This window comes from Kribbella sp. WER1, assembly GCF_054189145.1.
Window position 1 is genome coordinate 6228489 of the sequence record NZ_CM135186.1, and the last position, 109799, is coordinate 6338287.

At 69.6% G+C, this 109799-nt stretch carries 118 protein-coding genes and 1 tRNA gene (1 of these 119 only partly in view); 66 read left to right on the plus strand and 53 right to left on the minus strand.

Going from position 1 to position 109799, the window contains the following annotated elements; genetic code table 11:
• Positions 1–420 carry the 5' portion of a hypothetical protein gene (locus ACXJJ3_RS30370; RefSeq protein WP_458165267.1) on the minus strand. It extends 42 nt beyond the left edge of the window, so the window shows 420 of its 462 coding nt (coding positions 1–420); its start codon is at positions 418–420; its stop codon lies beyond the left edge, outside the window.
• 73 nt (positions 421–493) lie between these two features.
• Between ACXJJ3_RS30370 and ACXJJ3_RS30375 the strand changes: the two genes are divergently transcribed.
• The 8 genes from ACXJJ3_RS30375 to ACXJJ3_RS30410 all read left to right on the plus strand — a co-directional run bounded on the left by ACXJJ3_RS30375 (position 494) and on the right by ACXJJ3_RS30410 (position 6404).
• On the plus strand, positions 494–1327 hold the full coding sequence (locus ACXJJ3_RS30375) for a phosphotransferase enzyme family protein (protein WP_458165268.1): 834 nt from the start codon (positions 494–496) through the stop codon (positions 1325–1327).
• 111 nt (positions 1328–1438) lie between these two features.
• Positions 1439–2281, plus strand: coding sequence for a LysR family transcriptional regulator (locus tag ACXJJ3_RS30380; RefSeq protein WP_458165269.1), 843 nt, complete (start codon positions 1439–1441; stop codon positions 2279–2281).
• Positions 2282–2635: 354 nt separating this feature from the next.
• Entirely contained in the window at positions 2636–3916 is a 1281-nt protein-coding gene (gene eno, locus ACXJJ3_RS30385) for a phosphopyruvate hydratase (RefSeq protein WP_458165270.1), read from the plus strand.
• 18 nt (positions 3917–3934) lie between these two features.
• Positions 3935–4501 (plus strand): FtsB family cell division protein, encoded by a 567-nt coding sequence (locus ACXJJ3_RS30390; protein ID WP_458165271.1) that lies wholly within the window; start codon positions 3935–3937, stop codon positions 4499–4501.
• Positions 4498–4980: a DUF501 domain-containing protein gene (locus ACXJJ3_RS30395; protein ID WP_458165272.1), complete on the plus strand. Its 483-nt coding sequence runs from the start codon at positions 4498–4500 to the stop codon at positions 4978–4980. Before ACXJJ3_RS30390 ends, ACXJJ3_RS30395 begins: the two co-directional genes overlap by 4 nt.
• The gene (locus ACXJJ3_RS30400; RefSeq protein WP_458165273.1) at positions 4973–5881 is read left to right on the plus strand and encodes a Ppx/GppA phosphatase family protein; all 909 of its coding nucleotides are present in this window, start codon (positions 4973–4975) and stop codon (positions 5879–5881) included. Before ACXJJ3_RS30395 ends, ACXJJ3_RS30400 begins: the two co-directional genes overlap by 8 nt.
• Before the next feature lie 44 nt (positions 5882–5925).
• Positions 5926–6156 carry a hypothetical protein gene (locus ACXJJ3_RS30405; protein ID WP_458165274.1) on the plus strand — a complete coding sequence of 77 codons (231 nt, stop codon included), beginning with the start codon at positions 5926–5928 and terminating at the stop codon, positions 6154–6156.
• Positions 6120–6404 carry a hypothetical protein gene (locus ACXJJ3_RS30410; RefSeq protein WP_458165275.1) on the plus strand — a complete coding sequence of 95 codons (285 nt, stop codon included), beginning with the start codon at positions 6120–6122 and terminating at the stop codon, positions 6402–6404. Before ACXJJ3_RS30405 ends, ACXJJ3_RS30410 begins: the two co-directional genes overlap by 37 nt.
• 4 nt (positions 6405–6408) lie before the next feature.
• Here the strand turns inward: ACXJJ3_RS30410 and ACXJJ3_RS30415 are convergent, their stop codons facing one another.
• On the minus strand, positions 6409–6981 hold the full coding sequence (locus ACXJJ3_RS30415) for a TetR/AcrR family transcriptional regulator (RefSeq protein WP_458165276.1): 573 nt from the start codon (positions 6979–6981) through the stop codon (positions 6409–6411).
• Positions 6982–7113: 132 nt separating this feature from the next.
• Between ACXJJ3_RS30415 and ACXJJ3_RS30420 the strand changes: the two genes are divergently transcribed.
• The 4 genes from ACXJJ3_RS30420 to ACXJJ3_RS30435 all read left to right on the plus strand — a co-directional run bounded on the left by ACXJJ3_RS30420 (position 7114) and on the right by ACXJJ3_RS30435 (position 10947).
• Positions 7114–8544, plus strand: coding sequence for an MFS transporter (locus ACXJJ3_RS30420; protein WP_458165277.1), 1431 nt, complete (start codon positions 7114–7116; stop codon positions 8542–8544).
• Positions 8545–8622: 78 nt separating this feature from the next.
• The gene (locus ACXJJ3_RS30425; RefSeq protein ID WP_458165279.1) at positions 8623–9468 is read left to right on the plus strand and encodes a uracil-DNA glycosylase; all 846 of its coding nucleotides are present in this window, start codon (positions 8623–8625) and stop codon (positions 9466–9468) included.
• Between the two features lie 49 nt (positions 9469–9517).
• On the plus strand, positions 9518–10267 hold the full coding sequence (locus tag ACXJJ3_RS30430; RefSeq protein WP_458165280.1) for a hypothetical protein: 750 nt from the start codon (positions 9518–9520) through the stop codon (positions 10265–10267).
• The gene (locus ACXJJ3_RS30435) at positions 10264–10947 is read left to right on the plus strand and encodes a DnaJ domain-containing protein (protein WP_458165281.1); all 684 of its coding nucleotides are present in this window, start codon (positions 10264–10266) and stop codon (positions 10945–10947) included. Before ACXJJ3_RS30430 ends, ACXJJ3_RS30435 begins: the two co-directional genes overlap by 4 nt.
• A 4-nt stretch (positions 10948–10951) precedes the next feature.
• Here ACXJJ3_RS30435 and ACXJJ3_RS30440 read toward each other — a convergent pair.
• From ACXJJ3_RS30440 to ACXJJ3_RS30450, 3 genes are all read right to left on the minus strand, one after another.
• A tRNA-Leu gene (locus ACXJJ3_RS30440) sits at positions 10952–11034 on the minus strand.
• Positions 11035–11054: 20 nt separating this feature from the next.
• Positions 11055–11597 carry a peptide deformylase gene (gene def, locus ACXJJ3_RS30445; protein WP_458165282.1) on the minus strand — a complete coding sequence of 181 codons (543 nt, stop codon included), beginning with the start codon at positions 11595–11597 and terminating at the stop codon, positions 11055–11057.
• A complete protein-coding gene (locus ACXJJ3_RS30450; RefSeq protein WP_458165283.1) occupies positions 11594–12100 on the minus strand; it encodes a glycine cleavage system protein R in 507 nt (168 codons plus the stop codon). The genes def and ACXJJ3_RS30450 overlap by 4 nt, the downstream gene beginning before the upstream one ends.
• Positions 12101–12188: 88 nt before the next feature.
• On the opposite strand from ACXJJ3_RS30450, the gene ACXJJ3_RS30455 reads away from it, so the two are divergent.
• Together ACXJJ3_RS30455 and ACXJJ3_RS30460 are read left to right on the plus strand one after the other, a co-directional pair.
• On the plus strand, positions 12189–13298 hold the full coding sequence (locus ACXJJ3_RS30455) for a sensor histidine kinase (protein ID WP_458165284.1): 1110 nt from the start codon (positions 12189–12191) through the stop codon (positions 13296–13298).
• Positions 13295–13954: a response regulator gene (locus tag ACXJJ3_RS30460; RefSeq protein ID WP_458165285.1), complete on the plus strand. Its 660-nt coding sequence runs from the start codon at positions 13295–13297 to the stop codon at positions 13952–13954. Before ACXJJ3_RS30455 ends, ACXJJ3_RS30460 begins: the two co-directional genes overlap by 4 nt.
• A 49-nt stretch (positions 13955–14003) precedes the next feature.
• Here ACXJJ3_RS30460 and ACXJJ3_RS30465 read toward each other — a convergent pair whose 3' ends face one another.
• The 3 genes from ACXJJ3_RS30465 to ACXJJ3_RS30475 all read right to left on the minus strand — a co-directional run bounded on the left by ACXJJ3_RS30465 (position 14004) and on the right by ACXJJ3_RS30475 (position 17209).
• Complete coding sequence (locus ACXJJ3_RS30465; RefSeq protein ID WP_458165286.1) at positions 14004–15311, minus strand: NAD(P)/FAD-dependent oxidoreductase; 1308 nt, start codon at positions 15309–15311, stop codon at positions 14004–14006.
• Positions 15312–15501: 190 nt separating this feature from the next.
• Positions 15502–16683, minus strand: a complete 1182-nt coding sequence (locus ACXJJ3_RS30470) for a GNAT family N-acetyltransferase (RefSeq protein ID WP_458165287.1) — start codon at positions 16681–16683, stop codon at positions 15502–15504.
• A gap of 118 nt (positions 16684–16801) precedes the next feature.
• Positions 16802–17209 carry a DinB family protein gene (locus ACXJJ3_RS30475; protein WP_458171966.1) on the minus strand — a complete coding sequence of 136 codons (408 nt, stop codon included), beginning with the start codon at positions 17207–17209 and terminating at the stop codon, positions 16802–16804.
• Here ACXJJ3_RS30475 and ACXJJ3_RS30480 point away from each other — a divergent pair.
• The 3 genes from ACXJJ3_RS30480 (at position 17123) to ACXJJ3_RS30490 (ending at position 19094) form a co-directional block, all read left to right on the plus strand.
• Positions 17123–17314: a hypothetical protein gene (locus tag ACXJJ3_RS30480; RefSeq protein WP_458165288.1), complete on the plus strand. Its 192-nt coding sequence runs from the start codon at positions 17123–17125 to the stop codon at positions 17312–17314. The two genes, ACXJJ3_RS30475 and ACXJJ3_RS30480, sit on opposite strands and share 87 nt — an antisense overlap.
• A gap of 60 nt (positions 17315–17374) precedes the next feature.
• Positions 17375–18124, plus strand: coding sequence for a DUF4118 domain-containing protein (locus ACXJJ3_RS30485; RefSeq protein WP_458165289.1), 750 nt, complete (start codon positions 17375–17377; stop codon positions 18122–18124).
• A gap of 139 nt (positions 18125–18263) precedes the next feature.
• A complete protein-coding gene (locus ACXJJ3_RS30490) occupies positions 18264–19094 on the plus strand; it encodes a Bax inhibitor-1/YccA family protein (RefSeq protein WP_458165290.1) in 831 nt (276 codons plus the stop codon).
• A gap of 68 nt (positions 19095–19162) precedes the next feature.
• On the opposite strand, the gene ACXJJ3_RS30495 is transcribed toward ACXJJ3_RS30490, so the two are convergent.
• Positions 19163–20185: a DUF2252 family protein gene (locus ACXJJ3_RS30495; RefSeq protein WP_458165291.1), complete on the minus strand. Its 1023-nt coding sequence runs from the start codon at positions 20183–20185 to the stop codon at positions 19163–19165.
• Positions 20182–21321, minus strand: a complete 1140-nt coding sequence (locus ACXJJ3_RS30500) for a cation:proton antiporter (RefSeq protein ID WP_458165292.1) — start codon at positions 21319–21321, stop codon at positions 20182–20184. The genes ACXJJ3_RS30495 and ACXJJ3_RS30500 overlap by 4 nt, the downstream gene beginning before the upstream one ends.
• Before the next feature lie 118 nt (positions 21322–21439).
• On the opposite strand from ACXJJ3_RS30500, the gene ACXJJ3_RS30505 reads away from it, so the two are divergent.
• Positions 21440–22381 (plus strand): VOC family protein, encoded by a 942-nt coding sequence (locus ACXJJ3_RS30505; RefSeq protein ID WP_458165293.1) that lies wholly within the window; start codon positions 21440–21442, stop codon positions 22379–22381.
• 55 nt (positions 22382–22436) lie between these two features.
• Here ACXJJ3_RS30505 and ACXJJ3_RS30510 read toward each other — a convergent pair whose 3' ends face one another.
• Positions 22437–22667: a DUF4287 domain-containing protein gene (locus ACXJJ3_RS30510; RefSeq protein ID WP_380193634.1), complete on the minus strand. Its 231-nt coding sequence runs from the start codon at positions 22665–22667 to the stop codon at positions 22437–22439.
• A gap of 115 nt (positions 22668–22782) precedes the next feature.
• A complete protein-coding gene (locus ACXJJ3_RS30515) occupies positions 22783–23811 on the minus strand; it encodes an SGNH/GDSL hydrolase family protein (RefSeq protein WP_458165294.1) in 1029 nt (342 codons plus the stop codon).
• Between the two features lie 77 nt (positions 23812–23888).
• Between ACXJJ3_RS30515 and ACXJJ3_RS30520 the strand changes: the two genes are divergently transcribed.
• Positions 23889–25262, plus strand: coding sequence for a cystathionine beta-synthase (locus ACXJJ3_RS30520; protein ID WP_458165295.1), 1374 nt, complete (start codon positions 23889–23891; stop codon positions 25260–25262).
• 225 nt (positions 25263–25487) lie between these two features.
• Here the strand turns inward: ACXJJ3_RS30520 and ACXJJ3_RS30525 are convergent, their stop codons facing one another.
• From ACXJJ3_RS30525 to ACXJJ3_RS30535, 3 genes are read right to left on the minus strand one after another with little or no spacing between them, the layout of a single operon-like run.
• Positions 25488–26939 (minus strand): flavin-containing monooxygenase, encoded by a 1452-nt coding sequence (locus ACXJJ3_RS30525; RefSeq protein WP_458165296.1) that lies wholly within the window; start codon positions 26937–26939, stop codon positions 25488–25490.
• Between the two features lie 35 nt (positions 26940–26974).
• Positions 26975–28201, minus strand: a complete 1227-nt coding sequence (locus tag ACXJJ3_RS30530) for a lactate racemase domain-containing protein (RefSeq protein ID WP_458165297.1) — start codon at positions 28199–28201, stop codon at positions 26975–26977.
• Positions 28198–28932 (minus strand): hypothetical protein, encoded by a 735-nt coding sequence (locus tag ACXJJ3_RS30535; RefSeq protein WP_458165298.1) that lies wholly within the window; start codon positions 28930–28932, stop codon positions 28198–28200. Before ACXJJ3_RS30535 ends, ACXJJ3_RS30530 begins: the two co-directional genes overlap by 4 nt.
• Before the next feature lie 18 nt (positions 28933–28950).
• Here ACXJJ3_RS30535 and ACXJJ3_RS30540 point away from each other — a divergent pair, with 18 nt between their 5' ends.
• Positions 28951–29430, plus strand: a complete 480-nt coding sequence (locus tag ACXJJ3_RS30540) for an NUDIX domain-containing protein (RefSeq protein ID WP_458165299.1) — start codon at positions 28951–28953, stop codon at positions 29428–29430.
• 51 nt (positions 29431–29481) lie between these two features.
• Positions 29482–30297 carry an AAC(3) family N-acetyltransferase gene (locus ACXJJ3_RS30545; RefSeq protein ID WP_458165300.1) on the plus strand — a complete coding sequence of 272 codons (816 nt, stop codon included), beginning with the start codon at positions 29482–29484 and terminating at the stop codon, positions 30295–30297.
• Here the strand turns inward: ACXJJ3_RS30545 and ACXJJ3_RS30550 are convergent.
• Positions 30290–31312: an NADPH:quinone reductase gene (locus ACXJJ3_RS30550; RefSeq protein WP_458165301.1), complete on the minus strand. Its 1023-nt coding sequence runs from the start codon at positions 31310–31312 to the stop codon at positions 30290–30292. The two genes, ACXJJ3_RS30545 and ACXJJ3_RS30550, sit on opposite strands and share 8 nt — an antisense overlap.
• 66 nt (positions 31313–31378) lie before the next feature.
• Between ACXJJ3_RS30550 and ACXJJ3_RS30555 the strand changes: the two genes are divergently transcribed.
• Together ACXJJ3_RS30555 and ACXJJ3_RS30560 are read left to right on the plus strand one after the other, a co-directional pair.
• Positions 31379–31900 (plus strand): DinB family protein, encoded by a 522-nt coding sequence (locus ACXJJ3_RS30555; protein WP_458165302.1) that lies wholly within the window; start codon positions 31379–31381, stop codon positions 31898–31900.
• Positions 31901–31976: 76 nt separating this feature from the next.
• The gene (locus tag ACXJJ3_RS30560; RefSeq protein ID WP_458165303.1) at positions 31977–32945 is read left to right on the plus strand and encodes a hypothetical protein; all 969 of its coding nucleotides are present in this window, start codon (positions 31977–31979) and stop codon (positions 32943–32945) included.
• On the opposite strand, the gene ACXJJ3_RS30565 is transcribed toward ACXJJ3_RS30560, so the two are convergent.
• Both ACXJJ3_RS30565 and ACXJJ3_RS30570 read right to left on the minus strand, forming a co-directional pair.
• Positions 32938–33543, minus strand: coding sequence for a chloramphenicol phosphotransferase CPT family protein (locus ACXJJ3_RS30565; protein WP_458165304.1), 606 nt, complete (start codon positions 33541–33543; stop codon positions 32938–32940). The two genes, ACXJJ3_RS30560 and ACXJJ3_RS30565, sit on opposite strands and share 8 nt — an antisense overlap.
• Before the next feature lie 26 nt (positions 33544–33569).
• Positions 33570–33929: a YciI family protein gene (locus ACXJJ3_RS30570; protein ID WP_458165305.1), complete on the minus strand. Its 360-nt coding sequence runs from the start codon at positions 33927–33929 to the stop codon at positions 33570–33572.
• A 154-nt stretch (positions 33930–34083) separates the two neighbouring features.
• Here ACXJJ3_RS30570 and ACXJJ3_RS30575 point away from each other — a divergent pair, with 154 nt between their 5' ends.
• From ACXJJ3_RS30575 to ACXJJ3_RS30590, 4 genes are all read left to right on the plus strand, one after another.
• Positions 34084–34683, plus strand: a complete 600-nt coding sequence (locus ACXJJ3_RS30575) for a histidine phosphatase family protein (RefSeq protein WP_458165306.1) — start codon at positions 34084–34086, stop codon at positions 34681–34683.
• A gap of 114 nt (positions 34684–34797) precedes the next feature.
• Positions 34798–35124: a hypothetical protein gene (locus tag ACXJJ3_RS30580; RefSeq protein ID WP_458165307.1), complete on the plus strand. Its 327-nt coding sequence runs from the start codon at positions 34798–34800 to the stop codon at positions 35122–35124.
• A 403-nt stretch (positions 35125–35527) separates the two neighbouring features.
• A complete protein-coding gene (locus ACXJJ3_RS30585; protein WP_458165308.1) occupies positions 35528–36343 on the plus strand; it encodes a hypothetical protein in 816 nt (271 codons plus the stop codon).
• A 48-nt stretch (positions 36344–36391) separates the two neighbouring features.
• Positions 36392–36676: a hypothetical protein gene (locus ACXJJ3_RS30590; RefSeq protein ID WP_458165309.1), complete on the plus strand. Its 285-nt coding sequence runs from the start codon at positions 36392–36394 to the stop codon at positions 36674–36676.
• Positions 36677–36963: 287 nt separating this feature from the next.
• On the opposite strand, the gene msrA is transcribed toward ACXJJ3_RS30590, so the two are convergent.
• Together msrA and yczR are read right to left on the minus strand one after the other, a co-directional pair.
• On the minus strand, positions 36964–37608 hold the full coding sequence (gene msrA / locus ACXJJ3_RS30595; protein WP_458165310.1) for a peptide-methionine (S)-S-oxide reductase MsrA: 645 nt from the start codon (positions 37606–37608) through the stop codon (positions 36964–36966).
• Positions 37609–37827: 219 nt separating this feature from the next.
• Positions 37828–39267 carry a MocR-like transcription factor YczR gene (gene yczR, locus ACXJJ3_RS30600; RefSeq protein ID WP_458165311.1) on the minus strand — a complete coding sequence of 480 codons (1440 nt, stop codon included), beginning with the start codon at positions 39265–39267 and terminating at the stop codon, positions 37828–37830.
• A gap of 63 nt (positions 39268–39330) precedes the next feature.
• Between yczR and yczE the strand changes: the two genes are divergently transcribed.
• On the plus strand, positions 39331–39993 hold the full coding sequence (yczE, locus tag ACXJJ3_RS30605) for a membrane protein YczE (RefSeq protein ID WP_458165312.1): 663 nt from the start codon (positions 39331–39333) through the stop codon (positions 39991–39993).
• Here yczE and ACXJJ3_RS30610 read toward each other — a convergent pair.
• Positions 39990–42146 (minus strand): MMPL family transporter, encoded by a 2157-nt coding sequence (locus tag ACXJJ3_RS30610; RefSeq protein WP_458165313.1) that lies wholly within the window; start codon positions 42144–42146, stop codon positions 39990–39992. The genes yczE and ACXJJ3_RS30610 overlap by 4 nt on opposite strands.
• 93 nt (positions 42147–42239) lie before the next feature.
• On the opposite strand from ACXJJ3_RS30610, the gene ACXJJ3_RS30615 reads away from it, so the two are divergent.
• Together ACXJJ3_RS30615 and ACXJJ3_RS30620 are read left to right on the plus strand one after the other, a co-directional pair.
• Positions 42240–42821 (plus strand): TetR family transcriptional regulator, encoded by a 582-nt coding sequence (locus ACXJJ3_RS30615; RefSeq protein WP_458165314.1) that lies wholly within the window; start codon positions 42240–42242, stop codon positions 42819–42821.
• The gene (locus ACXJJ3_RS30620; protein ID WP_458165315.1) at positions 42818–43114 is read left to right on the plus strand and encodes a DUF1905 domain-containing protein; all 297 of its coding nucleotides are present in this window, start codon (positions 42818–42820) and stop codon (positions 43112–43114) included. The genes ACXJJ3_RS30615 and ACXJJ3_RS30620 overlap by 4 nt, the downstream gene beginning before the upstream one ends.
• 366 nt (positions 43115–43480) lie before the next feature.
• Here ACXJJ3_RS30620 and ACXJJ3_RS30625 read toward each other — a convergent pair whose 3' ends face one another.
• A complete protein-coding gene (locus ACXJJ3_RS30625; protein WP_458165316.1) occupies positions 43481–45256 on the minus strand; it encodes a hypothetical protein in 1776 nt (591 codons plus the stop codon).
• Positions 45257–45264: 8 nt separating this feature from the next.
• Positions 45265–45846: a hypothetical protein gene (locus tag ACXJJ3_RS30630; RefSeq protein WP_458165317.1), complete on the minus strand. Its 582-nt coding sequence runs from the start codon at positions 45844–45846 to the stop codon at positions 45265–45267.
• A 178-nt stretch (positions 45847–46024) separates the two neighbouring features.
• Between ACXJJ3_RS30630 and ACXJJ3_RS30635 the strand changes: the two genes are divergently transcribed.
• The 3 genes from ACXJJ3_RS30635 (at position 46025) to ACXJJ3_RS30645 (ending at position 50107) form a co-directional block, all read left to right on the plus strand.
• Positions 46025–47179: a cystathionine gamma-synthase gene (locus ACXJJ3_RS30635; protein WP_458165318.1), complete on the plus strand. Its 1155-nt coding sequence runs from the start codon at positions 46025–46027 to the stop codon at positions 47177–47179.
• 327 nt (positions 47180–47506) lie between these two features.
• Positions 47507–48877: a glutamate mutase L gene (locus ACXJJ3_RS30640; RefSeq protein WP_458165319.1), complete on the plus strand. Its 1371-nt coding sequence runs from the start codon at positions 47507–47509 to the stop codon at positions 48875–48877.
• 21 nt (positions 48878–48898) lie between these two features.
• Positions 48899–50107 (plus strand): AI-2E family transporter, encoded by a 1209-nt coding sequence (locus ACXJJ3_RS30645; RefSeq protein WP_458165320.1) that lies wholly within the window; start codon positions 48899–48901, stop codon positions 50105–50107.
• Positions 50108–50244: 137 nt separating this feature from the next.
• Here the strand turns inward: ACXJJ3_RS30645 and ACXJJ3_RS30650 are convergent, their stop codons facing one another.
• The 6 genes from ACXJJ3_RS30650 to ACXJJ3_RS30675 form a co-directional block, all read right to left on the minus strand.
• The gene (locus ACXJJ3_RS30650) at positions 50245–51120 is read right to left on the minus strand and encodes a hypothetical protein (RefSeq protein ID WP_458165321.1); all 876 of its coding nucleotides are present in this window, start codon (positions 51118–51120) and stop codon (positions 50245–50247) included.
• Positions 51121–51131: 11 nt separating this feature from the next.
• The gene (locus tag ACXJJ3_RS30655; protein WP_458165322.1) at positions 51132–51713 is read right to left on the minus strand and encodes a hypothetical protein; all 582 of its coding nucleotides are present in this window, start codon (positions 51711–51713) and stop codon (positions 51132–51134) included.
• A 172-nt stretch (positions 51714–51885) separates the two neighbouring features.
• Complete coding sequence (locus tag ACXJJ3_RS30660; RefSeq protein ID WP_458165323.1) at positions 51886–52209, minus strand: hypothetical protein; 324 nt, start codon at positions 52207–52209, stop codon at positions 51886–51888.
• Positions 52206–52799 (minus strand): hypothetical protein, encoded by a 594-nt coding sequence (locus ACXJJ3_RS30665; RefSeq protein WP_458165324.1) that lies wholly within the window; start codon positions 52797–52799, stop codon positions 52206–52208. Before ACXJJ3_RS30665 ends, ACXJJ3_RS30660 begins: the two co-directional genes overlap by 4 nt.
• Before the next feature lie 155 nt (positions 52800–52954).
• Positions 52955–54565 carry an MDR family MFS transporter gene (locus ACXJJ3_RS30670; protein WP_458165325.1) on the minus strand — a complete coding sequence of 537 codons (1611 nt, stop codon included), beginning with the start codon at positions 54563–54565 and terminating at the stop codon, positions 52955–52957.
• On the minus strand, positions 54562–55164 hold the full coding sequence (locus ACXJJ3_RS30675; protein ID WP_458165326.1) for a MarR family winged helix-turn-helix transcriptional regulator: 603 nt from the start codon (positions 55162–55164) through the stop codon (positions 54562–54564). Before ACXJJ3_RS30675 ends, ACXJJ3_RS30670 begins: the two co-directional genes overlap by 4 nt.
• Positions 55165–55562: 398 nt before the next feature.
• Between ACXJJ3_RS30675 and ACXJJ3_RS30680 the strand changes: the two genes are divergently transcribed.
• A complete protein-coding gene (locus ACXJJ3_RS30680) occupies positions 55563–56291 on the plus strand; it encodes an SDR family oxidoreductase (protein ID WP_458165327.1) in 729 nt (242 codons plus the stop codon).
• On the opposite strand, the gene ACXJJ3_RS30685 is transcribed toward ACXJJ3_RS30680, so the two are convergent.
• Positions 56273–57103 (minus strand): carbon-nitrogen hydrolase family protein, encoded by an 831-nt coding sequence (locus ACXJJ3_RS30685; RefSeq protein WP_458165328.1) that lies wholly within the window; start codon positions 57101–57103, stop codon positions 56273–56275. The genes ACXJJ3_RS30680 and ACXJJ3_RS30685 overlap by 19 nt on opposite strands.
• Positions 57104–57156: 53 nt before the next feature.
• Positions 57157–58728: an amidohydrolase family protein gene (locus ACXJJ3_RS30690; protein ID WP_458165329.1), complete on the minus strand. Its 1572-nt coding sequence runs from the start codon at positions 58726–58728 to the stop codon at positions 57157–57159.
• A gap of 59 nt (positions 58729–58787) precedes the next feature.
• Between ACXJJ3_RS30690 and ACXJJ3_RS30695 the strand changes: the two genes are divergently transcribed.
• From ACXJJ3_RS30695 to ACXJJ3_RS30735, 9 genes are all read left to right on the plus strand, one after another.
• Positions 58788–59585, plus strand: coding sequence for a MerR family transcriptional regulator (locus tag ACXJJ3_RS30695; protein ID WP_458165330.1), 798 nt, complete (start codon positions 58788–58790; stop codon positions 59583–59585).
• A 10-nt stretch (positions 59586–59595) separates the two neighbouring features.
• Positions 59596–60534 carry an ABC transporter ATP-binding protein gene (locus ACXJJ3_RS30700; RefSeq protein ID WP_427889371.1) on the plus strand — a complete coding sequence of 313 codons (939 nt, stop codon included), beginning with the start codon at positions 59596–59598 and terminating at the stop codon, positions 60532–60534.
• A gap of 1 nt (position 60535) precedes the next feature.
• A complete protein-coding gene (locus ACXJJ3_RS30705; protein ID WP_458165331.1) occupies positions 60536–61318 on the plus strand; it encodes an ABC transporter permease in 783 nt (260 codons plus the stop codon).
• The gene (locus ACXJJ3_RS30710) at positions 61318–62121 is read left to right on the plus strand and encodes an ABC transporter permease (RefSeq protein WP_458165332.1); all 804 of its coding nucleotides are present in this window, start codon (positions 61318–61320) and stop codon (positions 62119–62121) included. The genes ACXJJ3_RS30705 and ACXJJ3_RS30710 overlap by 1 nt, the downstream gene beginning before the upstream one ends.
• A gap of 38 nt (positions 62122–62159) precedes the next feature.
• Positions 62160–63218, plus strand: coding sequence for a hypothetical protein (locus ACXJJ3_RS30715; protein ID WP_458165333.1), 1059 nt, complete (start codon positions 62160–62162; stop codon positions 63216–63218).
• 56 nt (positions 63219–63274) lie between these two features.
• A complete protein-coding gene (locus tag ACXJJ3_RS30720) occupies positions 63275–64303 on the plus strand; it encodes a hypothetical protein (protein WP_458165334.1) in 1029 nt (342 codons plus the stop codon).
• Positions 64304–64356: 53 nt separating this feature from the next.
• Entirely contained in the window at positions 64357–65103 is a 747-nt protein-coding gene (locus ACXJJ3_RS30725) for a hypothetical protein (protein ID WP_458165335.1), read from the plus strand.
• 332 nt (positions 65104–65435) lie between these two features.
• Positions 65436–66746 carry a DUF222 domain-containing protein gene (locus ACXJJ3_RS30730; protein WP_458165336.1) on the plus strand — a complete coding sequence of 437 codons (1311 nt, stop codon included), beginning with the start codon at positions 65436–65438 and terminating at the stop codon, positions 66744–66746.
• Positions 66743–67729 (plus strand): DUF222 domain-containing protein, encoded by a 987-nt coding sequence (locus tag ACXJJ3_RS30735; RefSeq protein WP_458165337.1) that lies wholly within the window; start codon positions 66743–66745, stop codon positions 67727–67729. The genes ACXJJ3_RS30730 and ACXJJ3_RS30735 overlap by 4 nt, the downstream gene beginning before the upstream one ends.
• 262 nt (positions 67730–67991) lie before the next feature.
• Here ACXJJ3_RS30735 and ACXJJ3_RS30740 read toward each other — a convergent pair whose 3' ends face one another.
• Complete coding sequence (locus tag ACXJJ3_RS30740) at positions 67992–68147, minus strand: hypothetical protein (RefSeq protein ID WP_458165338.1); 156 nt, start codon at positions 68145–68147, stop codon at positions 67992–67994.
• 459 nt (positions 68148–68606) lie between these two features.
• Positions 68607–69710, minus strand: a complete 1104-nt coding sequence (locus ACXJJ3_RS30745; protein WP_458165339.1) for an aminoglycoside phosphotransferase family protein — start codon at positions 69708–69710, stop codon at positions 68607–68609.
• A 54-nt stretch (positions 69711–69764) separates the two neighbouring features.
• On the opposite strand from ACXJJ3_RS30745, the gene ilvA reads away from it, so the two are divergent.
• Entirely contained in the window at positions 69765–70967 is a 1203-nt protein-coding gene (ilvA, locus tag ACXJJ3_RS30750; RefSeq protein ID WP_458165340.1) for a threonine ammonia-lyase, read from the plus strand.
• On the opposite strand, the gene ACXJJ3_RS30755 is transcribed toward ilvA, so the two are convergent.
• Together ACXJJ3_RS30755 and ACXJJ3_RS30760 are read right to left on the minus strand one after the other, a co-directional pair.
• Positions 70952–71971, minus strand: coding sequence for an alpha/beta fold hydrolase (locus ACXJJ3_RS30755; RefSeq protein ID WP_458165341.1), 1020 nt, complete (start codon positions 71969–71971; stop codon positions 70952–70954). The genes ilvA and ACXJJ3_RS30755 overlap by 16 nt on opposite strands.
• Positions 71964–72407, minus strand: a complete 444-nt coding sequence (locus ACXJJ3_RS30760) for a MarR family winged helix-turn-helix transcriptional regulator (protein ID WP_458165342.1) — start codon at positions 72405–72407, stop codon at positions 71964–71966. Before ACXJJ3_RS30760 ends, ACXJJ3_RS30755 begins: the two co-directional genes overlap by 8 nt.
• A 118-nt stretch (positions 72408–72525) precedes the next feature.
• Between ACXJJ3_RS30760 and ACXJJ3_RS30765 the strand changes: the two genes are divergently transcribed.
• Together ACXJJ3_RS30765 and ACXJJ3_RS30770 are read left to right on the plus strand one after the other, a co-directional pair.
• A complete protein-coding gene (locus tag ACXJJ3_RS30765; RefSeq protein ID WP_458165343.1) occupies positions 72526–73989 on the plus strand; it encodes an MFS transporter in 1464 nt (487 codons plus the stop codon).
• A 127-nt stretch (positions 73990–74116) separates the two neighbouring features.
• Complete coding sequence (locus tag ACXJJ3_RS30770) at positions 74117–75115, plus strand: hypothetical protein (RefSeq protein ID WP_458165344.1); 999 nt, start codon at positions 74117–74119, stop codon at positions 75113–75115.
• Between the two features lie 16 nt (positions 75116–75131).
• Here ACXJJ3_RS30770 and ACXJJ3_RS30775 read toward each other — a convergent pair whose 3' ends face one another.
• Positions 75132–76364 carry an MFS transporter gene (locus ACXJJ3_RS30775; RefSeq protein ID WP_458165345.1) on the minus strand — a complete coding sequence of 411 codons (1233 nt, stop codon included), beginning with the start codon at positions 76362–76364 and terminating at the stop codon, positions 75132–75134.
• Between the two features lie 92 nt (positions 76365–76456).
• On the minus strand, positions 76457–76780 hold the full coding sequence (locus ACXJJ3_RS30780; RefSeq protein ID WP_458165346.1) for a hypothetical protein: 324 nt from the start codon (positions 76778–76780) through the stop codon (positions 76457–76459).
• A 232-nt stretch (positions 76781–77012) separates the two neighbouring features.
• Here ACXJJ3_RS30780 and ACXJJ3_RS30785 point away from each other — a divergent pair, with 232 nt between their 5' ends.
• Positions 77013–77411 carry a hypothetical protein gene (locus ACXJJ3_RS30785; RefSeq protein ID WP_458165348.1) on the plus strand — a complete coding sequence of 133 codons (399 nt, stop codon included), beginning with the start codon at positions 77013–77015 and terminating at the stop codon, positions 77409–77411.
• Positions 77412–77521: 110 nt separating this feature from the next.
• Here ACXJJ3_RS30785 and greA read toward each other — a convergent pair whose 3' ends face one another.
• Both greA and ACXJJ3_RS30795 read right to left on the minus strand, forming a co-directional pair.
• Positions 77522–78034: a transcription elongation factor GreA gene (gene greA / locus ACXJJ3_RS30790; protein WP_344192782.1), complete on the minus strand. Its 513-nt coding sequence runs from the start codon at positions 78032–78034 to the stop codon at positions 77522–77524.
• A 209-nt stretch (positions 78035–78243) separates the two neighbouring features.
• Positions 78244–78672, minus strand: coding sequence for a DUF4307 domain-containing protein (locus ACXJJ3_RS30795; protein WP_458165349.1), 429 nt, complete (start codon positions 78670–78672; stop codon positions 78244–78246).
• Between the two features lie 58 nt (positions 78673–78730).
• On the opposite strand from ACXJJ3_RS30795, the gene mca reads away from it, so the two are divergent.
• From mca to ACXJJ3_RS30810, 3 genes are all read left to right on the plus strand, one after another.
• A complete protein-coding gene (mca, locus tag ACXJJ3_RS30800) occupies positions 78731–79594 on the plus strand; it encodes a mycothiol conjugate amidase Mca (protein WP_458165350.1) in 864 nt (287 codons plus the stop codon).
• A 31-nt stretch (positions 79595–79625) separates the two neighbouring features.
• Complete coding sequence (locus tag ACXJJ3_RS30805; RefSeq protein ID WP_458165351.1) at positions 79626–79919, plus strand: hypothetical protein; 294 nt, start codon at positions 79626–79628, stop codon at positions 79917–79919.
• A 184-nt stretch (positions 79920–80103) separates the two neighbouring features.
• Complete coding sequence (locus ACXJJ3_RS30810; RefSeq protein ID WP_458165352.1) at positions 80104–81072, plus strand: CopD family protein; 969 nt, start codon at positions 80104–80106, stop codon at positions 81070–81072.
• A gap of 85 nt (positions 81073–81157) precedes the next feature.
• Here ACXJJ3_RS30810 and ACXJJ3_RS30815 read toward each other — a convergent pair whose 3' ends face one another.
• Positions 81158–81685 (minus strand): nitroreductase family protein, encoded by a 528-nt coding sequence (locus ACXJJ3_RS30815; RefSeq protein ID WP_458165353.1) that lies wholly within the window; start codon positions 81683–81685, stop codon positions 81158–81160.
• Between the two features lie 18 nt (positions 81686–81703).
• Between ACXJJ3_RS30815 and ACXJJ3_RS30820 the strand changes: the two genes are divergently transcribed.
• The 3 genes from ACXJJ3_RS30820 to ACXJJ3_RS30830 all read left to right on the plus strand — a co-directional run bounded on the left by ACXJJ3_RS30820 (position 81704) and on the right by ACXJJ3_RS30830 (position 87089).
• The gene (locus ACXJJ3_RS30820) at positions 81704–82786 is read left to right on the plus strand and encodes a winged helix DNA-binding domain-containing protein (protein ID WP_458165354.1); all 1083 of its coding nucleotides are present in this window, start codon (positions 81704–81706) and stop codon (positions 82784–82786) included.
• Between the two features lie 9 nt (positions 82787–82795).
• Positions 82796–84772, plus strand: coding sequence for a thioredoxin domain-containing protein (locus tag ACXJJ3_RS30825; protein ID WP_458165355.1), 1977 nt, complete (start codon positions 82796–82798; stop codon positions 84770–84772).
• Positions 84773–84998: 226 nt separating this feature from the next.
• Positions 84999–87089: a M4 family metallopeptidase gene (locus tag ACXJJ3_RS30830; RefSeq protein WP_458165356.1), complete on the plus strand. Its 2091-nt coding sequence runs from the start codon at positions 84999–85001 to the stop codon at positions 87087–87089.
• Positions 87090–87194: 105 nt separating this feature from the next.
• Here the strand turns inward: ACXJJ3_RS30830 and ACXJJ3_RS30835 are convergent, their stop codons facing one another.
• Both ACXJJ3_RS30835 and trhA read right to left on the minus strand, forming a co-directional pair.
• Positions 87195–87584: a hypothetical protein gene (locus ACXJJ3_RS30835; RefSeq protein WP_458165357.1), complete on the minus strand. Its 390-nt coding sequence runs from the start codon at positions 87582–87584 to the stop codon at positions 87195–87197.
• Positions 87585–87784: 200 nt separating this feature from the next.
• Positions 87785–88480 carry a PAQR family membrane homeostasis protein TrhA gene (trhA, locus tag ACXJJ3_RS30840; protein ID WP_458165358.1) on the minus strand — a complete coding sequence of 232 codons (696 nt, stop codon included), beginning with the start codon at positions 88478–88480 and terminating at the stop codon, positions 87785–87787.
• 258 nt (positions 88481–88738) lie between these two features.
• Here trhA and ACXJJ3_RS30845 point away from each other — a divergent pair, with 258 nt between their 5' ends.
• On the plus strand, positions 88739–89518 hold the full coding sequence (locus ACXJJ3_RS30845; RefSeq protein ID WP_458165359.1) for an isoprenyl transferase: 780 nt from the start codon (positions 88739–88741) through the stop codon (positions 89516–89518).
• Here the strand turns inward: ACXJJ3_RS30845 and ACXJJ3_RS30850 are convergent.
• Complete coding sequence (locus ACXJJ3_RS30850) at positions 89515–89742, minus strand: hypothetical protein (RefSeq protein WP_458165360.1); 228 nt, start codon at positions 89740–89742, stop codon at positions 89515–89517. The genes ACXJJ3_RS30845 and ACXJJ3_RS30850 overlap by 4 nt on opposite strands.
• Before the next feature lie 64 nt (positions 89743–89806).
• Between ACXJJ3_RS30850 and ACXJJ3_RS30855 the strand changes: the two genes are divergently transcribed.
• The 3 genes from ACXJJ3_RS30855 to ACXJJ3_RS30865 all read left to right on the plus strand — a co-directional run bounded on the left by ACXJJ3_RS30855 (position 89807) and on the right by ACXJJ3_RS30865 (position 93106).
• Positions 89807–90463: a hypothetical protein gene (locus ACXJJ3_RS30855; RefSeq protein WP_458165361.1), complete on the plus strand. Its 657-nt coding sequence runs from the start codon at positions 89807–89809 to the stop codon at positions 90461–90463.
• A 403-nt stretch (positions 90464–90866) separates the two neighbouring features.
• A complete protein-coding gene (locus ACXJJ3_RS30860; protein WP_458165362.1) occupies positions 90867–92198 on the plus strand; it encodes a PhoH family protein in 1332 nt (443 codons plus the stop codon).
• Positions 92199–92401: 203 nt separating this feature from the next.
• A complete protein-coding gene (locus tag ACXJJ3_RS30865; protein ID WP_458165363.1) occupies positions 92402–93106 on the plus strand; it encodes an aggregation-promoting factor C-terminal-like domain-containing protein in 705 nt (234 codons plus the stop codon).
• On the opposite strand, the gene ACXJJ3_RS30870 is transcribed toward ACXJJ3_RS30865, so the two are convergent.
• On the minus strand, positions 93107–94660 hold the full coding sequence (locus ACXJJ3_RS30870) for an alpha-L-fucosidase (RefSeq protein WP_458165364.1): 1554 nt from the start codon (positions 94658–94660) through the stop codon (positions 93107–93109). It lies immediately after the preceding gene.
• A gap of 110 nt (positions 94661–94770) precedes the next feature.
• Here ACXJJ3_RS30870 and ACXJJ3_RS30875 point away from each other — a divergent pair, with 110 nt between their 5' ends.
• The 6 genes from ACXJJ3_RS30875 to ACXJJ3_RS30900 all read left to right on the plus strand — a co-directional run bounded on the left by ACXJJ3_RS30875 (position 94771) and on the right by ACXJJ3_RS30900 (position 99656).
• Positions 94771–95967, plus strand: a complete 1197-nt coding sequence (locus ACXJJ3_RS30875) for a sensor histidine kinase (RefSeq protein ID WP_458165365.1) — start codon at positions 94771–94773, stop codon at positions 95965–95967.
• The gene (locus tag ACXJJ3_RS30880; RefSeq protein ID WP_458165366.1) at positions 95960–96610 is read left to right on the plus strand and encodes a response regulator; all 651 of its coding nucleotides are present in this window, start codon (positions 95960–95962) and stop codon (positions 96608–96610) included. The genes ACXJJ3_RS30875 and ACXJJ3_RS30880 overlap by 8 nt, the downstream gene beginning before the upstream one ends.
• Positions 96610–97251 (plus strand): spermine/spermidine synthase domain-containing protein, encoded by a 642-nt coding sequence (locus ACXJJ3_RS30885; RefSeq protein WP_458165367.1) that lies wholly within the window; start codon positions 96610–96612, stop codon positions 97249–97251. The genes ACXJJ3_RS30880 and ACXJJ3_RS30885 overlap by 1 nt, the downstream gene beginning before the upstream one ends.
• A gap of 125 nt (positions 97252–97376) precedes the next feature.
• Positions 97377–98780, plus strand: a complete 1404-nt coding sequence (locus ACXJJ3_RS30890; protein WP_458165368.1) for a class II fumarate hydratase — start codon at positions 97377–97379, stop codon at positions 98778–98780.
• Positions 98777–99442 (plus strand): DUF402 domain-containing protein, encoded by a 666-nt coding sequence (locus tag ACXJJ3_RS30895; RefSeq protein ID WP_458165369.1) that lies wholly within the window; start codon positions 98777–98779, stop codon positions 99440–99442. The genes ACXJJ3_RS30890 and ACXJJ3_RS30895 overlap by 4 nt, the downstream gene beginning before the upstream one ends.
• A gap of 55 nt (positions 99443–99497) precedes the next feature.
• Complete coding sequence (locus tag ACXJJ3_RS30900; RefSeq protein ID WP_458165370.1) at positions 99498–99656, plus strand: hypothetical protein; 159 nt, start codon at positions 99498–99500, stop codon at positions 99654–99656.
• Between the two features lie 57 nt (positions 99657–99713).
• Here ACXJJ3_RS30900 and ACXJJ3_RS30905 read toward each other — a convergent pair whose 3' ends face one another.
• Both ACXJJ3_RS30905 and ACXJJ3_RS30910 read right to left on the minus strand, forming a co-directional pair.
• Positions 99714–101378: a fumarate hydratase gene (locus ACXJJ3_RS30905; protein ID WP_458165371.1), complete on the minus strand. Its 1665-nt coding sequence runs from the start codon at positions 101376–101378 to the stop codon at positions 99714–99716.
• Positions 101379–101456: 78 nt separating this feature from the next.
• Complete coding sequence (locus tag ACXJJ3_RS30910) at positions 101457–101759, minus strand: hypothetical protein (RefSeq protein ID WP_458165372.1); 303 nt, start codon at positions 101757–101759, stop codon at positions 101457–101459.
• Positions 101760–101852: 93 nt separating this feature from the next.
• On the opposite strand from ACXJJ3_RS30910, the gene ACXJJ3_RS30915 reads away from it, so the two are divergent.
• Positions 101853–102554 (plus strand): DUF1707 SHOCT-like domain-containing protein, encoded by a 702-nt coding sequence (locus tag ACXJJ3_RS30915; RefSeq protein ID WP_458165373.1) that lies wholly within the window; start codon positions 101853–101855, stop codon positions 102552–102554.
• 36 nt (positions 102555–102590) lie between these two features.
• On the opposite strand, the gene ACXJJ3_RS30920 is transcribed toward ACXJJ3_RS30915, so the two are convergent.
• Both ACXJJ3_RS30920 and ACXJJ3_RS30925 read right to left on the minus strand, forming a co-directional pair.
• Positions 102591–103106: a hypothetical protein gene (locus tag ACXJJ3_RS30920; protein WP_458165374.1), complete on the minus strand. Its 516-nt coding sequence runs from the start codon at positions 103104–103106 to the stop codon at positions 102591–102593.
• Positions 103106–103585: a hypothetical protein gene (locus ACXJJ3_RS30925; protein WP_458165375.1), complete on the minus strand. Its 480-nt coding sequence runs from the start codon at positions 103583–103585 to the stop codon at positions 103106–103108. Before ACXJJ3_RS30925 ends, ACXJJ3_RS30920 begins: the two co-directional genes overlap by 1 nt.
• A 122-nt stretch (positions 103586–103707) precedes the next feature.
• On the opposite strand from ACXJJ3_RS30925, the gene ACXJJ3_RS30930 reads away from it, so the two are divergent.
• Positions 103708–104454 carry a hypothetical protein gene (locus ACXJJ3_RS30930; protein ID WP_458165376.1) on the plus strand — a complete coding sequence of 249 codons (747 nt, stop codon included), beginning with the start codon at positions 103708–103710 and terminating at the stop codon, positions 104452–104454.
• Here ACXJJ3_RS30930 and ACXJJ3_RS30935 read toward each other — a convergent pair.
• A complete protein-coding gene (locus tag ACXJJ3_RS30935; protein ID WP_458165377.1) occupies positions 104396–105184 on the minus strand; it encodes an ABC transporter ATP-binding protein in 789 nt (262 codons plus the stop codon). The genes ACXJJ3_RS30930 and ACXJJ3_RS30935 overlap by 59 nt on opposite strands.
• Positions 105172–106500, minus strand: a complete 1329-nt coding sequence (locus ACXJJ3_RS30940) for a 2-isopropylmalate synthase (protein WP_458165378.1) — start codon at positions 106498–106500, stop codon at positions 105172–105174. Before ACXJJ3_RS30940 ends, ACXJJ3_RS30935 begins: the two co-directional genes overlap by 13 nt.
• Positions 106501–106683: 183 nt before the next feature.
• Here ACXJJ3_RS30940 and ACXJJ3_RS30945 point away from each other — a divergent pair, with 183 nt between their 5' ends.
• Positions 106684–107352 (plus strand): FadR/GntR family transcriptional regulator, encoded by a 669-nt coding sequence (locus tag ACXJJ3_RS30945; RefSeq protein ID WP_458165379.1) that lies wholly within the window; start codon positions 106684–106686, stop codon positions 107350–107352.
• Here ACXJJ3_RS30945 and ACXJJ3_RS30950 read toward each other — a convergent pair.
• The 3 genes from ACXJJ3_RS30950 to glpX are packed head-to-tail and all read right to left on the minus strand — an operon-like array spanning position 107341 to position 109795.
• Complete coding sequence (locus ACXJJ3_RS30950; protein ID WP_458165380.1) at positions 107341–107814, minus strand: hypothetical protein; 474 nt, start codon at positions 107812–107814, stop codon at positions 107341–107343. The genes ACXJJ3_RS30945 and ACXJJ3_RS30950 overlap by 12 nt on opposite strands.
• Positions 107815–107816: 2 nt before the next feature.
• Positions 107817–108764: a carbohydrate kinase family protein gene (locus ACXJJ3_RS30955; protein ID WP_458165381.1), complete on the minus strand. Its 948-nt coding sequence runs from the start codon at positions 108762–108764 to the stop codon at positions 107817–107819.
• On the minus strand, positions 108761–109795 hold the full coding sequence (glpX, locus tag ACXJJ3_RS30960; RefSeq protein WP_458165383.1) for a class II fructose-bisphosphatase: 1035 nt from the start codon (positions 109793–109795) through the stop codon (positions 108761–108763). The genes ACXJJ3_RS30955 and glpX overlap by 4 nt, the downstream gene beginning before the upstream one ends.
• Between the last annotated feature and the right edge of the window lie 4 nt (positions 109796–109799).

Genomic DNA, 109799 nt, shown 5'->3' on the forward strand with positions numbered 1-109799 from the left:
CTGCCGTTCGTAGTACCAGAGGCCGGCGGTGACCAGGACGAACGCGGTCGGGGCGGCGGCCGGTACGCCGAGCAGCGCCCAGACGGCGGCGACGACCACCACGACCACCGCGACGCCGGCGAAGTACTGCTTCCAGATCCGCCCGATCTCGCGCGGCGGCCGGCCGCGTCCGGGGAACGGCATCGCGCCGTGCCGGCGCTGCATCCAGAGCAGGAACGCGAGCTCCAGCCCGATCAGCACCGCCAGCGCCGGGAAGAACAGCGCGGCGCTGTCCCGCCACCAGCTGAACACGCCGATCAGCGCGGCGACCCAGAGGCCGATGACCGGCGGGTACCACCACGGGGTCTTCGGGTAGCTCACGTACGGCGCCGCCTCGGCGCGCTCGATGATCCGCAGCTGCTCGTCCGCATCACTTTCCATGATGGAAACCTACCCGATAACTTTCCACTTTAACAAGTAGAAAGTTATCGAGGCGTTCTGTCAGGCTGCTCGGATGGACGTCGCCGAGGTACTCCGTGAGCAGTGGGACCTGAAGCCGACGGCGCTGGAGGTGCTGACCGGCGGAATGAATTCGGCCACCTGGCTGGCGTACTGCGGCGCGGAACGCGTTGTGCTGAAGGCGGTCGGGCTCGACGACGACGCGTTCGGGCCCGGGCTGGAGTTGGCGGTCCGGCTGGATGATGCGGGCGTGCTGACCGGTCGGCCGCGGGCGAGCAAGCACGGGCACCTGGTGGAGCGGGTGGACGGGCGGCAGGTCGCCGTACTGGATTATGTCGGCGGGGACGAGCTGGTGCCGTCGGATCAGCTCGAGATCGGGGATGTGCTGGGGCGGGTGCACTCGGCGGCGCCGCTCGAGTCCGGTGAGACGGCCGACTGGTTGCGCTTCCTGCTGCCGTTCGAGGACTCGCTGGACCTCGAGCCGTGGATCCGCCCGGCCGTCGAGGGCGCGATCGCGGATGCCGTCGCACTGGGCCCGGTGTCGTGGGCCTGGCTGCACGGAGACCCCGCCGCCGAAGCGTTCCGCCGACAGCCGGACGGCCAGGTCGGCCTCATCGACTGGGGTAGCGCGATGCGGGGCCCGATCCTGTACGACGTGGCGTCGGCGGCGATGTACGTCGGCCGCGGCGTCGTCCCGGCGTACCTCACCCGCCGCCCCGACCTGACCACCGAGATCCACCACGGCCTCGACACCTACCTCAACATCCGCTACGCCGTCCAAGCCGGCTACTTCGCCTGGCGAATCACCACCAACCTCCTCACCGGCATCACCGGCCCGGAAGACAACCAGAAGGGCCTAGCCGACGCCCGCCGCTCGTTCGGCCTGTAGATCCCGCAGTACCGCGGCCTCGGTCGCCGGCCAGGTCTTGAACAGGTAGGCGTGGACAAACCTGTTATCCAGCAGAACTAGTTCTTATCGACATAGCTATAGTTTCTGGTGATGGAACTTGTGGCCGAGGATCTGCAGGCGTTTGCGGTGTTCGCGCGGCATCGGAACTTCACGCGTGCCGCGGAGGAGCTGCATGTCAGCCAGCCCGCGCTGCACACCCGCATCCGCAAGCTCGAAGCCCGGCTCGGTATGCAGCTCTACGAGAAGCACGGGCGGCAGCTGTTGCTGACCGGTGCGGGGGAGCGGCTGGCGGCGTTCGCGAACGACACCCGCGACCGTGCGGCCGACTTCCTCCGGACGATCGACGCCGCGCCGCCGCGGCCGCTCGTGCTGATCGCCGGGGCCGGCGCCTACCTGTATCTGCTCGGCGACTCGCTCAAACGCGTCCTCGGCCGGGGGATCGAGCTCCGCCTCCGCACCGCCGACGCCGCGGGCACCTTGGCTGCGGTCCGGGGCGGCGAGGCGGACGTCGGTGTCACCGCGCTCGGCGTACCACCGGACGACCTCGACTGCGAACTCCTCGCGCAGGTCCCGCAGACGCTGATCGTCCGCAACACCCACCGCCTCGCGTCCCGGCGTACCGTCCGCTTGAAGGACCTCCAGGACGAAGCACTCGTCGTACCGCCGAAGGACCGGCCGCACCGCCGGCAGTTGGAGCGCAGCATGCTCGATCAAGGCATCCGGTGGTCCGTCGCCGTGGAGGCGGAGGGATGGGAACTGCTGGTCCACTTCGTGCGTCTCGGTATCGGACCCGCCGTCGTCAACGGCTCGGTCCGCACAACGACCGCGGTCCGCAAGATCCCCGTACGCGACCTCCCACCGGTGAGGTACTACGTGATCACGCGCCCCGCACGAGACGACCGGGTGGACGAGCTGAGAAGAGCGCTGACATGACCCGCGACACCAGAGCCCTCTCCAAACTCCTCCGCCACACAGCCGGTGAACACCACCTCACGATGAGTAGGTCGGCTGAGCAATGCCGTCGCAAGTGAAGGGATGGAGAACAGCTGGGAACGGCTCGCCCTGACGGCCTGCTCTGGCATGGCACGAACCATGCGGCGTAGCACCGTAGAAGTCTTGCTGGGTGTGGATTCGGGGAATCTTGAGGTCTATCGGGCGCCCCACGGAGTGTTACTGACGCGGGAGGTACCTCCGGATGCGATTGTTAGGTGTGACGCGGTCCACTGAGCCCGGTGGTCTGGGGACTAGGCTCAGGAGCGATTCGTCATCGAGAACTTGGGAGTCAATGTGGCCACCATCGAGGCCGTCGGCGCGCGCGAGATCCTCGACTCGCGCGGCAACCCCACTGTCGAGGTCGAGGTTCTGCTCGACGACGACACCATTGCCCGCGCGGCCGTCCCGTCGGGCGCGTCCACCGGCCAGTTCGAGGCCGTGGAGCTGCGCGACGGCGACAAGGACCGGTACGGCGGCAAGGGCGTGCAGAAGGCCGTCACCGCGATCCTCGAGGACATCGACAAGGAGATCGTCGGGTACGACGTCCACGAGCAGCGCCTGATCGACCAGGCCCTCCTCGACCTGGACGGCACCCCGAACAAGGCCAAGCTCGGCGCGAACGCGATCCTCGGCGTCAGCCTCGCGGTCGCGAAGGCCGCCGCGGACAGCTCCGGCCTGCCGCTGTTCCGCTACGTCGGCGGCCCGAACGCGCACGTCCTGCCGGTGCCGATGATGAACATCCTGAACGGCGGCGCGCACGCGGACAGCAACGTCGACGTGCAGGAGTTCATGATCGCCCCGATCGGCGCCGCGACGTACGGCGAGGCGCTGATGCAGGGCGCGACCGTCTACCACGCGCTGAAGGCGGTGCTCAAGGAGCGCGGCCTGTCCACGGGCCTCGGCGACGAGGGCGGTTTCGCGCCGAACCTGGACAGCAACCGGGCCGCCCTGGACCTGATCGCGGTCGCGGTCGAGAAGGCCGGCCTGCAGCTCGGCAAGGACATCGCGCTGGCGATGGACGTCGCCGCGAGCGAGTTCTTCACCGAGGGCGTGTATGCGTTCGAGGGCGGCAAGAAGTCCGCGGACGAGATGATCGCGTACTACGCCGACCTGGTTTCGTCGTACCCGATCGTCTCGATCGAGGACCCGCTGAACGAGGAGGACTGGGACGGCTGGAAGGCCATCACCGGTGAACTCGGCGACAAGATCCAGATCGTCGGCGACGACCTGTTCGTCACCAACGTCGAGCGGCTGCAGCGCGGCATCACCGAGAAGTCCGCGAACAGCCTGCTGGTCAAGGTGAACCAGATCGGCTCGCTGACCGAGACCCTGGACGCCGTCGACCTCGCGCACCGCAACGGGTTCACCTGCATGATGAGCCACCGCTCGGGCGAGACCGAGGACACCACGATCGCCGACCTCGCGGTGGCGACCAACTGCGGCCAGATCAAGTCCGGCGCCCCGGCCCGGTCCGACCGCACCGCGAAGTACAACCAGCTGCTCCGGATCGAGGAGGAGCTCGACGACGCGGCGACGTACGCCGGTCGCTCGGCCTTCCCGCGGTACCAGGGCTGATCTTCGGAGGTAACACGTATGCCGTCCCGTCGGGATTCCGGTGCACGACCCGGCTCGCGTCCGTCGAGCCGGACCCAGTCGCGTCCACCGGCCCGGCGGGGCGACCAGCCGAAACGCCGGACGGCCGGTGCCGCCGCCGAGCCGGCGCGGACCCGCGGGTCCCGCAACCTGACCGGCCGGGCGGCCGTCGTGCTGCTGGTGCTGGGCGCGCTGATCGTGTCGTACGCGCAGAGCCTGCGGGTGTGGTTCGACCAGCACCAGCAGATCAGCGCGCTGAACCAGGAGATCCGGGACCGGGAGAAGCGCGTCGGCGAGCTGAACGACGAGATCGCCCGCTGGAAGGACGACGCGTACGTGAAGGCGCAGGCCCGGCAGCGGCTCGGCTGGGTGATGCCGGGCGAGGTCGGGTACCGCGTGATCGGCGCGGACGGGAAGCCGGTCGGCGCGCCGCCGGACCCGACGACGCCCACGGACGCGGCCGACGCGCAGAAGCCGACCTGGTACACGAAGCTCTGGGGGAGTGTGGAGGGCGCCGGCAACCCACCGGCTCCGGCGGCGACGCCGTCACCTAAGGTGACCAGGTGAGCGTCAGCCCTACCGACCAGGAAGCAGTCAGCAAGCAACTCGGCCGGACCGCCCGCGGCATCCGCTCGATCGCACACCGCTGCAGCTGCGGTCTCCCCGACGTGGTCGAGACCGAGCCGCGACTGCCGGACGGTACGCCGTTCCCGACGACGTACTACGTGACCTGCCCGCGGCTGGCGTCCGCGATCGGGACGCTCGAGTCGTCCGGCCTGATGAAGGACATGACCGACCGGCTCGGTGCCGACGAGGACCTGGCGGCCCGGTACCGCGCCGCGCACGAGTCGTACCTGGCGCACCGCGAGTCGATCGAGCACGTCGAGGAGATCGCGGGGATCACCGCCGGCGGGATGCCGACCCGGGTCAAGTGCCTGCACGTCCTCGTCGGTCATTCGCTGGCGGCCGGGCGCGGCGTCAACCCGCTGGGCGACGAAGCCCTCGACGCGCTCGAGGACTGGGGCCGCCGGGGCCCGTGTGTCTGACCGGGTCGCCGCGATCGACTGCGGCACCAACTCGATCCGCCTGCTGATCGCGGATCTTGTCGGCGGTCGGCTGGTAGAGGTCGACCGCCGGATGACGATTGTCCGCCTCGGGCAAGGCGTGGACGCCACCGGAGCCTTCGCACCGGAAGCGCTGGAGCGGGTGTTCGCGGCGACCGAAGACTTCGCTGCTGTCATCCGGTCCGACGCCGTCGCCCGGGTCCGGTTCGTCGCCACCTCGGCGGCGCGCGACGTCAGCAACCGCGACGAGTTCTTCGCGGGCATCGAGCAACGCCTCGGCGTCTCACCGGAGATCATCTCCGGTGACGAAGAGGCCGCGTTGAGCTTCCGCGGCGCCACCAGCGGCATCGACCTCCCCGAGCCGTACCTCGTGACCGACATCGGCGGCGGATCGACCGAGCTGGTGCTCGGCGACAGGACCGGCGTACGCGCGGCGCAGTCCCTCGACATCGGATCGGTCCGGCTGACCGAGCGGCATGTCACCAGCGACCCGACCGCGTCCGCCGAGCTCGCGGCGATCACGCGCGACATCGATGCGCTGCTCGACGCGACGACGGTCCCGCTGCAGGAGGCTCGCGCTCTGATCGCCGTCGCCGGTACGGCCACCACTGTCGCCGCGGTCGCGCTGAACCTTCCGGAGTACGACCGGACCGCGGTCCACCACGCTCGCCTGACCAAGGATCAGCTCCGCGAGACGACCACCTGGCTGACCACGTCCACGCACGCCGAACGGGCCGCCGTACCGTCGATCCACCCCGGCCGTGTGGACGTGATCGGCGCCGGCGCCCTCATCCTCCAGCGCCTCGTCGACCGCCTCCCGATCGACGCCCTCGTCGTCTCCGAACACGACATCCTCGACGGAGTCGCGCTGTCACTCGAGTGACCCTGGAATGTGTGTACAAAATTGTGCCACCTTTTTGTATGGCGATGGTGAACGAGCATGAGCATTCCGTGGGTCTGCGCGAGTTGCGTCACCGGACGAGCGAGGTGCTGGATCGGCTCGCCGCGGAGGGCCGGGTCCGGCCTGCCGTGCGGCCCGGCTTTCGGCCGCGGATGCGCGCGGGCGACGGCACCGACCGGTTGGGCGACTCCCTCGCCGCGCTGCGCGACGAGGAGCGTTGGTGCCGCTCTATTACGTCGACACCTCTGCCGCTCTGAAGTTGCTGGTCGAGGCGACGCATTCCAGGGCGTTTGCGGCGTTCTACGACGAGGCTGAGGGCGCGGCCTGGGTCAGCTCGGCACTGCTGCGGATCGAGGTGATGCGGGCGGTCACGCGGGTCTTCCCCGCCTTGCTGCCAGATGCCCGCGACCTGCCTGGGTACGGACCTGACGGCGTCACGTATGACGATCGGCTCGCGGAGGCGGCGAACGACGCCGGGTTCGACGTCGTCAGCCCGCGCAGCTGAGCCCCTACCTGGCGCGGACGCCGTCCAGGGCGATGTTGAGGACGCGGTCGCGTTGTGACTGGTCGACGAAGCCGGCGGCGGTGAGGCCGCTGACCATGCGGAGCAGGTCGTCGAAGGAGACGTCGGTCCGTGCTTCGCCGGACTGCTGGGCGCGTTCGAACAGCGGGGTCCCGGCGGCGTACATCGCGGCGCGGGCGGTCTTGAAGCTGTCGGACTCGCGGTTCAGCGACTCCCAGATCGCACGCTTGGTGGCGGCGTACTCGACGAAGCGGTGCAGCCAGGTGGTGAGTGCGTCCCACGGCGGCAGGCCGGCCGCGTCCTCGGCGGCGATGCACAGTTCCTCGATCTCGCCGAAGTAGACCGCGTTCAGCAGGTCCTGGCGGGTCGGGAAGTTCCGGTAGAGGGTGCCGATGCCGACGCCGGCCTGCCGGGCGATGTCCTCCAGGGACGCTCCGACGCCTTTGCTCGCGAACGCGTCCCGGGCAGCGGTGAGCAGCGCGTCGAAGTTCCGCCGCGCGTCCGCACGTTGCGGGCGCCGTACGTCGACCTGTAGCGCAGGCCGGATCTGCTCGCTCATCCGCTCACCTTAACCAGACTGGTACCGGAGGCACCCCTCCGCTATAGTGGAGGCATACCTCGACTTTATCAGGCCGAGGAACTCCGCGCCGGGTCTCGGCGCGAGCACACCCCTGTCCCGAAGGACTTCCGCATGCCTGTCATCAGGTCTGGCAATCCCCGGCTGACCCTGGCGGTCCTCGCTACCGTGGTCGCCTCGTTCTCCATGCTGCAGTCGCTGGTCAGCCCGGCGCTGCCCGTCATCCAGCACGACCTGCACACCACCTCGGGCACGGTCACCTGGGTCTTCGCCGCCCTCCTGCTCTCGGTCTCCGTGGCGACCCCGCTGCTCGGCCGGATCGGCGACCTGGCCGGCAAGGAGCGCACGATGGTCATCGCGCTGGCCGCGCTCGCGGTCGGCTGCCTGGTCGCGGCGCTCGCGCCGAACATCGGCGTACTGATCGCCGCCCGGATCTTCCAGGGCGTCGGCGGGGCCGTGTTCCCGTTGGCGTTCGGGATCATCCGCGACGAGTTCCCGGCCGAGCGGGTGCCGTCCGTGGTCGGCGTCGTGTCGGCCGTGATCGCCGCCGGTGGCGGGCTCGGCATCGTACTGGCCGGCCCGATCGTCGAGTGGCTCGGCTGGCGCTGGCTGTTCTGGATCCCGATGGCGGTCGTCACCGTCGCCACCGCGTTAGTACGCCGGTACGTCCCGGAGTCGCCGAGCCGGGTCGCCGGACGGATCGACTGGATCGCTGCAGCGTTCCTGTCCGGGTGGTTGATCGCCCTGCTGCTGCCGTTGAGCACCGGCCGTACGTGGGGCTGGGGCTCGGTGCGGACCGTCGGGCTCTTCGCGCTGGCCGTCGTACTGTTCGCGGGCTGGATCGCGGTCGAACTGCGCTCGCGGAACCCGTTGATCGACATGCGGATGATGCGCCGTCCGGCGGTATGGACGACGAACTTCGTGGCGCTGCTGTTCGGGGCGGCGATGTTCGCGGTGTACGCGTTCGTGCCGCAGTTCCTGCAGATCCCGAAGACGGCCGGGTTCGGGTTCGGGGCGAGTGTCACGCAGGCCGGGTTGCTGATGTTGCCGATGCTGGTGACGATGGCGCTCGCCGGGACGTTCAGCGGTCCGCTCGCGGCCCGGTTCAGCGCGAAGGCGCAGGTGGTGTCCGGGTCGTCGGTGATCCTGGTCGGGGCGTTGATGTTCGCCGGGTTCCACGACGCGCGTTGGCAGATCGCGTTGTCGACGGCGCTGTTCGGCCTCGGGCTCGGGTTGGCGTACGCCGCGATGACCAGCCTGATCGTGCAGAACGTGCCGCGCGAACAGACCGGCGTGGCGACCGGGATGAACACGAACATCCGGACCATCGGCGGCTCGATCGGCACCGCGCTCGCGAGCACGATCATCACCGGTCACCTCCAGCCGTCCGGCCTCCCGTCCGAGTCCGGCTTCACCGACACCTTCGTCCTGCTCTCCGCCTTCGCCGCCGCAGCCGTCGTACTGGCCCTCGCCATCCCCACCCGCCAGGTCACCCCGCCACCGCTGCCAGAATCCGCCCCCACGGCAGTCCCCGCCCGTCGCTAGCCCGCGACTCCGGCAACTCGACCCCGCCGGCGGCGGAGGCGACGACTCCTGCGGTGGTCATGTCTCTAGTCTGGGGGGATGAAGCTGCGGCATCCGTTGACGGGCGAGTTGTTCGAGAGTCCGGTGCCGGCGGGGACGGGATGGCCGGAGGATCCGGCGGAGGTCGGTACGCCGGTGGCGGGTGATGCCGGGGCGGTGGTGGAGCTGGCGGCGACGGACGACCTGCGGGAGCTGGAGGCCCGGGTGTCGGTCTGCGCGGCCTGTCCGCGGCTGGTCGACTGGCGGGAGGAAGTTGCCGTCAGCAAGCGAAAGTCGTTCGCGGAGCAGCCGTACTGGGGCCGCCCGATCCCCGGCTGGGGCGTGCCGGACCCGAAGATCCTGATCGTCGGCCTGGCCCCGGCCGCGAACGGCGGGAACCGGACCGGGCGGGTCTTCACCGGCGACCGCTCCGGCGACTGGCTGTTCGCGAGCCTGCACCGCGTCGGCCTCGCGAACCGGCCGACCAGCGAGCACGCCGGCGACGGCCTGCACCTGATCGACACCCGGATGATCGCCGCCGTCCGCTGCGCCCCGCCCGCGAACAAGCCCACCCCGGCGGAACGCGACACCTGCGCCCCCTGGTACCGCCGCGAACTCGAACTCGTCCTCCCCACCACCAGCGCGATCGTCTGCCTCGGCAAGTTCGCGTACGACGCCCTGCTCGTCGCGCTGGTCGCGCTCGGCGCCGACGTACCGCGGCCGCGCCCGAAGTTCGGGCACGCGGTCGAGTACCGGATCCGCACGCCGTACGGCGAGGTCGCTGTGCTCGGCTGCTTCCACCCGAGCCAGCAGAACACGTTCACCGGCAAGCTCACCGAGGAGATGCTGGACGCGGTCCTGACCCGCGCCAAGGAGTTGTCCACAGGCGGGCCGAAGGGGAGTTGACCGTGCCCCCTGCCGTGTTGGAGGCTCTTCACCATGCATGCGGGCGCCCATGAGTCGTGACAACCTGCCCGAGCAGTCTCGGGGCTTTCCGGCGGCGCAACGACCCGCGGGCGGCGGCGTCGAGCGCTCGCAGGGCGGCGGGCCGACCATGCCCGCGTCGCACCAGGCCGCGCCGCTCGGGTTCGTGCCGAGCCCGGACCGGTTCCACTGGTGGGCGGAGCTGTCCAACGGTGTGAAGGCGCACGTCGAGCGCGAGGTCGGGCCGGCCGTCGAGTGGTGGGCAGACCTGCACGAGCGCGAGCGCGACCGGCCGTACGCCGTCGTCCTCGGGCCGAAGGGGCTGGCGGTCACGACGCCGAAGGTCAACCAGCACGGGCAGCGGACGCAGAGCGTGCACGTCGACGCGTTCGTGCCGTCCAGCCTGAAGCACGCCGTCGTGCAGCAGCAGCCGACCCGGCCGCGGTCCGGCCTGCGGTCGCTGATCTCGCCGCGCGGCGGCGACCAGCAGCCGGCAGCAGTCGCGCCGCAGCTCGCGATCACGGCGCACATGCGCGGCGTCCTCGGCAACCTGCCGCTGGAGGCCCAGCAGCGCCTGCAGACGCCGTTCCTGGGGTCGCAGCCGATCAAGCACTACAAGTCGTACTACTACGGCAACGACGAGGACCTCGACATGTGGCTGTTCCTGGCCGGCGACCGGACGGTCACGTTCGCCAGCGGGCACCGGACTTTGCCGGCCGGCCTCGACCCGCAGCACGCGTCCTGGCGGCTGGTCTGTTACCAGGCGGACGTCCGGCCATGAGCGCGGTCCGGGATTTCCGGGACCTCGGCGGGGCCGACCCCTGGAACCTGCTCGGCGTACGCCGGGACGCGGACGCCGACGAGATCCGCCGCAGCTACCGCAAGCTGTCCCGCAGCCACCACACCGACGTCGGCGGCGACGCCACCGAGCAGGCGAAGCTGAACCGCGCCTACGAGGTACTCCGCGATCCGACCCGGCGCGCCGAATACCTCGAGCTGCTGAACGGCCCGCCCAAACCGCCGGAGCAGCCCGAGCCGGACCCCGAGGAGCCGGCCGAGGACCCGTTCGAGTGGTCGTCCGGCCCGTACACGCAGCACGCGCAGACACCCCCGCGCCAGCCGGGCCCGCAGTACCAGGACCCGTACACGGCACGGACCTACCGGGACCCCTACGCGACCCAGCCGCATGTCGACGCGGAGATCCCGGATCCGTTCACGGCGCCGCCGTACCGTGGTCCCTACTCGGAGCCGTTCCGGAGCGGCCAGAAGCCCGGCGTGAACCGGTTCGCGATCGCCGCGCTGCCCACCGTGCTGGTGTGCATGCCGATCTCGATCGCCCTCGCCATCCGAGCGCTGCGCACCATCCGCCGAACCGGCGAACGCGGCAAGATCCTCGCCTGGCTCGCCCTGCTCCTCGACGCGCTCGTCATGGCGTACTTCCTCGGCTTCTTCCGGAAGTAGACGGTGCCCGGGACGGGATTCGAACCCGTACGCCTGTGAGGGCCAGGAGGTTTAAGCTCCCTGCGTCTGCCGTTCCGCCACCCGGGCTCCGGGGATGAGAGTACTCGCTACTGATACGTCTTCCGCGGGTACACGGCGTGGGCCCCGGCGACGCGGTCGAGGAACAGCTTGCCGTTGCAGTGGTCGATCTCGTGCTGCAGCGCCCGCGCCTCGAACGCGTCGGTGGTGATCGTGACCTGGTCCGTCGTACCGGGAAGGACTCCGGCGACGGTGAGCCGGGTGGCGCGCTTCACGTCGCCGGTGAAGTCCGGGACCGACATGCAGCCCTCGCGGGCCTTCTCGTTGCGGGAGGCCTCGACGACGACCGCGTTGCAGAGCACGAAGACGCCGTGGCAGGTCCGGGTCTTCGGGTGGCCGGTGACGTCCAGCGAGAACATCTGCGCCGCGACGCCGACCTGCGGCGCGGCGAGACCGACACAGCCGGGGGAGACCCGCATCGTCGCGACCAGGTCGGCGGCGAGCTGGATCATCTCCGGGTCGAGCGGGTCCACCGGCGCGCTCTCGGTCGCCAGCACCGGATGCGGCGCGCGGACCACCTCGAGGATCGCGCCCTCGACGTCCAGCCGGGCGGGGGACCAGTCGGTGATCACAGGTCGTCGCTCTCGGCCGGCCGGAGCGTGACACCGACCCCGAGCTCCTCGGCGGTGATCTCGAGCGCCCGGTTCAGCGTCGCCAGGTCGGCCGCCGGCGGCAGCTCGACCTCGGCGGTCAGCACGTACAGCCCGCCGCTCAGCCGGGTCGACATGTCCGTCACGGTGCCGCCCGCGGAGGCGATCATCCGGGTCACCGCGGCGACGATCCCCGGCCGGTCCGCGCCGTGCACGCTGAGCATGTACGGCGCCCCGAGCGGCGCGTGCCGGTGCTCCGGGCCCATCGTCCGGACCGTGATGACCAGCTCGCCGCGCAGCGGCTCGAGCGCGGACTTCACCTCGTCGAACGGGCCGGCGCAGACGATCATCATCGCGAAGTGGCCGCGCAGCAGCGTCATGGTCGAGTCCTCGAGGTTGACCCCGGTCCCGACCAGCGCCTCGGTGACGTCCGCGATGATGCCCGGCCGGTCCGGGCCGATGACGGTGACAGCGAGCTGACTCATGCCCGGAAACCTACCGGGCGACCTAAGTACCGCACGAAGCGACTTCGGTATCCGGACATCAGCGGTCACCCACCGCTACATTCGACCCATGGGCCAGAAACGCAGCACCCGCGACTGGATCGTGGACAGCGTTGCGTTCGTGCTCGCGATCCTGATCGCGCTGTTCACCTACAGCGACGGCGAGTCCGACCCGGTGCCGCGGATGCTGCTCGTGGCCGATCTCTGGACCGGGTTGGCGCTGTGCCTGACGCTGTGGTTCCGCCGCCGCTGGCCGGTGCAGCTGGCGCTGCTCGCCTGCCTGTTGTCGACGTACTCCGACTCGGCTGCCGGTCCGACGCTGGTGCTGATCATGACCGTCGCCGTCCACAAGCCGTGGCGTACGTCGGTGTGGGTCTTCGCGGCGAACTTCCTCGCCACCGTCGTCTACATCAACGTCCGGCACGTCCAGGACTGGACGACGCTGCTCGTCATCGCCGCCATCCTGTACGTCGCCGTCGCGGGCTGGGGGCAGTACATCCGCTCCCGCCGGCAGCTTCTGCAGACGCTGCGGGACCGCGCCGACCGGGCCGAGACGGTGGCGAAGCTGCAGGCCGAGCAGGCGCAGCTCCGGGCGCGGGAGGAGATCGCCCGGGAGATGCACGACGTACTCGGGCACCGGCTGTCGCTGCTGAGCGTGCACGCCGGCGCGCTGGCGTACCGGCCGGACGCGTCCACTCAGGAGGTGGCCGGCGCCGCGGAGATCATCCGCGCGAGCGCCCACCAGGCGTTGCAGGACCTCCGCGAGGTGATCGGCGTACTGCGGGCACCTGTCGGCGAGCTGCCGCAGCCGGCGTTCGCGGACCTGCCCGGGCTGGTCGAAGGGTCGCGCGCGGCCGGGATCCCGGTCGAGCTGACGCTGGACGCGGACGGCCCGATGCCCGAGCACGTCGGACGGACGGCGTACCGGATCGTCCAGGAAGGACTGACGAACGCGGTGAAACACGCACCTGGCGAACCGGTGACGATCAGCGTGGTCGGTGCCCCCGGCAACGGCTTGTCGGTCGAGCTGCGCAATCCCGCCCCGCACCGCCGGCGCGGCGACGGCTCCGGCCTCAAAGGCCTCACCGAACGCGCCGCGCTGGTCGACGGCCGCCTCGAACACGGCCGCACCCCCGACGGCGACTTCCGCCTCTACGCCTGGCTACCGTGGCCCGCATGACAATTCGGGTACTCATCGTGGACGATGATCCGCTGCTGCGGGCCGGGCTGAAGTTGATGCTCGGTGGGGCCGAGGAGATCCGGGTGGTGGGGGAGGCCGGGGACGGGTCCGGGGTGCAGGGGCTGATCGACCGGCTGGCGCCGGACGTGATCCTGATGGACATCCGGATGCCCGGCACCGACGGCCTGACCGCGACCGAGGCCGTACGCCGTCGTCCCGGCGCGCCCGAGGTCGTCATCCTGACCACGTTCGACGCCGACGAGCACGTACTCCGGGCGCTCCGCGCCGGCGCGGCCGGGTTCATCCTGAAGGACACCCCGCCCGCCGAGATCGTCGAGTCCGTACGCCGGATCGCGGCCGGCCAGCCCGTCCTCTCACCGGCCGTCACGAAACGGCTGATCACCCGCGTCGCCGACACCGGCCAGGACAGCCGCAAGACCAAGGCCGCCGGCCGCCTCGCGCAGCTGAACGACCGCGAACGCGAGATCGCCGTCGCGGTCGGTGAAGGCAAGTCGAACGCCGAGATCAGCGCGACGCTCTACCTCAGCGTCCCGACCGTGAAGACGCACGTGTCCCGCATCCTCACCAAGCTCGACCTGAACAACCGCGTCCAGATCGCCCTGCTGGTCCACGACGCCGACCTGCTGAACGAATGAGAAGGCCGGGCCCCCGGCGAGTTGGAGGCCCGGCCGATCGAGGTGTGCGTTACGACTGGATGGCGCGGCGGAACTCGTCGTTCGGCGTCTGCAGGCTGCCGAGGCTCGTCACCTCGCGCCGGAAGAACAGCGCCAGCGTCCAGTCCAGGATCACCCGGGCCTTCCGGTTCAGGGTAGGCACCCGGGACACGTGGTACGTCCGGTGCAGGAACCAGGCGAGCCAGCCCTTCACCTTCACGCCGTACAGCTGGGCGACGCCCTTGTGCAGGCCGAGGCTCGCGACCGAGCCGACGTACTTGTGCTTGTAGTCCTGCGGCGGCTGCCCGTCGACGACCCGCAGGATGTTCGCGGCCAGCTGGTGCGCCTGCCGGACGGCGTGCTGCGCGTTCGGGGCGCAGAACGCACCCGTCTCGCTGGTCAGGTCCGGTACGGCGGCGTTGTCGCCCGCGGTCCAGGCGTCGTCGACGCCCTCGATCCGCAGGTTCGCCAGCGTCTTGATCCGGCCCCTCTCGTCCAGCGGGAAGTCCGTCGCGGCGAGCGCCGGGTTGGCCTTCACGCCGGCCGTCCAGACGATCGTGTCGGCGTCGAACTCGTCGCCGTCGCTGAGGACCACGCGGCCCTTCTCGCAGGACTCCAGCCGGGTCTCCAGCCGGATGTCCATGTTCCGCTTGCGGAGCTGGTCCACGGTGTACTTGCCGAGGTCCTCGCCGACCTCCGGCAGGATCCGCCCGGTGGCCTCGACCAGCACCCAGTGCATGTCCTCGGGCTTGATGTTGTCGTAGTACCGGGTGGCGTAGCGGGCCATGTCCTCGAGCTCGGCGAACGCCTCGACACCGGCGTACCCGCCGCCGACGAAGACGAACGTGAGCGCGGACTTGCGCAGCGCCGGGTCGGGCTGGCTGGAGGCTACGTCGAGCCGGTCCAGGACCTTGTTCCGCAGCGCGATGGCTTCTTCGACGTTCTTGAACCCGGTGGCCTCCTCGGCCAGCCCCGGGATCGGCAGGGTACGGGCGATCGAGCCGAGCGCGACCACGACCTGGTCGTAGGCGAGCTCGTACTCCGGGCCCTCCTCGGGCAGCACGTGGGCGACCTTGTGCGCGTGGTCGATGCCGGTCACCCGCCCGGTCACCACCCGGCAGCCCTTGAGGGTCTTGCGCAGCGGCACCACGACGTGCCGCGGCTCCACCGATCCGGCCGCGGCCTCGGGCAGGAACGGCTGGTAGGTCATCACCGACCGCGGATCGACCACCGTCACACGGATCCGCCCCTGCCGGGCGGCGCGACGCAGGCCGTACGCGGTGTACATCCCGACGTAACCGCCTCCGACTACGAGGATGTGCGGCACCTGGGCTGTCATCCGGTTCACTCTCCCTGAGTGGATCTCCGACTTCATGTTCACTTCAACGCTAAATGCTCGTGAAAGATTTCACAAACCCTCCCGCGAGTGATCTCACCCACCGAACATCCCCCACCCGAGGGACCTCTCATCCCCTCATGGTGGGTCCCGTGTCCCGTGCCCACCAGGCCTGACACGAAACCGCAAACTGCTAGCCCAGGCGGTACACCGAGACGTGTGAAGGGGAGTCCGCGGTGAAGGGAGCGCCGGACCAGTCGGCGTGGCGGGAGGCGAGGGTGAAGCCGGCCAGTTGGGCCATCAGGTCCAGTTCGGCGGGCCAGATGTAGCGGTGGGGGGAGCGGAAGAGCCGGGCGTCGGTGCCTTCGGCGAAGTGGAAGTGGTGGGAGACGACGTGCTGCTTCAGTACGTCGTACGTGTCCAGCAGGATGTAGCCGGGGTCCGCGATGCCGACCGTGGCGGGGATGCCGGGTGGGAGGCGGCGCAGTTCGGGGACCCAGAGTTCGATCACGAAGTGGCCGCCGGGGGACAGGTGCCTTGCGGCGTTCCAGAAGCAGGCGACCTGCTCCTCCTGGGTGAGGAGGTTCGAGATCGTGTTGTACACGAGGTAGACGAGGGTGAACTCGCCCGGCGCCCGCGTCGTCGCCATGTCGCCGACGACGACCGGGATGGTGTCGTTCTTCGTCCGCAGCTGATCCAGCATCGCCGTCGACAGCTCGATCCCACTCACCGGGACGCCGTTCTCGGCCAGCGGTACGGCGACCCGCCCGGTGCCGATCGCGAACTCCAGCGCCCGGCCGCCCGCGGCCAGCTCCGTCAGCCGGTCCACCGTCGGGCCGATCACGTCCGCCGCGAACATCCCGGTGTCCGGCGTGTCGTACCCGCCCGCGACGTCCTTGTTCCACAGCCGGTTCTGCTCGACGCCCTTGGTCCAGCGCAGTACGTCCTCGGCCCCGTCGGCGCGGACCTTGACGAAGCCGAGCCGGTCGTACAGCCGGCGCGCGTCCGGGTTGTCGCGCTCGACGGTGAGCTGCAGCGGTACGCCGCGACGTACGGCGTCCTCCTGCAGCGTGGCGATGATCGCCGTACCGATGCCGCGGTTCTGCACGTCCGGGTGCAGCTGGATCCCGTTCAGCTCCACGGCTTCCGGCGTACGACTCACCCGCAGCCGTCCCGCGGGGCGATCGTCCACCTCAACGACGTACAGGTCCGTCCCCGGGTCCTCGATCGACTCCAGGGTCCACTCGGCGAACCCCCTCCGCCACTCCACCTCGTCGAACCCGTCGCCCAGCCGCCCCTGGGCCCGCGTGGCGCTCAGCACCACCTCAGCCAGGAACCCCGCATCGGACGCCACCGCAGCACGAAGTCGGTACATGACCCGAACCTACGCAGGCGCCCACCGAACAGCTACCGGTTATCCGCCGCCCTCACCCCAGCCGACCGGCTTGGGGCGGATTTCTTGCCGATCCGGGAAGAAATCCTCCCCAGGCTCGTCATTCGCCGACGAGACCGTCCGTCGACTCGCGGAGCAGGTCGAGCTGGCCGAGATGGCGGGCCGTCTCCTCGATCAGGTGTGCGACGGCGTACCGCAAGGTGAACTCCATCCCCTCGGAGCGCGCCCGCTCGTCGAACGACGCGCCCGCGACGATCTCGCGAGAGCGCGCGCATTCGGTCCGGTACGCCGCCAGTAGTCCGGCGACCGTGTCGCCCGGTTCGATCGGGAACCAGCCGTGCGGGTCGTCCTCGCTCCACGGCCATTCGACGTCCAGCCCGGCGAAGTCGATCGCGAACCAGAACCGCTCCACGCCGGTCAAATGCTTGACAATCCCACCCGGCGTGAGCGCCGACGGGTGGACGGGGCGGGCGAACGCCTGCTCCTCGGTGAGGCCGGCGACGTTCAGTTCGACGGTGGCGCGGAGGAAGTCGGGGAGGCCGGTCGTCGTGCCGCGTTCGTCGGTGTCCTCGGCAGGCGGGTGCGGGCGATCTCTGGCATGGAATCACCGTAGGCGTGACAGACACCCGTGAGAACTGTTGATCCGGGCTGGGATGTGCGCATCAATAGGGGTGTGGAGAACTACCGCGCCCCGGTCCTGACCGCTTCGCTGCTGGCGCCGCCGGCGGTTTGTGCGTTGCTGACGCCGTTCCGGGAACATTTCGACAACGCGAACGCCGCGCTCGTGCTGGTGGTCGTGATCGTCGCGGTCGCGGTCTTCGGTATCCGGCTGGCCGGGGTGCTGGCCGCGGTGTCGAGTGCGCTGTGGTTCGACTTCTTCCTGACCGTGCCGTACGACAGCTTCTCGATCGACAACAGCAACGACGTCGAGCAGGCCGTGCTGCTGCTGTTGATCGGGATCGCCGTCACCCAGATCGCCATCTGGGGCCGTCGGCAACAAGCCAAGGCGTCCCGGCGGCGCGGGTACCTGGACGGCGTGATCACCACCTCCCAGGCGGTTGCGACCGGCGCGTCGGCGGACGACCTGATCGAGCAGGTGCGCGCCGAACTGACCGCCGTACTGGGGATCGACGGCGTCAAGTTCGTTGCCGGAAGCAAAGAGACCACGGCGCCCCGGCTGAACCCGGACGGCTCGGTCACCCGCGGCTCCCACGTCCTCAAGGTCGAACGCGACGGCCTCCCCACCAACGCCGAGATCGAACTCCCCGTCCAGCACGCCGGCGTCCCCCGCGGCCGCTTCCTGCTCACCGCCGCCTCCCGCATCGCCCGCCCCGACCTCGAACAACGCCTGGTAGCCGTAGCCCTCGCCGACCAGGTAGGCGCCGCCCTCACCACCCAGGAACCGGCCCGCCCGCACCTGTGATTTCCATCAGCACCTGATGCAAACCCCTGGATTTACTAGGGTTTCGGTTGGGAAACATCAGGGCTGATTCTCAGATTGTGTTCAGGATGGGGTCGTAGGATCTTGATACGGCCCCGGATGTGGGTCATCAGGAGGAAACATGCAGAGCAGTAACCCGGTGCTGAACCGGTCGAGTGCGTTTGCGCCTGGCCACGGGCAGGCCTATCCGGGGGCCGCTCCGTACGGTCAGCAGGCCGGCTACGGGTACGGCGGGTCGGGGATGCCCCCGCAGCAGTACCAAGGGGCTCCGGCCGCGAGCCGGCCGATGACGCTGGACGACGTGATCGTGAAGACGGCGATCACCCTGGGCGTGGTCGTGGCGGCTGCCGCGGCGGCGTGGTGGATGGTTCCGGCGACGCTGGTCACGCCGGCGTTCCTGGCCGGGATGCTGGTCGCGTTCGCGATCGCGATGGTGCTGTCGTTCTCCCGCAAGGTGAACCCGGCGCTCGTGATCCTGTACGCCGCGGCCGAGGGCGTGTTCCTCGGGATCGGCAGCAAGTTCATCGCCAGCTGGACCGGCGCGGGCACCGGGATCGTGACGCAGGCGGTGCTGGCCACCATGGTGACGGCCGCCCTGACGCTGGCGACCTACAAGTACTTCGCGATCAAGGTCACGCCGAAGTTCACCAAGATGGTCGTCATCGGCACGATGGGCTTCGTCGGCGTGCTGCTGGTCAACCTGCTGCTCAGCCTGTTCGGGATCAGCACCGGCATCAACGGCTTCGGCCCGATGGGGCTGCTGTTCGCGGCGATCGGCGCGGGCCTCGCGGTGTTCAACCTGATCCTCGACTTCGACCTGGTCGAGCAGGGCGTCCGTCAGGGCGCCCCGCAGAACGAGGCCTGGCGGGCAGCGTTCGGCCTGACGGTCACGCTGGTCTGGCTGTACTGGAACATCCTGCGCATCCTCGCCATCCTCCGCGGCGGCGACTGATCCAGCAGAGCTACGGAAGGGCCGGTCCAGGTGGGCCGGCCCTTCCGGCATTTCAGGGCTGCGGCGTTTCAGCCGGCGTACTGCTTGTACTGCGCGGTCGTGTCCGCCGCGAGCCGCCGTGTCGCCGTGAGCAGCCAGTCGTCAGCCAGCGTCCCGACGTACCGCCGCGCGTCCCGCAGGTGGTGTGGAACGGCGCCGTGGACGTCGAGGGCCGCGCGCGCCATCGACGTCAGGACCAGCTCGACGGACCGGGGCCGCAGCGACTCGATGGTGATCCGCACGACGTCGGGGGACAGCGCCCGGAGCTGCCAGCCGGCGATCCGGCGCATCGGATCCGGCCCGCGCAGCGTACTCAGGATCCGCCCGTACAGCAGGTCGTCCGGCTGCAGTCCGACGTCCACGTAGTCGGCGGTGGCCGGCCCGACCAGCTTCACCTCGCGGGCGAGGCCGGCGCCGACGGCGACCATCCGCGGATGCCCGAGCGACCCGGTCCCGGCCTGCCGCCGATGCCACGTCGCATCCGGCACCGACGCGGCCTTCCGCACGACGGCCGGCAGGCTCGACGGATCCGCAGCGGCCCCGTCGCGAAGCTTCCCGTAGTACTTCCCGGCGCTCGACGGCTTCGGCACCAACGCCCGCAGATGCTTCGCGCCGGAGTCGGCCAGGTCTTCGGCCCGCCCCGGTTTCGCGGTCGTCCACGCGTCCAGCAGCACCCGGCAGATCCGCTTCGGGCTGATCGTGACTTCCGGGGTCAGTACGGCGGACACCGCGAGCCGGAGCAGGTCGAGCGTCGGCGGCCCCCAGGCGAGCTCGTCGAAGTCGTTCACGCCCCACCGCCGTACCCCGCGGTGATCCCGCCAGGTCCCGAAGTTCTCCACATGCAGGTCCCCGACGATCGGTACCTGCGGCCCGTCCAGCAACGCAGGCGTCAGTACGGCGACCCGCTTCAGCCACAGGTAGTACGTCCCGCGCAGGAACCGCAGCGGATCGCCCGCCAGTTCGCGATGCTTGAGCTCCAGATCCTCCGGTACGACGGGGATCCTGTCCGCCAGCCATTTCTCGTACGCGGCCGTCTCGGCCTGCACCGTCATTTCGTCGCCACCAATCCTCGCCGTACGGCGATCCCGCCCGCGACCGCGCTGACCGCGATCGTGATCAGGGCGCCGAGGATCAACGCGGCCGGTTCACCCGGCTGCAGTACGTGCAACGCCGTACCGACCGTGGCCGCCGCGACCGGTACGCCGAGCTGGGCGGACGCGAGTGCTCCGACGCTGAGCGGCTGCCGGGTCAGCTTCCCCGAGAGGTGACTGACCACCGCGCCGACGCCGAGCAGTACGCCGAGACCGATGAACGCCGGCTTGGTGCCGAGTTCGCGCAGGTTCAGCGACGCGCCGAGCCAGACGAAGAACACCGGGCCGAGGAACCCTTCGGTCAGCGCGAACAGCTGCCGGGCCAGCCGCCGTGGTTCGCCGACCGCGGCCACCGCGAGCCCGAGCACGAACCCGGCGAGCATGATCGACACGTGCGTCACGGTCGCCAGCGCCGCGAGCGCGAACAGCACCATCAGGCTGACCCGCAGCTCGACCGCGAACCGCCGCTCCTCGGACACGTTGTGCACCCGGTGCCGGAGGCCGGACTTCTCCACGTGGTTCAGCCCGAAGAACACCACCACACCCGCGACGATCACCGCGAGCGCGCCGAGCGCGGCCCGGCCGGCGTGCGGCGGGTCGATCGCGAGCGGCAGCGCCACGATGCAGGCGGCGTCCGCGACCGCGACCTGGGGGAGCAGCTCGACGATCGGCCGGCCGCCGAGCCCGACCGAGTCGATGATCGGCAGCACGAGCGCGGCCGACGAGGACGACATCAGCACCGCGTACAGCGGCACGTGGCCGGTGTGGAAGAGCGCGTTTAGCACGAACGCGAGCGCGGTCGCGACGATCCCGGTGCCGACCGCGCGCAGCAGGCCCGGCCGGATCGCCCGCCGCAGGCTCTCGTCCCGGACCGGAACGTGGGTGCCGGCCACGAACATCACCAGCCCGAACCCGATGTCGGCGAGGAACGTGAAGCTCGGATCAGAGGCCTTCAGGTACCCGATCCCGGTCTTGCCGAGGATCACGCCGGCGACCAGCTCGCCGAGCACGATCGGGATGTGCCAGCCGCGCCGGAGCGCGAGCAGCGGACCGGCCAGCCCGACCGCGATGACCACCGCCAGCATCGTGAAGCTCACCCGAACCGCTCCTTTCCCCAGATCGCCATTGTGCATCCGGGACGCTGAGGAACGGCGGCGGCGCGGCGCCGCGACATTCCGGACGCAGGTCGTCCGGTTCCGGTTCTACCGTGGTCGTATGCAGACTGTCTGGTACGACGCTCCCTCGCACACCGCGGGGGCCGCGCTCGCCGCCGCGGTCGGTGGAACGGCCGACGTCCGGGCGACCGGCGTACTGGTCCGGGCCGACGACCTGACCCCGGTCGCCGCCGCGGCCCGGAAGCTCGGCCTGACCGAGGGCGCGGCCCGGACGCTGTCGATCCTGATCGAGGCCGCGAACCCGCCCGCGATCCAGGCGTTCTGGGACACGATGATCGGCGCCCCGCTGGTCCCGGTACGCCGTCTGGACGACCCGCGGCCGCTCCGGAACCGGATCCACGTCGACGTCGTCCGCCCGTACGGCGAAGCGCTGCGGGCCCGGGGCGATCGCGAGCCGTCCGGGCCGTTCGGGGTGATGCTGGCCGACGCCGAGGGGAACGAGGTCGACCTGGTGCCGGGCGATCCGCTGCCCGGGACGACCGACTGGTACGCGTTGTTCAGCGCGATGGTGCACTACCCGAAGGCGCCGCCGCGTTTCGTGACGGCGGTCGCGGAGCTGGCCGACGCGGCGGGCGTTCCGCTGCGGCTCGACGTACGGCCCGAAGGTCTCACGATCGCGGGCCGGAAGGACGCGTGGGAGACCGATCCGGAGTTCGTCGTACTCGCCCGGCAGATCGAGGGTGCGGCCAAGGATCTCGGGCTGCGGGCGGATTCGGCGCCGTTGCGGTTTGTGCAGTTCGGTATCGACGCGCTCGACGTACCGGGGCTCCGGACGTTCTGGGCCGAGCTGCTCGGCTACGAGTTCGACGGCCGGCCGGACGTCACCGACATCCACGATCCGCGCGACCTGAACCCGGTGCTGATCTTCCAGCAACTGCAGGAACCGCGGCCGCAGCGGAACCGGATCCGGTTCGAGCTCAGCGGCCGGAACCCCCAGCTGGTAACGGATCCCGAGGGCAACGAAGTGCTCGCCGGAACGTGAAAGACCTGCCCCTCCACCTGAAAGGGCAGGTCTTCGAGAGTTTCTCCTTTGCGGCTCAGCCCATTCGCCGGTGCGCCTTGACCAGGTCGAACTCGTGGACGATGGCGGTCGCGTGCCCATGCGCGAGCGCGTACTCGCTGGAGAGCCATCGAACTCTGTCGTCGAAGCGCAGGAACGACGGTCCGTCGTTCATCAGCTGGAACCACTCGGTCATAGCGCGTCCGGTGCATCTGGGCACGGCCTCCACCAAACGCTGATGCGTCTCCTCGGAGTGGTTCAAGCCCATCTTCGCCTCCCGTCATCGGGGTACCGCGTAGTTATCGACTGTGCACCACCTGGCCGCCCGGAGGCAAGGCTCCCGACATGAAAGTCGCCGCTCAGCGGACGCACAACCTCAACAACTACTGGCCGACAGGCACGCTTTCCGGATTTTCCGCGGCGGTTTCCTCGACCCGCTCGACGTCGGCCTTGGGGTGCCGGCGGCGATGCCGCAGTGCGGCCCAGCGGCCTCGCGGCCCACGCTCGCGGCCGGCCACCTCGGTGGCCGCGACCTCGGTACCGGCCCGGCGGGCGGCCTGGACGGCGGCCTGCGCGATCGGCAGGATCGCCTCGCCGCGGAACGGCTCCGGATGCACGAACGACTCCGGCCCGACGCCCATCGCTGCCGCCACCGACGGCAGCAGTGCGGCGGACGCGGCGGCGTACCCGGTGGCGGACGGGTGGAAGTTGTCCCGGCCCCACATCGACGGATCGGTCCGGAACACCTCGCCGAGCAGCGAGCCCAGCGACACCGACCGGCCGCCCGCCTCGACGACCGCGATCGTCTGCGCGGCCGCCAGCCGGTGGCTCCAGGACCGGGCCACCCAGCGCAGCGGCGGCACGATCGGCGGCACCACGCCGAGATCCGGGCAGGTACCCACGACGACCTCGCAGTTCGCGGCGCGCAACCGTCGGACTGCGGCCGACAGCAGCCGGACGGACGTCGACGGCGGCATCTTGGCCTTCACGTCGTTCGCCCCGATCAGGATCACCGCGACGTGCGGGCCGGTCTGCAGCGCGGTGTCCACCTGCGCCGCCAGGTCGGTCGACTTCGCCCCGGTCTTCGACACGTCGACCAGCCGCACCGGCCGCTCGGCCAGGTCGGCCAGCCCGGAGGCGATCAGCACCCCGGGAGTCTCGTTCGGCGAGTCGGTGCCGTACCCCGCGGCACTCGAGTCGCCGAGCATGGCGAAGGTGATCGGATGTCCTGGATACCGGCCGTACAGACCGTCGCCCGGAGTCGGGTAGTAGCGCATCGGTCCGATCACGCGCTTCGCGTACTCGGCCTCAGCGGTGAGTACGCCGTACAGCGTGGCACCGATGAGTCCGAGACCCCCACCCCCGAAGGCTGCGGCCTGGGCCAGCTTCTTGGCTGCCCCAGCTTTACTCATGTAACAAGGATTACACGCTGTTATCGCGACGCAAGTGAAAATAGGGCAAAGCGTCCTGTATCACTACAGTAAAGATCGTGCGCTACGCAGAATCTCTCCTGGACCTGGTCGGCAACACCCCGTTGGTGCGGCTGACGAAGACGACCGACGGGGCCCGGCCGCTCGTCCTGGCCAAGGTTGAGTACTTCAACCCCGGCGGCTCGGTGAAGGACCGGATCGCGGTCCGGATGATCGAGGCCGCGGAAGCCTCCGGCGAGCTCAAGCCCGGCGGCACGATCGTCGAGCCGACCTCCGGCAACACCGGCGTCGGGCTCGCGATGGTCGCCCAGCAGAAGGGCTACAAGTGCGTCTTCGTCTGCCCCGACAAGGTCAGCGAGGACAAGCGCAACGTGCTCAAGGCGTACGGCGCCGAGGTTGTCGTGTGCCCGACCGCGGTCGCGCCCGAGCACCCGGACTCGTACTACAACGTGTCCGACCGGCTCGTCCGCGAGATCGAGGGCGCCTGGAAGCCGAACCAGTACGCGAACCCGAACAACCCGCGCTCGCACTACGAGACCACCGGTCCCGAGCTCTGGGAGCAGACCGAGGGCAAGATCACGCACTTCGTCGCGGGCGTCGGCACCGGCGGCACGATCAGCGGCACCGGGAAGTACCTGAAGGAGGTCTCCGGCGGTCGCGTGCAGATCATCGGCGCGGACCCCGAGGGCTCGGTGTACTCCGGCGGTACCGGCCGGCCGTACCTGGTCGAGGGCGTCGGCGAGGACTTCTGGCCGGAGACGTACGACCGGGAGATCTGCGACCGGGTGATCGAGGTGTCGGACGCGGACTCGTTCGCGCTCACCCGGCGGCTGGCGCGTGAGGAGGCGATGCTGGTCGGCGGATCCGCCGGGATGGCGGCCGCGGCGGCGATCCGGCTCGCGCACGAGTTGGACGACCCGGACGCGGTGATCGTCGTACTGCTGCCGGACGGCGGACGCGGTTACCTGACGAAGGTGTTCAACGACGACTGGTTGGCGCAGTACGGGTTCCTCGCGCACGCCAAGCAGGGGACCACGCTCGGTGACGTGCTGGCCGGCAAGGACGGGAGCCTGCCGCCGCTCGTGCACACCCATCCGCACGAGACGATCGCCGAGGCCGTCGCGATCCTCCGCGAGTACGGCGTCTCGCAGATGCCGGTGGTCCGGGCCGAGCCGCCGGTGATGGCGGCCGAGGTGGCCGGCGCGGTGTCGGAACGGACGCTGATGGACGCCCTGTACTCCGGCAAGGCGCGGCTCGCCGATATCGTCGAGCAGCACATGGACCCGGCCCTACCGTCCCTGGGCGCCGGCGAACCGGTCACCAAGGCGGTCGAACTGCTCGAGGGTCGTGACGCCCTGATGGTCCTGGACGACGGCAAGCCGGTGGGCGTACTGACCCGGCAGGACCTGCTGGTCCATCTGTCCGCCGATTGAGGTTGGGTGTACTAGCGGTCGACGACTGACGGGATGATGGCGATCAGCGCGGTGATCACGATGCCGATCACGACGACTGCCGCTCCTGCGATCTGAAGAATGTCCATGTCTCAAGAGTCCTTCAACAGACCTTCTGAGACATCGGCCTCCGGATCGGTCTTCCCCTCATCCCAAGGTCGTACGCCACCGCACCCGGCCTCCTACTAGAGGAGTCCGGGTAATCACCTAGTGGACGACCGCGAAGTCGGACGGGTTGAGTTTTCGGGTGCGGTGCCAGTAGGTGAAGGTCCATTCGGGCCAGATGGTGGAGTTGCGGCCGGCGGCGTCCAGGTACCAGCTGGTGCAGCCGGAGTGCCAGACCGTGGTGTCGAGGTCGCGTTGGACGTCGGTGACGAAGTGTTCCTGGACCTCTTCGCGGACCTCGACGTACGTCGCGTTGCGGCGGCGGAGGAGGTGCAGGGCCTGCATGACGTAGCGGACCTGGGACTCGATCATGAAGACCATCGAGGAGTGGCCGAGCAGCGTGTTCGGGCCGACCAGGAGGAACAGGTTCGGGTAGCCGGCGACCGTGATGCCCAGGTGGGCGCCGACACCGTGCTGTTTCCAGTGGTCGGCGAGGTCGATGCCGTCCTTGCCCAGGATCGGCATCCGGGTGAGGTTCGCGGAGACGTCGAAGCCGGTGCCGAGGACGATCGTGTCGCAGGAGCGCTCGGTGCCGTCGGCGGTCACGACGCCGGTGGCAGTGATCCGCGCGATCGGCGTACTGACCACACTGACATTGGGTCGCTGCAAAGCCGGGTAGTAGTCGTTCGAGATCAGGATCCGCTTGCAGCCGATCTGGTAGTCCGGGGTCAGCTGCGCGCGGAGCTCCGGATCGGAGACCTGCTTGTGCAGGTGCCGTTTCGCCTGCAGCTCGAGGCCTTTCATCAGCTTCGGGTTCCCGGCGAAGCCGGCGCCGCGGCCTTCGAGGCCCCAGTAGATCGCGTTCCGGATCGTCCGCTGCGCGGCGGGGAAGCGGGAGTGCAGCGTACGTTCCCACCCACCGATCGCGCGGTCCGGCTTCGGTGTCACCCACGGCGCGGTGCGCTGGTACACGTCCAGCTGCGCCACCTCCGGCGCGATCTGCGGCACGAACTGGATCGCCGACGCCCCGGTCCCGATCACCGCGACGTTCCGCCCGCGGAGGTCCCGGTCGTGGTCCCACTGCGCCGAGTGGAACGTCGTACCGCCGAACGAGTCGAGCCCCGGGATGTCCGGGCGCTTCGGGAGGTGCAGGCTGCCGACGCCGGTGACGAGCGCCTGGGTCTCGATCGTCTCGTCGTCGTTGACCGTGACCGTCCAGTGCCCGGTCGCCTCGTCGAACTCGGCCCGGGTGACCTCGGCTCCGTACCGGATCTTGTCCGCGATGCCGTACTTCTCGGCGCAGTGCCGCAGGTACGCGAGGATCTCGCTCCACGGCGCGAACATCCGCGTCCAGCGCGGGTTCTGCTCGAACGAGAACGAGTAGAGGTACGACGGGATGTCGCAGGCGCAGCCGGGATACGTGTTGTCCCGCCACGTCCCGCCGAGGTCGTCGGCCTGCTCGAGGATCACGAAGTCCTCGCAGCCGGCCTGCCTGAGCTTGATCCCCATGCACAGCCCGGCGAACCCGGAGCCGATGATGACGACGTCTGTCATAGCGGCCCAGGTTACCGGCGGGTCACCCGCAGCGGCTAGGCCTTGAGCCGGTACAGGGTCTCGCCGGCGTTCGGTACGACGAACGTGTCCGGGTCGGCTTCCCACGCGGCCAGGTCGACGGTCGCGGGGTCGACGTACCCGAGGTTCGCGCCGCGGACGACGTCCTCCGGGATGCCGGTGGCGAGCGTGACCTGGACGCGGAGGTGCTCGCCGTTCACCGGGTCCCAGGTGCCGGCGCCGCGCAGGTGCGTGGAGTGCGCGAGGACGCCCCAGTGCAGGTCGCGGAACTTCTCCCACTGGCCGAGGAAGTAGTCGCGGCAGTGGTACCCGATCTCCGCGATCTCCGGGTGCATCGCGGCGAGTTCGGTGACGTGCGGTGCGTACAGGATCACCTCGCCGCCGTCGGCGACCACCGGCTCGAGCTTGTAGAACCCCTTCGCCGCGGTCCAGATGTCGGCGTACTTCGGCGGCATCACCGACACCACCCGCCGGACCGGGCGGTCCAGGTACCGGACGTGGGTCTGCGCGGAGATCTCGGCGGCGGCGCGCCACGACTCGACGGTGTCGCCGAACGCGATCGCGTGCAGCGCGTCGGTCCCGGACTGCGCGACGACGGACAGCGCGAGCTTCTCGGCCGGGATCAGGGCGGCGGCCTCGTCGATCAGCGCCCGGACCGGCGTGATGCCCGGCGTACCGATGATGTTCGAGCTGGTGATCAGGGCGCCGAGCCAGTGCGAGAAGTCGATCACCTCCTGGCCGGCGACGCCCGGGAAGAAGTACTTGTTGCCGCCGGAGAACCCGACCACCTCGTGCGGGAACACCGGCCCGACGACGAGCGCCACGTCGTGCTCGACGACGGCCCGGTTCAGCCGCACCGGGACCTCGTCGCGGAGCATCTCGCCGGAGATCTCGCCGACCCGGTCCGGGCTGATCGTGCCGAGGTCGGCGAACGTGTCCGGCTTCCACCACTCGTGGTTGATCACGTTCGGGTAGTCGTCGCCGAGGTGTTTGCGGAGCTGCTCGGGCGTCATCTCCGCATGGGTGCCGAGGGCAACCAAGATCGTGACCTGGCTGCCCTTCAGGGCCTGCGTGACCGCCTTCAGCAGCAGCGGCAGCGGGCAGCTGCGGGTCGCGTCCGGCACGATCACGCAGACGCTGCGCCCCTCCAGTCCCGCCCCGGCCAGGGCGTCACCGATGAACGCCGTCACCTCGTCCTCGGACAGGACCTGTCCCGCACCACCGATCACCGCTGCACTGGTCACACCTCGACCTTACCTACCGCGCGAGACCATTGGATCGCCACGATCACGGCGTACGCGACGCCGCCGGCCGGGACCGCCCAGAACCGGAAGAACGGCAGCTGCCCCGAGAACGCCGTCGCCGCGAACACCACGCCGTACGTCGCGACGCCCGCGACCGTCCCGCGCCGCCGGGACTCCAGCGCGGTGCTCGGCAACGGACCCATGTGCCGGTCGAGCATCGCGCCGAACGCGCTCAGGCCGACCAGCGACGCGGCGATGATCAGGACGCCGCCGGGCAGCCCGCCGAACACGATCGCGGCCGCGTTCAGGAACGTGATCGGCGCGAACGCGACCGCCATGTCCAGCGCGCCGAACCCCAGGTGGGTCCGGCGCCGGCGGCGGAGGTCGACGTCGTCGGCGGTACGGACCGGCCCTGGGGCGCCGCCGAGCCGCTGGAGGGTCAGGATCAGGCCGGTCACCAGCGCGATCAGCAGCAGCACGCCGAGGATCGACAGCACCACCGAGCGGGTCGTCGACATGTACTGGTGGACGACGCCGTCCGACACGCAGCTCGCCGACGGCGGGAACCAGCTGGTCCGCGGTTCGGCGTTCACCGCGCCGAGCTTGCGCGCGCAGTCCTCGCCCGGGTCGTACCAGTTCGGCTGCGACAACGTGACCGCCGTCGCCCACACCAGTCCGCCGATCAGCCCCAGCCCCAGCAGAGATCCCGCCCGCCGCCTCACCAGTTCCACGGCTCTACCCTCTCATCCGTGGATCCTTACCTTGCCCAGCTCCGGCGCGACGTGGGCTCCCGGCTGCTGTTGCTGCCCGGCGCGCAGGTACTCGCGATCGACGCCGACGACCGCATCCTCTTCCAGCGCAGCCGCGACACCGGCCGCTGGGAACTCCCGGCCGGCGGCGCCGAGCCGGGCGACAGCTTCCGCGGTACGGCGGCCCGCGAGTTCGCCGAGGAGACCGGGCTGGTGGTCGCCGAGGAGGACCTGGTGCCGTTCGCGTCGGTGTCGCGCGCCGACGTCCACACGCTGACGTATCCGAACGGCGACGTGGTGCAGTGCTTCGCGCTCTGCTTCGAAACCCGGAGGTGGACGGGCACGCTGCGCCCGGCCGCGGACGAAGTACTCGAGGCGGGCTTCTTCGCAACCCCGCCCGGACCGCTGCATCCACCGACCGAACTGGTCCTGCGCCTCCACGCCGGCTACCGGGAAACCGGTCTGTTCGAGGCGCAGTAGTCAGCCGGTTATTTGCTGTTGGCAACTAGGGATGTATGAGATATTGCTCGGATGGACGTGACCGTGGCGGACCTGTCCGACGGGCTTCGGCAGCTTGGGCTGGGCACGACGTCCGAGGTGATCGTGCACTCCTCGCTGAGCTCCTTCGGGTACGTCGACGGCGGCGCGGAGGCGGTGTGTACGGCGCTGACCGAGGTGTGCGGGACCGTACTGATGCCGGCCGGGACCTGGGACCTGACCGGGTTGCCGGCGCCGCCGGGGATGGTGCGGCCGCGGAACGCCTTCTGGAACGCGGAGAGCTGGCCGGACTTCGACGAGAAGTTGTCGCAGGCAAGCAGTTTCCGGGCTGATCTGCCGGTCGACCGGTGGCTGGGGCGGATCCCGGAGATCTTCCGGCAGACCCGCGAGCCGTTGCGGAGCGAGCATCCGCTGTTCTCCTACCAGGCCGCCGGTCCCGCAGCGGATCGGATCATCGCGGCGCAGCGGCCCGACTGGCCGCTCGGTCCGATCGAGGCGCTCGACGGGGACGTGCTGCTGCTCGGGGTGACGCACACGTCGAACACCACGATCCACCTCGCGGAGCAGCAGCTCGGACGCTCGCGGTTCTACCGGTACGCGAAGTCCGCGGACGGGCTGTGGGTCGAGTACCCGAACATCCCCGGCGCCAGCCACATGTTCGACGCGATCGAGCCGGTACTGCGGCCCGCGACCCGGGAGGTGCGGATCGGCCAGGCCCGCGTCCGCCGGATCCCGAAGGAGGCGGTCCTGTCCGCGACCCGCGACCTGATCGAGACCGACCCGACCGCACTGCTCTGCACCGACGACCCGACCTGCCGCTGCGCCGCCGCCCTCCAGCAGATCAGCTGACGTCGATCAGGACCTTGCCGACGACGCTGTCCTCGACCGCCGCATGGGCCTCGGCGGCCTGCGCGAGAGCGTAGTGGTGCAAGGGGATCCCGGCCTCCGGCCCGATCCGGATCGCCCCGGCCTCGACCGCCGCCGCGACGTCGCCGAGCCCGCGCGGGCGCCACGACTCCGGTGCCGTGTACAGCAGGACGAACTGCCAACGAGCATTCGGCACCATCGACGCCCGCACCGGGAGCTCCATCGTCGCGCCGCCGTCGGTCGCATACACGGCCACCGACCCGTGCGTCGCGATCACCTGGGCGTCGATCGCCGCGTTCGCCGCCGGTGACACCTCGACGATCGTGTCGACCCCGCCCGGCGCAATCGCCCGTACCTCGGCCACCACGTCCTGCCGCTTGTAGTCGATGACATGATCCGCCCCGGCGAGCGCCGCGAGGTTGCCCTTCTCCGGGCTGCTCACCGTCGTGATCACCGTCGCGTCCGACCACCGCGCGAGCTGGATCGCCGCGTTGCCGACCGCTCCCGCGCCGCCGGCGACCAGTACGGTCCGCCCGGCCAGCTTGCCCGGCCCGAGGTGAACCGGCCCGTCCTCGGTCACGGTCAGACACCGATGCGCGGTCAGGAACGGTACGCCGAGCCCGGCGCCCAGGTCGTACGACGCCGTGTCCGGCAGCGGCACCACATGCCGCACCGGCACCACGGCGTACTCCTGCGCCGTCCCACCCGCCGGCCGCTGGTACGCCGCCTCCCACAGCCACACGCGCTGCCCGCGGAGGCCCGCGTCGACGCCCTGCCCGACCGCGTCGACGTCGCCGGAGCCGTCCTGGTTCGGCACCTGCGCGGGCCGCACCGGCGTACCGGACTCGCTGCCGCGGCGCGTCTTCCAGTCGGTCGGGTTCACCCCCGACCGGTGGATCCGCACCCGCACCTCCCCAGGCCCCGGATCGGGCATCGGCCTGTCCACGAGGGTCAGGACATCGGGCTCACCGGTCACGGAGTACTCGACAGCTCGCACGCTTCCGACGTTACTCTCTTTGGTAGAGGTCAGAAACTGACCGCTATACCGTTTTAAGATCGTCCCATGACGACAAACGAGCAGACCCTGGCCCCGGAGCGCGCCGACATCCTGGACCTTCTCGCGACCCGCCGGAACTTCCTGCGGCACACGGCGCAGGGGCTGACCGACGAGCAGGCGAGCACCCGCAGTACGAAGAGCGAACTGACGGTCGGCGGGCTGATCAAGCACGTGATGACCGTCGAGCAGCACTGGGGCGAGTTCGCCCAGGGCAAGGGACAGACCGCTCCGGTCGAGTTCTCGCCCGAGGTGATCGCGGAGTGGCAGAAGCAGTTCCACTTCGTCGAGGGGGAGACGCTGGCCGACGTTCTCGCGGCGTACGAGAAGGTCGCCGCGGCCACCGAGGAGCTGGTCCGCACGCTCGACCTCGACGCGAAGTACGAGCTGCAGGAGGCGCCGTGGCAGCCGCCGGGCGTGTTCTGGTCGGTGCGGATGGCGTTCCTGCACATCGCCTCGGAGACCGCGCAGCACGCCGGTCACGCGGACATCATCCGGGAGACGATCGACGGCCAGAAGACGATGGGCTGACCCTTACGTTTTGTGATACGAGCGTGTTAATGTCCGAGTTGTCTTGACACGCTCGTGTGACAAAAGCGGAGTTGCCGTGATCGTGCTGCTGGCCGCCCTGGGGTGGGTGTTGTGCAACGTCGTGGTGCTCGTGGTCGCGCACGGGACGCTGCCGTTCGACTGGCCGGCCGCCGCATCGGACAGCCCGATCGGTCAACTGGTGAAGGCGGATCTCGGCCTCGTCGAGGTGTTCCTGCTCGGCACGCTGGTGTTCTGGATGACCCGCAAACGCCGGACGCTGAACCTCGCCGCGCGGGCACCCGAACGCTCGCTCGCCGCCCGCGAGACGACGCTGCTCCTGCTGTACGGCGCGGGCGGTCTGGTCTTCGGGTTCATTCTGGCGCGGCTGCTCGGCTGGCACCCGTTCGCGCTGCATCTGGCCGGCTCGCTGTACGGGACGCACGCGCACGTCGCCCCGGCCGAGGCGATCGTGTGGGCCGTCTACAACCTCGTCGTGTACGCCGTGATCCCGCTGCTGTACTTCCGGCGGCGGTACTCCTCGGAGGCGCTCAACCTCCGGTCCGCGAACCGGCGGGCGGACGTCGTACTGATCCTCGTGGTGCTGGCGATCGAGTCGGTCGTGCAGATCGCGGCGCTCGACCCCGGCATCTTCGAGCTCACCGGGCGGCAGTTCGCGATCGGCGTACCGCTGACGTTCGTGCTGTACCTGGCCGGCGCCGTACTGCCCGCGATGGTCTTCATCTACGCGATCCTGGTGCCGCGGTTCCTCCGGCTCACCGGTTCGGTCGCGGCGACGGTGGTGCTCGGCGGGCTGACGTACACCGCGTTGCACATCTGGGACGCGTGGACGCTCTTCAACTCACCCGGCAACGCCGTACTGTCCGTGGCGTTCCTGGTGCTGACGTACTTCGCGCCGGGCATGTTCAAGACCGTCCTCACGGTCCGCACCGGCAACGCGTGGGTCCACGTCTGGGCGTACCACGCGTTCGTCCCGCACACGCTCGTCGATACACCGAACATCGTGCACATCTTCCGCATCACCTGACCGCGCGGAGCTTGTCGAACGCCGTCGGCGGCCCGTCGTCCAGGCGCTCGCGGACGGCCGCCGCGCACTCCGCGGGGGAGAGGTGCTCCGAGTCGACCTCCACGTCGTACACGCCGTGCTCGTGGACGATCGGGAACTGTACGGCGGCCCGGCCGATCGTGCGGTTGCCGCGATCGCGTTCCCGGCGCTCCAGCTCGGGGAGCGAGCAGCGGATGCCGACGAACAGGACGGGCAGGCCTTCGAACACCGACAGGCAGTCGTCCAGCCGCCACCGCTCGCCGAGGATGTGGTCGACGACCACGTCGTTCCCGGCCGCCGCCATGCCCGCGACCGCGCGGTGGAAGCCGAGCACGGTGCGCTGGAAGATCGGCAGGAACTCGTCTTCCGTCCACTCCTGGCGGGAGCGGATGTGGTGGAAGTGGTCGATCTTCAGCAGGTACCAGGCGCCGTCCAGCGTGTCCATCAGCTGGTCGGCGATCGTGGACTTGCCGGAGCTCGACGTCCCGTTGAGCAGGATCACCCGGCCGGGTGCGGCGGGCGTGGCGTCGGTCAGTTCATGGGTCGCGGCGATCGGCACCACCCCATCATCGCCGACCATCCCGCCCACCGGCCTCCGGGTTTCCGTCAGCTGCGCTGATTGCGTGGCACCTGGAAGCGGCTCACCTGCTGCGGCCATCCGCACGCCTCCGCGATCTTCCCCGCCCAGTGCCGCGCCGCCTCCTCGTCGGCCACATCCAGTACGGCGAACCCGCCCAGGTGCTCCTTCGACTCGACGTACGGCCCGTCCGTGAACATCGGCGTACCGCCGGCCGCATCCACACTGAACACCGGCGCCTCCGGGTCCAGCCCCCCGGTGAAGATCAACACCCCCGCCTCCCGCATCTCCGCCAGCAACGGCCTCAACGCCCGCGACTTCGCCATCAACTCGTCGTCCGTATGCTCCGGAACCCACTCGTCGTTGAAGGCAACGAGGTACTCAGCCATAACGTCCTCCTCCACAGGCAGCCCAACGCCACCCTCTACCCACACCACGAACGGACCGACCCCGATCCGACACCCCTGCCGGAAACGGTACTGCCGACACCCGCCAACAAAGCCCAGCACCGCCGCGTCCACCCAAGGACGAACGGAGCGACAAGTGACCGACCAGGCAACCCGCTACCTCTACCTGACCCGCCACGCCGAGGCCCAACCCGACGAAACCGCCCTAACAGCCTCCGGCCGCCACCAGGCCGTCCTCCTCGGCCAGCGCCTACGAGACGTCCCCTTCGCCGCCATCCACCACGGACCACTCCCACGAGCAGCCCAAACAGCCCGCCTGATCACCCAACAGCTGACAACGTCCGCCCCACTCCACGAGTCAGAGCCAGCCGGCGACTACGTCCCCCACATCCCCAAGGCCGACGACCTACCACCCGGCGCAGCCGACTACCTACACCAATCCACAGCCAGGGCTGACCTGGCCAACTCGGCCCTGGAACTCTTCACAGAACCCGCAGCCGGCTCCACCGAACGACACGAACTGCTCGTAACCCACAACTTCCTGATCGGGTGGCTCGTCGGGCGCGCCATGAGCGCGCCCGACTGGCGCTGGCTCAGCCTGTCCCATTGCAACGCCGCACTGACCGTGATCCGCTACACACCAGGCCGCCTGTCATCCGTCCTCATGTACAACGACATGAGCCACCTCCCGTCCGAGCTCCGCTGGACCGGCTTCCCCGACATGCCGCTCAGCTAGCCGTCAGCCGGGAACTTGACACCCGTGTTGCTGTGGCAGCGGTAGCCGTTGGGGTTTTTTGTGGAGGTACTGCGGGTGGTAGCGATGTCGCCACGGCGATAGAAGGCGACACCGGTGCTCGCTGTGGCGGATGATTACCACGTGCGTGGTGAGCGAGCCGAGGTCCCTGGGTGGATTCCAGGTGTGCTGGGCGGCGTCCTGTTCGGGGTGGCGATGGGTGTATTCACCAAGCACGACGGGTCGAGTTGGACCGCGGCCGGCGGCGGGGCGATTGTCACGGGCTTCCCCTTCGGATTGGTGATGGGCTGGTGGAGCGCCAGGTGGCAACGGGGGATGAAGGACGCTGAAGGCGGCATACCGGATGAGAAGGCTCGCCTGGCCCATCGCGCTCGGCGACGTGTCGCGTTGCTCGGCGATGCCCGCCCTGAGGCACTGCAGTAGGGGGGAGCAGCATCAACCAGGCTATGGGACAGGAGCTCTTGGTCCGGCTGACAAGCCGCTCAACAGCGTCCCCTTGACGGTCATACCGCCCGGGCTCCATGAGCCGCACACCGCAGACGGCGACTCCTGGATCCGAGCGGGTTCCGGGTCCTTCGCGAGCCGCTTCCGTATCGGGTGATGCCGTGAGCCCGGCCTTCGGTCGACAGCCCCTTGCCAGGCGCCGCTGCTTGCCGCACGCGTCGCAGGAAGACCTGCCGCGGAGACCGTTGATCTCGTTTCGTGACGGGGTTTGCAGGTTCCTGCAGATCTCTCCGCAGCAACTTGCCCTGCGCCATTACGGCAGCTCAGATAGTCATCGGTATCACCGTTCGACCAACTTCTGTCAGCAAGGAGCGCCGCCCCAATGCTCACTCACAAACGATTAATACGCATCGCGGTTGTCGCTTCGGTTGCGTGTCTCGGTCTCACGCCGCCCGCCAATGCAGCACCGCAGACCCAAACTCCGCATGATCAGACCTGCTCAGACGTGGCCGTCGGTACCGGAGCGTGCCTGACCTCGATCGTCATCGGCGACATCGATCCGACCGTGGCGGCCGTCTCACAAGCACTCCTGCGCGGAGAGACCGCAAAGGCCCACTACTTCGTCGCGCAGCGCGGCCGCACCCGGGCCGACGCATTGCAGACAACACTGGAGAAGCTGCTGAGAACACCGCCCGAACGCCTGCCCGTCGTCAGCGTGCCGCCGCCGGCACCGCGCGCGGTGACCTCGCTGTCCAACACCACCAAGGGATATCCCACGTACTTGTGGTGCGGATCGTCAGGCTGTTCCGAGATCGGCAAGTCGTTGCTGGAGATTCGCACCTATCTGGACGAGTATCCGACCGTCTCCATGTCAGGCGACTTCGAGGTGGTCAGAGGCCCGCGCGTCGACATCACGAAGCTGGAATGCCTGGCACGGTACGATCGAAACAACTTGCCTGATAGCACGGTGCACACCTGGCAGAACTGCAACAACGCGGCCGTCGGTGGATTCACGTGGCGAGTCCCGATCGACACCGAGAGGTGGCACCAAGGCGGGACGAACGGCGCGAAGTACTACAACGAAGCACGCATCACGTTGAAGATCGAGACCCGCGGCTACCCCACCGCCGGCCCCATGAACATGCAAACGCCGCGTTGGACCATCCCGGCGCACGGAGGACAGCCGACCTTCCCCTAAAGTCGGATGCCAATCACAGTTCAGCCGGACCTTGGCGGAGGCGATCCAGTGGATGCGGAACAGCGAGCAGCGGCGCAAGCTCAACTGAACGTCTACAGCGTGCTCGAGCAGGTCCCAGAACGGCTTCCGGAGCTGCTCGCTCTTATCCGGGCCGACCGCAGCGAGGGCAGCGATCTCAGCGAGATCAAGGCCGAGGTCGCCACCCTCTTCGGCTGCGATCTCGACGCCGCCGACGCTGTCCTCGGCATCCAGCTCCTCCGCTTCCGCCCCAGCGCGCAGAAGGCTATAACCGAGCGGGCAGCAGAACTTCGTACCTATCTCGCTGCAGACTGAAACCACCGGACGCGCATCGGGAAGCGCAATCTCGCCCCGTCTGCAGCAGATGCAATTCCCCGGGGTCCCATGCGGGGTCCAGCGACGGTCTGCCCAGTAGTGCGTGCCGGCGCGAGGAGTTGGCCGGCGACGAACCCGGTCGGGGGACGGCCAGCAAAACCGCAGGTCACGGGCTTGCGGCACTGCCGCTGCCTGAGGAGCTGATCGAGAGCGATACGGCCTGAAGCAGGTGCGGCCCTGCGCGTGCGTACCACGGACGGGTCTCGCTGGTACGCACGCGCGATGTACTAGTCGTCGGCGGGGAACGGTACGCCCGTGTTGCTGTGGCAGCGGTAGCCGTTGGGGTTTTTGTGGAGGTACTGCTGGTGGTAGTCCTCCGCGTAGTAGAACGTGGTGGCGGGGGCGATCTCGGTGGTGATGTCGTCGTAGCCGAGGGGCTTGATGACGGGGGCGTAGAGGTCGCGGGTGCGTTCGGCTTCGGCGCGTTGGGCGTCGGTGGTGTAGTAGACGGCCGAGCGGTACTGGGAGCCGAGGTCGTTGCCCTGGCGCATGCCCTGGGTCGGGTCGTGGGTTTCCCAGAAGACCTTCAGCAGGTCGGTGAAGGTGGTCTTGGTGGGGTCGTAGACGACCCGGACCGCCTCCGCGTGGCCGGTGCGGCCGGTGCAGACCTCTTCGTACGTCGGGTTCGGGGTGTAGCCGCCCGCGTACCCGACGGCGGTGGTGTAGACGCCGGGCTGCTGCCAGAAGATCTCCTCGGTACCCCAGAAGCAGCCCGTGCCGAACCAGACCTCCTCGAAGCCCTCGGGGGCGGCGGCGGTCTGCGGCGTGTGCAGGACGATGTTCTCGTCGGGTACGGCGAAGCCGGGGGCCGGCCGGCCGGGCAGCGCGGCCTGCGGCTCGACCATGGCGGTGTTGCGGGTGAAGAACGACATTCTCACGCCTCTCGCAGTCTGACTCTGATAGTCTCCCAACGCTCCCGGTAAGCCCAACCTTCCCTGCACCCCTTACGGCACGATGACGTGCGGACCTGTCGGCGCGGCGGGCTCGGCGAGTGGTGGCGGATGCCCAGGCCATCACAATCTCGCGATTCGCCGAGTCTCCCGCGTGGGCGCGGCGGCCGGGGCCGATTGTGATGGCCTGGGGATCCGCGATCACGCGATCATCACGCCGGCCCGCCGAGTGGGGCCTGCCGTGGTCAGCGAGTCGTACGAGGCGGCCACCCGACGAACGCCGTCGCGCAGAGCGTCCTCCGCCAGCGTGAACGGGAGGCGGATGAAGGACTCGAGGCCGCCGTCGGGGGAGAAGCGGGAGCCGGCCACCAGGAGGGCGCCGTTGCGCTGGGCGACGCCGACAAGGCTCGACCCGACCGGTTCCGGCAGCTCGCACCACAGCGACAACCCACCCGACGGCAGCCGGAACTTCCACGACGGCAACTCCTCCGTGACGGCGGCGGCAAGCGCATCCCGGCGACGAGCCAGCACCGTACGGCGGTCCGGGAGCAGTGTGGAGCGCCGTCGCAGCAGGTCCGCGACCACGAGCTGTTCCAGCACCGGCGCCCCGAGGTCCAGCGACGCCCGCGCGTCCAGCACCCGCGCCACCAGCGCCTCCGGCACCCGCATCCACCCGATCCGCAGCCCGCCCCAGAACGACTTGCTCACCGACCCGACGGTGATCACCCCGTCCGGGTCGTACGTCGCGAACGGCGGCGGCATCTCCTGCCCGTCCAGCGACAGCTCGAACAGTGTCTCGTCCACGATCGCCGTCGTCCGGGACCGCGCGAACGCCCGCGCCAGCCGCTGCCGGTCCGCCGCCGGCATCAGGAAACCGGTCGGGTTCTGGAAGTCCACGACCAGCCACGCGGCCCGCGGCGCCGTCTGCCGGATGGTTGCTTCCAGCAACGGCAGGTCCCAGCCGCCGGGCGACATCGGGACCGCGACCACCCGGCAGCCGCTGCGCCGGATCGCGTCCACCGAGTTCGGGTGCGTCGGGCTCTCGGTGAGTACCCGGTCGCCGATCTGGGTGGTCGCCCGGACGGCGATCGACGTCGCCGCGAGCGCTCCGGCGGTGACGATGATCTGATCCGCGGTGGTCGGCAGGCCGCGTTCGCAGTACGCCGCCGCGATCTCGGCCCGCAGTACCGGCAGGCCTTGCGGGTGATAGCCCGGTGTCGCCAGGTGCAGCGGCAGTTCGAGAGCCGCGGCCGCCACCGCCGTACTGATGCCGGGCACCGCCGCGGGCGCCGCGCAGGTGAAGTCGTACAGGCCCTCGGTGTCGATGCCCGGCGCGTGGTGCCGCCCGAGTTCGGGCTCGACCTTCGACGGCAGTGCGGTCACGCTGCCGGACCCGCGCCGGCTGGTCAGGTACCCGCTGTCGCGCAGTTCGCGGTACGCCGACGCGACCGTCGTCCGGCTGACCCCGAGCGCCTCGGTCAGCTCGCGCTCGCTCGGCAGCCGGGAGCCGGGCATGATCCGCCCGTCCGCGATCAGCAACCGGAGCCGTTCGGCGAGCACGCGGTACGCCGGACCGGGACCGCCGGACCATTCGCCGAGCAGGCCGGTCAACGTACTGGCGGGGAGATAACGGGCTTGCATGCAGTCCACTATTGCGCAATTGGCTATCGAATACCAGGCCACTTCCTCCGGACACTGGAGCATGTGACCGCCACCTCCGACGCCGCCCCGCGCCAACTCGCCCCGATCAACCCGATCCAGCAACTGAAGGCGGGCCATCTCCCGCGCCGCCTGGTGCAGCTGTACGTCGGCCTGTCGCTGTACGGCGCCTCGATGGGCCTGATGATCCAGGGCAACCTCGGCCTGGACCCGTGGGACGTGTTCCACTCCGGCATCACCAAACACATCCCGGTCAGCTTCGGCACCGTGGTGATCGCGATCAGCTTCGTCGTCCTGCTCGCGTGGATCCCGCTGCGGCAGTGGCCCGGGCTCGGCACGATCAGCAACGCGATCGTCATCGGCCTGGTCACGGACCTCACGCTGGCCACGGTCGACCGGCCGCACGCGCTCTGGCTGCGGATCGTGTTCATGCTCGCCGGCGTCGTACTGAATGCGCTGGCCGGCGCGCTCTACATCGGCGCGCAGTTCGGCCCGGGTCCGCGCGACGGGCTGATGACGGGCCTGGTACGCCGTACCGGCCTGAGCGTCCGGCTGGTCCGGACGACCCTGGAGCTGACCGTCCTGGCCACCGGATTCCTGATGGGCGGCTCGATCGGCGTCGGCACGGTGGTGTACGCGCTGTCGATCGGGCCGCTCGTCCACATCCTGCTGCCGATCTTCACGGTCCGCCTCAAGCAGACCGCCTAGCCGACCGGCTCGAGTTCGCGTTCGTCGTCCGGCGCGCGGACCTTCACGCGGCGCGGCCACCAGGCGCGGCGGCCGAGCAGTGCGATCACGCTCGGCACCAGGAAGCTCGACATCACGAACGCCGAGATCACGATGCCGGCCGCGACCGAGAACCCCATCTCGGTGAGCAGCGCCATCCCGGCCAGCATCAGCGACGAGAACGTCCCGGCCAGGATCAGCCCGGCCGCCGCGACCGACGGTCCGCCGTGCTCGATCGCCCGGTCGGCCGCGGTCCGTGGATCGGTGCCGCGCTCGGCCTCCTCGCGGAGCCGGGCGATCATCAAGATGTTGTAGTCGGTGCCGATGGCAACGACGAACAGGTACAGCATGATCGGCAGCGAGAACGTCACGCCCGGGTGCCCGGCCGCGCCCTGGAAGACGAACACGGTCGCGCCGATCGAGCTGAAGAAGCTCAGCACCACCGCGAGCATCAGGATCACCGGCGCGACCAGCGACCGCAGCAGCAGCGCGAGGATGATCGCGATCAGCCCGCCGGCGACCGGGAAGATCACCGACAGGTCCCGGCTGTTCGCGGCCCGGATGTCCGCGTACGACGCGGTCACGCCGCCGAGCAACGTCGTCGTACCGTCCGGGGCCTCGGTGTGGGCGGCGGCGCGAAGCTTGCCGTCGACGAGATCCAGCGAGGCGTTCGCGTACGGCGCATCCTTGAGTACGACGTTGAGCTGGGCAACGGTCTTGTCCTTGTTGAGCAGCGCGACGCTGCCGTCGGCGCCCGCCGGAAGAACCCCGCCGACGCCGTCGACCTTCGCCAGTTTCCCGGCGTACGTCGTGAGCTCAGCCTGGTCGAGCGGCGTACCGTCGGTGCTCCGGACGTACACCGTGGTCGGGTTCAGCGCGCCGGCCGGGAAGCCTGCCTGCAGGTCCTTGATCGCGCGCGCCGACTCCGTACCGTCCGGGAGCTGGCTGAACGCGTCGTAGTCGACCTTCATCCCGAGCGACCCGAGCGCGAGCACCACCATCACACCGCCGGAGATCGCCGCGACCACGCCCGGGCGGCGGGCGGTGAACGTACCGAGCCGCTTGAACATCGCGCCCTTCGGCGTCCGCTGCCAGGACTTCGACGGCCAGAACACCTTCGGGCCGAGCAGCGACACGACCGCCGGGATCAGCGTGATCGCCGCGAACGCCATCACCGCGACCGCGATTGCCAGCCCCGGGCCGAGGCTCTTGAACCCGCCGAACACCGCGAGCAGCAGCGCGCTGAACGCGACGATGATCGCGCCGGCCGCGGACACGATCACCTCGGCGACGCGCGCGACCGCGTTGATCAGTGCTTCCTTCGGTTCCTCGCCGGCCCGGAGCCGTTCGCGGAACCGGAACAGCAGGAACAGGATGTAGTCCGTGCCGACGCCGTACAGCACGACGGTCAGGATCGTCTGCAGATCCTGGGTGACCTGCAGGCCGGTCGCCTTCGCGACCAGCGCGATCAGGCCGGGCGCGATCGCGGACACGAGGCCGACGGTCAGGATCGGCAGGAATGCGGCGACCGGGCTGCGGTAGATCACCAGCAGCAGGCCGACGATCAGGACCACGGTCGCGATCCCGACCACGATCAGCGCGTTGTCGAACGCGTCCTGGTTGTCGAGCATCAGCGCCGCGTCGCCGGTCACGCCGTACTCCAGATCGGCGCCGGTCAGCGCGGAGCCGGTCACGTCGCGGATCTTCTGTACGGCGTCCAGCACCGGCTGCTCGTCCGCCGTACCCTTCAGTCCGACGCTGACGATCTGGACCTGCTTGTTCTCCGAGACGGCCTGCGGGCCGGTGACCGCCGCGGTCACCCGGTCGATCTTCGCCGCGGTGATCTTGGCCGCGAGCTCGGTGATCCTCGCCTGGTCGGCAGCCGTCAGTACGCCGCCCGCGTTGCGCTTGACGACGATGCTCGCGGTCGCGTCGTTCGTCTGCCCGAACGCGGTCGCGGCCAGCTTCTGCGCCTGCACCGACTCGTACTTGCTCGGCAGCAGCTCCGCCTGGTCCTTCGTGGTGACATCCGCGAGCGTCGGCGCGAAGGCGATCACGGCCACCGCCGCGACCACCCACGCGGCGATCACCTTCCACGGGTTCCGGACGACGAAGCGCCCCAGTCTGGTGAACATCCCTCAACCCCTCCGTGCGGGATTCTCTACCTGCCGGTCGGTAGGTAAACTACCTGCCGACCGGTAGGCAAGGGAAGGTGAGAAGGTGGTGACGTGCAGCACGCGACCAGTCCCCGCGACACCAAGACCGAGATCCACCGCGCCGCGGTGCATCTGTTCTCCACCCAGGGCTACGAGAAGACCAGCCTCCGGGAGATCGCCGAACAGGTCGGTATCACCAAGGCGTCGCTGTATTACCACTACTCGTCCAAACAGGAGCTCCTGCGCGCGATTGCCGGCACCTTCCTCGACGACGTCTTCGCCGTACTGCGGCAGGTCGACGACGTGCCGTGGTCCCCGGAGAAGGAACGCGAACTGCTCGCCGCTTACATCGAGGTGGTCGTCGCGCACCGTTCGACCGGGCCGACGTTGATGCGCGACATCGCCGCCGTGCTGGCTGCGTTCGGGGACGACCTGGATGATCTGATCGCGCAGTCGCGGCGGTTCCAGGCGTGGCTCGCGGGGCCGGATCCGACACCGGCTGATCGGTTGCGCGCCGCTGCGGCCGTGGAGACGGTCGGCGCGGCGATGTCGGCCGAGCTGCAGCCCGGCGTGAGCGACGCCGACGTACGAGCAATCCTCCTCGACGCGGCGACGGCCGTGCTCGCTCGACGCGGCACCCCGCTCAGCTCGTGAGGACCTATCGCTTCACGGCGTTGCTGTGGGTGTACCCCGGCGAAGCCGCGTGGCACTTCGTCACGGTGCCGGAGCACATCAGCGACGAAATCACCGACCTGACGGAAGGCCACCGCCGCGGCTTCGGCTCGGTCCGCGTCGAGGTGACAGTAGGCGGGAGTAGTTGGCGCACGTCCGTCTTCCCCACCAAGGAAGGCACGTACATCCTCCCGATGAAGAAGCCGATCCGCACCGCCGAAAACCTGACCGAGGGCACACCAGCAGCCATCCACCTCAAACTCACCAACCTCTAACCACCAGGTCAGCCCCCTCAACACCAACCCACCACGCCCCGCGTCCGCCCCGCGTCCGCCCCGCGTCCGCCCCGCGTCCGCCCCGCGTCCGCCTACGGCTCGCCCGGCGCCCGGCGCCCGCCCGGCGCCCGCGCCACGACCGCCCGACGCTCGCCCCACGACGACCGCCCCACGACCGCCCGGCGCCCGCGCCATGACCGCTCGCCGGCGGGCGGGGTGCTCAGGCGGCGCTCGAAGGGGCGCTTGTTCCGCGCCTCCCGCGCGTGCCCGCTGCGCCTCCCGCGCGTGCCCGCTGCGCCTCCCGCGCGTGCCTGCCGGGCCGCCTGCTTGTGTCGGCTGTGCCGCTTGCTTGTGCCGCCTGTGCGGTCAGCGGCCTTCTTTGCCGGGGGTTTTGCGTTGGGTTTGGGTGTCGGTCTGGCGCCGGTTGCCGTCTTCGCTGCCGCCGGCGCGGGTCGCGGCGGTGACATGCTTGCCCGACACGTGGGTAAGCGGCCGCTGGCTGGTCGCCTGAAGCCGCGCAGCCTGATCAAGACCGTCCCCAGCCGACCGTTCTCCCTGCCCACCCTTCGCAGGCTGCTTCGGATCCCCGCCGGACTGCCCACCCTGCTCAGCCACCCGCTGCGGCTTCTGCGGGTTGGCCCCGGTCTGCTGTGGGTTGGCCCCGGTCTGCTCCGCGCCCGCACCCGGCTGCTGTGGGTTGGCGCCGGACTGCTCCGCGTTCACGGTCGACTGTTGCGGGCCAGTGGACGTCTCCGCAGTAGCCTCCGCCGCGGGCTGCTCAATCTCGCCAGCTTCGCGCTCACCCTCACCGGTCTCGCGTTCGCCGGCCGCGAGTTCGCCCTCGCCGGTCTCGGCCGCGACCGGCTCGGCGCCTGTCTCGCTGGTCGCCTCGTTCGGTGCCAGATCGCTGGAGTCGAACTCCCGGTTCCCGGCCGCCGACTCGAACCATTCACGCGACCTCGGCGACTGCCCACCCTGCTCCGTCACCGCAGCCGGGTTCTCGACCTCGCCACCCGGGACCGCCACCTCACCAGTCTCACCAACGGCCGCCGCTTCCCCGTCCTCACCGACCGCAGCCTCACCCGTGTCCTCCCCAACCACGGGCTCACCGGTGTCCTCACCAACAGCAGGCCCGCCAGCGTTCTCGCCAACCGCAGCCTCACCAGTGTTCTCACCAAGCGTGGGTTCACCAGTGTTCTCGCCAACCGCAGGCTCGCCAGTGTTTTCCCCGAGTGCCGGCTCACCTGTGTTCTCGCCAACCGCAGGCTCGCCAGTGTTCTCGCCGAGCGCAGGCTCGCCAGTGTTCTCGCCGACGGCAGGTGTTTCGTTCTGGTTTTCTTCGAGGGCTCGCGGGTTTTCGACCTCGGGGCCTTCGACCTGCGGAGTCTGTCCGAGCTCCGCCTGCAGCTGCTGGACGCGCGTCTCGAGCATCTCGCGCAGCTGCGCCTGCAGCCGGAGGTTCTCCTCCATCACCGAGATCGTTTGCGCCTGCTGATCGATGGTCGCCTGCAGAGACTGGATCTGGGCCGACATCTGCTCGTTCAGCTGCGCCGCAGCCGCCGTCTGCTGCGGAGCCTGCTGGACCTGCGCCTGCTGCCCCTGCTGCTGACCCGGCACATTCTGGAACCGCCCCTGCGGCCGGAACACCTCATCCATCCGCCCCGACGCGAGCGCCGCCAGATCCGACCGGTTGATCGTCGACCGCCCGATCGCATACCGCACCGACGGATCCGTCCGCTTCACGTCCCGCGCCGCCTGCGTGAACGCCGCCTTCAGCATCTTCGTGCCCTGCCGGGTGTTGCGCCACCGCGAGTACCGGTTCGCGATCCGGCGCAGCGGGTTCCTGGTCGGGGCAGGGGTGGACGTCCGCGCGGAGAGGTCCTGGCCGAGCTGCTGCGACACCGCGCCGTACCGATCGGGCCCGAACTGCGCGTCCACATGAGTACCGGCCAGCATCTGCAGGTCGGCGCGGGTCACGTGCGCGCGGCCGATCTGCTCGCGGACGGCGGGATCCATCCGCTTGACGTCCCGGGCCGCCTGCGCGTACGCCGCCTTCAGCGTCTTGGTACCGCGACGAGTCGTGTTCCACCGCGAGAACCGCTGGCGGATGCCCCGCGGGTTCTCCGGGTAGGACTGGCTCATGAGGTCTCCTAGTCGATGTACACGGCGTAGTTGACCCCGACAGACGTCGTCAGCGGGTCCTTGCTGGGCCTCGTGCTGTACAGGTGGATCTGCGCGCCCGGCCGCAGCCAGACGGCGAGATGCCGACGGCCAGTCCCGGCGCCGGGCTCCCACTCGTCGGCGAACGTCGGGCTGCTCTCGTCACCGACGTAGTCGGGCTGCCCCCAGTGCCGGGTCGCGAGCGCGAGGTGGTCCGGCCAGTGCGCGTCCAGGCCGGCCTCGGCGGCGGCGATGTCGCTCGGGCCGATCTCGTACGCCGACCAGCCGCTGTCCGGGCAGTCCGGGAACGCGAGCCCGTCGAACACGATCATCGTGGTCCCGCGCCGGGTGGTGAATCCCCAGGAGACCATGTCGGCGGCGATCACCTCGCCGGCCTGCAGCGGCCACGGCTGCCAGGACGTCCGGCCCATCACCCGGTGCACCAGCGCGCGCACGACCTCCGGCCCGGCCTCGTCGCCGTCCGGACCCGCGATCACGGTCCAGTCCGGGATCTCGGCGAGGTCCGCCATCGCCAGGTCGTCCTGGTCGAGCGGCCTGTCCTGCGTCTTCATCCGGCGCCGTCGTCCTTCCTGCCCGGTCCCACCGTGGGTCTCCTGCGAGCAACCGTAGGCGGCCGGTGGGTCATTCCGCCAGCCGGTAAGACGTACCTGTGGACAACCGGGTTCCGCCGATCCACCGGGCTGTGGACGGGCTGCGGGACTCCAGCAGACCAGGCCGTACGCTGGTCCGGTGAACACCGAACACCAGTACGGCTTCGAGACACTTGCCATCCACGCCGGGAACGAGCCTGACCCGACGACCGGAGCGGTGGTGCCGCCGATCTACGCGACCAGCACCTACAAGCAGGACGGCGTCGGCGGCCTGCGCAACGGCTACGAGTACTCCCGGTCGGCGAACCCGACCCGGACGGCGCTGGAGGAGTGTCTGGCGGCGATCGAGGCGGGCACCCGCGGATTCGCGTTCGCCAGCGGCCTGGCCGCCGAGGACACGCTGATCCGGTCGGTGTGCGCGCCCGGCGACCACGTGGTGTTCCCCGACGACGCGTACGGCGGCACGTTCCGGCTGTTCTCCCGCGTCCTGAGCAACTGGGGCGTCGAGCTGACCCCCGCCGCGGTCACGCACCCGGAGGCGATCCGGGCCGCGATCCAGCCCGGCCGGACCAAGGTCGTCTGGCTGGAGACCCCGACGAACCCGCTGCTGAACGTCGCGGACATCGCGATCGTGGCACAGATCGCGCACGACGCCGGCGCGCTGCTCGTCGTCGACAACACGTTCGCCTCGGCGTACCTGCAGCAGCCGCTCGAGCTCGGCGCGGACGTGGTTGTGCACTCGACGACGAAGTACATGGGCGGGCACTCCGACGTGGTCGGCGGCGCGCTGGTGGTCCGGGACGCCGAGCTGGCGGACAAGATCGCCTTCCATCAGAACGCGATCGGCGCGGTCGCGGGCCCGTTCGACTCCTGGCTGGTACTGCGGGGCATCAAGACGCTCGGGGTCCGGATGGACCGGCACAGCGACAACGCCGAGAAGGTCGTGGAGTTCCTGCAGCGGCACAACTCTGTCAGCCAGGTGCTGTACCCGGGCCTCGACGGGCACCCGGGACACGAGACGGCCGCGAAGCAGATGAAGCGGTTCGGCGGAATCGTCAGCTTCCGGGTCACCGGCGGTGAGGCGCAGGCGCTGGACATCTGCAACAAGGCGGAGGTCTTCACGCTCGGCGAGTCGCTCGGCGGCGTCGAGTCGCTGATCGAACACCCCGGCAAGATGACGCACGCCTCGGTCGCCGGCACCCCACTGGAGGTCCCCGCGGACCTGATCCGCCTGAGCGTAGGCATCGAGACGATCGACGACCTGCTCCAGGACCTGGACCGCGCCCTCTCCTGACCCCACACCCCGGGCGTTTCGCTCGGGAGCCTCGCCTCAGGTCAACACGAGGGGATATCCGCTCGTGTTGGGGGTTATCTGCTGGTACTAGACCGGAGAACCCCCAACATGAGGGGATATCCCCTCATGTTGCGGGCGGGGGCAGAGGGCAGGCGGGCGGGGAGAGGGCGGGGACAGAGGGGCAGGCGGCAGGCGGGCGGGGGCCGGGACAGGCGGTACGGGACAGGCGGGCGGGACAGGCGGTACGGGGGCAGCGGCAGGGGGCAGGGCAGGGGGCAGGGCAGGGGGCAGGAGAGTTTGCGGAACGGCGGTGGAAAGGGGAGTGCGGTGAGCCTGGTCGTGGCGGTCGACTTCGGGTCGACGTTCACCAAGGCGGTGGCGGTGGACTCCGGGTCAGGGGAGTTGGTGGCGCGGGCCGAGCACCGGACGACCATCGACACCGACGTCATGGACGGGTGGCACGCCTGCCGGGCCGTGCTGGAGGAGGCCGACCGCGGGGTCCGGGACGCCGAGGTGCTGGCCTGTTCGAGTGCGGGCGGCGGGCTGCGGATCGGTGTCGTGGGCAACGAAGAGCTGGTCACGGCGGAGGCGGGGAAGCGGGTCGCGCTGTCCAGCGGCGGGCGGGTGGTGGCGGTCGTCAGCGGCGGGCTTACCGCGACCACCCAGAAGGAGCTGCGCAAGGACCGCCCCGACGTCGTCCTGCTGCTCGGTGGGACCGACGGCGGCAACTCGGCCGTCCTGCTGCACGCCGCGGACACGCTCGCGAAGTACAACTGGCGGAAACCGATCGTTGTCGCGGGCAACATCGACGCGCGGGACGAGATCGCCGCGACGCTGACCGCGGCCGGCGTACCGCACGTACTGGCGGGCAACGTTGTACCGGAGATCGGGGTGTTCGCGCCGGACAGCGCGCGGGCCGCGATCCGGGAGATGTTCCTGGCGCATGTGATCGGCGGCAAGAACCTGTCCCGGGACCCGGCGTTCGCGCGGATGGTCCGGGCCGCGACGCCGGACGTCGTACTGCGCGGCGTCGAAGTGCTCGCGGGGTTGCACGGCGACGTCGCGGTCGTCGACATCGGCGGCGCCACCACCGACGTGCACTCGGTGATCGAACTCGACCCCGAGGACGCGAACCTCGGCCGCGAGGTGGTCGCGACGCATCCCGTCACACGGACCGTCGAAGGCGATCTCGGGATGCGCTGGAGCGCCGTACCGGTGGTCGACGCGGGCGCCGAGGCCGGGCTGATCGCCGACGTCGACGGCACCCGCGCGGCCGCGGAGCGGCGGCGCGCGGATCCGGCGTACCTGCCGGCCGATCAAGGCGAGGCGGCGTACGACGAGACGCTCGCAAGTGTCGCCGCGACGGTCGCGCTGCGGCGGCACGCGGGACGGCAGCGGATCGTGTTCGGCCCTGGCGGGCGGGTGATCGAGCGGTCCGGCAAGGATCTGCGCGAGGTGGATCTGCTGGTCGGATCGGGCGGCGTACTGCGGCACAACCCGCCGGAGGTGGCCGCGCGGGTCCTCGGCGCGATCGGGACCAACGCGCAGGAGGAAGGCTGGCTGGTGCCGGAACGCGCGGAGGTCTGCGTCGACGCGGACTACGTACTCGCCGCCGTCGGGCTGCTCGCCGACGACGCGCCGACGGCCGCGGAAGGGCTGGCCGCCCACATTCATGGAACGGCCCGCGCCGGGCACTAGTCTCATGACGAGGGAGGTCGGATGAGCGACGTGGGGCGGGACGAGCAAACGACGCCGGACGAGGCGGACGACAGCGCGGCGGATACGCCGTCGAACGTCGTCCCGGCGTCCGAGCCACAGGTGGCCGACACGGGACGGCGTGGCCGGGTCGATCCCGGGGTGACGCCGGCGATGGAGATCGCAAGCGCCTGGGCCTGGCGGTTCCTGGTGATCGTGGCGGCGGTCGGCGTGATCGGGTACGCGGTCCGGTACCTGTCCGAGGTCGTCGTACCGGTGACCGTCGGCGTGCTGCTCACCGCGCTGCTCGTCCCGGTCACGAAGGGCCTGCAGAAGCTCCGGGTCCCGCGCGGACTCGCCGCCGGGATCACCGTCATCGCGACGCTCATCGTCGTCGCCGGACTGCTGACGCTGGTCGGGACGCAGATCGCCGGGCAGTTCGAGGACCTGTCCAAGCAGGTCGGCGAGGGCGTCCAGAAGCTGCGGGACCTGGCCCGGATCAACTTCGGGCTGACCGACAGCGACATCACCAACCTGTTCAAGCAGATCCAGAAACAGATCACGTCCGGCGGCGCGCTCGGACAGCAGGCAGCGGCGGTCGGTACGACGGCGACGCACGTGGTGGCCGGGCTGTTCATCTCGCTGTTCTGCCTGTTCTTCTTCCTGTACCAGGGCGAGCAGATCTGGGCCTGGCTGGTCCGGCTGTTCCCGCGCCGCGCCCGCGACAAGACGGACTCGTCGGGCCGTCGGGCGTGGGTGTCGTTGACCGCATTCGTCCGCGCGACCGTGATCGTCGCCGCGGTGGACGCGATCGGCATCTCGCTCGGCGCCGCGATCCTCGGCCTGCCCCTGGTCAGCGCGATCGGCATCCTGGTCTTCGTCGGCGCGTTCATCCCGGTCGTCGGCGCCCTGGTCAGCGGCATCGTCGCCGTCCTCGTCGCACTGGTTGCCAAGGGCCCCATCATCGCGATCGTGATGCTCGCGATCGTGATCGGCGTACAGCAACTGGAAGCCCACGTCCTCCAGCCGTTCCTCCTCGGCCGCGCCGTCAGCGTCCACCCTCTCGCCGTCATCCTCGCGATCGCCACCGGCGTCGTCATCGCCGGCATCGTCGGCGCCCTGGTAGCCGTCCCCACCGCCGCCGTCCTGAACGCCATCGTCAACCACCTGGCCGGCAACGACCCCGACCCCGAACCCCCACGAAGACGCCGCCCGATACCCGTCGAGGACTGATCAGCCGAGCTGCGGGAACGCCTCGACCCCACAGCCGGGCACAGCGCCGCGGAAGCCTGAGCCGCGGCCAGGTCCGAAGAACAGGAGACGCCGCCGGGTCGAAGCCCGGCGGCGTCTGAGAGCGTTGGGAGGCGGCGTCAGCCCTTGCCGATGCCCTTGTCCGGGTTCTTCTGCTGACCGTGGTGCTGCTCGGTCGGCTGCTGGGCCTGCGGGGTGGTCTGCCCCTGCCCGCCGGTGGCCTGCCCGGCCGGCGCGACCGCACCAGCCGCGTGAGCCGCCATCCGGGCCTGGGCTCCGCTCTGGATGGCCTGAGCCGCCTGCAGCCGGATGTTCTCCGGTGCGGTGGCCTGCACCTGGCTGAAGTTCTGGCTCAGCTGCGTCGCGTCCTTCGCGGTGGCCTGCGGCATGTCCTTGTCGAACTTCATCGCCGCGAGAGTCGCCCGAGCGCCTTCGGAGGCGATCGTGACCCGGGTCTTCTGCGTCTTCAACCAGCGCGTCACCTTGTCGCGCAGGTTCTTGCCCGCGGTCTTCAGGTCACCGGGGATCTGCTTCACACCGTCGCGGATGTCGGTTCCCATGTCCTTCAGGTCGCGGCCGAGAAGCTTGGTCTCCTCCTTCATGTCGCGACCGAATGCCACAGCTCCCCGGCCGGCCTCCCGCGCCTTGTCCCGGCCTGCCTCGAGGAGGCCGACAGCGCCCTGGGCAAGCTCCGAGCCGGTGTCGAGCGCGCTGTTGCCGAGCGCGCGGCCCTTCGTGGCCAGTGCCGACTGGCTCAGACGCTCGGCCTGCTGGGTGTAGAGCGCGTGCACCCGGACGGTGATGGTCTCGACCTTCTGACTCAGCTTGTCCTTCAGCGGAACGTGCTGTGCGCGCTGGATCAGCCGGTCGACCTCGCTTTTCTGCAGTTGCGCGATCGCGGCCAGGTTCTCCCAGCTCTCCGGAGACAAGGAGCCGATCCGGTCGAGGGCTTCACCCCAGTTGGCGCGCTGAGGGCTTTCGGTGGGTTGCGTCATCTCTCGCTCTCCTAGTCGATGTAGACCGCGTAAGTGACGCCCACCGCTTCGGTCAGCGGATCCCGCGTCGGCTTGCTGCTGAACAAGTGGAACTGCGCGCCCGGGCGGACCCAGACGGCCAGATGACGCCGGTCGGCGCCCGCGCCCGGCGCCCACTCGTCCAGGAAGGTGGGACTGCTGTCGTTGCCCACGTAGTCGGGCTCGCCGAGGTGCTTGCGGGTCAGGTCGAGCATCGCCGGCCAGTGCGCGTCGAGTCCGGCCTCGGCAGCCGGAATGTCGTCGGGGCTGATGCGGTACGCCGACCAGCCGCTGTTCCGAGTGTCCGCGAAGGCCAGGCCCGGAAACACGACAATGGTGCTGCCACGCTTGGTGGTGAAGCCCCACGAGGCCAGCACGTTGTCGATCTTCTCGCCCGGCTCCAGCGGCCACGGCTGCCAGTCGGTGGCCGATGTGACCCGCTGGACGATCGCGCGTACTACCTCGGGCCCGGTCTGGTCGTTGTCCGGTCCGGCGATCGGGCTCCAGTCGCCGATCTCGGCGAGGTCGGCGATCGCCAGGTCGTCCTCGTCGAGTGGCCTGTCCTGCGTCATCATTTCCGGGCTTGTTCCTTCCGTGGGTGCTCAAGCCGTCGTCGGCAACCGTACGGCGGGGTCAGGGTCATCAACAACGGGTGATCGGCTGCCTGTGGATAACTGGTCGGGGAACTGAATTGGTCTACTCCGGACCCCGGATCTGGGGGCGATCCAGCCGCCCGGTTGGACCTGTCTAGCGGCTGCCGGTGCCGCGGTCGGTGCCGCGCTCAGGGGCGGCGCGGCCGCCGGTTTCGGGGCGGGCGCCGGTCGGGTTGGCGGCGGGGTCGGTGGCGCGGGTGGTGGCCTTCGGTGGGGTCGCGGCGCGGAGGGCGGCGCCCAGGTCGGAGGACAGGGTGGGGGACTCGCCGGCTGCTTCGGCGGCCGCGGTGGCGCCGTGGGCGATCCGGGTCAGGTTCTCGGGGGAGACGGCGCTGGCCGTTCCGGTTCCGGTGCGGACGTCGCTGTTCGCGGCGGCGTCGCGCATGGTCGTCCGGTAGTCCTGCTTGGCTGTCGTCATGACCCCTCCTCGTTGAGGTACACCACGTAGTTGATGCCGACCGAGGTCGACAGCGGCTTGCGCCGTGGGCGGTTGCTGTACAGGTGGATCTCTGCGCCGGGTGGCGTCCAGACCGCCAGGTGGCGGCGGTCGCGGCCGGCGCCCGGGGCCCAGTCGTCGTCGAACCCGGTCTTCGTCTGTACTCCGACGTACGCGGGCTGTCCCCAGTGCCGGCAGGCGAGCTCGAATTTCGCCGGCCAGTGGTCGTCGAGGCCGGCCGCGACCTCCTCGAGGTCCCACGGCTCGATCGCGAACGCGACCCAGCCGCTGAACGGGCTGTGCGGCAGCACCTGGTCGTCGTACACGGCGAGCTCGGTCTGCCGTTTGGTCAGGAAGCCCCAGCCGTCCAGCTGCTCGTCGATCACGGTACGGCGGTTGATCGGCCACGGCTTCCAGTTGGTCCCGGACTTCACCCGGCGGATCAGCCGCCGGACCGGGACGGGTCCGGTCTGGCCGGCCTGCGGGCCGCCCAGGCGTCGCCAGTCGCGGACCTCGGCGAAATCGGCCATCGCGCGGTCGTCGTCGTCCAGCGGCCGGTCAAGTGTCTTCATCCGTGCGGCAGTCCTGTCGTAGCGGTACGTGTCGAAACTACGACCCGGGGAGGGTCAGGTGACCGCCGCGACAACGCGACAGCCGCCCTGGAAAAGCTTTCCAGAGCGGCTGTCGGGTAGGTCAACCGACGTTTGGTATCGGTTCGGTGAAGCGGTCAGTGCATCGCGGCTGCCGCGGAGGCCTCCAGCGACTCGTCGCCGTCGGGCTTCGGGCCGTCGTTGCGGCCGGCCAGCCGCTGCTCCGGGGTGATCACCGCGAGGATCAGGGCCAGCGCCAGGAACGGCAGCGAGACCAGGAACACGTCGCCCATCGCGTCGACCAGGCCGTGCAGCGCCCAGCCCTTCATCGGCTCCTTCAGCGAGTGCAGCACCTGCACGCTGTTCGCGGCCTTGGCCAGCCCGTCCACCATCTGCTGGGTGGCGTGCGGGACGATGTCGGTCAGGTGCTCCTTCAGGCGGCTGGTCAGGACGGCGCCGTAGACCGCCGTGCCGATCGCGCCACCCATCGAGCGGAAGAACGTCATCGTCGAGGTCGCGCTGCCCATGTGCTGCCGGGGAACGCTGTTCTGCGCGGCGGTGACGGTGATCTGCATCGACAGACCGAGGCCGGCGCCCATGATGAACATGTAGATGGCCAGCTGCCAGTACGGGGTGCTCATGCTCAGCGTGGACAGCAGCACCATCGCGCCGCCGACCGCGACCGCGGAGATGATCGGGTAGATCTTGTACCGCCCGGTCTTGCTCATCATCTGCCCGCTCGGGATCGACGCGGAGAAGATGCCGACGATCATCGGCAGCAGCGCCAGGCCGGAACGGGTCGGCGACATGTCCTTGACGGCCTGCAGGTACAGCGGCAGGAAGATCAGCGCGCCGAACATCGCGAAGCCGAGCAGGAAGGCGTAGCCGGCGTACCCGGAGAAGATCCGGCCCTTGAACAGGTCCATCGGGATGATCGGCTCAGCGACCCGCAGTTCGATGATCACGAACGCGACCGCGAGTACGACGGCGGCGCCGATCAGCGCCAGCGTGGTGCCGGTGCCCCAGCCGTTGGTCGGGCCGCTCCAGGAGACGGCCAGCAGCAGCGAGGTGACGGCGGCGGCCACGGTCGCGGCGCCCAGGTAGTCGATCTTGTGCGAGCGCTTCACGTGCGGGAGCTTCAGGACCGCGCCGACGACGACCAGCGCGACGACGCCGATCGGCAGGTTGATCCAGAAGATCCAGCGCCAGCCCGGACCGTCGGTGAGCAGGCCGCCGAGCAGCGGGCCGGCCACCGAGGAGAGGCCGAAGACGGCACCGAAGTACCCCATGTACTTACCGCGCTCGCGCGGCGGGATCACGTCGCCGATGGTGGCGAACGCGAGCGACATCAGGCCGCCGGCACCCAGACCCTGGACGGCCCGGAAGCCGATCAGCATCTCGATGTTCTGCGACAGCGCGGCCAGCACGGAGCCGGCCAGGAAGGTGACGATCGCCGCGATGAACAGCGGGCGGCGGCCGTAGAGGTCGGAAACCTTGCCCCACAGCGGAGTGGAGGCGGTCGAGGTCAGCAGGTACGCCGTGACCACCCAGGACAGCTTGTCCAGGCTGTTGAACTCGCTGACGATCCGCGGCAGCGCCGTACCCACGATGCTCTGGTCGAGCGCGGCCAGGAACATCCCGGCCATCAGCCCGCCGAGGATGACCAGGATCTGCTTGTGCGACAGGTAGTTGGGACCACCGTCGGTCGGTGCAGCGCCGCCGGCGGTGGCGGGCTCTGTGGTGCTCATCTGGTGCTCTCCAGGTTGTTGTCGTTGTTCCCGTTGCCGGCAGGGTCGCCGTCGGCCACGGAGTCTTCGGTACTGCGCTCTGCCTGGCCGGGGCGGCGCAGTCGCGGGGCGACCGCGGCCCAGCCCTTCTCGGCCCAGGCGGCGCTGGTGGGTGCTTCGGTGAGGGCGGTGACGCCGTCCGCGAAGCGGGTCATCAGCCGCTCGAAGGTCTGCACGTCCTCGTCGGACCAGCCCTCCATCGCGGCGCTCAGCAGTTCCATCCGGTGCCGGGCACTGGTCTCCCACTGCTCGATGCCCTGCTCGGTGAGCTCGACCCGGAAGGCGCGGCCGTCGTCGGGGTCGGGGGAGCGCCGGACCAGGCCGAGCTGCTCCAGCGACCGGACGTGCCGGCTCGCGGTCGAGGCGTCCAGCTCCAGCCGGGCGGCCAGGTCGGACAGCCGCAGTGCGCCGTTGCACCGCAGGGCGAACAGCACGACATGCGCGCTGTGGTCGATCGTGTCGCCGGGCTGCTTGGCCTTCAGCCGGCGCCCGATCCGGGTGAACGCGTGCATCACACCCTCGATCGGGGTCTGTGGAGCGTACGCGTCGTTTACTTGCATGCTGCAAGCATATACATGCTTGCGTGATACACGCAAATGAGTTTCCAAGGTCTTCAAGTGAGTCGCCACTTATTTGCTCTCGGTCGTCGAATCGTCACGCTCTGCAGCGGAGCGGCGGATGCGGACAGTAATTCGACGCCGGAGGGTGGCGTTTTGTGACGCCGATCCACGAAGAAGTGGTGCTCGCCTCACCCGTGCTGGTCGGTCCAGCACGCTCATGTCGCACTGGCGGCTTCAGGTCCTGCCGCCGTCCAGGTGCATGCTTGCTGGAAGCTCACGCAGGAGCTGGTGCCGCCGCTGGGTCAGGGCGTCTGGGTGGAGGTGCTGGTCGTCACCGGCGTCGCCGCTGTGTTGCTGACATGCTGGACGCCTGTTCGACGAGGCGAGAGGGTGGCGGCATGACGCGGGTTGCGGTGGTGACCGGAGGCGGATCGGGGCTCGGGCGGGAGATGGCGCTGGCGCTGTCCCGGGCGGGCTTCGCGGTGTGGGTGACCGGGCGGACCGAGGACAAGCTGAAGGAGACGGTCGCTCTCGGTGGGGAGCAGGTGCGGTACGCCGTTCTCGATGTCGCCGACGGGGATGCGGTGCGCGGGTTCTTCGCCGGGCTCGAGCGCGTCGACGTGCTGGTGAACAACGCGGGGACCGGGTCGCCGGCCGCGGGAGTGGAGGATGTGCGGGAGGAGGACTGGCGGCGGGTGGTGGACACCAACCTGACCGGGTCGTTCCTGTGCGCGCAGGCGGCGTACGACCTGATGTTGCGGCAGGAGCCCAAGGGTGGGCGGATCATCAACAACGGGTCGATCTCGGCGCATGTGCCGCGGCCGCAGGGGATCGCGTACACCGCGAGCAAGCACGCGATCAGCGGGCTCACCAAGGGGCTCGAGCTGGAGGGACGGGCGCACGGGATCACCGCCTGCCAGATCGACATCGGGAACGCCGCCACCGCGATGACCGCCCGGATGGAGCAGGGCGTGCTGCAGCCGGACGGGTCGATCGCGGTCGAGCCGACGTTCGACCCGAAGATCGTCGCGGACTTCGTGGTCCGGATTGCCGAGCTGCCGACGTCGGTCGCCGTACCGACGCTGACCGTGATGGCGGCGGGGATGCCTTACGTCGGCAGGGGCTGACCGTACAGCTCGGGTTGCGCGTCCTCCCAGAGGGTGGCGTTGTGGGCGTCGGCGTCGCGGATGCCGGCGTCCAGGTCGACGTCGCAGGTGAACAGGTGCGGGCCCGGCGTTGCGCCGAGGCGTGGAGCTTCGGCGACCGTGATGCCGTCCGGGGCGATCACCCGGCTGCGGCCGAACATCGCGCCGCCGCACTGGTTCACCGTGATCCACCACTGTCCGTTGGCCAATGCGTTCGCGGGGTGCAGTAGGTCCCACCAGCTCTCGGCGGCCGTCTCGTACGCCGCCGGCATGACGACCAGTCGGGCCCCGCGATCGCGTAGTGCACGGGCGTAACCAGGGTGGTCCCCGTCGAAGCAGGTCGCGAACCCAACGGTGCCGAAACGCTCGGTCTCGAGCACCGTAACGGTGTCGCCGGCAGCGAAGACGGCGTCCTCGGCGGTCGGCCGGTACAGATGCACCTTCCGATGGACACCGACCAGCTCACCAACGGGGTCGAACACGAGCGTGCTGTTGTAGACACGCCCGTCCGACGACTCAGGCACCGATCCCGCGACCAGCCAGAGTCCGTACTCACGAGCAGCCTCGGCCAGCGCGGTACTCCGGGGTCCTGGCACGGGTTCGGCCGTCGCCGCGACGATCTCGCCGAGCCGCGCCGCGTCGTACCCGCTGGCCCACAGCTCAGGCAGTACGACGAGCTCCGCGCCCTGCGCGGCGAGACCGGCGACGACCTCGAGAGCCGTTGCCAGGTTGGCGTTCCGGTCTCCGGGCACCGCGTGCCACTGGCCGAGACCGATGCGGGTGGTGGTACTCACCCGCCCAGCCAAGCCTTCGGCTCAGTCGCTGTCAACGAATCGCGTCATCGGCATTATCGATGGCTTGCACGCGACAGGTCGATGTCGGTCAGCTCGTACCACCGCCCCGCCGGCGGCTGCTCCAGCAACGGGTCCTTCCAGCGCAGCCGGACCCGGTCCGGCTGCGCCTCCAGCAGTACTGCCTCCTGCCACGGCCCGTCGGTCCGCGCCTGCCAGGTCTCGGCCAGACACTCCAGCCCTTCCTTCTGTACCAGCGCAATCGCCGTGTCGTGGTCAGCCACCGAACCCAACGCTGCACCGAAGACGGTCGTCGGTAGCCAGCCATTCGTCACGGGTACGACGCGGCCGAGCACCTCGCCGTCCTCGCGCACCACGTCCTCCGGCGATGGGAAGCCTGGCCACTGCTCCTTCAACGCCTTGATGATCCGCGCCGTCGTCTCACCGAGGAAACGGATGCCTGCGAGCTCCGCCGTACTGCCCGCGTACTCAACTGGGGCCTCACCGCCGACCCAGGTCTGGCGGATCCGTTGTGTGGCAGTGATGTCGACGAGCGGATCCCCGTCGACCAGGAGCAGGTCAGCACGTGCTCCGGTGACCAGCCGGCCGCGATCGCTCAGTTTGAACACCTCAGCCGGCGCACTGGTCGCGGCTACCAGCGCCTGCGCCGGTGTGAGCCCAGCACTCACCAAATGCACCAGCTCCCGGTGCAGCGACGCGCCGAACACCAGGCCCGGGTTAGGCGCATCAGTACCAGCAAGAACTTGCACACCGGCCTGTAGCAACGCCAACACGTTCGCCCGAGCCGCAGAACCGTCCGGCGGCTGCGGTGGCATCCAACGACGCGACTGGTGATCCAAGACGCGCCGCCAGCGCGCAGGCATCCTAGCCATCAGCTCCTGCTCGTCCTGCAACGGCAGGTGACCAGGAGCGCCGAACATGTCCACAACGCCCAGCGTTGCGATCACGGCCACGTTCTTGACCGCGTCGATGTCCTCCGGCGACATCAGGTCGGACGGCGCATGCGCCAGTACGTCGACCCCGCACTCGGCCACCGTCACCGCACCAGCCGCCGTGGACACGTGCGCCACCACCGTGAGCCCGTTGGCATGAGCCTCGTCGGCCAACGCCCGCACGGTCTCCCGGGAGAGCGTCGGGATGTTCAGCATCGCGCCGGAGCCGTCGTCGTAGATCACCTTGAGGTGGTCGGCGCCCTCGGCGATCCGGTCCGCGACGAACCGCCGCGCGTCGTCCGGCCCGGTGACGTACGGGAACGGCGGGAACGCGATCGTCGGATGCCCGCCCGGTGCGGTCGCGCCGATGCTCGACGTGAAGAACCCGGTCCGCGGCGTCTCCCCGGCGATCACCTCCGGCATGCTGAACATGTCGAGCTGGGTCGTCACGCCGTACGTTGCCGCGAGGTGCGTACTGCCCGGCGCGAGGTGGACGTGCGCGTCGATCAGCCCGGGGAGCAGCGTCGTACCGGAACCGTCGACGAGGAGGTCGTCCGGGCGCGCGATGTCCGGGCCGCCGATCGCCGCGATGCGGCCGTCCGCGACCCGCAGACAGTCCGCCGGCAGCGCCGTACCGCGGTCGACGAGGCGGGTGTGCAGGATCGTGAATGCCATGTCGGGGACGCTAAAGGGTGACGTAACGTCAGACTCCAACCCGATTTTCCGGAGGCGACGTGGAGCGAACGGTCAGCGAGGTGGCGCGGCTCGCCGGCGTCTCGGTGCGGACGCTGCGGCACTACGACGCGATCGGCCTGCTCCCGCCCGGCCGGGTCGCCGCGAACGGTTACCGGTACTACGGCCGGGCCGAGTTGCTCCGCCTGCAGCGGATCCTGCTGCTCCGGGAGCTCGGCGTACCGCTGCCGTCGATCGCGCGGATCCTGGACGAGCAGGACGACGAGGTGACCGCGCTGGAGGGGCATCGGAAGCAGTTGCTGCGGGAGCGGAAGCGACTGGACGACATGCTCGGCGCAGTCGAGCGGACGATCGCGGGACTGTCGGGGGACGAGACCGTCGCGGACGAGGAGTTCTTCGCGGGGTTGAACGATGCGCGGGCCCGGCTGCGGGAGGAGCTGGCCGAGAGGTACGGCGAGGCCGCGGCCGAGGGGTTCGAGAAGGCTGTGCGGGAGACGTCCAGCTGGACGCGGGAAGACTACGAGCGGTTGGGGGACGAGGGGCGCCGGTTGCTGCTGCGGATGGCGGCCGCGCGGGACCGCGGCGTATTGCCGGACTCGGCCGAAGGTCTGGAGCTGATCGAGCAGCATTACCTGGGCGTGCTGGAGGTTTGGCCGGCTACCCCGACCACCTATCACGGGCTGGCGGATCTGCTTGTCGAGAACGCGGACCAGCGGGCGATCATCGCGATGGTGGACGCGGACCTGCCCGAGTGGCTGGCGGCCGGAGTCCGGGCGTACGCGGTGCGGCGGCTCGGGTACCGGGGAAACGAAGAGGAAACTGTCCGACGCTCCGTCTAGTGTCTGGTGGGTGAGCGATTCTCTGGTGCACGTCCGCGGTCTGCGGAAGTCGTACGGCGACTTCGAGGCGGTCCGCGGCATCGACCTGGACGTCTGGCGCGGCGAGGCCTTCGGCTTCCTCGGGCCGAACGGCGCGGGCAAGTCGTCGACGATGCGGATGATCGGCGCGGTCTCCCCGACCAGCGGCGGCACGCTGCGGATCCTCGGCATGGACCCGGCCACCGACGGGCCGGCGATTCGTGCGCGGCTCGGCGTCTGCCCGCAGGACGACACCCTCGACACCGAGCTCTCGGTCCGGGAGAACCTGACGATCTACGGGAGGTACTTCGGGCTCAGCCGGGCGGAGTGCCGGCTCCGCGCGGACGAGTTGCTCGAGTTCGTCGCGCTCACCGAGAAGGCGAAGGTCAAGGTCGACGAGCTGTCCGGCGGGATGAAGCGGCGGCTGACGATCGCCCGCTCGCTGGTCAGCAAGCCGGACCTGCTGCTGCTCGACGAACCGACCACCGGACTCGACCCGCAGGCGCGGCATCTGCTGTGGGACAAGCTGTTCCGGCTGAAACAGGCGGGCGTCACGCTGATCATCACCACCCACTACATGGACGAGGCCGAGCAGCTGTGCGACCGGCTCGTGGTGATGGACGGCGGGCTGATCGCGGCGGAGGGGTCTCCGGCCGAGCTGATCCGCGACTACTCGACGCGTGAGGTGACCGAGCTGCGGTTCGGGCCGGACGTGATGCTCGCGGACCACGACGCGCTGGCCGGCAAGGTCGAGGACCTCGCCCAGCGCATCGAAGTACTGCCGGACCGGCTGCTGCTCTACACCGACGACGGCGAGCGCGCGGTCGCGCAGGTGCACGAGCGCGGCCTGCAACCGGCCGCCGTGCTGGTCCGCCGTTCCACGCTCGAGGACGTGTTCCTGCGGCTGACCGGCCGGACGCTGGTGGACTGACATGGCGCTTGCGGTGGAGAACGGTCGCCGGATGTTCGACTACTGGCTGACCGTCTACAAGCGGACCTGGAAGGGCACGGTGATCAGCAGTTTCCTGCTGCCGCTGCTCTACCTGGCCGCGATGGGGATCGGGCTCGGCTCGTTCGTCGACAGCAACGGGACCGGTGCGCTCGGCGGCGTCAGCTACCTGCAGTTCATCGCGCCCGGGCTGCTGGCCTCGACGGCGCTGCAGATCGCGGTCGGCGAGGCGACGTACCCGGTGATGGGCGGGCTGAAGTGGCAGAAGTTCTACCACTCGATGATCGCCACCCCGCTGCGGCCGGCGGACGTCGTGTACGGGCAGCTCGGGTTCATCGCGTTCCGGGTGTTCACGTCGTGTGCGGTGTTCCTGGTGATCATCGCGCTGTTCGGCGGGCTCCGGTCGCCGGCCGGGGTGCTGGCGCTGCCGGTGGCGTTGCTGGTCGGGATGGCGGTCGCCGCGCCGATCGCGGCGTACGCGACGACCTTGGAGAACGACTCCGGCTTCGCGATCGTGTTCCGGTTCGGGGTGGTGCCGGCGTTCCTGTTCTCCGGGGCATTCTTCCCGGTCTCGCAGCTGCCGGACTGGATCGAGTGGCTCGCGTACGTGAGCCCGCTCTGGCATGCGGTCGACCTGTCCCGCAGCCTCAGCCTCGGCACGGTCAACCCGTGGCTCGCGGTGCTCAACGTCGTCTACCTGCTGGCGTGGTTCCTCGTCGGCACCTGGCTCGCCGTCCGCGGCTTCACGAGAAAGCTGATCGGCTGATGGCGACCCTTGCCCTGCGGGTGCTCCCCGTCCCGGTGCGGCTCGGCGGCGGCCGGCACATCGTCGAACGGAACTTCGTCCTCTATCGCCGGTCCTGGGTGGTGTTCCTGTCCGGCTTCTTCGAGCCGGTGTTCTACCTGCTCTCGATCGGCGTCGGTGTCGCGCACCTGGTCGGCGCGTTCACGCTGTCGGACGGCACCAAGATCGCGTACGCCGCGTTCGTCGCGCCGGCGATGCTCGCCAGCTCGGCGATGAACGGCGCGATCTTCGACTCGACGTACAACATCTTCTTCCGGATGAAGTACGCCAAGCTGTACGACTCGATCCTCGCGACGCCGCTGCGGCCGTGGGACGTCGCGACCGGCGAGGTCACCTGGGCGCTGCTGCGCGGGGCGAGCTACTCGGCGATGTTCGTGGTCGTGATGCTGGTCATGGGGCTGATCTCGTCGTGGTGGGCGCTGCTCGCGCTGCCGGCGTCGGTGCTGATCGGGTTCGCGTTCGCGGGGGCCGGGATGGCGCTGACGACGTTCATGCGCAGTTGGCAGGACTTCGAGCTGGTGCAGTTGGCGATCATGCCGATGTTCCTGTTCTCGGCGACGTTCTACCCGGTCGAGACGTACCCGGGGGCGATCCGCTGGCTGGTCGAGATCACCCCGCTGTACCAGGGCGTCGTACTGGAGCGTGCGTTCAGCACAGGCAACGTCAGCTGGTTCCTGCTCGTCCACGCACTGTACCTGGCCGCGATGGGCACCGGCGGGATGTACATCGCGTCCCGGCGCCTGGGCCAACTGCTGCTGAAGTAGCCGGAACCAGGACACCCTGTTGCGCCGTCGGACCCTGCATGACCGATGAGTCCTTCCACGATCTGGTGCGGGCACCGAAGGTTGCGCTGCCGGGCGGTCCGCGGCGCTGGGTCGACGACTCGTTCCGGTTACTGGCCGACCACTTCGGTACGGCGGTCCTGCGGCGGCCGGTCGTCGTACCGGACGAGTTCGTACCACCCGGGTACGACGGCTCCGACGCCGCCGCGCGTGCCGTCTGCGTCCGGGTTTGCGAGCACCTGGGGATCCCCGCCGAACGGGTGCATTTCAGTTTCCGGTTGGAGAAGGTCGCCGAGGCCGCCGAACTGCTCGGTTCGGCGATGCTCGACGGCTATCTCGACCCGGAACACCCGTTGTCGCACGGCGCGGCGCCAGGGGATCGGGCGGCAGTACGGACGCACTCGAGCAGGCTCGGTACGGCGTCGTTCGAGCAGGTGGACCGGATCGTCGAGGCCGAGCTGGCCGAGGACTCCCTGCTGCCGTTCCTGGTGCGGCGGCTCGGTGCGGACGAGTTCGGCGCCGAGGTGGTGCGGTGCCTGCTCGCCGCATCCGATCCGGGGCGGGCCGGGGTGGTCCATCCCGCCGTACAGGCTGGTCCGGCGCTCGGGCGATGGGTGGATCTGGGGGCTGAATCCCCTGGTATAGAGCCGATTCCGGGGCATTGTGCGGTGTTGTTGCGGTCGGATGTGATCGGCGATCCGCTGAAGCTGCTGGCCGCGGTGTCGCACGAGTTGAGCCATGAGCTGCTGTCCCGGCCCGCTCCGCCGTGGGCGTCCGGGCCGCTCGAGGAACCGTTGACGGACCTGTGTGCGTTGTTCCACGGGTTCGGCGTCGTCCTGGTCAACGCGGCCGTCGACGAGACCACGCTGGACGACGAATGGGTCCACACGTCCGGTTACCTCGGTGAGCATGCCGTCGCCGAGGCGCTCGCGCTGTACCGCTTCCGGCAACACCGGCTGCTCCGCGACGGGCCTTTGCTGCCGGCCTGGCACCTGGCCCTGGATCCGGAGCCGCGGGTACGTTTCGCCGCTCGTTTGGAGGAGTTACTGGGAGGCCCGCCGACCGTCTTGGGTTGGTGATGCGACTGCAACATTTCCGATGGAACGGGCGCCGTGGTGGCCGCGTCAGTTCCGGTATGAATCTGATCGGTGCCTGGCGGCGTCGGCAACGTGACCGCGATCTGCTCTACGGGCCGAAGGTCCTGCTGCCCGGTGGACCCGAGCAGTGGATCGACGACTCGCTGGACTGGCTGATCGACCGGTTCGGCGTCGAGCCGCTGCGCCGTCGGCCGGTCCTGCCGAGCACGTTCGTGCCCGCCCGGTACGACGGATCCGAGCACGCCGCCCGCGAACTCTGCCTCCGGGTCTGCGCCTGGATGGAGGTCCCGGACGACCGGATCCGGTTCAGTTTCCGGATGGAGGACGTCCGCGCCGCGGGCCGCAGTACCGCCGTCCGCCGGCTGGCCGCCGAGCATCCCGAACTGCTCGGGATTTCGGGGCTTCAGGCAACGATGTCGGCTCGGGAGGTGGAAGCGCTGGCGGCGTACGCGCCGGAGATCGCGGTCCTCGCCGAGCGCGAACTCGCCGCCGAGGTGAAGCGCAGCACCGCGCTCCGGGACGAGACCGACCCGGAACGGCGCGCCGAACTGTACGAACGCGCCGTCGCGATCTGGTCGGCGCCGGCCGGCAGCGGATCGCGCGCGGCCTGGCTGGACCTGCGGGCGGGCGGCCACGACAGTACCGCCGTACTGCTGTCGTCGACCACGCCGGTCGACCCTGCCGCGGTGATCGCGGCAACCGCCCACGAGCTCGGGCACGAGGTGCTCTGGGGCTACCACCTGATGGACCGCAACCGGCCGGACGCCGAGGCGGTGACCGACCTGTTCGCGGTGTTCCACGGCTTCGGGGTCTTCCTCGCGAACCAGGCCGTCGAGCGGGTCCCCGGTCGCCGCTCGATGCGGCAGAGCCTCGGATACCTGGGGGAGCGCGGCGCCTCGGACGCGCTCGCGGCGTACTGCTTCCGCCGCCACACGCTCTGGCCGGAGTCGATCTTGCCGGTGATGCCGACCGAGCTGGACCGGTCGGTCCGGATCCGAACCTTTGCGCGGCTTGCGGCGCTGGTGAAACGCGCCGAGATCGACTCGATCCAGGAAGGCGTCCGCTGACGTAACGGGTACCCGCAGGTTTGCCGCCGCGCCCGGCAGGCATGATTCCGCGGGTGAGGAACCCGATCGGCACGATCAAGCGAAGCCAGCAGCTCCGGTCCCAGCTGAAGGCGCCCCGCGAACGCCTGGCCGGCGGCAGCCGCCGCTGGATCCGGATGTCGATGGACTGGCTGATCGCCGAATTCGGCCGCGACATCCTGGACCGGCCGATCATGCTCCCCGCCGACCTGATCCCCGATGAGTACGACGGCAGCGAGGCCGCCGCCACCGCGCTGTGCGAACGCGTCGACGGCCGGATGGGCCTGAACCCCGGGCAATGCACGCTCAGCTTCGAACTGAACGGCGTACGGCGTCCCGTCCGCGCGCACGTCGTGAAAGAACAGTCCGGTCGCTGGATCCGCGGCGACGACCGCAACCAGATCCAGCTCGCCCCGTCCCTCACCACCGACCCGGTAGCCCTGACCGCCATCTACGCCCACGAAGCCGGCCACGAACTCCTCCTCGGCAGCGGCCGCATCACCCGCGCCACCCGCCCCGACCACGAGTCCCTGACCGACCTCATCACAGTCTTCTACGGCCTAGGCATCTTCACCGCCAACGCCTCCTACGAACAACGCCCCCGCCCCAACGGCCGCGGCAAACAACCCTTGGCCCGCGGCTACCTCCGCGAAGCCGCCCTAGCCGAGGCACTCGCCTACTACGCCATGCTCCGCGGCGAACGCACCCCCACCTGGGAACACCACCTAGACCCACCCGTACGCCGAGGCATGCGCAACCACCTAGCCATCCTCCACCGCTAACAACCAAAGAGCTGCCAGGTGCTGTGGTTGCTGAGGAACAGCTCACACCTGCAGTACGTGTGACGAGCAGGAGACAAGCCCACACGCAGCACACTGACGGCGCCCTGCCCCGCCTCCCCGTCGGCCGCACCAACCGGGCAGCCCGCGTCGCGGATCGGACGTCCAGATCCCACACGCCCAGGGCTCTTGCTGTACGGGCGTTGTCGACTGCATGCCGCCCGATCTGCATGCTCGACCAGCGCGGGTGTGGGCTGGTGTGGGCCCACGAATTGTCCACAAAACAAGGGCATTCCGATTCGAAACTGTCGGTCGAGGCATCTAGGGTTAGCGGTATGGAACTCCTGGGCGAGCGACCGGCATGGTCGATGAGTGGCAGCGAACTGCTGTCCACTCTCGACACGCTGGACGCCGAGATCGCCCGCCTCGAGTCCTACCGCCTGCACGTGATCGCCGCGGTCGAATCCACCGGCTATGCCACCGAACTCGGCGCCCGCGACACCGCCGAACTCCTCCGCTTCCGCTACCGCCAAGACGCCACCACCGCCCGCCGTACCCTCCGCCTCGCCCAGGCCCTCCCAAAGTACCCATCCGTGGCCGCCGCACTCGACGACACCGCCACCCCTCAATCCGAGACTGACCTAGATGTCGACGCCGAGGATGAGGATGGCGGATGGTTGTTGCGGCCAGCCCAAGCAGAGGCGATCGTGTCCGCACTGGACCGCGTCCCGACCCACGTCCCGATCGAGGATCGCGACGCCGCCGAACGAGAACTGATCGGTTTGGCGGCGCACCTGTCCCCGCTCGAGCTCCGCCAGGCAGGCGCCCGGATCCGAGATCTCCTGGACACCGACGGTCCCGAACCGGAGGAGGCGAAGGCCGCCGCCCGCGAATCTCTCACCCTCACCCCAGCCGACCGCGGCGTAAAGTTCCGCGGCTACCTGGCCAACGAGAACGCCGAACTGTTCCGCACCCTCATCCACACCGGCGCCCGCCCCCACAAAACCATCGACGGCGACCCCGACCCCCGCTCCCGCGAAAGCGCCAGGCCGACGCTCTCAGCACCACCCTCACCATCGCCGCAGCCGCCACCGACGCCGGCTACGCCGCACCCCACACGCCCAACCCCGCCCGCCAAACCCACACGAGCCAAACCGACGCCCGCGCGAACGACGTACACGGCGGCGACGTACACGGCGGCGTACGCGAGGACGGCGTACGCGGGGACGGCGTGCGCGGGGACAGCGCGTGCGGGGACAGCGCGTGCGGGGACGGTGTGCGCGGGGACGGCTCATGTGGGGACGGCGTACGCGGGGACGGCTCGTGCGGGGACGATGCGCGCGGCGAAAGCGCACGCGGGCGTGACGTGTGTGACGGCGGTGTATGTGGGGACGGCGTGCGCGAAGGCGACATACGCCGGCACGCTGTGCGCGGCGACGGCGAGCACGAGTGTGGCGTGCGTGAGGGCGGTGTGCGCGGGGACGACGGACTCAAGGACGGTGCGCGTGAGGGCGGCGTCAGCGGGGACGGCGTACGCGGGGGCGGCGTACGCGGCGGGGACGTCGTATCTGGGCGGGCCGAGGTCCCCGTGCGGTCCGGGGCTGCGAGCGAGCGGGTGCCTGGGTTTGGTGCCAAGGCGCAGTTGACGGTCACGATCGACTTCCGGGATTTGCAGGCGGCTGTGGCTGATGCGACGGGGCAGTTGGTGTTCGGTGATGGGTTGTCGGCGGCGACCGTACGGCGGCTCGCCTGCGACGCGAAGATCATCCCCCTGGTGCTTGGTACGAACTCCGAACCATTGGACGTCGGCCGCAGCGAACGCCTTGTCACGCGGGCAATCCGCCGCGCCCTGAACGCCCGCGACAACGGGTGTGTTGTCTGCAACGCACCGCCGGTCATGTGCGACGCCCACCACCTGAAGTCATGGATCGACGGCGGCGAAACGAAAGTCGACAACCTGGTCCTCATCTGTCGCCGCCACCATGTGGACCTGCACGCCGGCCACTGGACCATCACAATCACGAACGGCATCGTCCACGTCGCACGCCCAACCTGGGCCGAGCCACCAACCCACCGCAAGCGATCCCAACCCGATCAACCCGCCGCCTGGTCGACGAACACAACCCCGCCGACAGCACCGCCACGCGCCCGCACCGGGAGCCCGGCGCCAACATCACCCCCAGCGAGGCAAACCACGCCGGACGAGCTGGGCCCAACCCCGCCGACGCCGGACCAACCGTGGTCGGGCAAGCCCGCGCCGAGCGAACCGGGATCAGGCACGCCGACGCCGGACGGGCCGTGGTCGGGTAAGGCGGCGTTGTGCGAACCGGGGTCAGGTATGCCGACGTCGGACCGGCCGTGGTCGGGTAAGGCTGTGTTGTGCGAACCGGGGTCAGGTACGCCGACGCTGGATGAACCAGTGCCGAGCATTCCGACGTCGAATGAAGCGTGGTCGGGCATGCGGTCCGGAGGACAGTCGCCACCCGGGGTGAGCGCTGCGCCTGACTGCTCCGGCTCGGCGGCGAGTGAGTCTGTCGTGTCGATCACTCGCCGGTCACGGTGGAAGGCTGACGAAGCCGAACTCCGGGAAGCAGCCGAGTTCGCCATACTCGACGTACCGGCCAGCTGAGCCGACGAACAGGAACCCGCCGAGCGCCAGCACCGCGCACACTGGGCTGATTCGTGTGCCGGAGCCTTCCCGCGACGCTCTGATGCTGCCGTACGTCGAGGTCCCAGTCGGACACGCCAGAGGTCACGCCGGAGCTGCTCCTGGAAGCACACCGGAAATGCTCCTGGAAGGGCGCCCGCTCGGGCGGGATGCCTGCTGGGTCTGGCGGATCGCGGTGCCGAGCCACAACTCCGCTATCAGGCTCGGGGCCGAAAACCTGTGCTCATGCGAGGCGAGCGACCGGGTCGGCGGCGATCCCCCAGGTCGCCGGCCGTGACGTGAGGTCGGCGGTGTAGTTGCCGGAGCCAGGCTGCTCACCGACTCGGGCCCCCGCGCGCTGCGCGCCGCAGGTGAGCAGATCCGGAGCGTCGCCTTCCACCCTGCACAGCGTGTGGGGAGTAGGCCCTCCACCCTGCAGGACGGCGTGTGGCGGTGCGGTTGACACCTGAGCCGAGGCGAGTGGGTCTGGTCAAGCGCCGCGCTCGGCGCGATCATCTGCCTGCTGCCTGCTGCCTGCTGCCTGCTGCCTGCTGCCTGGGGCCTGGGGCGTGGGGCGTGGGGCGTGGGGCGTGGGGCGTGGGGCGTGGGGCGTGGGGCGTGGGGCGTGGGGCGTGGGGCGTGGGGCGTGGGGCGTGGGGCGTGGGGCGTGGGGTGGGTACACGGGTACGCGGGTGCATGGTGCGCGGGAGTAGCTGATGGGCCTGCGGGGGAAGCGGATGGGTCTCGCGTCTCGATGCGTTGCGGGTGTGTGTGGGCGGGTTGAGGTGATTTGGGCGGCTGAGGCGGAGGTGCCGTCGGGGGACTGCGGGTGTGGAGTCTTCGTGACCGTGGGTGGTTGTTAGGTCAGTAGTTTGGTGGTCCAGAAGTCGGCGCCGCGGAGGAGGGAGGATTGGGTTGGGCCGGTGACGTGGTCGACTAGGTGGAGGTAGGTGATCGTCTGGTAGAGGGTGCCGAGTTCCTCGGCGAGGTGTAGTGCGCGGCGCAGGTCGGGCGGTGTGGCGTACTCCTCCCACTCGGCGAGATACGCGTCTCGTACCCGCGCGTCAGACGACAGCGGCGACCGCTCCTCCACAAACGTCACCAGGTCCAGGAACGGATGGGCCAGCGCCGCGTCCGTCCAGTCGAACGCGAGCACCTTCCCGTCCCGCACCGCCACGTTCCGCGGATGCAGGTCGCCGTGCAGCAACGTCTCCGGTATGCCGATCTCCGCCAGCTCGTCGATTGCCGCATGCAACTGTTTCGCCCGGTCCGGCAGTTTCGCCAGATCCTCCGGAGCGAGTCGCTGTGTCAGCTTGTTCGGCTCCAGCAGCAGGTCCAGTTCGGTGGCGAGTACGGCGAGGCGCCGGTCCGAGCAGCCGTATTCCAGCAACCGTTCCGGCTCCCTGGCGTAACTCCGCTGCAGCCGAGCATGGTTGCGTACGGCATCGATCCACACCGACACGTCCGTCTCCCGGCCGAGCGGCGTACCGACGTCCGGCAGCAGCAGCCACGCCCGCTCCTCGTCGATCGCGATCGGCGCCGGGATCTCCCCGGGCCTGTCGGCCGACGCCCGCTGGAGGAATCGCGGTTCGTGCGCGAACAGGAACGGCAGCGCATCCGGATCCGTCGACGCCTGCGAAAGCGCCTTGAAATACACGTCCCCATCAGCGGTCGGGATACGCAGAACGTTGGACAGACCCCAGGTCTTCACCTGCACCCACGGCCCGGTCGCCGTCACCTGCTGCCCGATCCACCGCAGCGTCTCGTCGAACCACTCCGGCAGCTCGTCCACCGGCCGCATCTCGTACGTAACCGGCTCCTCGGCCAAACAGCCGACCACGACAGCGTCGACCCCGAACTGCTCCCGCAGCGCCCGCAGCACTCCCTCGACATCCGGAAACCAGAAGTCGTCCGGCATCTCCAGAGTGAATACCTGCTGCGCAACCTGAGCCCGGACTTCCATGTGCAGAAGCGTATGTTCCAGCCGCAACTCCTTTTCGCCGTTAAGGTGCTTGTCGTGATCGATGCCAGAGATGTTGCGCGGGCGGCCGATCTGCTGCACGACGTGGTCGCGCCGACGCCCTTGGAGTACTCGCGGTGGTTGAGCGACCTGGTCGGCGGCGACGTGTTCCTGAAGTGCGAGAACCTGCAGCGGACGGGGTCGTTCAAGCTGCGCGGGGCGTACGTCCGGATGGCACGCCTCTCGAAGGCGGAACGTGAACGCGGCGTGGTCGCGGCCAGCGCCGGCAACCACGCGCAAGGTGTCGCGCTGGCGGCGCAGCTGCTCGGCATCAAGTCGACCGTGTTCATGCCGAACGGCGCCCCGATTCCGAAGGAGAAGGCGACTCGGGCGTACGGCGCGGAGATCCGGTTCGTTGGCACGTCCATCGACGACTGCCTGGTCGCGGCGCGCGCGTTCGAGGCGGAGACCGGCGCGGTGCTGATCCACCCGTTCGACCACCCGGACATCGTCGCGGGGCAGGCCACGACCGGGCTCGAGATCGTCGAGCAGTGCCCGCAGGTGCGGACCGTCGTCGTACCGACCGGGGGCGGCGGGTTGCTCGCCGGGATCGCGGCCGCGATGCAGCGGGACGGCGTACCGATCGAGGTCGTCGGCGTCCAGGCGGCCGGCGCCGCGGCGTACCCGGCCTCGCTGGCGGCGGGGGAGCCGGTGCAGCTGGACCGGATGCGCACGATGGCGGACGGGATCGCGGTCGGGCTGCCGGGGAAGGTGCCGTTCGAGACGGTCCAGCGGTACGTCGGTGACGTCCGGACCGTCGGCGAGGACGCGTTGTCGAAGGCGTTGCTGCTGGTCCTCGAACGCGCGAAGCTCGTCGTCGAACCGGCCGGCGCCGCCGCGGTGGCCGCTGTACTGGACGAGCCGAAGCGCTTCAAGCCGCCCGTGGTCGTCGTCCTGTCCGGCGGGAACATCGACCCGTTGCTGCTGATGCGCGTGATCCGCCAAGGGATGGCCGCGGCCGGGCGGTACCTGTCGCTCCGCGTGCGGATCCCGGATACGCCTGGCGGGCTGGCGATGTTGCTGACCCAGATCGCCGCGCTCGACGCGAACCTGATCGAAGTACTGCACGAACGGATCTCGGAGACGCTCAGCCTCGACGAGGTCGAGGTCGAGCTGCAACTGGAACTCCGCGGCGAGGAGCACCGCCAACGCCTGCTCGCCGGACTCGTTGCCAACGGCTACAGCTACACGCTCAACTGACGCACGTACGTCACCAGGCTGATCAAGAACTTCCCCGGCTCCTCCCACGGCGCCAGATGCGCCGAGTGCTCGAACCAGATCGCCTGCTTGTACGGCGCTTCGACGGCCTCGAACCACGCCGCGACCGGCGCCGTCGGGGTCGTGTAGTCGTGCCGCCCGAGGAACATCACGACCGGGATCGGGAACTCGGTCACCCCGGTGAAGTCGACGGTAAGCATCTCGTCCAGCACCCGCCCGAGCGTGAACACATTGCCCTCACCCATCGCCTCGGCCTCCGCGACCGTGTACTCCGGCGACAGCAGCGGCGCCAGGAAGAAGTACGGCGAGCTGTCCCGGTACGCCGAGAGTCCGCCGCGGTACTGCGCCCAGTCGCGGGCGATGATGATCCGCTCCCGTGTCACCGGTTCGTCGCCCGGGTACGGCGCGATCGACGCGAGCTGTTCGAGTGCCTCGGCGTGGTTGTGCTCGCGGGCCTGCGCGAGGGCGTACTCGAAGCAGAGCTCCTCGTTCGCGCGGGCGTCGACGATCTGGCCGATTCCGACGTACGCGTGGAAGAGGTCGGGTCGGTCGAGGGCGGCCCGGGTTGCGATGATCGTGCCCCAGCTGTGGCCGAGCAGGATGAGCTTCTCGACGCCGTACCGGTCGCGGACCTGTTCGGCGAGCTCGATCGCGTCGGCGACGTACTGCGCGATCGTCAGCGTGTCCGCGATCGTCTCGGGATCGACGGTGCGCAGGGTGCGCCCGGCGGCGCGCTGGTCGTAGGTGACGACCGTGAAGTACTCCTCGACCGGGCGCTGGAACTGCCAGCAGACCGGGGCGAGTGGCGACGCGGGACCGCCGTGGATGAACAGGATCACCGGGTTGGCGCGGTCGTGACCGCGGGCGTAGACCCAGTGGTCGACGCCGCCGGCGGACAACAGGTAGTTCTCCTGGACGCCGTTGGGCGTCACGATGCGTTGCAGGTCCGCGATGATCTCGCGAGCTGCGTCGTACTCCTCAGCCATCCACCGAGGGTAGAGGCTCGCAGGACTTCACGAGTGGCGCATGCAGGCGCTGCGCGAGCACCTGGCGCTGGGTCGGCTGGGCCTCGGTCTGGCGGCGCAGGCCCTCGTCGGTCAGCCGGACGTTGATCGCGCGGCGGTCCTCGGGGCACATGTGCCGCTCGACCAGGCCGGCGACCTCCAGCCGGCCGATCACCCGGGACAGCGCGCTCTGGCTGAGGTGCACGGACTTCGCGATCGTCGCGACCTTGGCGGAGTGCTCCGGGAGCTCGGCGAGCCGCTCCAGCACCTCGTACTCACTCATGCCCAGCGAATGACCGGCCTGCAGCGCCCGGTCGAGGGCGCAAGTCAGGTCCGCGTGGCGAGCCAGCAGCTCGCGCCATTCGCGCACATCGGCGGTGGTCTCACCAGTCCCACCGCTGACCTTCGTAGCGGTCATGTCGCCGACCATAGCATGCAGGTGCAATCAATGCAAGCGCATTTAATGCCTAGACATTAGATGCATATGCATGCAATAGTCTCTCCTCGTGACTACGCAAACTGCATCGCCTGCCCGCATGACCTGGGACGCACGCCTCTGGGGGGCGCTCCTGGTGGTCTGCGGCGTGATCTTCCTCGACGGCCTGGACGTGTCCATGGTCGGCATGTCCCTGCCGTCCATCGGCGCCGACCTGGGCGTCTCCCTTTCTTCCCTGCAGTGGGTCGTGACGGGCTACGTGCTCGGGTACGGCGGCCTGCTGCTGCTCGGCGGCCGGACCGCCGACCTGCTCGGCCGGCGCCGGGTCTTCCTGATCGCGCTGGCCGTCTTCGCCGTCGTCTCGATGCTGAGCTCGCTGGCGAGCAACCCCGAACTGCTCATCGCGGCGCGGTTCGTGAAGGGCATCGCCGCGGCGTTCACCGCTCCGGCCGCGCTCTCGATCATCACCACCACCTTCCACGAGGGGCCGGATCGCAACCGGGCCCTGAGCATCTTCACCACCTGCGCCGCCAGCGGCTTCTCGATGGGCCTGATCCTCGGCGGCGCGCTCACCGAGGTCGGCTGGCGCTGGACCTTCCTGATGCCCGGCCCGGTCGCGCTGATCGTGCTGCTGTTCGGCCTCAAGCTGATCCCGAACAGCCCGCGGGACGACGCCGCCGGCGGGTACGACGTACCGGGGGCGATCACCGTCACCGGCGGCATGCTCTCGCTGGTGTACGCGGTCGTCGGTGCCGAGCACGCCGGCTGGGTGTCGGTGCAGACCATCGGGCTGTTCGTGCTGGCCGTCGTACTGCTGGCCGGTTTCGTCGCGATCGAGCTGCGCACCAAGCACCCGCTGGTCCGGCTCGGCATCCTGCGCAACGCCTCGCTGCGGCGCGCGAACCTGGCCATCCTGACCGTCTTCGGTTCGTACGTCGCCTTCCAGCTGATCGGCACCATGTACCTGCAGAACCTGCTCGGCTGGTCGTCGTTCCAGACCGCGCTCGGGTTCCTCCCGGCCGGCCTGCTGGTCGCGACGCTGTCCCCGAACGTCGGCAAGATCGTCGACCGGATCGGCACCGAGAAGATGATCATCGTCGCGATGGCGTTCTTCGTCGCCGGGTACGCGCTGTCGCTGCGGATCGGCCCGGAGTCGGCGTACTTCTCGACCGTCTTCCCGACGATCATGCTGCTCGGGCTCGGGTTCGCGCTCGGGTTCCCGTCGCTGAACATCCAGGCCGTGTCCGGGGTCCCCGACCACGAGCAGGGGCTGGCGTCCGGGCTGTTCAACACGTCGAACCAGGTCGGCGGGGCGGTCGTACTCGCGATCGTGACCGCGGTGATCAGCGGTCAAACGGCCGGCGTCACCGCGGCGACCGGCGTGCTGTCGGCGTACAAGTCCGGGCTCGGGGTGGTCACCGGGATCGCGGCGCTCGGGCTGGTGATCGCGCTCACCGGTCTGCGCGGGCTGAAGGCGCGGCGCGCGGCCGAAGAGGCCGAGGCGGCGGAGCTGGCCGCCGTACAGGACGAGCTGGCGGCCGAGGAGATGACGCCGGCGGCGTGACAACAACCAGCCCGCTGCGGGCTGTGCAGTGAATATGGCGTGCGGGCCCTCTCTCGGGGGTCCGCACGGCTGCATTTCGGGGGATTCCCCGATTGGTTTCGACCCGGTGGGGTGCTGGACTGGACGCATGAGCAACCAGAGCTACGACGAGAAGGTCAAGGACATCCTGGACCGCGTCGCCACGGGCCACCTCTCCACCGAGGAGGCCGCCACGCTGATCGCCGCCATCAAGCCCACACCCCCAGCGACAGGAAGCGCGGGTACGGCGGGGGCGCCGGCCGACACCCCCACCCCCGAAGCTCCGGTTGCCGACGACACCCCGACCCCCTCCGCCTGGGCAGACGCCGTCGACTCACCCACCACGACCCCGGACACCGCGAACGGTTCGACCGGCGCCGCCGGTGGGCTTGCTGGGGAGCGGTCGGCCGTGCAGGACGTCGTACCGGACGAGGCCGCGGAGGAGCCTGCCGAGGAGCAGCACAGCAACGTGCCGATTCCGTCGGGCGTGCAGCGCGTGACGGTACGGGCGATCGGCCGCCGGGTACGCCTGATCGGCGAGCCGGCCGTGAACGGCGTCGCCGTCGACGGCCCGCACGTGATCAAGCGCGACGGCGACACCCTCGCGATCAGCAGCGAAGGCGACATGGGCGTCTCGATCGACGGCTTCAGCATGCTGCGCAACCCGACCGACCTGAAGGCCCACGTGAACGGCCTCGCCAAGGAACTGTCGATCCGCGTCAACCCGCACCTCCAGGTGGAGATCGAGGTCACCGGCGGCAGCGTGAACGCCGAACGCCTCCCCGGCCTCACCCGCGTCCGCGTCACCGCCGGCACCGCGAAGGTCGCCGACGTCGACGGCCCCATCGACGTACTCGTCCAGGCCGGCTCCGCCACCCTCGACGCCCAGATCACCAAGGGCCGCTCCCGAGTCCGCGTAGAGTCCGGCACCGCCAACGTAGCCCTCCGCCGCGGCTCCGACGTCCACGTCCACACCGAGGCCCAACTGGGCCGAGTCACCTGGTCCGGCGCAGTCTCCGGCCAATCCAAAGACGTAGAAATAGGCCGCGGCCGCGCCGCCCTCGACGTAGAAGTCCTCGTAGGCACAGCCCAAATCACCTCCGACTGACCACCCGGGGCGTACGTCACTCGTACGCCCCGACCGCGGGGATGGTCCGCAGCGTGCGCAGTGGGGAGAAGTAGAGGAAGAGGGTGCCGGCGAGGGTGGCGAAGCCGGCGGTGTAGAGGGTGGGGCGGAGGCCGAGGGTGGTGCCGAGGAGGCCGCCTAGGAGGCTGCCGAGGGGGGTGGCGCCCCAGGAGACGAAGCTGATGGTGGCGCTGACTCGGCCTTGGAGGGCTGGTGGGCAGACGCGTTGGCGGGTGCTGGCGGCGAGGATGTAGGCGACGATGATGGAGAAGCCGGCCAGCAGGGTGGCGAGGACGTACCAGGCGAGCTGCCAGCCGCGGTTTGTCAGGGCCTGGAGGACGAAGGCGACGCCGATTCCTGTTGTCGAGAGCAGCAAAGCGCGGGCGTCGCCGAGACGGGTGCTGATGCGTTCGGTGACGACCGAGGCGACGATCGCGCCGAGGAGGCCGAGCATGCTGAGGAGGCCGATCGTGCTCGGGCGTAGGTGAAGCTGGCGGACCAGGAAGACCACCATCACGGCGCCGTTCGCGGACTGGAACAGCATGGTTGTGGTCTGGTTGAGGGCGATCGGGCGGAGCAGCGGGTGTTTGAAGACGTACCGCAGGCCGTCGCGGATCTCCTGGTGTAGGTGTGGACGTTCGGGTTTGACCGGTGCCGGTTCCGGGGTGCGGATGCTGCGGAGCCAGAGGGCCGACCAGATGAAGCTCAAGGCGTCCAGGCCGATCGTGACCGCGGCGCCGATCCACTGGACCAGGATGCCGCCTGCGCCGGCGCCGATGACGGCTGCGACCGAGTGGTTGGCGGCGAGTTTGGCGTTGCCGGGGAGGAGCTGGTCGGCGTTCAGCAGCCGCGGCGGATAGGTGCTGTGGGCAACGTCGAACAGGACGGTCAGGACGCCGGCCAGCGCGAGGACGACGTACAGCTGTGGCAGCCGCAGTACGGCGAACGCCGCCGCGATCGGGATCGATCCGTAGAGGACCGCGCGGCCGAGGTCCGCGGCGATCAGGACCGGGAGGCAGCGGATCCGGTCGACCCAGGCGCCGGCGAACAGTCCGAGCAGCAGCCAGGCCGCGGTCTCACAGGTGCGCAGCAGCGACACCTGGAAGGTGGTGGCGTCGAGCGTCAGTACCGCCAGAAGCGGTACGGCGAACATGGTCAGCCGGCTACCGAGCTGGCTGAGCAGATCGGCGACCCAGAGTCGCCGGAAGTCGGGATGCCTCAGAATGCCCATGTCGTGGACCGTAAGCACGCAACTTGAGCCTTGTCGACTCAAGTATCAAGAAAGTTGAGCCCAAGGCGCTCAACTCTACGCTCAAAGAAAGTTCACAGCCAGCCGCGACGCATTGCGACGGCACCGGCCTGGAAGCGGTTGGACGTGCCGGTAAGTTCGTGCAGCCGACGCACCCGCCGCCGCATCGTGCGCAGCGACCAGCCGAGCTGCCGCGCGATCGCGTCGTCCTTGAGCCCGGCGACGAGCAGCGTGGGCAACGCCCGGTCGTCCTCGGTCAGCTCCCCGGAGGCCTCCGCGCCGAACGGGATCGCCTGCTGCCAGCACAGCTGCCAGTAGTCGACCAGCGCATCCAGCAGCGTGCTCTGATGCACGACGGCCGCCCGCAACCCGTCGCCGACGTCGAGCGACAGCGGCAACAGCGCGGTCGACCGGTCGGCGATCGCCAGCTTGATCCGTACGCCATCGGATCGGGCTTTCCGCGGGCACCGTCAAGGACCTGCTCCCGGTCGGCGATCGGATGCTCGCGGCGACCGACAGCGGCGTCTACGGCAGCTCGGTCCGCTCCCGCGACCAGGAATGGGGTGCCGGTGAGGGCGAAGGGATGGTCGGCGCCGGAACGCAGTACCTGGCGTCGAGCCACGACGTGCTGTGGCGATCGGCACCGACGACGCGGGACGGCTGCTGCTGGGTGGACCCGACGGGCTGTTCCGCTCGACGGACGGCGGCGCGACCGCGACCAAGGTGCTGGACGGCCGGGTCAGCACGATCCGGCGTACGGGCCGCTACCTGATCGCGGCAGGGGCTGCGATCAACGTCAGTACGAAGGACGGGCGGTGGACCACCGCCGGTGCCGACACGTTCTGGGGCGTGCCGGTCGCGGGCCGGGGCGTGCTCGAGTCGACCGACCGCGACCGCGGCCGCAGCTGGCACGGCATCGGCGCCGGACTGCCGACGACGGACGTTCGGGCGCTCGCGGTCAGCTCCGACGGCCACTGGCTGTACGCCGGACTCGGGGCCGCCGGCACGTACCGGATCCGCATCGGCTGATCCGGCTCGCCCGATTCCCTCCGGCGAGCCGGTGCTCCCACAATGCACGGTGCTCCCATGCGAAGGGCCCCGGTGGACTGTCCACCGGGGCCCTTCGGGAGCTTGGTGGGTCAGCCGGTGAACGGTTCCGCGGCGACGATCTCGACGGTCACGTCCTTGCCGTTCGGGGCCTCGTAGGTGGCCTTGTCGCCCTTCTTCTTACCGAGAATGGCGGCGCCGAGCGGAGACTGCGGGGAGTACACGTCGATGTCGACCGACGCGTCCAGGGCGAGCAACTCGCGGGAACCGAGCAGGAACGTCTCGACGTCGTCGTCGCCGGCGAACTTGATCGACACCTTCATGCCGGGCTCGACCTTGCCGCCCGCCTTCGGGGTCTCGCCGACCCGGGCACGGCGGAGCATGTCCTCCAGCTGCCGGATCCGCGCCTCGATCTTGCCCTGCTCGTCCTTGGCGGCGTGGTAGCCACCGTTCTCCTTGAGGTCGCCCTCGTCCCTGGCCTCGCTGATCCGCTGGGTGATCTCGGCACGGGCAGGGCCCTTCAGGTGCTCGAGCTCGGACTTCAGCTGGTCGTAACCGTCCTGCGTCAGCCAGACAACGCTGTCCTCGTCGATCTTCTGCGTCACGGGCTGCTCCTTGTGTCGGTGGGATGGGCAGGAAAATACTGCTGGCCGCCGTCGTCGACGGCGACCAATCAAACGAGCGTAGCAAGAGACCGCAGATAACGCAGGGGTTCTGACGGGTCCCGAACGCTTGGAAAACGTTTGCTACCTCGGTTTTCTCCCACCGCGAACAGCCGCCGCCGGAAGTCCGTTGCCGCGGCAGCGGGTTTGGGTCAGCGCGGGCGGTGCTGGTCGGCCGTCGTGCAGCCGATCAGCACCACGGAGGTCGCCGAGCGCTGCGTTGTCAGCGTCACCGGCAGGGTCTGCTGACGGGCCGAACCGGCCGGCACCGTGACCGTCACCTCGCCGACGATCGAGAAGTCCGCGGCCTTCGCCTGCAGCCGGCAGCTCGCGTCGACCGACTTGCTCCGGTCCACCGTGATGGTCGCGGTCGCGCTGGTCGGCGAGGTGACCTTGAAGCCCTGCAGTTCGGAGTGGACCGACGGGTTCGACTGCACCCACGCGACCCAGACCAGCCAGACCAGCGCGACCAGCACGAGGACGCCCAGGACGCCGATCACCAGCGGTCGACGGGACCGTCCGGCGCGCCCGTACCGGGCGTTCAGGTCGGAGGTCGGGGTGGCTGCTGATGACTCGGTCACAGGTCGTCCAGGGGGTCGGTCGTGTGTTTTGCGTGCGGCTAGAGGACCATTGTGTCTTGTGAGTGGAGATCTTCGGTTGTTGCATGTACACGCCCACCCGGACGACGAGTCGAGCAAGGGAGCCGCATCGACCGCCCGGTACGTCGCCGAAGGCGTCGAGGTGCTGGTCGCCACCTGTACCGGAGGCGAGCGCGGATCGATCCTGAATCCGAAGATGGACCGCCCGGAGGTGCTGGCGAACATCACCGAGATCCGCCGCAAGGAGATGGACTCCGCGCGCGAGATCCTCGGCATCCGGCAGGAGTGGCTGGGCTGGGTGGACTCCGGGTTCCCGGAGGGCGACCCGCTGCCGCCGCTGCCGGAGGGCTGCTTCGGGGCGTTGAAGGTCGAGGACGCCGCCGCGCCGCTGGTGCAGCTGATCCGGCAGTTCCGGCCGCAGGTGGTCACGACGTACGACGAGAACGGCGGGTATCCGCACCCGGACCACGTGATGTGCCACCAGATCACGGTGGCGGCGTTCGAGGCGGCCGGGGACAAGGACGCGTACCCGGAGCTCGGCGAGCCGTGGCAGCCGCTGAAGCTGTACTACCACCACACGTTCCACTACGAGCGGATGAAGGCGCTGCACGACGCGATGGTCGAGCGCGGCCTGGAGTCGCCCTACGCCGAGCGGCTCAAGGACTGGAAGCCGGACCCGGAGAACGAGCGCCGGATCACCACCCGGGTCGAGTGCGCGCAGTACTTCGAGGTCCGGGACCGGGCGCTGCTCGCGCACGCCACCCAGATCGACCCGGACGGCTCGTGGTTCGCCGTACCGCTCGAGGTGCACCAGGCGGCCTGGCCGACCGAGGACTACGAGCTCGCGCGGAGCCTGGTCGAGTCGGAGCTGCCTGAGAACGACCTGTTCGCGGGGCTGCGCTGACGGGCGGCCCGGACAATGAGAGAATGGTGGCGTGACAGCGATGATCTCCCTTCAGACGGCCGAGATCGACCCCAACGTGGTGAAGCCGGGCTGGGTCGCGCTGCTGATCGTGCTGGCGCTCGGTGTCGTCACGTTTCTGCTGTGGCGCAGCATGGGCAAGCAGCTGAAGCGGATCGACGTGGACCGCGATGGTGCGGACGACCCAGCACCGTCCGCCGACCCAGCGAGTCCGGCCGGCTCGCCGTCCCTGGATGGCGCTGCAGCGCCGACGACTTCGGACCCGAAGAACCTGACGAAGACACCGAGTGACCACGCTCCGAAGTAAGTAGATCTCGGTCCGGTCACCGATTGCTGGGAGACCGGTCACGAGATGGTGTCGGACTGGGCTGCCCACCTCCGGCTGACCCTATAGTGAGCCGGGTGCTGACAGGTGCCCCCGACCACTCCCTCCGGTGACCGCGACCCGCGCCGCCCGGCATCGCATGCCTGGACGCCTGGTCGTGGGTGGGGTGGGTGCTGTTCTCGTCGCCTCGGTGGCGCTCGTGCTCGCGCTCTTCCTGACGGACAGCCAGCCGCGGAACTCCGGCGGCATCGGCGGGCCGAGCGAGTTCGTGTCCTGGCTGCAGCCGGTACTCCGGCTGATCTCGACGCTCGCGACGGTCGGTTGCGCGGGCGCCCTGCTCGCGGCCGTCGTACTGCTGCGGATCGACGGCGGACCGCTCGGCGTCCAGGGCCGGCGCGCGGTCCGGGACGCGAGCAACGCGGCGCTGATCTGGGCGGTCTGCGCGTTCGTGGGCGCGGTCGGGACCGCCGCGCTGCTGCTCAACACCCCGGTCCGGCTGCTGCGGCTCCGGCTCGACGACGCGCTCGGCGTACCCGAGGTGAAGTCGCTGCTGATCACGGGCATCCTCGTCCTCGCGCTCGCGATCGGCATCCGCCGCGTCCAGACGTCGTCGGCCGCGCTCTTCGGCGTCCTGGTCGCGGTCGCCGCGCTCGTCCCGACCGCCGTCACGGCGTACCCGAGGAACGAGTCGTACGTCGTCCTCGCCGGCGCCGCCCTGGTACTCCACGTGATCGCCGCGACCACCTGGATCGGCGGCCTCGCGGGCCTCGTCCGGTACGGCCGGGCCAGCCGCAGCGGCCTACCGATCGTGATGGAACGCTACGGCCAGGTCGCCGTCATCTCTGCGGTCGCGGTCGTCCTCAGCGGCCTCATCAGCGCCGCCGGCCGCCTCGCCGCGAGGGGCGGCGGCTGGGGCTCGGTCCTCGACGAACTCACCCACGACGCGTACGGCGCCCTCCTGATCGCGAAGCTCGTCGCGTTCGTCCTGCTCGTCGTACTCGCCGCCGTCCACCGCTCGCGCGCCACCGGCGACCTCCTCGACTCCCGCCACGCCTTCTGGCGAATCGTCGCCACCGAACTCCTGGTGATGGCTCTCACCCTCGGCCTGGCCGTCGCCCTCTCCCAGACGGCCTGACCTCGGACTGCTTTGGCGGTCGGGGTCGGCTGGGAAACTATTGTCCGCCAGAGCGACTTTTCTTTCCCAGAACCCGAGCTGCGCGCTAGTCCCAGGGGGCCGTTCGGAGGTCCGCTGTGGTGCGGCGGGTGCGGTCTGCGGGGCGGTCCTCGGCTGGGTGGCCGATGGCGATCATCGAGACGACGTGCCAGCCGGGGCCAGGGTTGAGGTCGGTGGTGATGGCTTCGAGGTCGAAGGCGCGGAACTGGCGGCAGGCGAGACCCATCGCGTGGGCCTGCAGGGTGAGGTGGGCGACGGACTGGCCGAGGTCGTAGTCGGCGAAGTCCGAGTAGGCCCAGTCGGTGTCCTCGATGTAGCGGTGCGCCATCGTGACGATCAGCAGCGAGGCGGTCGGTGCCCAGCGGGCGGAGCTGCGGGCGAGGTGGCGGACGATCCGTTTGTGGTCGGGCTCGTCGCGGCGTGCCACGAAGTACGCCCAGGGCTGGGAGTTGCCGGCTGACGGCGCCCAGCGGGCCGCTTCGAGGAGGAGGTCGACGTCGTCCTCGGTGACGGTGCGGGTCGGGTCGAACAACAGCGGGCTGAAGCGGCTCGCGAGCAGCGGGTGGACGGGCATGTTCCTATTGAACATGTGATGCGTGTACTCACCCGCCGGGCGCTCAACCGCGCGACTCTCGACCGCCAACTGCTGTTGCGCCGCTCGGAGTCGTCGGTCGTCGACGCGGTACGGCGACTCGTCGGCCTACAAGCGCAGACCCCGCACACCTGGTACGTCGGTCTGTGGTCCCGGCTGGCGGAGTTCGTACCGGAGCAAGCCGCCGACCTGCTCGTCGACCGTACGCTGATCCGGATCGCGCTGATGCGCTCGACGATCCACCTCGTCACCCCGGACGACGCCCGGGCGCTGCGACCACTGATCCAGCCGGTGCTCGACCGCGACCTCTACCGCAACCAGATCCACGGCAAGCCGATCGCGGGCATCGACATGGCGCGGCTGGTGGCCGACGGCATCGAGCTGCTGGCCCCGAAACCCCTGACCAACAAGGAACTCGGCGCCCTGCTCGCCGAACGCTGGCCCGACCGCGCACCGGCGTCCCTGGTGTACGCGATCCGCAACCAGGTGCCGCTCGTCCAGGTCCCGCCGCGCGGCGTCTGGGGCCGGAGCGGACCGATCGCGCACACCACCGTCGACGCCTGGCTCGGCCCGGCCGCTCCGTCGGCCACGTCGCTCGAGTGGATGATCCAGAGCTACCTGGAGGCGTTCGGCCCGGCGAGCGTGAAGGACGTGCAGGTGTGGTCCGGTCTCACCAAGCTGCGCGAGGTCGTCGAGCGGATGAGCCTGCAGGTCTTCCAGGACGAGCACGGCCAGACGGTGTACGACGTACCCGATGCCGTCCACCCCGATCCGGAAATCCCGGCGCCCCCCAGGTTCCTGTACGACTTCGACAACCTGCTGCTCTCGTACGCCGATCGCACCCGCGTGATCACCGACGACCACGGCCGCCAGGGGTACCGCACGCAGCGTCCCGCGCCGCAGATCCTGCTCGTCGACGGCTTCACCGCGGGCGACTGGACGGTCGGCCGGACCGCCGACGAGGCGACGCTCACGATCCGGACGTACCGGCCGTTGACCGATGCGGACGCCGTACGCGCGGAAGCCGAGGCGCTGCTGGCGTTCCTGCATCCGGACGCCGGGAGCCGCAAGGTCCTCGTCTAGCGTTGGGGTATGGCGAACGAGCTCGGGCGATCGACCAGTCCGTACCTGCGGCAGCACGCGGGGAACCCGGTGGAATGGCGGGAGTGGTCCGAGCAGGCGTTCGCCGAGGCGCGGGAGCGCGACGTACCGGTGTTCCTGTCGGTCGGGTACTCCGCGTGTCACTGGTGTCATGTGATGGCGCACGAGTCGTTCGAGGATCCCGCGACGGCGGCGTACCTGAGTGAGCACTTCGTGAGCGTGAAGGTGGATCGCGAGGAGCGGCCGGACGTCGACGCGATCTACATGGCGGCGACCGTCGCGATGACCGGGCAGGGCGGGTGGCCGATGTCGGTGTTCCTGACGCCGAGCGGCGAGCCGTTCTTCTGCGGGACGTACTTCCCGAAGCAGGCCCGCGGCGGGATGGCGTCGTTCGGGCAGGTGCTGGAGGCAATCACCGACGCATGGATGCACCGGCGCGAGCAGCTCGACGGGATCGGGAAGCGGGTCGTCGAGCAGCTCGGGGCGCAGCAGCCGGCCGATGCGGGGGTCTTCGACCTGGAGCGTGCGGTCGAGTTGCTGAAGGTGGACTTCGATCCGGTGGCCGGCGGATTCGGGCGGGCGCCGAAGTTCCCGCCGTCGATGGTGCTGGACTTCCTGCTCCGGCATCACCGGCGGACCGGCGACGAGGACGCGCTGGCGATGGTCGCGCAGACGTGTGCGCGGATGGCGCGCGGCGGGATGTACGACCAGCTGGCCGGCGGGTTCGCGCGGTACTCCGTCGACGGGCAATGGGTGGTGCCGCACTTCGAGAAGATGCTGTACGACAACGCGTTGCTGCTGGACGTGTACTCGCACTGGTGGACGATCTCGCGGGACCCGCTGGCGCGGCGGATCGCCGAGGAGACGGCGGACTTCCTGCTGGCGGAGCTGCGGACGCCGGAGGGCGGGTTCGCGTCGGCGCTGGACGCGGACACGGAGGGGGAAGAGGGCAAGTACTACGTCTGGACGCCCGCCGAACTGCGCTCCGTGTTGCCGGACGACGATGCCGCGTGGGTCGTCGCGTTGTGCGAGGTGACGGGGACGTTCGAGCACGGTACGTCGGTCCTGCAGCTGCGGGAGGATCCGTCCGATGCGGATCGGTGGGCCCGGATCCGTGCGGAGTTGCTGCGGGCGCGGGGCGAGCGGGTCTACCCGGGGCGGGACGACAAGGTGGTGGCCGCGTGGAACGGGTTGGCGATCACGGCGCTGACCCGTGCGGGGGTGGTGTTGGAGAGGCCCGAGTACGTCGAGGCGGCGGTCGGGGCGGCGCGGTTGGTGCGGGACGTGCATCTGGACGGGGCGCGGTTGTACCGGACGTCGCGGGACGGGGTGCGGGGCTGCGCGGACGGCGTACTCGAGGATTATGCGGCGTACGCGCAGGCGTGTTTGACGTTGCTGGGGGCGACGGGGGAGGCCGAGTGGTTCGAGATCGCGGAGGGGTTGCTCGGGCGGGTACTGGCGGAGTTTGTTGCTGATGGCACCTACTTTGACACCGCGGGGGATGCGGAGCGGCTGATCTGGCGGCCGCAGGATGCGACCGACAACGCGACGCCTTCCGGGGTGAGCCTGACCGCCGAGGCGCTGACCACGCTCGCGAGCCTCACCGGTACAGACCACTACGAGCGGGCCGCCCAGCAGGCCCTGGATGCCTCAGCAGCCATCGCCGCCCGAGCTCCCCGCTTCGCCGGCCGCGCCCTCGCGGTCGCCGAAACCGTCGCGGCGGGCCCCTTGGAAATCGCCATCGTCACGCCACCCGCCGACGCCGGTGAGCTTGTGCGGGTTGCTTTTGGCAACTCTCCGTGGGGGACGGCGATTGCTTCCGGGGCGCCGGGGATCGGGGTGCCTTTGATGGACGGGCGCGGGCTCGTCGGAGGTGGGCCGGCGGCGTACGTCTGTCGGAAATTCACGTGTGAACTTCCGGTGACGTTGCCGGAAGACCTTCGGAAAGCGTTGCGTCCTCTGCACTGAGAGGTCTCTCAGGTGCGGGTTTTCCCTGTGGTTTCGGTGGAATCCCTTGACTCACGGCGACCGGGCGGCAACAGTCGGTCCTCAGTCGGATGTAACAGAACTCGCATGTACCGACACAAAGTGTCACAAATGAGGCAGTGGCACTGTTGCGTCAGCATCCGGCGCGTCCCCAACTGAATTCGGTCGCTGCGCCCAAACAGCGACCACACCGTGAGGAGATGTTGTCTTGAAACGACTGACATCAGCAGGGGCGGTGGCGATTGTCGCGGCGGCGGGTCTGGCCACTGGCGTGACAGGGTTCACCGCTTCGACAGCGGGTGCCGCCGACCGGTCGGTTCCGCTCCCGGCGTCCGGCTTCAACCAGCCGGCAGCCGTCAAGGCCGAACAGGCGCTGACCGCGCAGACGGCCGCCGCCCTCGGGCTCGGCTCCGGCGAGCAGCTCCAGGTCCGCGACGTCGTGAAGGACCCGGACGGTACGGAGTACGTCCGCTACGACCGGACGTTCAACGGCCTGAAGGTCGTCGGTGGCGACCTGATCGTGAAGCGCAAGGGCGAGGCGATCGGCCAGGTCACCTACAACCGCGGTGCCAAGGCCGTCGAGGTCTCCACCAAGCCGACTCTGTCCCAGTCGGCCGCGCTCACCAAGGGTGCCCAGTCCTCGAAGTTCAAGGCCAAGACCAGCAAGGGTCAGCTGATCGTCTTCGTGACGCCGGCCAAGCCCGTGCTCGCGTACGACGTCGTGACGACCGGCGTGAAGCCCGACCAGACCCCGTCGGTGCTGCACACGTACGTCGACGCCAACTCCGGCAAGGTGCTGGCGCAGAACGACGAGATCAAGGAAGGCACCGGCAACTCGATGTACGCCGGCAAGGTCACGATCGGTACGTCGGGCTCGTCCGGCAACTTCTCGATGACCGACCCGACCCGCGGTGGCAACTACACCACCGACCTCAAGGGCGCGACGTCCGGGAACGGCACCACGTTCACCGACGCCGACGACACCTGGGGCAGCGGTGCCGCCTCGGACCGGGCGACCGCCGCGGTGGACGCGCACTACGGTGCCCAGCTGACCTGGGACTACTACAAGAACGTCCACGGCCGCAACGGCATCTTCAACAACGGCCAGGGCGCCCGCAGCCGCGTGCACTACGGCAACGCGTACGTGAACGCGTTCTGGGACGGCACCCAGATGACGTACGGCGACGGGATCAGCAACACGCACCCGCTGACCGCGATCGACGTGGCCGGTCACGAGATGAGCCACGGTGTCACCGAGGCGTCCGCGAACCTGAACTACTCCGGTGACGCGGGCGGCCTGAACGAGGCGACGTCGGACATCTTCGGCACCATGGTCGAGTGGTACGCGAACAACGCGAGCGACCCGGGTGACTACCTGATCGGCGAGAAGATCAACATCAACGGCGACGGTACGCCGCTGCGCTACATGGACAAGCCGTCGAAGGACGGGGCCAGCAAGGACTGCTGGACGACCAGCACCGGTGGCCTGGACCCGCACTACTCGTCCGGCCCGCTGAACCACTGGTTCTACCTGGCCTCCGAGGGCACCGGCAGCAAGACCATCAACGGCGTCACCTACAACAGCACGGCCTGCAACGGTACGACGTTCGCCGGTGTCGGCCGCGACGTCGCCGCCAAGGTCTGGTACCGGACGCTGACCACCAAGCTGAGCTCGGGCAGCACCTACAAGGACGCGCGGGAAGGCGCGATCAACTCCGCGAAGGAGCTGTACGGCGCGGATTCCGCGCAGTGCAAGGGCATCGAGGCCGCGTTCGGTGGCATCTCGGTCCCGGCCGGCTCCGCCGCCTGCGGTGGTGGCACCACGCCGCCCCCGACCGGCGACAACCTGCTGAAGAACCCGGGCTTCGAGTCCGGCGCGGTGGACTGGACCGGCACCGCCGGCCCGGTCACGGACAACACCGGCCGCCCGGCGCGCACCGGTAGCTGGAAGCTGTGGCTGCAGGGCAACGGCCGCGCGACCACCGAGAGCGTCGGCCAGTCGGTCGCGATCCCGGCGTCGGCGACCGCCGCCAGCCTGTCGTTCTGGATCCGCATCGACACCGCGGAGACCACCACGACGACGGCGTACGACACCGCGAAGGTCCAGGTCGTCGACGGCTCGACGACGAGCACGCTGGCGACGTACTCGAACCTGAACAAGAACACGTCGTACGTGCAGAAGACGCTGAACCTGACGGCGTACAAGGGCAAGACCGTGACGATCAAGTTCGTCGGCCAGGAGGACTCCTCGGCGCAGACCAGCTTCGTCGTCGACGACACCTCGCTGACCGTCAGCTGAGAACGTCCGGGGCGCGCGCAGCCTCCGCCCAAGGCCGCGCGCGCCCCGGATTCCCTTCTTCACAAGGTGGTTCCGGTTGCGTCGACTCCGCCCCCGTCGACGCGGCTAGAGCTTCGTGCAGAGTTTTCCCGGTGGGATGGCGGCTTCGGTGAGCAGTTTGCCCACCGGGGCCGCCAGTACCTTGAGCTGCGGGTCCTCGAGCCGCGCGGTCTTCCCGTTCGCGGTCACGGACACGATCATGTCGTCCGGGTGCTTGGTGCTCGGCTTGGTCGCCACCAGGCTCGCCCAGTCGACCTTCTCGACGGCCGCGCTGATGGTGGCCAGCAGGGCCGGGTTCAGCTTGCACCGGATCGTCTGCTTGCCGCGCGCGCTCACGGTCGCGACACCGTCGGTCCCGATCTGCACCTTGTCATCGAAACCGGCGAACCCGCCGGTCCGGGCCACCGTGACCGGCAGGCCGGCGCCGACGGGGGCTGACTGAGTCACAGTCGGCATGGTGGGTGGTGGGGTAGTGCCCGGCGTACCGCTGGATCCTGACTCGCTGCCGCATCCGGTCAGCACGAGTCCGGCGACGGCCGTGCACGTGGCCACTGCTGCGTATCTCCTCAGGTTCCTCACGCACTAGGGATACACGCTGGGGTGCGGTTCGTTGCAGCTGTGACGGTACTGAAATGTACTGAACTGTACTGAAATGTTCAGCCGACGCGGTACGTCGCGATGCTGACCGCGATGTAGTGGCAGACGAACGCGGCCACGGTGAACGCGTGGAAGATCTCGTGGAAGCCGAACCAGCGGGGTGACGGGTTGGGCCGCTTGGTGCCGTAGACGACCGCGCCGAGCGAGTACAGACCGCCACCGACCGCGATCAGCGTGACGACGGCCGCGCCGCCGGTGTGGTAGATGTCGCCCATCCAGAAGATCGCGACCCAGCCCAGCGCGAGATAGATCGGCGTGTAGATCCAGCGCGGGGCGCTCAGCCAGAAGATCCGGAACAGGATGCCGGCCAGCGCGCCGCCCCAGACCAGGCCGAGCATCAGCACGCGGTCCTTGCCGTGCAGCAGGACCATGCCGAGCGGGGTGTAGGTGCCGGCGATCAGCAGGAAGATGTTGCTGTGGTCGAGCCGGCGCAGGATCGCCTCGCCGGTTGGGCCCCAGTAGAACCGGTGGTACAGCGCCGAGATGCCGAACAGCAGCATCGCGCCGACGGTGTAGACCGCGGCCGCCCAGCGGGCGTTGGCGTGCGGCGCCAGGCAGATCAGCACGATGCCGGCGGCGGTGGCGAACGGGAACGTGCCGGCGTGCAGCCATCCGCGGAGCTTGGGCTTCAGCGGGCCGAGTCGACCGGACAGCTTGTGACCGACTTCCTCGGGCTGGGCGCTGGTAGCGGTCATCGCCGTCCTTTCGAGGGGTTCCGGGCGGGTATACCTACGCCACCGTAACCTACGCAACCGTAGGTTCAATGGTCCAGAAGGATGAAATGTAGGCGACGTCACCCGGACGACGCGACACCTCCGCGTGTTCGATGCACGAACTTCCAGGAAAGTTCGACCTTGCTGACAGCTTGCTGTGAGGCACTCCAGGGCCTCTCGCACCGGGGCGAATCTGGGCTAGCCTCAAGGCGAGAAGTCATTGAGGAGAGCACCCTGCCCATGCGGACACCTGGCAAGCAGAAGCTGCGCGACGCGGTCTACGGACTGTACGAACGCCGGCTCACCCGATCGCTGTCGCCGGACCGGATCCCGCGGCACATCGGCGTCATCATCGACGGCAACCGGCGCTGGGCCCGGCAGGGAGGCGACCCGGTGTCGCGCGGTCACGAGGCCGGGGCCAACAAGATCTCGGAGTTCCTGTACTGGTGCGACGAGGTCGGCGTGAAGGTGGTCACGGTGTGGATGCTGTCCACCGACAACCTGACCCGCCCGGCCGACGAACTGGAGCCGCTGCTGCGGATCATCGAGCAGGCCGTCGAGGAGCTGACCGCGATCAGCCGCTGGCGGATCCACCCGGTCGGCGCCCTCGACCTGCTGCCGGGCAGTACGGCGGAGGCGCTGAAGGCGGCCGAGACCGCGACCCAGGACGTCGACGGCATGCTGGTGAACGTCGCGGTCGGGTACGGCGGCCGCCGCGAGCTCGCCGACGCGGTCCGTTCGCTGCTCCTCGAGGAGGCGGCGAAGGGGATATCGATCGAGGAACTGGCCGACCGGGTCGACGTCGAGCACATCGCCCGGCACCTGTACACGAAGGGCCAGCCGGACCCGGATCTGGTGATCCGGACGTCGGGGGAGCAGCGCCTCGGCGGCTTCCTGCTCTGGCAGAGCGCGCTGAGCGAGTTCTACTTCTGCGAGGCGCTCTGGCCGGACTTCCGGCACGTCGACTTCCTGCGGGCGATCCGCAGCTACGCCCAGCGCCAGCGCCGTTTCGGCACCTAGGGCGGTGCCGTCCCGCGACCGCACCGCCTGCACGTCGTCCGGCGCCGCAGGTAGTACGCGTACGTCGCCACGCCGAGCGCCGCACCCCAGACCGTCCACAGGATGCCCGGCGCGTTGACCGCCCAGTTGTCGCCGTCGAGCGGCAGTTGGGCGTTCATCAGCCCGGCCGGGATCAGTACGACGGCCACGACCGACGCCGGGACGATCGCCAGCAGCGGCGGCACCCGACGGCCGGGCGCGGAACCAGATCCAGCGCGGGTACACCTCGCCCCAGCGGTGCACGAGCCCGTGGGTCAGGACGCTGCCGGCGAGTCCCATCGCGGCCAGACCGAGACCCATCTCGAGCATCCCGGGTGTGTCGGCCATCATCCGGTGGAACTCCGCGGTGATCCCGACCGGCCAGCCGACGTACCAGGCGATCCGGGTGAACTCGTACGGCAGGTTCGCCAGGACCGCGACGGCGACCGCCCACTTGCCCCAACGCAGGGCGGCGTCCGGGCGGGTCCACGCCTGCTCGACGGCGCCGCGGCCGCACGATACGCACACGCCACGGCTGCGCCGGTCGTACGCCAGCGCGGTCGCCGCCCAGAGCACTCCACCGACGAACAGGATGATCAGGTTCACGCGGCGCCAGTACAGAATGTCACCGACGCCACCCTGCGCTCCTGGCACGCCGGTGAACGCAAACACAACCAGGGCGGGCGCCAGCGCGACAACGGCGATCAGTGTGTAGTCAGGAATCACCAGGGCCAGCCCCACGGCGAGTACTGCGGCTACCGCCTGCAGGAGCCGCTCGCGGGGCGGGATACGCGTCATCACGAGTGCCAGCACCGCACCGGCCAGGCCGATCGTCGCCATCACCGGCGCGACCACGTGGTACGACGTACCCTCCAGGATCGAGCCCGTGGCGCGGTCGTCCGGTACTGGCGCAAACGGGAAGCCTGAGCCGCCCAAGGACCAGTACACGGGATCACCCAGCGGAGTGAAGCGACTCCCTCGGGTGGGGGGAAGCCGTAACGCCGTGTTAACCCCGTGGCCGGGCGTGTCGGGCTGCGCAGTTTGCGGGAGGCTCCTACGCTGGCAGAGACGGTCGGAGGGGAAGCCGGCTGTCACGGGAGGCCCGATCAGTTTGAGAATCTCGTTCCAGCCGGTTGCCCCATGAGGGGCCGAACGGAGTCCCCGAGACCTGTGGTTTCGGTGGTCTCGAACTCACTGATCGCCGTTGCCGCTCACGCGGCGGCGCGGACGGGGCCAACACCGGGCCCCGAGGGCGGCACCCGACCCATCACCTAACCACTGGCGGGCCGGGGCGAGGGTGTACGTCACGGCCTAGAAGAGGACGTGCGACATGGCCATCCACGCCAAGGCGTCAAGTACCTCATCCACACCGGACCAGCGCACCTTCGTGCTGGACACCTCGGTGCTGCTGTCCGACCCGCACGCGATGCTGCGGTTCGACGAGCACGAGGTGGTCGTCCCGGTGGTCGTTGTCACCGAATTGGAGGCCAAACGGCATCACCCGGAACTCGGCTACTTCGCCCGCACCGCGCTGCGACTGCTCGACGAGCTCCGGATCCTGCACGGACGTCTGGACGCACCCCTGCCAGTGGGGGAGAAAGGCGGAACACTCCGGGTCGAACTGAACCACACCGACCCGGAGACACTCCCGGCCGGGTTCCGGCTCGGCGACAACGACAGCCGGATCCTGGCCGTGGCCTGCAACTTCATGGCCGAGGGCAAGGACGTCACGCTGGTCTCGAAGGACCTGCCGATGCGGGTCAAGGCGTCGGCGTGCGGCCTGCAGGCCGAGGAGTACCGGGCCGAGCTGACCCTGGAGTCCGGCTGGACCGGGATGGCCGAGCTCGAGGTCGGCACCCAGGTCGTGGACGACCTGTACGAGATCGGCGCGGTCGAGCTGCCGGAGGCCGGGGAGTTCCCGACCCACACCGGGCTGGTGCTGCTGTCCGACCGGGGCAGCGCGCTCGGCCGGGTGATGCCGGACAAACGGGTCCGGCTGGTCCGCGGCGACCGCGAGGCGTTCGGGATCCGCGGCCGGTCCGCCGAACAGCGGGTCGCGCTCGACCTGCTGCTGGACCCCGACGTCGGGATCATCTCGCTCGGCGGCCGCGCCGGTACCGGCAAGTCCGCGCTCGCGCTGTGCGCCGGCCTGGAGTCGGTGATGGAGCGCCGCCAGCACAAGAAAGTGGTCGTCTTCCGGCCGCTGTTCGCGGTCGGCGGCCAGGAGCTCGGGTACCTGCCGGGCAGCGAGTCCGAGAAGATGCAGCCGTGGGCGCAGGCGGTGTACGACACGCTGGGCGCGCTCACCAGCAGTGACGTGATCGACGAGGTCATCGACCGCGGCATGCTCGAGGTGCTGCCGCTGACGCACATCCGCGGCCGGTCGCTGCACGACGCGTTCGTGATCGTCGACGAGGCGCAGTCGCTGGAGCGGAACGTGCTGCTCACGGTGCTGTCCCGGGTCGGCGCGAACTCGCGGGTCGTGCTCACCCACGACGTCGCCCAGCGGGACAACCTGCGGGTCGGGCGGCACGACGGTGTGGTCGCGGTGGTGGAGCAGCTGAAGGGGCACCCGTTGTTCGCGCACGTCACGCTGACCCGCTCGGAGCGGTCGCCGATCGCCGCGCTGGTCACCGAGATGCTGGACGACCTGCAGCTGTGACCGGGGCGGTGGGGCGGGGAAGGTATCTGTAAGGAGCGTCGCTGTCATTGGCTCATAACTATCTGTAAAGCGAAGGTAAGAACGGTGCGGTCGCCACGCGGCGGCCGCACCGTTCGTCCGTGACCTGCTTGTGATCACGGACGGTTTACGCCAGAGTATGTTCTCGTTGCAGCCGACGGGGGTCGGGTTTCTCGGAAGGACAGATGAAAGCGAAGCGCTCCGTCGCGGTTCTTGCAGTCACCGGAATCGCCGTGGTCTCCGTTGTCGCCGGTGTCGACCTCTTCAGCTCTCCTGGGAGCAGCAGTGCGTCGGAGCAGGCGTCTGGGCGGGCCGAGATGGCCGTCATCAACAGTGGCAAGGTGCTGGCCAGCGACGACAAGCCGTCCACCTCACCGGGCTCCAACGCCTCCGATGCAGCCGCCGACGCGGTCCGGATGCGGAACCAGGTCGAGGCGATCGCCCAGCAGCAGGTCGCCCTGCAGAATGCCGCCGACCTCAAGATGGCCGGCAAGAATGCCGCGCTGAAGCGGTACGAGGCGCTGGCCCGGGCCGCCCGTTCCTCCAGCGAGGAGCGCGCCAGCCGGGACGCCGAGCGGAAGAAGTACGAGGGCACGCCGAAGGAGGTTGCGATGAACCTCCTCCCCGACCACGGCTGGAGCCAGGGCCAGTTCAGCTGCCTGGAGAAGCTCTGGAACAAGGAGTCCCGCTGGAAGGTCGGCGCGGCGAACCCGACGTCCTCGGCGTACGGCATCCCGCAGGCGCTCCCCGGCAAGCGGATGGCGGCGTACGGCTCCGACTGGCGGACCAACCCGGTCACCCAGATCAAGTGGGGCCTGGACTACATCGAAGCGACGTACGGCTCCCCGTGCAGCGCCTGGGGCCACTCGCAGGCCAAGAACTGGTACTGATCACCCGATCCTGAAGACGGGGGCGTAGCTCCCGTCTCCGGCGGCCTTGAGCACCTTGCCGCCTGTCAGCGTGACCGGTCCCGCCCCGACACGCCGGGCGGCTCCGGTCAGTACGACGTCCTTGAGGACGATGTCGCCCTTCGGCCGGCCCAGGACGATGGCGTACACCGTCGTACCCTTCTGCGTGAACACGACCTGGTCGCCGGCCGCCGTACGGGCCGAGGAGCGCGTCCAGGGGCGTGTACCGTCCAGGGCCTCCCGGTTGACCTTCAGCCACGCGCCGATGTCCGTGAGGCGGCTCAGCTGCTCCGGGATGATCTCACCGGCGCCACCGCTCGGCCCGACGTTCAGCAGCAAGGCCCCGTTGTTGGCTGCGCCCTTGGCGAGCGCCGCGATCAGATCAGTCGACTTGGCGTAGTCCTGGTCTGTCTCTGCGCGGTTGTACCCGAACGAGCCGCCGATGCCACGGTCCTGCTGCCAGTACTTGTCCTGGATCGTGTCGAAGTCGGCGTACTCCGGTGTCCGGAAGTCACTGTGTTTCGCCGGCTTCTGCGTGTTGACGCCCTCCGCAACGCCCGGCAGCTTGAACAGGCCCTTCATCAACTGGTCGAACCCCCAACGCATCGGTTTCGGGCTCATCAGCTGCCGCCCGAACGACGCCGTACTCCAGCGGTCGTCGACGACGCCGTCCGGCACGGTGTTGTAGTAGTCGGCCAGCAGCGCGTAGAGGCGTTTCGAGCCGGTCGGCCAGGCGATGTCGTTCCAGAGGATGTCCGGCTTGTACCGGGCGATCAGCTCGCGCACCTGCGCCGTGGCGTACGCGCGGTAGTCCTCGCCGTAGTGCAGGAACGCGTAGTCGCCCAGCGTCTTCACCGTCTTGCGCTGGAAAGTCCAGTCGACGCCGCCGGAGTAGTACACGCCGAACTTGAGGCCCTGCTTGCGTACGGCGGCGGCCAGCTCGCCCATCAGGTCCCGCTGCGCATGGAAGTCCGGGGCCTGCGGGTTACGCACCTGCGTCGGCCAGAGCGAGTAGCCGTCGGCGTACTTCGCCGTCACCACGATGTACGACGCCCCGGCCGCCTTGAACTGCGCCGCCCACCGGTTCGGGTCCCACCGCTTCAGCCCCGCGTCGAACGCCTTGGTGAAGTCGCTGTACGGCGCCGTGCCGTAGTGCTCGCGGTGGTACCTCCCGGTCGGCGAGTCCGGGTCCTTCATGGCGTTCGCGTAGTCCTCGGCGTACGGGTTGTGCGTCATCGCGTGCCCGTACTGCGTCTCGAGCAGCCGGCTGAACGTCGTACCCTTCGGGGCGAAGCCCGGGACCGAGTAGAGTCCCCAGTGGATCATGATGCCGAACTTGGCATCCTGGAACCACGCGGGGAGCGGGTGCTTGTTCAGCGACTCCACGGTGGCCTGGTAAGGCCCGCTGGTGGTCATGGTGGCCTTGCGGTTGTCCTGCCACGTCCAGACCGCGGAACAGCCGACGTAGACCAGTACCAGCGCGACGAGTACGGCCAGTACCCGCAGATCGCGGTGGATGCTCTTGGCAAGGATCATGCTGTTCAGTCTGGCCGGATCCTGATCGCGGCGGCACCGCCAGCGGTTCATCGGTTCGCCAACTTTCGGTGGAGCCGGGTCTGCACCGGAAGTCGCGCTACCGTCGTGCGGTGGACACGGGGTTCCTTGCCGCGCTGATCGCGCCCGGCTCGCGGGCCGCGCCGGGGTACGGGCGGTTGACGCCGCGGGACCGCGTCGTGGACGTCGCGTGTGTGCTGATCGCGTTCCTCCTCGGCCTGATCGCGGTCGGCGGCCTGCAGCCGCGGCCACGGATCGGTCCGCTGCCGCACTGGCTGGATCTGTCGCTGTGCGTCGCAGCGGCGTTCTCGCTGCTGCTCAGGCGGCGTTGGCCGACCGGGCTGGCCGCGGTGATGATCGTCGCGTCGACACTGCTGCCGGTGGCGGGCGCGGCGGCTGGGCTGGCGCTTTTCAACGTCGCCGTACACCGGCGTCCTGCGGTCAGCCTCACGCTCGCAGTTACGTCGATGTTGTCCGGGATGCTGCAGTTCTGGCTCTACCCGGTCGCTGACCTCCCGTACGCGTACTGGATCGCCGTGAGCCTCACTGGGCTGGCCTGTCTGGTGCTGGTGGGCTGGGGGATCGTCGTACGCACCAGGAGACAGCTGTTGGCGTCTCTGACCGACCGTGCGGTGCGGGCGGAGGCGGAGCAGCAGTTGCGTGTGGAGCAAGGGCAACGGCTGGAACGTGAGCGGATTGCTCGGGAGATGCATGACGCGCTCGGGCATCGGCTGTCGTTGCTGAGCATGCACGCGGGCTCACTGGAATTCCGTCCCGACATGCCGGCTGCTGAGCTGTCACGTGCCGCGGGAGTAACACGCGCCAGCGCGCGGGACTGCGTGGAGGACCTGCGGGAGATCGTCGGCGTACTGCGTTCTCAGCACACTGCTGACGGGCCGGGGCGGCTGGATGAGCTTGTGGCCGAGTCCGAGGCTGCCGGTATGCAGATCGACCTGGTGACCGCTGTGGATCTGGACGCGGTACCGGACGCCATTGGGCGGCACGCGTACCGCATGGTGCAGGAAGGGCTGACGAACGCTCGTAAACACGCACCACACCAGGCCGTCCGGGTGACGTTGGCGGGTGAGCCCGGGCAAGGGCTGTCCGTGGAAGTCGTGAATCGGCTGGGGCCTGGTGCGGCCGGTCCTGGGTCGCGGGTCGGGCTGATCGGTCTGGCGGAGCGGGCGTCGTTGGCCGGTGGGCGGCTGGAGTACGGGACCACGGCGGACGGGGACTTCCGGCTGGCGGCCTGGCTGCCGTGGGTGGCCTACGATGACGGACGTGAGTGAACCGGTCCGGCTGCTGTTGGTCGACGACGACCCGTTGGTCCGGGCAGGGCTGACCAGCATGCTCTCGGGCGCGCCGGAGCTGCTCCTGGTGGGCGAAGCGGCCGACGGGCAGCAGGCTGTGCGCGCAGTGCGTGAGCTGCGGCCGGACGTCGTACTGATGGACGTCGGGATGCCGGTGATGGACGGGATCGCTGCCACGGAAGCGATTCGGGAGCAGGCTGCGGTCCTCATGCTGACCACCTTCGGGTCGGACACGGACCTGCTGCGGGCTTTGCGTGCGGGAGCGTCCGGTTATCTGCTGAAGGACGCTACGCCGCCAGAAATCATCACGGCGGTCGTAAAGGTCGCAGCGGGGGAGTCCGTGCTGTCACCGCAGTCCACACGCCAGCTGATGGACCACGTGGGCGCAACAGACCAGGAAGACCGCCGTACGACGGCACTCGACGCATTGGAGCAGCTGACCGAGCGGGAGCGGGACGTCGTACTGGCTGTGGCCGAGGGCAAGAGTAACGCGGAAGTTGCTGCTGGGCTGGCGCTCGGCGTTGCCACGGTCAAGACGCACCTCACGAGCGCACTGGCCAAGCTGCACCTCACGAGCCGCGTCCAGCTCGCCCTGCTGGCGCACGATGCCGGGATGGTCTGATGGAGCTGGCACGGGCCCTCAGCGAGCGTGGAGAGCTGGTACTGCGCCGCCGTGACGACGGGGCGCTCGAGCTGCGCGTCAACGGTGTGTTCGTGATGGACGACCAGGAGACGTCCAGCGAGGAGCTGTTGGCGTCGGCGGCGCTGGCGACCGTACGGCACCCGGACCGCGTCCTCGTGGGTGGACTCGGCCTCGGGTACACGGTCCGCGCGCTGCTGTCCGACGACCGGCTCGGCGAGGTGGTGGTCGCAGAGATCGAGCCGGAGCTGGTGGCCTGGATGCGGACCGGTCTGGTGCCGTCCGTGCTCGACGACCCGCGCGTCGCGGTGGTCGTCGGGGACGTCCGGACCGTGGTCGCCGATCTCCCCGACGCGTCCGTCGACGCGATCCTGCTGGACGTCGACAACGGCCCGGACTTCCTTGTCTACAACGAGAACTCGGCCATCTACACGTCCGCCTTCCTGACCACCTGCCACGCCAAGCTCCGCACCGGCGGCGTCCTCACGGTGTGGTCCTCGTCGGCATCGCCCGCCCTGGAATCGGCCGTCGAGGCGATCTTCGGCGCCTGCGACGTACAGCCCGTCCCGGTCGAACTCCAGGGCCGCGACGAGCTGTACTACGTCTATCAGGGCAGCACGTAGTCGAACGTCACGCGCGCACCGCTCTCGTCCGTCGTCGCGCCGTGCATCCGTACTCCTCCTGTGGTGTTGTCCACAGCTTGTCTATCAGGGCGTTCCGACAGGTCCGATCGACGTACTCTGCAGGTATGGGAGTTGACGACGCAGAGTTCAGGATCGAGCACGACACGATGGGCGAGGTCAAGGTGCCTCGGGATGCGCTGTGGCGGGCACAGACGCAGCGCGCGGTGGAGAACTTCCCGATCTCGGGACGACCACTCGCGCCGGCGCTGGTGCACGCCCTGGCGCAGATCAAAGCCTCGGCCGCGGTCGTGAACGCGTCGCTCGGCGTGCTCGACGCGGACCGGTCGGCCGCGATCGTCGGCGCCGCGGACCAGGTGGCCGCGGGGGAGTTCGACGCCGAGTTCCCGATCGACGTCTTCCAGACCGGCTCCGGTACGTCGACGAACATGAACGTCAACGAGGTGCTGGCCACGCTCGCCACCCGCGCGCTCGGCGCCGACGTCCACCCGAACGATCATGTCAACGCGTCCCAGTCGAGCAACGACACGTTCCCGTCCGCGATCCACGTCGCGGCCACCGCGGGCGTCGTGCAGGAGCTGCTGCCGGCGTTGGAACATCTCGCGGATTCCCTTGCCCGTAAGGGATCCGAGTTCGCCGAGGTGGTGAAGTCCGGGCGGACGCACCTGATGGACGCGACACCGGTGACCCTCGGCCAGGAGTTCGCCGGGTATGCCCAGCAGATCCGGCGCGGCGCGTCCCGGGTCCGCGCGACGCTGCCGCGGGTCGCCGAGCTCCCACTGGGCGGTACGGCGGTCGGCACCGGCATCAACACGCCGCCCGGATTCGCCGCCGCGGTGATCACCGAGCTGAACAAGCGCACCGGGCTCGAGCTGTCCGAGGCCGAGGACCACTTCGAGGCGCAGGGCGCCCGCGACGGCCTGGTCGAGCTGTCCGGGCAGCTGAAGACGGTCGCCGTCAGCCTGACGAAGATCTGCAACGACCTGCGCTGGATGGGATCCGGCCCGCGCGCCGGGCTCGGCGAGATCGCGCTGCCGGACCTGCAGCCGGGGTCGAGCATCATGCCCGGCAAGGTGAACCCGGTGATCTGCGAGGCCACGCTGATGGTCGCCGCGCAGGTGATCGGCAACGACACCACGATCACCGTAGCCGGTGCCGGCGGCAACTTCGAGCTGAACGTGATGCTGCCGGTGATCGCGCGCAACCTGCTCGAGTCGATCACGCTGCTGGCGAACAGTTCCAGGCTGCTCGCCGACCGCTGCGTCGACGGCATCACCGCGAACGTTGGTCACGCCCGCGAACTGGCCGAGTCGTCACCGTCGATCGTCACCCCGCTGAACCGCTACATCGGGTACGAAAACGCCGCCGCGGTCGCCAAGAGCGCCCTGAAACAAGGGAAAACGATCCGCGAGGTCGTGATCGAGAACGGTCACGTCGCGAACGGCGACCTCACCGAGGAGCAGCTGGACGCGGCCCTCGACGTCTTGTCGATGACCCGGCCCGGCTCGTGACGCCGTACTGGGAGCCGGGGACCACGATCGAATGGGTGTACGAGGGCAGCGGCCGGCACGCCGACCTGCCGAACGTGCGGCCGATGACGGTCGTGCGCGACGACGCCGACGGGCTGGTAGCCTGGCTCGCGCCCGGTACGCCGCTGCTGAAACCGGTGCTGGTGGACGGCCGGGAGACGCGGCACGCCGGGCCGATCGGGATGTTCGTCGAGGACCGGGTGCTCAAGCTCGACGTCTGGCACGGCACCGGGATCCTCAAGGCGTCCCCGGCCGGGAAGCCGTGGTCGGTCTGGTACTTCTGGGGCGAGGACGGGGCGTTCCACGGGTGGTACGTGAACCTGGAGCGGGAACACGTCCGCGATCCGGCGGGACGGCGTACCAGCACCGTCGACCACGTGCTCGACCTGTGGATCAACCCGGACCGCAGCATCGAGTGGAAGGACGAGGACGAGCTGGAGGGGGCGGTCACCGCGGGGCGGTTCACGCCTGCGGAGGCGGAGCGGATCGTGGCGGACGCGCGGGCGGCGATCCGGGACGTGGAGGCGTGGGTGGAGCCGTTCTCCGAGGACTGGCAGACCTGGGTCGCGCCGACGGCGTGGCGGGTGCCGGCTGCGCCGACCACGCACCAGCCGGCGTTGATCGCGGAGGAGCTGCACAGCTGACAACGGGTCGGTCACGAGCGGTTGCAACTGGAGCGTGCGGGACTAGCTTGGAGGTATGTACACCATCGAGCTGCAGGCCGAGGAGCTTCAGATGCTGCGCTCGGCCCTTGGGTGCTACCTCCAAGCCTTGGGTCACAACGAGGCAGACCTCGTCCGCGCCGCCAAGGCCCTCCTCCTCAAACTCCCCGAAGAAATCGAAACCAAAGCCGGTTGAGTTCTCAGCTACGGGGCGGACCGTCAACGCGACCGGCTGAAGCCCCAGCCCTGCCGTTCAGCTTCTCGGACGGACCGTCAGTGGGACGGGCTTCTTGGTGTCTGTGAAGAAGTCGTTCCCTTTGTCGTCCACCACGATGAAGGCCGGGAAGTCCTCGACCTGGATCTTCCAGATCGCCTCCATCCCGAGCTCCGGGTACTCGAGCACGTCGACCGACTTGATGCAGTCCTGCGCCAGCCGTGCCGCCGGCCCGCCGATCGACCCCAGGTAGAACCCGCCGTGCTCCTTGCACGCCGCCGTCACCTTCGCCGACCGATTGCCCTTGGCAAGCATCACGAACGACCCACCCGCCGCCTGGAACTGGTCGACGTACGCGTCCATCCGCCCCGCCGTCGTCGGCCCGAACGACCCCGACGCGTACCCCTCCGGCGTCTTCGCGGGCCCCGCGTAGTACACCGCGTGGTCCCGCAGGTACGACGGCATCTCCTCGCCCGCGTCCAGCCGCTCCTTGATCTTGGCGTGCGCGATGTCCCGCGCCACCACCAGCGGCCCGGTCAGCGACAGCCGGGTCTTCACCGGCAGCTTGGACAGCTCCGCGCGGATCTCGCTCATCGGCCGGTTCAGGTCGATCCGGACGACGTCCGACGCGTCGTCGAGGTGCTCGTCGGTGGTGTCCGGCAGGAACCGCGCCGGCTCCTTCTCCAACTGCTCCAGGAACACCCCCTCCGGCGTGATCTTCGCCAGTGCCTGCCGGTCCGCCGAGCAGGACACCGCGATCGCGACCGGGCAGGACGCGCCGTGCCGCGGCAGCCGGATCACCCGCACGTCGTGGCAGAAGTACTTCCCGCCGAACTGCGCCCCGATCCCGAACTGCTGGGTGAGCTTGAAGACCTCCTCCTCCAGCTCCACGTCCCGGAACCCGTGCCCGACCGGCGACCCGGTCGTCGGCAGCGTGTCGAGGTAGTGCGCGGAGGCGTACTTCGCGGTCTTCAGCGCGTATTCGGCCGACGTACCGCCGACCACGATCGCGAGGTGGTACGGCGGGCAGGCCGCGGTCCCGAGCGAGCGGATCTTCTCGTCCAGGAACTCCATCATCCGCGACGGGTTCAGCACCGCCTTGGTCTCCTGGTACAGAAACGACTTGTTCGCGGAGCCGCCGCCCTTGGCCATGAACAGGAACTTGTACGCCGGGTCGCCGTGCTGCGGGGTCGAGTACAGCTCGATCTGCGCCGGGAGGTTCGAGCCGGTGTTCTTCTCGTCCCACATGGTCAGCGGGGCCATCTGCGAGTAGCGCAGGTTCAGCTTGGTGTACGCGTCGTACACGCCGCGGCTGATCCACTCCTCGTCGACCGCGCCGGTCAGCACGCCCTCGGACTTCTTGCCCATCACGATCGCGGTCCCGGTGTCCTGGCACATCGGGAGCACACCGCCCGCGGAGATGTTCGCGTTCTTCAGCAGGTCGAGCGCGACGAACCGGTCGTTCCCGGAGGCCTCCGGGTCGTCGATGATGCGCCGCAGCTGCTCGAGGTGCGCGGTCCGCAGGTAGTGCGAGATGTCGTGCATCGCCTCCGCGGTCAACTGCCGCAGCACGTCCGGCTGCACCTGCAGAAAGGTCCGGTCGCCGGTGGTGAACGTGCTGACACCCTCGGTCGTCAGCAGCCGGTACTCCGTCTCGTCAGCACCCAACGGCAACAGATCGGAGTAGTTGAAGTCCGCAGACACCGAGATACCTCCACACAAACTGGACTGGACGGCCCCAAGCCTAGTTCTCGGCACCCGCCCAGGACGGCCGCCCCCGTGTTACTTCACCAACACCCGCCGGGCGCGCGCCAGCTCCAGCCCCAGTGACAACCGGTTCCACGCCAGCTGCCACCGTTCGCGCTGCCGGCCTGGGCGCGGCGGGACCACGTCGCGCAGGGCGAAGGACAGCCCGGTGATGACCAGCTGCCCGGCGACGAACAACACCCCACCAGGGATGGCCGGTGCCTGGTGTCCTGTGATCTGTGCGATGAGCACGAGGGCGATCCCGGCGACCATGGCCGGGAATGCGACCAGGTAGGCGACGGCCAGTCGGCCTGCGTTCGGTACTCCACCCCAGTTCATGGCGGACAGTATGCGGGTCAGGGGACGGTTCAGGGGTTAATCGGGGAGGCAACGGGTCTGCGGGTGCGGGTGGGGCCGCGTATGGTTTTCAGCGTGGCTCAGGATGACGTTCCCCAGGAGAACCGACCGCAGGACGCGGTGCCGGCGCAGGTCGATCCGGCGTTGCTGCGGCGGGTGTCGGACCTCGAGCGGGAGGAGGTCGCCGACGTACTGCGCGATGCGGCCGGCGAGGGGCGCTTGTCGTACTCCGAGCTCGAGGAGCGGCTGGCGACCCTGTACGGCTCCAAGACGTACGGCGAACTCGTCGAGCTGACCGTGGACCTCCCCAACGGCCCCCGCGCGCCCGGTGCGTCCGCGGCGCAAGGTGTGCCCGCCACGAGCCCGCAGTACAGCGGCGCGATGGTGGAGACCGGGCCGGTGGTGAACGTGTTCATGTCCGAGACCAAGCGGACGGGCAGCTGGCTGGTCCCGCAGCGCCAGGAGATCAACGCGGTCCTCGGCGACGTGACGCTGGACTACACCGAGGCGCAGATCCCGTTCGACGAGATCCAGATCGACGTGAAGTCGATCCTCGCCGACGTGAAGATCCGCGTCCCGCAGAACGCGATCGTCCTCCTGGACAGCAACCCCATCCTCGGCTCCGTCTCCGAACAGGAAGCCGGCCTCAAGGCGGTCCCCGACCCGAACGCCCAGCCGACAACCCCCAAACGCTTCCACATCCGCGGCACCGCCATCCTCGGCGAAATCAAAATCAAACGAGGCCCCCGCCTCAGCAAACGCCTCGGCCTCACCTAGCCCCCGCCGCCTCGAGCAGCCCAAGCAGCCAGTACCTCAGCAGGCCCGTCGCCGATCACGCTCCTCACCCGCCTGCCGGTGCTCGACGAGCAGGGTGCCCAGCCAGTGGCGGAACTGGGGGAGATTGCGGATGTTCTGCTGGCGCAGGCGGATGTTCTTCGTGGACAGGTCCTGTCGGATGACCAGGAACGTTTGATCGAACGGTGGACCGCTGACGACTCCGAGACCGCTGATCGCGCTCCAGGGCAGGAATCTCCGCCGTCCGTGCCGGATCCCGTCGCGATCGACCACCACCACGGGCCGCCGCGCGACCAGACGGTAGATCACGATGCCGATCACCAGCGCACAGACCGGCGCGAGGAAAAGCGCATCGACCAGGCCAGGTGCAGGCGCCCCGCCGAGGAGTAAAGACCCCAGCACCACCACAGCCGGCAGTATCTGGAACAGAAACATCAGCAGCGTCGACCGCCGCCGCAGCGGAAACACCACCCGCCCGCTACGGCGCCACTCCGCGTCCCAGACCTCCGCCGAGGCGTCACCCAGGTCCCGCATCAATCCACCTGCTCTTCCTGCCGCTGCTGTGCCAGCAATTCCTCCAACCACGTCCGAAAGCTCTCAACGTCGTTGACGTGCTGGCGGGTGATGACGAAGTCCTTGGCCCAGACGTTCTTCGGGTGGACGGGCAGCTGGCGCGCCGGCCCGCGGAGCAGCCCGACGGAGCCCACGTCCCTCCAGAGGATGGAGCGGCGCCCGCAGTGCAGGCCGTTGTGGTCGACGACGAGGTACGGGCGTTGGGTAACGGCGGTCCACACGATGAAGCCGACGATTCCGGCGTACGCCGCGATCGCCAGGTAGCCGAAGTACCGCCAGCCGGGCCGGGTGAGCATGTCCGGCAGGTGCAGCAGCATGTTGCCGGAGAGCGCCAGGTACAGCAGACACGGCAGCAGCAACCACCGGCGCCGAGCGGCGAACTCGACGCGCCGGTCCCGGTGCCAGGCCACCATCCAGGCCTCGGGCAGGCGTTCGCCCATCACCGTCATGTTCCCCCCAGGCGGTCGTCCGGCGCGGATGCGATGGCTCAGACTGACAGCATGCACCGCATGCGGACAATGCTCAGCTGGGTGTTTGTCCGTGGTCCGGCGGCGGCGTACGCGTGGGCGGACTCCGGTTCGTCGCGTTCGGGATAGCCGCACTCGCGGCGACGGGATTGGTCGCCGGTGCCGGGGCCGGGATCGCTGCCCTGGTCGGGCTCGCTCGCGGTGGGGCGGTCGGTGATGCGGCCTTTGTGGGGGCGGGGATCGGGCTCGGTGTGGTGATGGCCTGGCTGGTGGTGAGCCTGGTCGTCGTGGCGGTCCTCTGGGTCCGCGGCGTCAGCCCGTCCGAGACGGCCTCGGGCAGGCCGGCGGCCGGTCGGCATGCAGCGGGTGGGTACGGCTGGCGGCGTCGGGGGGAGCCGCTGGTGCCGGGGAGTCTGGTGGCGTTCTTCGTCCTGATGGCGATCATGTTCGGAAGCCTCGGGCTGCAGGCTCGGAGCGTCGCCCGACCGCCGGACGGGCCGACGGCACGAACCTCGGGGACGGTAGTCGCCGTCCACGAACCCCCGTGGTACGAGAAGGGCTCCGGCACGGTAGACATCCGGTACTCCGTCGACGGCGCGGAATTCATGGTGAAGACCGGAAGAGACCCGGGCGAACACCTGCTCGCGCTCGGCGAAGTCGTACCCATCGAGTACGAGCTCGCCGAGCCGTCGAGCGCCCGTTGTGTCTGGACCGTCGAGTCCGCACGAGACGACCAGACGTTCTGGCTGTGGCTCGGCGGCAGTTGTGCCGCGCTCGCGCTGCTCAGCGGGCTTGGGTACGGCGTCCCGCGGTGGCGGTCCAGCGGCCGGCGTGGTGGGTGATGGTGATGGGGTGGGCGAACGTGGTGGAGATCTGGTCGGTGGTGATGACGTCGTCGACGGGGCCGGCCGCGAGGAGCTGGCCGTCGCGGATGAGGGCGGCGTGGGTGGTGCAGGTGGGGAGTTCTTCGAGGTGGTGGGTGACGAGGATCCACGCAAGGTGTGGGTGACTGGCGTGGATCTGGTCGAGGACCTCGAGGAGTTGTTCGCGGGCGGCGACGTCGAGGCCGGTGGAGGGCTCGTCGAGGAGCATGAGTTGCGGGTCGGAGATGAGGGCGCGGGCGATCAGCGCGCGCCCGCGTTCGCCTTGGGAGATGGTGGTCCAGGGGGCGTCGGCCAGCGCGCCGACACCCAGTAGGTCGATCAGTTCCGAAGCACGCGCGGACTCGGCGGTCGACGGCTCCCAGCGCGGCATCCGTTCGATGGTGCCGGTGAGGCCGGTGAGTACGACGTCCCGGATGCTCAGCGGCGATCGCAACGGGTGCCGCGGGTTCACGTGGCCGATGGATTCGCGCAACGTGCGGATGTCGACCGTTCCGAGCCGGCGGCCAAGGATCTCGACCGTGCCGCGGGTCGGGTGCGTGACGGCCCCGCACAGCCCGAGCATCGTGCTCTTGCCGGCGCCGTTCGGCCCGAGCAGCGCCCACCGCTCGCCTTCGCCCACCGTCAGTGTCACCCCGGACAGCAGCGGTTTGCCGTCCCGGACGAAGTCGACGTCCTTCAGTTCGAGCACCCGTAAACCTCCTCGTACAACGCCTTCAACTCTTCCGCACTCGTTTCCCGGCCGGTCGCATCCGTGTGCTGCTGGACGTGCTGCGCAAAGTCCCGCTCAGCGGCAGGATCGAGCCGGATCCCGTACACAGACTCCAGCACATGCGCGATCCCACCCTTACCCGACTGGCTGTTCACCCGCACGACGGCCTCGTACCCGCGCCCGACGTCGGCCGGATCGATCGGCAGGTACGGCACCTCCCAGAACCCGTCGCCCTGGACGGCGAACCCCTTCCGGATCGCGTCCTGGTGTGTCCCCGAGAACGCCGTGTACACGAGCTCCCCGACATACGGGTGCCGCGGATGGATCGGCATCCGGGTGCAGTACTCGACCACGGAGCGGATCCCGTCGATGTCGGAGAAGTCGATCATCGGGTCGACGCCCTGGGCGTGCAGGTTCAGCGCGAGCGTGGCGATGTCGACGTTCCCGGTCCGTTCGCCGTTGCCGAAGACGCAGCCCTCGACGCGTTGCGCCCCGGCGAGTACGGCGAGCTCGGCGCAGGCGATGCCGGTCCCGCGGTCGTTGTGCGGGTGCACCGACAGGATGACCCCGTCGCGGCGCGGCAGGTTCTGGTGCATGTACTCGATCTGGTCGGCGTACACGTTCGGCGTCGCGGCCTCGACGGTGGCCGGCAGGTTCAGGATCACCGGCCGCTCCGGGGTCGCGTCCCACTGCTTGGTGAGCCGGTCCGCGAGCTCGAGGACGAAGTCCGGCTCGGTCAGGTTGTACACCTCGGGTGAGAACTGGAACCGGACGGTGTCGCCGGCCAGCCGCTGGATCTCTTCGGACCCGGCGTGGATCATCGCGGCCAGCTCGTCCCGCGACTTGCGCAGTACGACGTCCCGCCACACCGGCGCGGTGGCGGCGTACAGGTGGATCACGACGTCGCCGCGCATCCCGGCGACCGACTCGACGGTCCGGGCGATCAGATCCGGCCGGGCCGGGGTGAAGACCACGATCGTCACGTCGGACGGGACCAGGTCCGAGGTGGCGAGCAGCCGGACGAAGTCGAAGTCGGTCTGCGACGCGGACGGGTACCCGACCTCGATCTCCTTGTAGCCGATGGCAACCATCAGCTCGAAGAACTTCCGTTTCCGTTCCGGGTCCATCGGGTCGGCGAGCGCCTGGTTGCCGTCCCGGAGGTCGACCGGGACCCAGAGTGGCGCCTGGGTGATCCGGCGGTCGGGCCAGGTCCTGTCGATGGGGGCGACCGGGACCTTGGCGAAGATGTCGCGGTACCGGTGGCTGGGCATCGGCGACGGCTGCTGACGGTTCATACGAGGGTCCTTCCGAGAGCGGGGGAGGACCGGCGGACGACTGCACTCCACGGTGGGAGCGCCGGTCGAATCAGCTCCCGCCGTGGCGGCCAAGAAGGAGGAGACCCGGGAGCGAGCGCATGCCGAGCACGGTATCAACTCCTCAGACAAGCTGACAAGCCGGGTCCGTTTAGACTGGCCCGCATGATCCGCCGACACCCGCTCGCCGAGCAGGCCGCCGAGGAGCTGCTGCGCCGGATCGGGAGCGGTGAGTTCACGCTCGGCGCCAAGCTCCCGGGCGAGACCACGCTGGCCGCGCAGCTCGGCGTCGGCCGGTCGACGATCCGCGAGGCGGTCCGGGAGCTGGCCGGTCGCCGGGTGCTGGAGAGCCGGCAGGGCGCGGGCGTGTTCGTGATCGCGCTGCAGGCCGCCGAGGACTGGGACAAGGTGCTGCGCAAGGCCGACATCACCGACGTCCTCGAGGGCCGGCTGGCGATCGAGACCGAGGGCGCCCGGCTGGCCGCGTCCCGTCGGACGCCGGGGGACCTGAAGAACTTCCGCTACACGCTCGCGGACCGCAAACGGGCGGCCGCGAACGCGCCGGACGACTGGTACATCGAGGCCGACCTGGCGTTCCACCGCGCGGTCGTGACGGCGGCGCACAACGCCGTACTGACCGAGCTGTTCGACACGTTCGTGCCGCGGATCCGGCGGGCGATGATCGACATGCTGAAGCTCGACGACGAGCACCGGCACCGGCACGACCAGGCGGCGCACGAGGCGATCGCGGAGGCGATCCGCGCGAAGGACCCCGAGCTCGCGGCGGCCCGGTCCCGCGAACACCTCAGCGCCGTACGAAGCTCAGTCAGTTAGATGCTGGCGGTGCAGCGCGCGCAGCCAGGGCGCGAGCGCGTCCAGGTCCTCGACGTTGTCCTGCGAGATCGAGATCGGGCGGGTACGCCGGTCCGCCGGGCGCACCTGCACCGCCCGCGCGAGCGGTAGTCCGGCCGGCTCGTCGATGCCGGTGATGCCCGACCACGGCAGGCTGCGGCCGCGGGTGATGCCCTCGGCGTTCACGGTGACGACCGGGCGGTTCGTGATCAGCTGCCACGCGGTCAGCCCGGTGCCGTACACGAACGCTGCGAGCGCGGTCAGCCGCAGGACGCCGAGCGTGCCGGACACGCCGTCCGTCCGCAGGTGGTCGACGTTCGTCCACGCCGACAGCACCATCAGCAGCCCGAACCCGATCAGCCGCACCCACAACCTGCTCCGGCGCGGCGGGAACTCCACACTGCCTTTGGACTCCAGCTCGGCGGACCACGCGTCGGCGGACACCGTCAGGAGCCCCAGGTCGCCGTGTACTCGGCCGCGGTCGGCGGGTCGGCGCCGTTCCGCGTACAGGTGATCGCCGCCGCCCGGACCGCGTACTCCACGACGTCGTGCAGGTCCTCGGCCGTCAGCCCGGCGAGCCGCCGTACACCGAGCAGCCCGCGCTTCTCGAGGCCCGCGATCAGCGCGGACATGAACGAGTCGCCGGCGCCGACCGTGTCGACCACCTGGATCGCCGGCGCGATCACGTCCACCTGCGCGTCCCGGCTGACCCCGAGCGCGCCCTTGCCGCCGCGGGTGATCACCACGCACTGCGTCCGCTCCACGGTCAGCAGCTCCGCGGCGATGTCCGTCGGGTCCATCCCCGGCCGCAGGAACTCGCAGTCCTCGTCGCTCAGCTTCACCAGGTCGCTCGCCGCGGCCAGCTGCCGTACGGCGTCCCACGTCGAGACCGGGTCCGGCGTGATGCTCGGCCGCGCGTTCGGGTCCAGCGTGACGGTCACCGGCTGGTCCTCGAGCGACTCGAGGAAAGTCCGGATCGCCGCCGCGCCGGGCTCCAGCACGGTCGCGATCGACCCGGTGTGCACGGCCGGGCAACCGCGGGACAGCGACAGCGCCGGCGGCTCCCAGGTGATGTCGAACTGATACGTCGCGACGCCCTCCGCATCCAGCGTCGCGGTCGCCGTACTGGTCCGGAAATGCGGGTCGACGGACCCCGGCGCCAGCTGTACGCCGTTCCCGAACAGGTGCGCGCCGAGCTGGTCGCCGTACCCGTCGGTGCCGAACCGGGTGACCAGCTCGGTCGGTACGCCGAGCCGCGCCAGGCCGACCGCCACGTTCGCGGGGGACCCGCCCGGGGTCGCGTTGGTCTTGCCGTTGCCGTTCCGGCCGTTCTTCGGCGCCGGGCCTACGATGTCCACGAGAGCCTCGCCGATCACGAGGACCGGGGCGCTCATCGGGCGTGCTCGAAGTCGATCGCGGAGTACGCGCGCAGCTTCTCCAGCTGGTGGACGCTCTCGATCGAGCGGATCGTGCCGCTCCGGGAGCGCATCACCAGCGAGTGCGTGCGGGCCGTCGAACGGCCGTACCGGACGCCGCGGAGCAGCTCGCCGTCGGTGATGCCGGTCGCGACGAAGAAGCAGTCGTCACCGCTGACCAGGTCGTCGGTGTCCAGCACCCGGTCCAGGTCGTGCCCGGCGTCGACCGCCTTCTGCCGCTCGGCGTCGTCCTGCGGCCAGAGCTTGCCCTGGATCTTCCCGCCGAGGCACTTCATCGCGCAGGCCGCGATGATGCCCTCCGGCGTCCCGCCGATACCGAGCAGCATGTCCAGGCCGGTGTCCGGCCGGGCCGCCTCGACCGCACCCGCCACGTCGCCGTCGGAGATGAACTTGATCCGCGCGCCGGTGGCCCGGATCTGCCGCGCCAGGTCCTCGTGCCGTGGCCGGTCCAGCAGTACGACGGTGACGTCGTCGACCGACGAGCCCTTCGCCTTCGCGACCCGGCGGATGTTCTCCGCGACCGGGAGCCGGATGTCGACCACCTCGGCCGCCTCCGGGCCGACCACCAGCTTCTCCATGTAGAAGACCGCGGACGGGTCGTACATCGAGTGCCGCGGCGCGACCGCCATCACCGCGATGCCGTTCGCCATGCCCTTCGCGACCAGCGTGGTGCCGTCCACCGGGTCGACCGCTACGTCGCACTCCGGACCGGCGCCGGCGCCGACCTGCTCGCCGTTGAAGAGCATCGGGGCGTTGTCCTTCTCGCCCTCGCCGATCACCACCACGCCGTTCATCCCGACGGTGCCGATCAGCGTCCGCATCGCGTTCACCGCCGCGCCGTCGGCGCCGTTCTTGTCGCCCCGCCCGACCCAGCGTCCGGCCGCCATCGCCGCGGCCTCGGTGACCCGGACCAGTTCAAGCGCGAGGTTCCGGTCGGGCGCATGCGCCTCGACCTCCAGATGGGCCGGTGGCGAAGTCGGGTCGGTCACGCCT

Excerpts from the sequence above, each read along its gene's own strand:
- ACXJJ3_RS30375 (WP_458165268.1), top strand. The coding sequence starts at position 494 with ATGGACGTCGCCGAGGTACTCCGTGAGCAGTGGGACCTGAAGCCGACG.
- ACXJJ3_RS30380 (WP_458165269.1), top strand. The coding sequence starts at position 1,439 with ATGGAACTTGTGGCCGAGGATCTGCAGGCGTTTGCGGTGTTCGCGCGG.
- ACXJJ3_RS30390 (WP_458165271.1), top strand. The coding sequence starts at position 3,935 with ATGCCGTCCCGTCGGGATTCCGGTGCACGACCCGGCTCGCGTCCGTCG.
- ACXJJ3_RS30405 (WP_458165274.1), top strand. The coding sequence starts at position 5,926 with ATGGTGAACGAGCATGAGCATTCCGTGGGTCTGCGCGAGTTGCGTCAC.
- ACXJJ3_RS30415 (WP_458165276.1), bottom strand. The coding sequence starts at position 6,981 with ATGAGCGAGCAGATCCGGCCTGCGCTACAGGTCGACGTACGGCGCCCG.
- ACXJJ3_RS30420 (WP_458165277.1), top strand. The coding sequence starts at position 7,114 with ATGCCTGTCATCAGGTCTGGCAATCCCCGGCTGACCCTGGCGGTCCTC.
- ACXJJ3_RS30425 (WP_458165279.1), top strand. The coding sequence starts at position 8,623 with ATGAAGCTGCGGCATCCGTTGACGGGCGAGTTGTTCGAGAGTCCGGTG.
- ACXJJ3_RS30430 (WP_458165280.1), top strand. The coding sequence starts at position 9,518 with ATGAGTCGTGACAACCTGCCCGAGCAGTCTCGGGGCTTTCCGGCGGCG.
- ACXJJ3_RS30435 (WP_458165281.1), top strand. The coding sequence starts at position 10,264 with ATGAGCGCGGTCCGGGATTTCCGGGACCTCGGCGGGGCCGACCCCTGG.
- ACXJJ3_RS30450 (WP_458165283.1), bottom strand. The coding sequence starts at position 12,100 with ATGAGTCAGCTCGCTGTCACCGTCATCGGCCCGGACCGGCCGGGCATC.
- ACXJJ3_RS30455 (WP_458165284.1), top strand. The coding sequence starts at position 12,189 with ATGGGCCAGAAACGCAGCACCCGCGACTGGATCGTGGACAGCGTTGCG.
- ACXJJ3_RS30460 (WP_458165285.1), top strand. The coding sequence starts at position 13,295 with ATGACAATTCGGGTACTCATCGTGGACGATGATCCGCTGCTGCGGGCC.
- ACXJJ3_RS30465 (WP_458165286.1), bottom strand. The coding sequence starts at position 15,311 with ATGACAGCCCAGGTGCCGCACATCCTCGTAGTCGGAGGCGGTTACGTC.
- ACXJJ3_RS30470 (WP_458165287.1), bottom strand. The coding sequence starts at position 16,683 with ATGTACCGACTTCGTGCTGCGGTGGCGTCCGATGCGGGGTTCCTGGCT.
- ACXJJ3_RS30480 (WP_458165288.1), top strand. The coding sequence starts at position 17,123 with ATGCTTGACAATCCCACCCGGCGTGAGCGCCGACGGGTGGACGGGGCG.
- ACXJJ3_RS30490 (WP_458165290.1), top strand. The coding sequence starts at position 18,264 with ATGCAGAGCAGTAACCCGGTGCTGAACCGGTCGAGTGCGTTTGCGCCT.
- ACXJJ3_RS30495 (WP_458165291.1), bottom strand. The coding sequence starts at position 20,185 with ATGACGGTGCAGGCCGAGACGGCCGCGTACGAGAAATGGCTGGCGGAC.
- ACXJJ3_RS30505 (WP_458165293.1), top strand. The coding sequence starts at position 21,440 with ATGCAGACTGTCTGGTACGACGCTCCCTCGCACACCGCGGGGGCCGCG.
- ACXJJ3_RS30510 (WP_380193634.1), bottom strand. The coding sequence starts at position 22,667 with ATGGGCTTGAACCACTCCGAGGAGACGCATCAGCGTTTGGTGGAGGCC.
- ACXJJ3_RS30515 (WP_458165294.1), bottom strand. The coding sequence starts at position 23,811 with ATGAGTAAAGCTGGGGCAGCCAAGAAGCTGGCCCAGGCCGCAGCCTTC.
- ACXJJ3_RS30525 (WP_458165296.1), bottom strand. The coding sequence starts at position 26,939 with ATGACAGACGTCGTCATCATCGGCTCCGGGTTCGCCGGGCTGTGCATG.
- ACXJJ3_RS30545 (WP_458165300.1), top strand. The coding sequence starts at position 29,482 with ATGGACGTGACCGTGGCGGACCTGTCCGACGGGCTTCGGCAGCTTGGG.
- ACXJJ3_RS30555 (WP_458165302.1), top strand. The coding sequence starts at position 31,379 with ATGACGACAAACGAGCAGACCCTGGCCCCGGAGCGCGCCGACATCCTG.
- ACXJJ3_RS30565 (WP_458165304.1), bottom strand. The coding sequence starts at position 33,543 with ATGGTCGGCGATGATGGGGTGGTGCCGATCGCCGCGACCCATGAACTG.
- ACXJJ3_RS30570 (WP_458165305.1), bottom strand. The coding sequence starts at position 33,929 with ATGGCTGAGTACCTCGTTGCCTTCAACGACGAGTGGGTTCCGGAGCAT.
- ACXJJ3_RS30585 (WP_458165308.1), top strand. The coding sequence starts at position 35,528 with ATGCTCACTCACAAACGATTAATACGCATCGCGGTTGTCGCTTCGGTT.
- msrA (WP_458165310.1), bottom strand. The coding sequence starts at position 37,608 with ATGTCGTTCTTCACCCGCAACACCGCCATGGTCGAGCCGCAGGCCGCG.
- yczR (WP_458165311.1), bottom strand. The coding sequence starts at position 39,267 with ATGCAAGCCCGTTATCTCCCCGCCAGTACGTTGACCGGCCTGCTCGGC.
- ACXJJ3_RS30610 (WP_458165313.1), bottom strand. The coding sequence starts at position 42,146 with ATGTTCACCAGACTGGGGCGCTTCGTCGTCCGGAACCCGTGGAAGGTG.
- ACXJJ3_RS30625 (WP_458165316.1), bottom strand. The coding sequence starts at position 45,256 with ATGAGCCAGTCCTACCCGGAGAACCCGCGGGGCATCCGCCAGCGGTTC.
- ACXJJ3_RS30630 (WP_458165317.1), bottom strand. The coding sequence starts at position 45,846 with ATGAAGACGCAGGACAGGCCGCTCGACCAGGACGACCTGGCGATGGCG.
- ACXJJ3_RS30645 (WP_458165320.1), top strand. The coding sequence starts at position 48,899 with ATGAGCGACGTGGGGCGGGACGAGCAAACGACGCCGGACGAGGCGGAC.
- ACXJJ3_RS30650 (WP_458165321.1), bottom strand. The coding sequence starts at position 51,120 with ATGACGCAACCCACCGAAAGCCCTCAGCGCGCCAACTGGGGTGAAGCC.
- ACXJJ3_RS30655 (WP_458165322.1), bottom strand. The coding sequence starts at position 51,713 with ATGATGACGCAGGACAGGCCACTCGACGAGGACGACCTGGCGATCGCC.
- ACXJJ3_RS30660 (WP_458165323.1), bottom strand. The coding sequence starts at position 52,209 with ATGACGACAGCCAAGCAGGACTACCGGACGACCATGCGCGACGCCGCC.
- ACXJJ3_RS30665 (WP_458165324.1), bottom strand. The coding sequence starts at position 52,799 with ATGAAGACACTTGACCGGCCGCTGGACGACGACGACCGCGCGATGGCC.
- ACXJJ3_RS30670 (WP_458165325.1), bottom strand. The coding sequence starts at position 54,565 with ATGAGCACCACAGAGCCCGCCACCGCCGGCGGCGCTGCACCGACCGAC.
- ACXJJ3_RS30675 (WP_458165326.1), bottom strand. The coding sequence starts at position 55,164 with ATGCAAGTAAACGACGCGTACGCTCCACAGACCCCGATCGAGGGTGTG.
- ACXJJ3_RS30680 (WP_458165327.1), top strand. The coding sequence starts at position 55,563 with ATGACGCGGGTTGCGGTGGTGACCGGAGGCGGATCGGGGCTCGGGCGG.
- ACXJJ3_RS30690 (WP_458165329.1), bottom strand. The coding sequence starts at position 58,728 with ATGGCATTCACGATCCTGCACACCCGCCTCGTCGACCGCGGTACGGCG.
- ACXJJ3_RS30705 (WP_458165331.1), top strand. The coding sequence starts at position 60,536 with ATGGCGCTTGCGGTGGAGAACGGTCGCCGGATGTTCGACTACTGGCTG.
- ACXJJ3_RS30710 (WP_458165332.1), top strand. The coding sequence starts at position 61,318 with ATGGCGACCCTTGCCCTGCGGGTGCTCCCCGTCCCGGTGCGGCTCGGC.
- ACXJJ3_RS30715 (WP_458165333.1), top strand. The coding sequence starts at position 62,160 with ATGACCGATGAGTCCTTCCACGATCTGGTGCGGGCACCGAAGGTTGCG.
- ACXJJ3_RS30720 (WP_458165334.1), top strand. The coding sequence starts at position 63,275 with ATGAATCTGATCGGTGCCTGGCGGCGTCGGCAACGTGACCGCGATCTG.
- ACXJJ3_RS30730 (WP_458165336.1), top strand. The coding sequence starts at position 65,436 with ATGGAACTCCTGGGCGAGCGACCGGCATGGTCGATGAGTGGCAGCGAA.
- ACXJJ3_RS30745 (WP_458165339.1), bottom strand. The coding sequence starts at position 69,710 with ATGGAAGTCCGGGCTCAGGTTGCGCAGCAGGTATTCACTCTGGAGATG.
- ACXJJ3_RS30755 (WP_458165341.1), bottom strand. The coding sequence starts at position 71,971 with ATGGCTGAGGAGTACGACGCAGCTCGCGAGATCATCGCGGACCTGCAA.
- ACXJJ3_RS30760 (WP_458165342.1), bottom strand. The coding sequence starts at position 72,407 with ATGACCGCTACGAAGGTCAGCGGTGGGACTGGTGAGACCACCGCCGAT.
- ACXJJ3_RS30765 (WP_458165343.1), top strand. The coding sequence starts at position 72,526 with ATGACCTGGGACGCACGCCTCTGGGGGGCGCTCCTGGTGGTCTGCGGC.
- ACXJJ3_RS30770 (WP_458165344.1), top strand. The coding sequence starts at position 74,117 with ATGAGCAACCAGAGCTACGACGAGAAGGTCAAGGACATCCTGGACCGC.
- ACXJJ3_RS30775 (WP_458165345.1), bottom strand. The coding sequence starts at position 76,364 with ATGGGCATTCTGAGGCATCCCGACTTCCGGCGACTCTGGGTCGCCGAT.
- ACXJJ3_RS30815 (WP_458165353.1), bottom strand. The coding sequence starts at position 81,685 with ATGCCCGTCCACCCGCTGCTCGCGAGCCGCTTCAGCCCGCTGTTGTTC.
- ACXJJ3_RS30820 (WP_458165354.1), top strand. The coding sequence starts at position 81,704 with ATGCGTGTACTCACCCGCCGGGCGCTCAACCGCGCGACTCTCGACCGC.
- ACXJJ3_RS30825 (WP_458165355.1), top strand. The coding sequence starts at position 82,796 with ATGGCGAACGAGCTCGGGCGATCGACCAGTCCGTACCTGCGGCAGCAC.
- ACXJJ3_RS30835 (WP_458165357.1), bottom strand. The coding sequence starts at position 87,584 with ATGCCGACTGTGACTCAGTCAGCCCCCGTCGGCGCCGGCCTGCCGGTC.
- trhA (WP_458165358.1), bottom strand. The coding sequence starts at position 88,480 with ATGACCGCTACCAGCGCCCAGCCCGAGGAAGTCGGTCACAAGCTGTCC.
- ACXJJ3_RS30845 (WP_458165359.1), top strand. The coding sequence starts at position 88,739 with ATGCGGACACCTGGCAAGCAGAAGCTGCGCGACGCGGTCTACGGACTG.
- ACXJJ3_RS30860 (WP_458165362.1), top strand. The coding sequence starts at position 90,867 with ATGGCCATCCACGCCAAGGCGTCAAGTACCTCATCCACACCGGACCAG.
- ACXJJ3_RS30865 (WP_458165363.1), top strand. The coding sequence starts at position 92,402 with ATGAAAGCGAAGCGCTCCGTCGCGGTTCTTGCAGTCACCGGAATCGCC.
- ACXJJ3_RS30870 (WP_458165364.1), bottom strand. The coding sequence starts at position 94,660 with ATGATCCTTGCCAAGAGCATCCACCGCGATCTGCGGGTACTGGCCGTA.
- ACXJJ3_RS30885 (WP_458165367.1), top strand. The coding sequence starts at position 96,610 with ATGGAGCTGGCACGGGCCCTCAGCGAGCGTGGAGAGCTGGTACTGCGC.
- ACXJJ3_RS30890 (WP_458165368.1), top strand. The coding sequence starts at position 97,377 with ATGGGAGTTGACGACGCAGAGTTCAGGATCGAGCACGACACGATGGGC.
- ACXJJ3_RS30900 (WP_458165370.1), top strand. The coding sequence starts at position 99,498 with ATGTACACCATCGAGCTGCAGGCCGAGGAGCTTCAGATGCTGCGCTCG.
- ACXJJ3_RS30910 (WP_458165372.1), bottom strand. The coding sequence starts at position 101,759 with ATGAACTGGGGTGGAGTACCGAACGCAGGCCGACTGGCCGTCGCCTAC.
- ACXJJ3_RS30920 (WP_458165374.1), bottom strand. The coding sequence starts at position 103,106 with ATGCGGGACCTGGGTGACGCCTCGGCGGAGGTCTGGGACGCGGAGTGG.
- ACXJJ3_RS30925 (WP_458165375.1), bottom strand. The coding sequence starts at position 103,585 with ATGGGCGAACGCCTGCCCGAGGCCTGGATGGTGGCCTGGCACCGGGAC.
- ACXJJ3_RS30940 (WP_458165378.1), bottom strand. The coding sequence starts at position 106,500 with ATGAACCGTCAGCAGCCGTCGCCGATGCCCAGCCACCGGTACCGCGAC.
- ACXJJ3_RS30945 (WP_458165379.1), top strand. The coding sequence starts at position 106,684 with ATGATCCGCCGACACCCGCTCGCCGAGCAGGCCGCCGAGGAGCTGCTG.
- ACXJJ3_RS30955 (WP_458165381.1), bottom strand. The coding sequence starts at position 108,764 with ATGAGCGCCCCGGTCCTCGTGATCGGCGAGGCTCTCGTGGACATCGTA.